At 66.5% G+C, this 114,483-nt stretch carries 110 protein-coding genes and 2 pseudogenes (1 of these 112 only partly in view); 23 read left to right on the plus strand and 89 right to left on the minus strand.

Going from position 1 to position 114,483, the window contains the following annotated elements; genetic code table 11:
• Positions 1–465: 465 nt before the first annotated feature.
• Positions 466–1,767 (minus strand): tyrosine--tRNA ligase, encoded by a 1,302-nt coding sequence (tyrS, locus tag ACFQB0_RS13990; RefSeq protein WP_386732840.1) that lies wholly within the window; start codon positions 1,765–1,767, stop codon positions 466–468.
• A gap of 135 nt (positions 1,768–1,902) precedes the next feature.
• Between tyrS and ACFQB0_RS13995 the strand changes: the two genes are divergently transcribed.
• Positions 1,903–2,544, plus strand: a complete 642-nt coding sequence (locus ACFQB0_RS13995) for a DNA-binding protein (RefSeq protein ID WP_386732841.1) — start codon at positions 1,903–1,905, stop codon at positions 2,542–2,544.
• Positions 2,541–3,149, plus strand: a complete 609-nt coding sequence (locus ACFQB0_RS14000) for a hypothetical protein (protein ID WP_386732843.1) — start codon at positions 2,541–2,543, stop codon at positions 3,147–3,149. The genes ACFQB0_RS13995 and ACFQB0_RS14000 overlap by 4 nt, the downstream gene beginning before the upstream one ends.
• A gap of 57 nt (positions 3,150–3,206) precedes the next feature.
• Here ACFQB0_RS14000 and ACFQB0_RS14005 read toward each other — a convergent pair whose 3' ends face one another.
• The 18 genes from ACFQB0_RS14005 to infC form a co-directional block, all read right to left on the minus strand.
• Positions 3,207–3,839, minus strand: coding sequence for a DNA-3-methyladenine glycosylase (locus tag ACFQB0_RS14005; RefSeq protein WP_386733296.1), 633 nt, complete (start codon positions 3,837–3,839; stop codon positions 3,207–3,209).
• The gene (gene argH / locus ACFQB0_RS14010; protein WP_386732845.1) at positions 3,836–5,311 is read right to left on the minus strand and encodes an argininosuccinate lyase; all 1,476 of its coding nucleotides are present in this window, start codon (positions 5,309–5,311) and stop codon (positions 3,836–3,838) included. Before argH ends, ACFQB0_RS14005 begins: the two co-directional genes overlap by 4 nt.
• 107 nt (positions 5,312–5,418) lie before the next feature.
• Positions 5,419–6,615, minus strand: a complete 1,197-nt coding sequence (locus tag ACFQB0_RS14015) for an argininosuccinate synthase (RefSeq protein ID WP_386732847.1) — start codon at positions 6,613–6,615, stop codon at positions 5,419–5,421.
• Between the two features lie 42 nt (positions 6,616–6,657).
• Complete coding sequence (gene argF, locus ACFQB0_RS14020) at positions 6,658–7,587, minus strand: ornithine carbamoyltransferase (protein WP_386732850.1); 930 nt, start codon at positions 7,585–7,587, stop codon at positions 6,658–6,660.
• The gene (locus tag ACFQB0_RS14025) at positions 7,584–8,789 is read right to left on the minus strand and encodes an acetylornithine transaminase (protein WP_386732852.1); all 1,206 of its coding nucleotides are present in this window, start codon (positions 8,787–8,789) and stop codon (positions 7,584–7,586) included. The genes argF and ACFQB0_RS14025 overlap by 4 nt, the downstream gene beginning before the upstream one ends.
• The gene (gene argB / locus ACFQB0_RS14030; protein WP_386732854.1) at positions 8,786–9,727 is read right to left on the minus strand and encodes an acetylglutamate kinase; all 942 of its coding nucleotides are present in this window, start codon (positions 9,725–9,727) and stop codon (positions 8,786–8,788) included. The genes ACFQB0_RS14025 and argB overlap by 4 nt, the downstream gene beginning before the upstream one ends.
• Positions 9,728–9,729: 2 nt before the next feature.
• Positions 9,730–10,881 carry a bifunctional glutamate N-acetyltransferase/amino-acid acetyltransferase ArgJ gene (argJ, locus tag ACFQB0_RS14035; RefSeq protein ID WP_386732856.1) on the minus strand — a complete coding sequence of 384 codons (1,152 nt, stop codon included), beginning with the start codon at positions 10,879–10,881 and terminating at the stop codon, positions 9,730–9,732.
• Positions 10,878–11,933 carry an N-acetyl-gamma-glutamyl-phosphate reductase gene (gene argC / locus ACFQB0_RS14040; RefSeq protein WP_386732858.1) on the minus strand — a complete coding sequence of 352 codons (1,056 nt, stop codon included), beginning with the start codon at positions 11,931–11,933 and terminating at the stop codon, positions 10,878–10,880. The genes argJ and argC overlap by 4 nt, the downstream gene beginning before the upstream one ends.
• A gap of 217 nt (positions 11,934–12,150) precedes the next feature.
• On the minus strand, positions 12,151–14,682 hold the full coding sequence (gene pheT, locus ACFQB0_RS14045; RefSeq protein ID WP_386732860.1) for a phenylalanine--tRNA ligase subunit beta: 2,532 nt from the start codon (positions 14,680–14,682) through the stop codon (positions 12,151–12,153).
• A gap of 2 nt (positions 14,683–14,684) precedes the next feature.
• Positions 14,685–15,725 (minus strand): phenylalanine--tRNA ligase subunit alpha, encoded by a 1,041-nt coding sequence (pheS, locus tag ACFQB0_RS14050; protein ID WP_386732862.1) that lies wholly within the window; start codon positions 15,723–15,725, stop codon positions 14,685–14,687.
• Positions 15,726–15,776: 51 nt separating this feature from the next.
• On the minus strand, positions 15,777–16,724 hold the full coding sequence (locus ACFQB0_RS14055) for an amino acid ABC transporter permease (protein ID WP_386732864.1): 948 nt from the start codon (positions 16,722–16,724) through the stop codon (positions 15,777–15,779).
• A complete protein-coding gene (locus tag ACFQB0_RS14060) occupies positions 16,721–17,368 on the minus strand; it encodes an amino acid ABC transporter permease (protein ID WP_386732866.1) in 648 nt (215 codons plus the stop codon). The genes ACFQB0_RS14055 and ACFQB0_RS14060 overlap by 4 nt, the downstream gene beginning before the upstream one ends.
• 99 nt (positions 17,369–17,467) lie before the next feature.
• Entirely contained in the window at positions 17,468–18,337 is an 870-nt protein-coding gene (locus tag ACFQB0_RS14065) for a glutamate ABC transporter substrate-binding protein (RefSeq protein WP_386732868.1), read from the minus strand.
• 66 nt (positions 18,338–18,403) lie between these two features.
• Positions 18,404–19,192: an amino acid ABC transporter ATP-binding protein gene (locus ACFQB0_RS14070; protein WP_386732870.1), complete on the minus strand. Its 789-nt coding sequence runs from the start codon at positions 19,190–19,192 to the stop codon at positions 18,404–18,406.
• 68 nt (positions 19,193–19,260) lie between these two features.
• Positions 19,261–20,061, minus strand: a complete 801-nt coding sequence (locus ACFQB0_RS14075) for a TrmH family RNA methyltransferase (RefSeq protein WP_386732872.1) — start codon at positions 20,059–20,061, stop codon at positions 19,261–19,263.
• A 74-nt stretch (positions 20,062–20,135) separates the two neighbouring features.
• Positions 20,136–20,525, minus strand: coding sequence for a 50S ribosomal protein L20 (gene rplT / locus ACFQB0_RS14080; RefSeq protein WP_386732874.1), 390 nt, complete (start codon positions 20,523–20,525; stop codon positions 20,136–20,138).
• Positions 20,526–20,566: 41 nt separating this feature from the next.
• Complete coding sequence (gene rpmI, locus ACFQB0_RS14085) at positions 20,567–20,761, minus strand: 50S ribosomal protein L35 (RefSeq protein ID WP_386732876.1); 195 nt, start codon at positions 20,759–20,761, stop codon at positions 20,567–20,569.
• Positions 20,754–21,338, minus strand: a complete 585-nt coding sequence (gene infC / locus ACFQB0_RS14090) for a translation initiation factor IF-3 (RefSeq protein WP_386733297.1) — start codon at positions 21,336–21,338, stop codon at positions 20,754–20,756. The genes rpmI and infC overlap by 8 nt, the downstream gene beginning before the upstream one ends.
• Before the next feature lie 278 nt (positions 21,339–21,616).
• Between infC and ACFQB0_RS14095 the strand changes: the two genes are divergently transcribed.
• Positions 21,617–21,967: a DUF1844 domain-containing protein gene (locus ACFQB0_RS14095; RefSeq protein ID WP_386732878.1), complete on the plus strand. Its 351-nt coding sequence runs from the start codon at positions 21,617–21,619 to the stop codon at positions 21,965–21,967.
• A gap of 197 nt (positions 21,968–22,164) precedes the next feature.
• On the opposite strand, the gene ACFQB0_RS14100 is transcribed toward ACFQB0_RS14095, so the two are convergent.
• From ACFQB0_RS14100 to ACFQB0_RS14125, 6 genes are all read right to left on the minus strand, one after another.
• On the minus strand, positions 22,165–22,956 hold the full coding sequence (locus ACFQB0_RS14100; protein WP_386732880.1) for an SseB family protein: 792 nt from the start codon (positions 22,954–22,956) through the stop codon (positions 22,165–22,167).
• Positions 22,940–23,686, minus strand: a complete 747-nt coding sequence (priA, locus tag ACFQB0_RS14105) for a bifunctional 1-(5-phosphoribosyl)-5-((5-phosphoribosylamino)methylideneamino)imidazole-4-carboxamide isomerase/phosphoribosylanthranilate isomerase PriA (RefSeq protein ID WP_386732882.1) — start codon at positions 23,684–23,686, stop codon at positions 22,940–22,942. Before priA ends, ACFQB0_RS14100 begins: the two co-directional genes overlap by 17 nt.
• A 111-nt stretch (positions 23,687–23,797) precedes the next feature.
• The gene (gene hisH / locus ACFQB0_RS14110; RefSeq protein WP_386732885.1) at positions 23,798–24,433 is read right to left on the minus strand and encodes an imidazole glycerol phosphate synthase subunit HisH; all 636 of its coding nucleotides are present in this window, start codon (positions 24,431–24,433) and stop codon (positions 23,798–23,800) included.
• Positions 24,430–25,050 carry an imidazoleglycerol-phosphate dehydratase HisB gene (gene hisB / locus ACFQB0_RS14115; protein WP_386732887.1) on the minus strand — a complete coding sequence of 207 codons (621 nt, stop codon included), beginning with the start codon at positions 25,048–25,050 and terminating at the stop codon, positions 24,430–24,432. Before hisB ends, hisH begins: the two co-directional genes overlap by 4 nt.
• A 9-nt stretch (positions 25,051–25,059) precedes the next feature.
• Positions 25,060–26,172: a histidinol-phosphate transaminase gene (locus ACFQB0_RS14120; RefSeq protein ID WP_386732889.1), complete on the minus strand. Its 1,113-nt coding sequence runs from the start codon at positions 26,170–26,172 to the stop codon at positions 25,060–25,062.
• A gap of 93 nt (positions 26,173–26,265) precedes the next feature.
• Entirely contained in the window at positions 26,266–26,631 is a 366-nt protein-coding gene (locus ACFQB0_RS14125) for a LysM peptidoglycan-binding domain-containing protein (protein ID WP_386732891.1), read from the minus strand.
• Positions 26,632–26,901: 270 nt separating this feature from the next.
• Between ACFQB0_RS14125 and lexA the strand changes: the two genes are divergently transcribed.
• Positions 26,902–27,606, plus strand: coding sequence for a transcriptional repressor LexA (lexA, locus tag ACFQB0_RS14130; protein WP_386733298.1), 705 nt, complete (start codon positions 26,902–26,904; stop codon positions 27,604–27,606).
• Positions 27,607–27,726: 120 nt separating this feature from the next.
• Here lexA and metE read toward each other — a convergent pair whose 3' ends face one another.
• From metE to hflX, 3 genes are all read right to left on the minus strand, one after another.
• Positions 27,727–30,066, minus strand: a complete 2,340-nt coding sequence (gene metE, locus ACFQB0_RS14135) for a 5-methyltetrahydropteroyltriglutamate--homocysteine S-methyltransferase (protein WP_386732893.1) — start codon at positions 30,064–30,066, stop codon at positions 27,727–27,729.
• Positions 29,999–31,069 (minus strand): methylenetetrahydrofolate reductase, encoded by a 1,071-nt coding sequence (locus tag ACFQB0_RS14140; protein WP_386732895.1) that lies wholly within the window; start codon positions 31,067–31,069, stop codon positions 29,999–30,001. The genes metE and ACFQB0_RS14140 overlap by 68 nt, the downstream gene beginning before the upstream one ends.
• A gap of 354 nt (positions 31,070–31,423) precedes the next feature.
• Complete coding sequence (hflX, locus tag ACFQB0_RS14145; RefSeq protein WP_386732897.1) at positions 31,424–32,983, minus strand: GTPase HflX; 1,560 nt, start codon at positions 32,981–32,983, stop codon at positions 31,424–31,426.
• Between the two features lie 41 nt (positions 32,984–33,024).
• Here hflX and ACFQB0_RS14150 point away from each other — a divergent pair, with 41 nt between their 5' ends.
• Positions 33,025–33,642: a class I SAM-dependent methyltransferase gene (locus ACFQB0_RS14150; protein WP_386732899.1), complete on the plus strand. Its 618-nt coding sequence runs from the start codon at positions 33,025–33,027 to the stop codon at positions 33,640–33,642.
• A gap of 32 nt (positions 33,643–33,674) precedes the next feature.
• On the opposite strand, the gene dapF is transcribed toward ACFQB0_RS14150, so the two are convergent.
• The 19 genes from dapF to ACFQB0_RS14245 all read right to left on the minus strand — a co-directional run bounded on the left by dapF (position 33,675) and on the right by ACFQB0_RS14245 (position 53,462).
• A complete protein-coding gene (gene dapF / locus ACFQB0_RS14155; RefSeq protein ID WP_386732901.1) occupies positions 33,675–34,556 on the minus strand; it encodes a diaminopimelate epimerase in 882 nt (293 codons plus the stop codon).
• Between the two features lie 68 nt (positions 34,557–34,624).
• Entirely contained in the window at positions 34,625–35,548 is a 924-nt protein-coding gene (miaA, locus tag ACFQB0_RS14160; protein WP_386732903.1) for a tRNA (adenosine(37)-N6)-dimethylallyltransferase MiaA, read from the minus strand.
• Complete coding sequence (miaB, locus tag ACFQB0_RS14165) at positions 35,545–37,182, minus strand: tRNA (N6-isopentenyl adenosine(37)-C2)-methylthiotransferase MiaB (protein WP_386732906.1); 1,638 nt, start codon at positions 37,180–37,182, stop codon at positions 35,545–35,547. Before miaB ends, miaA begins: the two co-directional genes overlap by 4 nt.
• Positions 37,183–37,200: 18 nt before the next feature.
• Positions 37,201–37,875, minus strand: a complete 675-nt coding sequence (locus ACFQB0_RS14170; RefSeq protein WP_386732908.1) for a regulatory protein RecX — start codon at positions 37,873–37,875, stop codon at positions 37,201–37,203.
• Between the two features lie 101 nt (positions 37,876–37,976).
• Positions 37,977–39,062, minus strand: coding sequence for a recombinase RecA (recA, locus tag ACFQB0_RS14175; protein ID WP_386732910.1), 1,086 nt, complete (start codon positions 39,060–39,062; stop codon positions 37,977–37,979).
• A gap of 268 nt (positions 39,063–39,330) precedes the next feature.
• On the minus strand, positions 39,331–39,555 hold the full coding sequence (locus ACFQB0_RS14180) for a DUF3046 domain-containing protein (protein WP_386732912.1): 225 nt from the start codon (positions 39,553–39,555) through the stop codon (positions 39,331–39,333).
• Between the two features lie 58 nt (positions 39,556–39,613).
• The gene (locus ACFQB0_RS14185; RefSeq protein ID WP_386732914.1) at positions 39,614–39,922 is read right to left on the minus strand and encodes a helix-turn-helix domain-containing protein; all 309 of its coding nucleotides are present in this window, start codon (positions 39,920–39,922) and stop codon (positions 39,614–39,616) included.
• A gap of 145 nt (positions 39,923–40,067) precedes the next feature.
• The gene (locus tag ACFQB0_RS14190; RefSeq protein ID WP_386732916.1) at positions 40,068–40,574 is read right to left on the minus strand and encodes a CinA family protein; all 507 of its coding nucleotides are present in this window, start codon (positions 40,572–40,574) and stop codon (positions 40,068–40,070) included.
• Positions 40,558–41,166, minus strand: a complete 609-nt coding sequence (pgsA, locus tag ACFQB0_RS14195; protein ID WP_386732918.1) for a CDP-diacylglycerol--glycerol-3-phosphate 3-phosphatidyltransferase — start codon at positions 41,164–41,166, stop codon at positions 40,558–40,560. The genes ACFQB0_RS14190 and pgsA overlap by 17 nt, the downstream gene beginning before the upstream one ends.
• An 89-nt stretch (positions 41,167–41,255) precedes the next feature.
• Positions 41,256–44,105, minus strand: a complete 2,850-nt coding sequence (locus ACFQB0_RS14200; protein ID WP_386732921.1) for an FtsK/SpoIIIE family DNA translocase — start codon at positions 44,103–44,105, stop codon at positions 41,256–41,258.
• A 411-nt stretch (positions 44,106–44,516) separates the two neighbouring features.
• On the minus strand, positions 44,517–45,008 hold the full coding sequence (locus ACFQB0_RS14205; protein ID WP_386732923.1) for a GNAT family N-acetyltransferase: 492 nt from the start codon (positions 45,006–45,008) through the stop codon (positions 44,517–44,519).
• A 170-nt stretch (positions 45,009–45,178) separates the two neighbouring features.
• Positions 45,179–46,402 carry an ABC transporter permease gene (locus tag ACFQB0_RS14210; RefSeq protein WP_386732926.1) on the minus strand — a complete coding sequence of 408 codons (1,224 nt, stop codon included), beginning with the start codon at positions 46,400–46,402 and terminating at the stop codon, positions 45,179–45,181.
• Positions 46,399–47,169, minus strand: a complete 771-nt coding sequence (locus ACFQB0_RS14215) for an ABC transporter ATP-binding protein (protein WP_386732928.1) — start codon at positions 47,167–47,169, stop codon at positions 46,399–46,401. The genes ACFQB0_RS14210 and ACFQB0_RS14215 overlap by 4 nt, the downstream gene beginning before the upstream one ends.
• Positions 47,169–48,242, minus strand: a complete 1,074-nt coding sequence (locus tag ACFQB0_RS14220) for an efflux RND transporter periplasmic adaptor subunit (RefSeq protein WP_386732930.1) — start codon at positions 48,240–48,242, stop codon at positions 47,169–47,171. The genes ACFQB0_RS14215 and ACFQB0_RS14220 overlap by 1 nt, the downstream gene beginning before the upstream one ends.
• A 306-nt stretch (positions 48,243–48,548) precedes the next feature.
• The gene (locus tag ACFQB0_RS14225; RefSeq protein WP_386732932.1) at positions 48,549–50,225 is read right to left on the minus strand and encodes a ribonuclease J; all 1,677 of its coding nucleotides are present in this window, start codon (positions 50,223–50,225) and stop codon (positions 48,549–48,551) included.
• 40 nt (positions 50,226–50,265) lie between these two features.
• Positions 50,266–51,243: a 4-hydroxy-tetrahydrodipicolinate synthase gene (dapA, locus tag ACFQB0_RS14230; protein ID WP_386732934.1), complete on the minus strand. Its 978-nt coding sequence runs from the start codon at positions 51,241–51,243 to the stop codon at positions 50,266–50,268.
• A 48-nt stretch (positions 51,244–51,291) separates the two neighbouring features.
• Positions 51,292–52,038 (minus strand): FAD-dependent thymidylate synthase, encoded by a 747-nt coding sequence (gene thyX / locus ACFQB0_RS14235; protein ID WP_386732936.1) that lies wholly within the window; start codon positions 52,036–52,038, stop codon positions 51,292–51,294.
• An 81-nt stretch (positions 52,039–52,119) separates the two neighbouring features.
• On the minus strand, positions 52,120–52,656 hold the full coding sequence (locus ACFQB0_RS14240; protein WP_386732938.1) for a dihydrofolate reductase: 537 nt from the start codon (positions 52,654–52,656) through the stop codon (positions 52,120–52,122).
• The gene (locus ACFQB0_RS14245; RefSeq protein ID WP_386732939.1) at positions 52,653–53,462 is read right to left on the minus strand and encodes a thymidylate synthase; all 810 of its coding nucleotides are present in this window, start codon (positions 53,460–53,462) and stop codon (positions 52,653–52,655) included. The genes ACFQB0_RS14240 and ACFQB0_RS14245 overlap by 4 nt, the downstream gene beginning before the upstream one ends.
• Before the next feature lie 113 nt (positions 53,463–53,575).
• Between ACFQB0_RS14245 and ACFQB0_RS14250 the strand changes: the two genes are divergently transcribed.
• Genes ACFQB0_RS14250 through ACFQB0_RS14265 form a run of 4 tightly spaced genes read left to right on the plus strand, consistent with a single transcriptional unit; the run spans position 53,576 to position 55,994 of the window.
• The gene (locus ACFQB0_RS14250) at positions 53,576–54,025 is read left to right on the plus strand and encodes a thioredoxin family protein (protein WP_386732942.1); all 450 of its coding nucleotides are present in this window, start codon (positions 53,576–53,578) and stop codon (positions 54,023–54,025) included.
• The gene (locus tag ACFQB0_RS14255; protein ID WP_386732944.1) at positions 54,012–54,488 is read left to right on the plus strand and encodes a DUF4395 domain-containing protein; all 477 of its coding nucleotides are present in this window, start codon (positions 54,012–54,014) and stop codon (positions 54,486–54,488) included. The genes ACFQB0_RS14250 and ACFQB0_RS14255 overlap by 14 nt, the downstream gene beginning before the upstream one ends.
• Positions 54,489–54,512: 24 nt before the next feature.
• Positions 54,513–54,938, plus strand: coding sequence for an OsmC family peroxiredoxin (locus tag ACFQB0_RS14260; protein ID WP_386732946.1), 426 nt, complete (start codon positions 54,513–54,515; stop codon positions 54,936–54,938).
• On the plus strand, positions 54,939–55,994 hold the full coding sequence (locus ACFQB0_RS14265; protein WP_386732947.1) for a TIGR01777 family oxidoreductase: 1,056 nt from the start codon (positions 54,939–54,941) through the stop codon (positions 55,992–55,994).
• Here ACFQB0_RS14265 and ACFQB0_RS14270 read toward each other — a convergent pair.
• Positions 55,966–56,409, minus strand: a complete 444-nt coding sequence (locus ACFQB0_RS14270; protein ID WP_386732949.1) for a hypothetical protein — start codon at positions 56,407–56,409, stop codon at positions 55,966–55,968. The genes ACFQB0_RS14265 and ACFQB0_RS14270 overlap by 29 nt on opposite strands.
• Entirely contained in the window at positions 56,406–57,164 is a 759-nt protein-coding gene (gene dapB, locus ACFQB0_RS14275; protein ID WP_386732951.1) for a 4-hydroxy-tetrahydrodipicolinate reductase, read from the minus strand. The genes ACFQB0_RS14270 and dapB overlap by 4 nt, the downstream gene beginning before the upstream one ends.
• Positions 57,165–57,261: 97 nt before the next feature.
• Here dapB and ACFQB0_RS14280 point away from each other — a divergent pair, with 97 nt between their 5' ends.
• Positions 57,262–57,744, plus strand: coding sequence for a GNAT family N-acetyltransferase (locus ACFQB0_RS14280; RefSeq protein ID WP_386732952.1), 483 nt, complete (start codon positions 57,262–57,264; stop codon positions 57,742–57,744).
• A 66-nt stretch (positions 57,745–57,810) separates the two neighbouring features.
• On the opposite strand, the gene ACFQB0_RS14285 is transcribed toward ACFQB0_RS14280, so the two are convergent.
• Positions 57,811–58,413 (minus strand): histidine phosphatase family protein, encoded by a 603-nt coding sequence (locus tag ACFQB0_RS14285; RefSeq protein WP_386732954.1) that lies wholly within the window; start codon positions 58,411–58,413, stop codon positions 57,811–57,813.
• A gap of 66 nt (positions 58,414–58,479) precedes the next feature.
• The gene (locus tag ACFQB0_RS14290) at positions 58,480–59,874 is read right to left on the minus strand and encodes a M16 family metallopeptidase (RefSeq protein ID WP_386732955.1); all 1,395 of its coding nucleotides are present in this window, start codon (positions 59,872–59,874) and stop codon (positions 58,480–58,482) included.
• Between the two features lie 309 nt (positions 59,875–60,183).
• Between ACFQB0_RS14290 and ACFQB0_RS14295 the strand changes: the two genes are divergently transcribed.
• Positions 60,184–60,771, plus strand: coding sequence for a TetR/AcrR family transcriptional regulator (locus ACFQB0_RS14295; RefSeq protein WP_386732956.1), 588 nt, complete (start codon positions 60,184–60,186; stop codon positions 60,769–60,771).
• A 39-nt stretch (positions 60,772–60,810) separates the two neighbouring features.
• On the opposite strand, the gene ACFQB0_RS14300 is transcribed toward ACFQB0_RS14295, so the two are convergent.
• The 12 genes from ACFQB0_RS14300 to pdhA all read right to left on the minus strand — a co-directional run bounded on the left by ACFQB0_RS14300 (position 60,811) and on the right by pdhA (position 75,831).
• Positions 60,811–61,767 carry an aldo/keto reductase gene (locus ACFQB0_RS14300; RefSeq protein ID WP_386732958.1) on the minus strand — a complete coding sequence of 319 codons (957 nt, stop codon included), beginning with the start codon at positions 61,765–61,767 and terminating at the stop codon, positions 60,811–60,813.
• Positions 61,768–62,076: 309 nt separating this feature from the next.
• Positions 62,077–63,741, minus strand: coding sequence for a SulP family inorganic anion transporter (locus ACFQB0_RS14305; protein WP_386732960.1), 1,665 nt, complete (start codon positions 63,739–63,741; stop codon positions 62,077–62,079).
• The gene (locus ACFQB0_RS14310; protein WP_386732962.1) at positions 63,738–64,130 is read right to left on the minus strand and encodes an ArsR/SmtB family transcription factor; all 393 of its coding nucleotides are present in this window, start codon (positions 64,128–64,130) and stop codon (positions 63,738–63,740) included. The genes ACFQB0_RS14305 and ACFQB0_RS14310 overlap by 4 nt, the downstream gene beginning before the upstream one ends.
• A gap of 1,452 nt (positions 64,131–65,582) precedes the next feature.
• On the minus strand, positions 65,583–66,413 hold the full coding sequence (locus ACFQB0_RS14315; protein WP_386732964.1) for an HpcH/HpaI aldolase/citrate lyase family protein: 831 nt from the start codon (positions 66,411–66,413) through the stop codon (positions 65,583–65,585).
• Positions 66,410–66,898 (minus strand): MaoC family dehydratase, encoded by a 489-nt coding sequence (locus tag ACFQB0_RS14320; protein ID WP_386732966.1) that lies wholly within the window; start codon positions 66,896–66,898, stop codon positions 66,410–66,412. Before ACFQB0_RS14320 ends, ACFQB0_RS14315 begins: the two co-directional genes overlap by 4 nt.
• Positions 66,895–67,587, minus strand: a complete 693-nt coding sequence (locus ACFQB0_RS14325; protein WP_386732967.1) for a CoA transferase subunit B — start codon at positions 67,585–67,587, stop codon at positions 66,895–66,897. Before ACFQB0_RS14325 ends, ACFQB0_RS14320 begins: the two co-directional genes overlap by 4 nt.
• The gene (locus ACFQB0_RS14330) at positions 67,584–68,360 is read right to left on the minus strand and encodes a CoA transferase subunit A (RefSeq protein ID WP_386732969.1); all 777 of its coding nucleotides are present in this window, start codon (positions 68,358–68,360) and stop codon (positions 67,584–67,586) included. Before ACFQB0_RS14330 ends, ACFQB0_RS14325 begins: the two co-directional genes overlap by 4 nt.
• Entirely contained in the window at positions 68,357–70,492 is a 2,136-nt protein-coding gene (locus tag ACFQB0_RS14335; RefSeq protein WP_386732970.1) for an ATP-binding protein, read from the minus strand. The genes ACFQB0_RS14330 and ACFQB0_RS14335 overlap by 4 nt, the downstream gene beginning before the upstream one ends.
• 13 nt (positions 70,493–70,505) lie before the next feature.
• Complete coding sequence (locus ACFQB0_RS14340; RefSeq protein ID WP_386732971.1) at positions 70,506–72,113, minus strand: carboxyl transferase domain-containing protein; 1,608 nt, start codon at positions 72,111–72,113, stop codon at positions 70,506–70,508.
• A 93-nt stretch (positions 72,114–72,206) separates the two neighbouring features.
• Complete coding sequence (locus tag ACFQB0_RS14345) at positions 72,207–73,694, minus strand: dihydrolipoamide acetyltransferase family protein (RefSeq protein ID WP_386732973.1); 1,488 nt, start codon at positions 73,692–73,694, stop codon at positions 72,207–72,209.
• Positions 73,691–74,722 carry an alpha-ketoacid dehydrogenase subunit beta gene (locus tag ACFQB0_RS14350; RefSeq protein WP_386732975.1) on the minus strand — a complete coding sequence of 344 codons (1,032 nt, stop codon included), beginning with the start codon at positions 74,720–74,722 and terminating at the stop codon, positions 73,691–73,693. The genes ACFQB0_RS14345 and ACFQB0_RS14350 overlap by 4 nt, the downstream gene beginning before the upstream one ends.
• Positions 74,719–75,831 (minus strand): pyruvate dehydrogenase (acetyl-transferring) E1 component subunit alpha, encoded by a 1,113-nt coding sequence (pdhA, locus tag ACFQB0_RS14355; RefSeq protein WP_386733299.1) that lies wholly within the window; start codon positions 75,829–75,831, stop codon positions 74,719–74,721. The genes ACFQB0_RS14350 and pdhA overlap by 4 nt, the downstream gene beginning before the upstream one ends.
• A 208-nt stretch (positions 75,832–76,039) precedes the next feature.
• Here pdhA and ACFQB0_RS14360 point away from each other — a divergent pair, with 208 nt between their 5' ends.
• Complete coding sequence (locus ACFQB0_RS14360; RefSeq protein ID WP_386732977.1) at positions 76,040–76,507, plus strand: Lrp/AsnC family transcriptional regulator; 468 nt, start codon at positions 76,040–76,042, stop codon at positions 76,505–76,507.
• 224 nt (positions 76,508–76,731) lie between these two features.
• Here ACFQB0_RS14360 and ACFQB0_RS14365 read toward each other — a convergent pair whose 3' ends face one another.
• The gene (locus ACFQB0_RS14365; protein WP_386732978.1) at positions 76,732–79,032 is read right to left on the minus strand and encodes a polyribonucleotide nucleotidyltransferase; all 2,301 of its coding nucleotides are present in this window, start codon (positions 79,030–79,032) and stop codon (positions 76,732–76,734) included.
• Between the two features lie 725 nt (positions 79,033–79,757).
• Here ACFQB0_RS14365 and ACFQB0_RS14370 point away from each other — a divergent pair.
• Positions 79,758–80,084: a YciI family protein gene (locus ACFQB0_RS14370; protein WP_386732980.1), complete on the plus strand. Its 327-nt coding sequence runs from the start codon at positions 79,758–79,760 to the stop codon at positions 80,082–80,084.
• Between the two features lie 110 nt (positions 80,085–80,194).
• Here the strand turns inward: ACFQB0_RS14370 and ACFQB0_RS14375 are convergent.
• The 7 genes and pseudogenes from ACFQB0_RS14375 to ACFQB0_RS14405 all read right to left on the minus strand — a co-directional run.
• Positions 80,195–80,399: pseudogene (locus tag ACFQB0_RS14375) on the minus strand (NADPH-dependent FMN reductase); the annotation flags it as partial.
• Positions 80,400–80,401: 2 nt separating this feature from the next.
• Positions 80,402–81,604 (minus strand): LLM class flavin-dependent oxidoreductase, encoded by a 1,203-nt coding sequence (locus ACFQB0_RS14380; protein ID WP_386732981.1) that lies wholly within the window; start codon positions 81,602–81,604, stop codon positions 80,402–80,404.
• A 168-nt stretch (positions 81,605–81,772) separates the two neighbouring features.
• Positions 81,773–82,696, minus strand: a complete 924-nt coding sequence (locus ACFQB0_RS14385) for an NADP-dependent oxidoreductase (RefSeq protein ID WP_386732983.1) — start codon at positions 82,694–82,696, stop codon at positions 81,773–81,775.
• A 159-nt stretch (positions 82,697–82,855) separates the two neighbouring features.
• Positions 82,856–84,346 carry an amino acid permease gene (locus ACFQB0_RS14390; RefSeq protein ID WP_386732985.1) on the minus strand — a complete coding sequence of 497 codons (1,491 nt, stop codon included), beginning with the start codon at positions 84,344–84,346 and terminating at the stop codon, positions 82,856–82,858.
• Between the two features lie 163 nt (positions 84,347–84,509).
• On the minus strand, positions 84,510–85,466 hold the full coding sequence (locus ACFQB0_RS14395) for an LLM class flavin-dependent oxidoreductase (protein ID WP_386732986.1): 957 nt from the start codon (positions 85,464–85,466) through the stop codon (positions 84,510–84,512).
• A gap of 135 nt (positions 85,467–85,601) precedes the next feature.
• Positions 85,602–85,871 (minus strand): 30S ribosomal protein S15, encoded by a 270-nt coding sequence (gene rpsO / locus ACFQB0_RS14400; RefSeq protein WP_386732988.1) that lies wholly within the window; start codon positions 85,869–85,871, stop codon positions 85,602–85,604.
• A 252-nt stretch (positions 85,872–86,123) separates the two neighbouring features.
• Positions 86,124–86,909: a CPBP family glutamic-type intramembrane protease gene (locus ACFQB0_RS14405; RefSeq protein ID WP_386732990.1), complete on the minus strand. Its 786-nt coding sequence runs from the start codon at positions 86,907–86,909 to the stop codon at positions 86,124–86,126.
• Positions 86,910–87,020: 111 nt separating this feature from the next.
• Here ACFQB0_RS14405 and ACFQB0_RS14410 point away from each other — a divergent pair, with 111 nt between their 5' ends.
• Positions 87,021–87,281, plus strand: coding sequence for a DUF167 domain-containing protein (locus tag ACFQB0_RS14410; RefSeq protein WP_386732991.1), 261 nt, complete (start codon positions 87,021–87,023; stop codon positions 87,279–87,281).
• Between the two features lie 633 nt (positions 87,282–87,914).
• On the opposite strand, the gene ACFQB0_RS14415 is transcribed toward ACFQB0_RS14410, so the two are convergent.
• From ACFQB0_RS14415 to gdhA, 3 genes are all read right to left on the minus strand, one after another.
• Positions 87,915–88,289, minus strand: a complete 375-nt coding sequence (locus ACFQB0_RS14415) for an FKBP-type peptidyl-prolyl cis-trans isomerase (RefSeq protein WP_386732993.1) — start codon at positions 88,287–88,289, stop codon at positions 87,915–87,917.
• 409 nt (positions 88,290–88,698) lie between these two features.
• The gene (locus tag ACFQB0_RS14420) at positions 88,699–90,090 is read right to left on the minus strand and encodes an FAD-binding oxidoreductase (RefSeq protein WP_386732995.1); all 1,392 of its coding nucleotides are present in this window, start codon (positions 90,088–90,090) and stop codon (positions 88,699–88,701) included.
• Positions 90,091–90,125: 35 nt separating this feature from the next.
• Positions 90,126–91,487 carry an NADP-specific glutamate dehydrogenase gene (gene gdhA / locus ACFQB0_RS14425; protein ID WP_386732997.1) on the minus strand — a complete coding sequence of 454 codons (1,362 nt, stop codon included), beginning with the start codon at positions 91,485–91,487 and terminating at the stop codon, positions 90,126–90,128.
• A gap of 179 nt (positions 91,488–91,666) precedes the next feature.
• Between gdhA and ACFQB0_RS14430 the strand changes: the two genes are divergently transcribed.
• From ACFQB0_RS14430 to ACFQB0_RS14445, 4 genes and pseudogenes are all read left to right on the plus strand, one after another.
• Complete coding sequence (locus ACFQB0_RS14430) at positions 91,667–93,208, plus strand: AlkA N-terminal domain-containing protein (RefSeq protein WP_386732999.1); 1,542 nt, start codon at positions 91,667–91,669, stop codon at positions 93,206–93,208.
• A gap of 33 nt (positions 93,209–93,241) precedes the next feature.
• Positions 93,242–93,535 carry a glycosyltransferase family A protein gene (locus ACFQB0_RS14435; RefSeq protein WP_386733001.1) on the plus strand — a complete coding sequence of 98 codons (294 nt, stop codon included), beginning with the start codon at positions 93,242–93,244 and terminating at the stop codon, positions 93,533–93,535.
• A gap of 36 nt (positions 93,536–93,571) precedes the next feature.
• On the plus strand, positions 93,572–94,243 hold the full coding sequence (locus ACFQB0_RS14440; RefSeq protein ID WP_386733003.1) for a FadR/GntR family transcriptional regulator: 672 nt from the start codon (positions 93,572–93,574) through the stop codon (positions 94,241–94,243).
• Positions 94,244–94,257: 14 nt separating this feature from the next.
• Positions 94,258–94,494: pseudogene (locus ACFQB0_RS14445) on the plus strand (VOC family protein); the annotation flags it as partial.
• Positions 94,495–94,517: 23 nt separating this feature from the next.
• Here ACFQB0_RS14445 and ACFQB0_RS14450 read toward each other — a convergent pair.
• The 4 genes from ACFQB0_RS14450 to ACFQB0_RS14465 all read right to left on the minus strand — a co-directional run bounded on the left by ACFQB0_RS14450 (position 94,518) and on the right by ACFQB0_RS14465 (position 98,287).
• Positions 94,518–94,985, minus strand: a complete 468-nt coding sequence (locus ACFQB0_RS14450; RefSeq protein ID WP_386733005.1) for an RbsD/FucU family protein — start codon at positions 94,983–94,985, stop codon at positions 94,518–94,520.
• A gap of 153 nt (positions 94,986–95,138) precedes the next feature.
• Positions 95,139–95,993 carry an amidohydrolase family protein gene (locus tag ACFQB0_RS14455; protein WP_386733007.1) on the minus strand — a complete coding sequence of 285 codons (855 nt, stop codon included), beginning with the start codon at positions 95,991–95,993 and terminating at the stop codon, positions 95,139–95,141.
• On the minus strand, positions 95,990–96,955 hold the full coding sequence (locus tag ACFQB0_RS14460) for an aldo/keto reductase (RefSeq protein WP_386733009.1): 966 nt from the start codon (positions 96,953–96,955) through the stop codon (positions 95,990–95,992). The genes ACFQB0_RS14455 and ACFQB0_RS14460 overlap by 4 nt, the downstream gene beginning before the upstream one ends.
• A gap of 30 nt (positions 96,956–96,985) precedes the next feature.
• Positions 96,986–98,287: an L-fuconate dehydratase gene (locus ACFQB0_RS14465; protein WP_386733011.1), complete on the minus strand. Its 1,302-nt coding sequence runs from the start codon at positions 98,285–98,287 to the stop codon at positions 96,986–96,988.
• Between the two features lie 138 nt (positions 98,288–98,425).
• Here ACFQB0_RS14465 and ACFQB0_RS14470 point away from each other — a divergent pair, with 138 nt between their 5' ends.
• From ACFQB0_RS14470 to ACFQB0_RS14480, 3 genes are all read left to right on the plus strand, one after another.
• Positions 98,426–99,274, plus strand: a complete 849-nt coding sequence (locus tag ACFQB0_RS14470) for a fumarylacetoacetate hydrolase family protein (RefSeq protein WP_386733013.1) — start codon at positions 98,426–98,428, stop codon at positions 99,272–99,274.
• Positions 99,275–99,288: 14 nt separating this feature from the next.
• A complete protein-coding gene (locus ACFQB0_RS14475; RefSeq protein WP_386733015.1) occupies positions 99,289–100,044 on the plus strand; it encodes an SDR family NAD(P)-dependent oxidoreductase in 756 nt (251 codons plus the stop codon).
• Positions 100,045–100,182: 138 nt separating this feature from the next.
• Positions 100,183–101,058 carry a fumarylacetoacetate hydrolase family protein gene (locus ACFQB0_RS14480; protein WP_386733017.1) on the plus strand — a complete coding sequence of 292 codons (876 nt, stop codon included), beginning with the start codon at positions 100,183–100,185 and terminating at the stop codon, positions 101,056–101,058.
• A 6-nt stretch (positions 101,059–101,064) separates the two neighbouring features.
• Here the strand turns inward: ACFQB0_RS14480 and ACFQB0_RS14485 are convergent, their stop codons facing one another.
• The 10 genes from ACFQB0_RS14485 to ACFQB0_RS14530 form a co-directional block, all read right to left on the minus strand.
• Entirely contained in the window at positions 101,065–102,522 is a 1,458-nt protein-coding gene (locus ACFQB0_RS14485; protein ID WP_386733300.1) for an aspartate ammonia-lyase, read from the minus strand.
• Between the two features lie 238 nt (positions 102,523–102,760).
• The gene (locus ACFQB0_RS14490) at positions 102,761–103,129 is read right to left on the minus strand and encodes a DUF4190 domain-containing protein (protein ID WP_386733019.1); all 369 of its coding nucleotides are present in this window, start codon (positions 103,127–103,129) and stop codon (positions 102,761–102,763) included.
• A gap of 271 nt (positions 103,130–103,400) precedes the next feature.
• Positions 103,401–104,957, minus strand: coding sequence for a carboxylesterase/lipase family protein (locus ACFQB0_RS14495; RefSeq protein WP_386733021.1), 1,557 nt, complete (start codon positions 104,955–104,957; stop codon positions 103,401–103,403).
• Positions 104,958–105,029: 72 nt separating this feature from the next.
• On the minus strand, positions 105,030–105,362 hold the full coding sequence (locus ACFQB0_RS14500) for a peptidase (protein ID WP_386733023.1): 333 nt from the start codon (positions 105,360–105,362) through the stop codon (positions 105,030–105,032).
• Positions 105,359–106,537: an inorganic phosphate transporter gene (locus ACFQB0_RS14505; RefSeq protein ID WP_386733025.1), complete on the minus strand. Its 1,179-nt coding sequence runs from the start codon at positions 106,535–106,537 to the stop codon at positions 105,359–105,361. Before ACFQB0_RS14505 ends, ACFQB0_RS14500 begins: the two co-directional genes overlap by 4 nt.
• Positions 106,538–106,653: 116 nt before the next feature.
• Positions 106,654–107,154 carry an 8-oxo-dGTP diphosphatase gene (locus ACFQB0_RS14510; protein WP_386733027.1) on the minus strand — a complete coding sequence of 167 codons (501 nt, stop codon included), beginning with the start codon at positions 107,152–107,154 and terminating at the stop codon, positions 106,654–106,656.
• A gap of 244 nt (positions 107,155–107,398) precedes the next feature.
• Positions 107,399–108,319 (minus strand): CHAD domain-containing protein, encoded by a 921-nt coding sequence (locus tag ACFQB0_RS14515; protein ID WP_386733028.1) that lies wholly within the window; start codon positions 108,317–108,319, stop codon positions 107,399–107,401.
• 4 nt (positions 108,320–108,323) lie between these two features.
• Positions 108,324–109,352, minus strand: coding sequence for a 6-phosphofructokinase (locus tag ACFQB0_RS14520; protein WP_386733030.1), 1,029 nt, complete (start codon positions 109,350–109,352; stop codon positions 108,324–108,326).
• A 110-nt stretch (positions 109,353–109,462) separates the two neighbouring features.
• Positions 109,463–111,589 (minus strand): DEAD/DEAH box helicase, encoded by a 2,127-nt coding sequence (locus ACFQB0_RS14525; RefSeq protein WP_386733032.1) that lies wholly within the window; start codon positions 111,587–111,589, stop codon positions 109,463–109,465.
• 170 nt (positions 111,590–111,759) lie between these two features.
• On the minus strand, positions 111,760–112,488 hold the full coding sequence (locus ACFQB0_RS14530) for a ZIP family metal transporter (RefSeq protein ID WP_386733034.1): 729 nt from the start codon (positions 112,486–112,488) through the stop codon (positions 111,760–111,762).
• An 87-nt stretch (positions 112,489–112,575) separates the two neighbouring features.
• Here ACFQB0_RS14530 and ACFQB0_RS14535 point away from each other — a divergent pair, with 87 nt between their 5' ends.
• Together ACFQB0_RS14535 and ACFQB0_RS14540 are read left to right on the plus strand one after the other, a co-directional pair.
• Positions 112,576–112,779 (plus strand): hypothetical protein, encoded by a 204-nt coding sequence (locus ACFQB0_RS14535; RefSeq protein ID WP_386733036.1) that lies wholly within the window; start codon positions 112,576–112,578, stop codon positions 112,777–112,779.
• Positions 112,780–113,045: 266 nt separating this feature from the next.
• Positions 113,046–114,368: an HNH endonuclease signature motif containing protein gene (locus ACFQB0_RS14540; protein ID WP_386733038.1), complete on the plus strand. Its 1,323-nt coding sequence runs from the start codon at positions 113,046–113,048 to the stop codon at positions 114,366–114,368.
• Between the two features lie 37 nt (positions 114,369–114,405).
• Here the strand turns inward: ACFQB0_RS14540 and ACFQB0_RS14545 are convergent, their stop codons facing one another.
• Positions 114,406–114,483, minus strand: partial view of a DUF6804 family protein gene (locus ACFQB0_RS14545; protein WP_386733040.1) — the 3' end only. The gene runs 291 nt beyond the window's last position; the window shows 78 of its 369 coding nt (coding positions 292–369); the start codon falls outside the window, past its right edge — the gene reads right to left on this strand; it ends in the stop codon at positions 114,406–114,408.

Genomic DNA, 114,483 nt, shown 5'->3' on the forward strand with positions numbered 1-114,483 from the left:
AAAAACCAGATCAAACACAAGAGACCAATTCGGCACATAACAATTGGCATATAACATTGTGCACGCTGTTAAGTTCTCAAAAATCAGACACACCCGGACTCGAGCCTCTCAGCCTTCATCTCGGGGCAACTTCTCTACCCTACCACCCTGTTTCGCGGTGTCAAATCGAGTGTCTCGCACTCCGACCGCTCATACTGAGCACAGCCGCAAACACTCCCGAACTGTATGACCAGCTCTTCGAGTAGGGGCTTTCATCTTAGGCGTCAAACCGTGTCGTTGCAACAGCAACGGTCAGGCTCTGGCTGAGGATTTCGTTTCGCTTGAGGCCGGGAACCTCTTCCGCTTTCCCGCACCTGTGGGGTGACAGAGGATTACACTGCGCAGGCCACCGCGACCGGGCAAATCGGCCTCGCGTCCCGTGCATGCCGCATCCCGCGCGTGGCACACTGTCCGCAGCCGTTTGGGCTATTCGACGAACACTCCCGCGAGCGTCTTCTTACCGCGACGCAGCACGGCGACCCCGCTCGGAAGCACCGCATCCCGAATCGTCGCGGCTTCGTCGACGACCTTGACATTGTTGACGGAGACACCGCCCTGCGCGATGGCTCGCCGGGCCTCCCCCAGGCTTGCCGTGAGTCCCGTGTCAACGAGCAGCTGTGCGATCCCGGCATTCGGCGCGGTCGTCGTGTTCGGCAGCTCACGGAGCGCGGACTCGAGAGTCGCGGCATCGAGCTCAGCCAGGTCACCTTGGCCGAAGAGCGCCTCGGCTGCCGCGACCGCCTTGCGCGTGGCATCCGCGCCGTGCACCAGGCTCGTGACCTCGAACGCGAGCGCACGCTGTGCCTCGCGCTTGAACGGTTGCGCCTCGACGAGTCGCTCGAGCCGCGAGATCTCCTCCCTGCTGAAGAAGGTGAAGATCTTGAGCCTTTCGACGACATCGACGTCATCGGTGTTGAGCCAGAACTGGTAGAAGGCGTAAGGACTCGTCATCTCAGGATTCAGCCAGATGGCGTTGCCCTCGCTCTTGCCGAATTTGGTGCCGTCACTGTTGGTGATGAGCGGGGTGCCGATCGCGTGCACGCTCACGTGCTCCACTCGGTGGATGAGGTCCGTGCCGCTCGTGAGATTTCCCCACTGGTCGCTGCCGCCGCTCTGCAGGACGCAACCGTGCTGACGGTAGAGCTCGAGGAAGTCAAGCCCCTGCAGGATCTGGTAACTGAACTCTGTGTAGCTGATGCCTGCCTCGGAGTTGAGTCGCGCCGCAACCGCATCCTTCTTGAGCATCGTGCCGATGCGGTAGTGCTGCCCGATCTCGCGTAAGAAGTCGATGGCCGACAACGGCGCCGTCCAGTCGAGGTTGTTGACCAGACGCGCCGCGTTATCTCCTTCGAAGCTCAGGTAGCGGGACACCTGCACTTGCAATGAGCGCACCCAGTCCTCGACGACTTCCCGGGTGTTCAGAGTGCGTTCCGCCGTCGGCCGCGGATCACCGATCAGCCCGGTCGAGCCGCCGACCAGCCCGAGTGGACGGTGTCCAGCGAGTTGTAGACGACGCATGAGCAGCAACTGGACGAGATGACCGAGGTGCAGGCTCGCAGCGGTCGGATCGAATCCGCAGTAGTAGGTGATCGGCTCGCCCGCGAGCAGGGCTTTGATCTCGTCCGCATCCGTCGACACATGCACGAGGCCACGCCATTGGATCTCTTCCCACAGGTCGGGAAAACTTGGATCGTTGGACTGGGCGGCGAGGATGGCGGGGTCGGACACGGAGCCAGGTTATCAGCGAGGCGACGGCGACCGATTCGAGCGTATCCTTGATCCGAACATATGAAGCTCTGAGGCTTCATAAGCTGATAATTAGGCCTGTATACTTAATGTGCTAGAGATTTCGAAGGAGTGGTCATGTTCGTCATCACGGCCGACCAGATCGACAGTCGCAATGACATCGATCGAGCCGGCTCCCTCCAGGCCCAGTTGAACGAGCGCTACCGCAATGCCCTCGCCCTTCTCTTCGATCAGACATCGGGCGACGAGCTTCAGGCGGCGACGGACTCCCCCGCCGTAGCCCTCGATGTCGTGCTCGAACTCACCAGGACCGGACACTGGAGCGTGGGACTCGGCGTCGGTGCGGTGCGCACTCCGTTGCCGGATGCGGCCCGCAAGGCCACGGGTCCTGCTTTCGTCGCTGCACGCAACGCCGTCGAGGTGGCGAAGCGTGCGGACGCCCGATTCGCGCTGCATGGTCAGGAGGCGTCGCCGGATGCCGACGACCAGCCCATCCGGGTATCCGACGTCGAGCCGCTCGTGACGATGCTGCTCCTGCTACGCGCGCGCCGCACGGGGCAGGGGTGGGAAGCCGTCGACCTCCTCACCGCCGGACACAATCAGCAGTCGGCGGCAGCCCTGATCGGCATCTCCCCCGCAGCCGTGAGCCAACGGTTGAAGGTGGCGATGTGGAGCGTCGAGGAAGACGCACGGCCCGCACTGATTAGGCTGCTGGAGGAGCTCGACCGATCGGGCGCCGGAATGGAGCACGTCGCGTGATCCCCTTCTTCACCCACTGGGATATCCTGGCCGTTCTCTCCTGGGCGCTCCTCGTGATGGTCCTCACAGCCGGCGCCACCTACGCCGCGCTCGCCTTCTTCCACAGGAGTGTGCCCTATACGTGGGCGGCGGCAGGCGGACTGTTCGCCGGGCTGATCGTCACGTGGCTCGCCGACACCTCGGTCCCGCATGTCATAGGCGGACTCATCGCGTTGCTCGGCCTGGCGCTGGCGATCTTCGGAGGCGGCCCCGCCGCTGTGCTCGCCCTGTCCCTGGCCACCCACGACAGCGTGCCGCCGGGCCTCCATGGCGGGATCATGGTGCGCGATGCCCTGATCCTCGACGACAAGACCCCGATGACAGACGCCCGTCACGAGGTCCTCCAAGGGGGGACGACGATCGGAGTCCTGGAACGTGCCGCCGCGACCGGCGCGATCATCGCGGGATTCCCTGAAGCGCTAGCCATCGTCGTGGCGATCAAGGGTGTCGGCCGATTCACAGAGCTCGCCGCAGCCGAAGCCCGGGAGCGCTTCATCATCGGCACGCTCGCCAGCCTCACCTGGGCATGTCTGTGCGGCGCGATCGTTCGACTCGCCATCGGATAGGGCGACCAGACAAGACGTCCGCGCGACGCAGCCGGTCGCATGACGCCATCCCATCACTCACTCGTGGGACTTCGCATGTCTGCGATACGGCGAGACGGTCGGCTCCCCCGGCAACCAGAACCGCCAGGGGAACCCCGCACTCCCGCCGGCGCCACTGACCCCGGTGCGCGGTCCGGAGGCGAAAATCTCGGCATCGCCGGAGACAGCCAGCCGAAACGGCTCGGACAGGATGTCGGAGCCGCCGTCACCGAGACCGATACCCAGGGCCATGGCGAGCCGAGCCGGCCCCCGTGCGAGATCGCGATCGACGGACGCGGTGGGGCGCCGCCGCATCCGTGCCAACTCGAGCCCCCCGACCACTTCACCACCCCTCAGCAGCACAGCGGATGCCGCCCCGGCAGGCGAGCACACAATGTTCGCGCACACGTGCATGCCGTAGCTGAAGTACGCGTACAGCCGACCGGGCTCCGCGAACATGACCCGGGTGCGCGGTGTCGGCCCGCGGTGCGCATGCGAGCCGGGATCCTCACCAGCACCCCGATACGCCTCGACCTCGGTGATTCGCACGGCGACGATGCCTTCCGGAGTGCGGTGGCTCAGAATCGCGCCCAGAAGCTGCGGGGCCACCTCGACGGCGTCGCGCTCGAAGAACGCCCTGGTGGGCGTTCGCGGTGCCCCGGCCACGGTCAGATGCGACCAGCAGGCAACGCCGCCGCCAGCACTCGTATCCTCTCGGTGAGCGCAGCGAGTTGCTCGGCCACTCGCACCGGAGCGGTGCCGCCGATTCCGTCGCGGCTGTTCACGGATCCCTCGATCGTCAGCACCGACCGCACCTTGGGCGTGAGGTGCGGCGAGATCGTGGCAAGGTCGGCGTCGTCGATCTCGTGCAGTTCGATGCCGCGATCTTCACAGAACATGACCATCGACCCGGTGATCTCATGTGCGTCCCGGAACGGCACATGCTGCTTCACGAGCCATTCCGCGACGTCGGTGGCGAGCGAGAAACCCTGCGGCGCGAGCTCGGCCATGCGCTCCGGGTGGAATCGCATGGTCGCCACCATCCCTGTGAACGCTGGCAACAGCACCTCGAGGGTGCTGAGCGAATCGAAGACCGGCTCCTTGTCCTCCTGCAGGTCGCGGTTGTAGGCGAGTGGCAGCCCTTTGAGCGTCGCGAGCAGTCCCGCGAGATTGCCGATGAGGCGCCCGGCCTTGCCGCGCGCGAGCTCGGCGATGTCGGGGTTCTTCTTCTGCGGCATGATCGACGATCCGGTCGAGTACCCGTCGTCGAGGGTGACGAAGCCGAACTCCCGGGTGTTCCAGAGGATGATCTCCTCAGCGAGACGTGATAGGTCGATGCCGATCTGAGCAAGCACGAAGGCGAACTCGGCTACGAGGTCACGACTTGCGGTGCCGTCGATGGAGTTCTCGACGACACGCCCGAAGCCGAGTTCTCTGGCGACGAGAGCCGCGTCCAGGCCCAGGGTGTTGCCAGCGAGGGCGCCGGATCCATACGGCGAGGCATCGGCACGCACATTCCAGTCTGCGAGGCGTTCGAGGCCGCGCACGAACGGCCAGCAGTGCGCGAGTAGATGGTGCGCCAGCAGCACCGGTTGCGCGTGCTGCAGGTGCGTCCGGCCCGGCATGATCACGGCGGGGTGCGCGGCGGCCTGTGCAGCCAGCGCATCGATGAGATCGATCAGGAGCCGCGACACCCGCGCCGAATGGTCGCGGAGCAGGAGACGGATGAGAGTGGCGATCTGATCGTTACGGCTGCGCCCGGCGCGAAGCTTGCCGCCGAGGTCGCCACCGGCGATCTCGATGAGGCCGCGCTCGAGCGCGGCGTGGACATCCTCGTCGCTCTCGAGGGGGAGAAACCGGCCGTCGCGCACGGCCTGCTCGAGGGCGTCGAGCGCGCCGAGCATGCTTGCGAGCTCTGCCTCGTCGAGGTAGCCGGCAGAAGCGAGGGCCAAGGCGTGCGCCCGCGACCCGGCGATGTCGTATTCGGCGAGTTGCCAGTCGAAATGGGTCGACTTGCTCAGCGCGGCGAGTTCCGGCGATGGACCGCCCGCAAACCGTGCCCCCCACAAGGCACCCTCCGTCGTGGCGCCGACGCCGGCGATCTCATCCTTGCTGTGCTCGTTCTTGCTGTGCTCGTTGCTCATGGCATCCGCATTTCTCGTGGTTCCTTGTCGACACCCGGCTCAGGCGTTCACACTCGCCGTTCGCCCCGATGGAACGGCCGGCCACGTCGACGGGCCGGCCGTTCCGGCTACGCACCGAGGTCGCGTTTGGCCGAGATCTTGCTCGGGAGCGACCACAGCTCGATGAAGCCCTTGGCCAGGGATTGGTCGAAGGTGTCGCCGGTGTCGTAGGTAGCGAGGCTGAAGTCGTAGAGGCTCTGCTCCGACTTTCGGCCTGTGACGACCGCTCGACCCCCCTGCAGCTTCAGACGGATGTCGCCCGAGACGTACCGCTGCGTGTGGTCGATGAACGCATCGAGCGAGCGCTTGAGGCCGGAGAACCAGAGCCCGTCGTAGACGAGCTCTGACCACTTCGCCTCGACGGCGCGCTTGTAACGACCCTGGTCGCGCTCGATCGTCACGTTCTCGAGTTCTTCGTGCGCGGCGATGAGGGCGATGCCGGCCGGAGCCTCGTAGACCTCGCGGCTCTTGATGCCGACGAGGCGGTCCTCGACGATGTCAATGCGACCGACGCCGTGCTTTCCGGCGAGGGTGTTCATCGCGACGACGATCTCGAGCGGGGTATGAGCGACCCCATCGATCGCGACGGGGATGCCGGCGTCGAACGTGATCGTGACCTCGTCGGCCTCACGGAACACGTCGGGGTTCTGGGTGTACTCATAGAGGTCCTCGATGGGCGCGTTCCACGGGTCTTCGAGGAAGCCGGTCTCGACGGCACGACCCCAGACATTCTTGTCGATCGAGTACGGGCTCTTCTTCGACTGCTCGATGGGAAGGTTGTGCTGCTCCGCGTAGACGATGGCCTTGTCGCGGGTGAGCGCAAGGTCGCGCACGGGAGCGATGCTCGTGAGATCGGGGGCGAGGGCAGCGACGGCCGCCTCGAAGCGAACCTGGTCGTTGCCTTTGCCCGTGCAACCGTGAGCTACGGAGTCAGCTCCGAGCTTCTTGGCTGTTGAAGCAAGGTACTTGGCGATGAGCGGACGACTCAGCGCCGAGACGAGCGGGTAGCGCTTCTGGTACAGCGCGTTGGCTTTGAGCGCGGGAACGATGTAGTCGCTCGCGAACTCGTCCTTGGCGTCGACGACGACCGACTCGACTGCACCGCAGTCGAGCGCACGCTGGCGGACGTCCTCCATGTTCTCGCCACCCTGGCCGACATCGATCGCGAGGGCGACGACCTCTTTGCCCGTCGCATCCTTGAGCCAGCCGATTCCTACCGAGGTGTCCAGGCCACCCGAATAGGCGAGTACAACGCGTTCCGCCATGGTTCTCCTTCTATGAATTCTTCGGTCCAGTTTACGGCGGGCTCAGCCGGCGTTCTTCGTCAGCAGCCACGCCAAGAGCGCCTTCTGCGCGTGCAGCCGGTTCTCGGCTTCGTCCCAGACGATGCTCTGCGGGCCGTCGATGACGTCGGCCGTCACCTCGTAGCCGCGGTCGGCCGGGAGGCAGTGCATGAACAGCGCGTCAGGCTTCGCTCCGGCCATGAGCCGGGCGTCGACGCGATAGGAGCCGAGCTCAGCGACACGCACCGCCTTCTCCTCCTCCTTGCCCATCGACACCCAGGTGTCGGTGACGACCACATCGACACCGGCTACGGCCTCGACGGGGTCGGTGAAGAGCTCGACCGACCCGCCGGTACGGGCTGCTATGGCCGAGGCATCCGCGACGACCGAGACGTTCGGGGTGTAGCCGTCCGGCGAGGCGATCCGCACGTGCATCCCTGCCGTCGCACCCGCGAGCAGGTAGGACTGGGCCATGTTGCACGCCCCGTCGCCGAGAAAGGTGAGCGTCTGTCCGGACAAGCGTCCGCGCTTCTCCGTGATGGTGAGGAGGTCGGCGAGCAGTTGACAGGGGTGGAAGTCGTCGGAGAGCGCGTTGACGACCGGAACGGTCGTTCCGGCCGCCATCTCGTCGAGATCTGCCTGGGCGTATGTGCGCCAGACGATCGCGGACACCATCCGTTCCAGCACGCGTGCCGTGTCGGAGGGCGTCTCCTTACCGCCCAGCTGACTGTTCGCAGTGCTGATGATGAGCGGACTGCCACCGAGATCGGCTATGCCGACCGCGAAGGAGACCCGGGTTCGCGTCGACGACTTGTCGAAGATGACGGCGACCGTCTGCGGTCCTTCGAGCGGCTTCCTGCCGAATCGATCGCGCTTGAGTTCCGCAGCGAGGTCGAGGATCTCGGACTGCTCATCGGGGGTCACGTCGTCGTCGCGCAGGAAATGTCTGGTCATCGGTCGCTTTCTGTCTGGGTTCCATGATCGAGGCAGGCGAGGGCACGCGCGAATCGTCGCTCGAACTCGGCGAGCTCCACCTCGCCGATGATGAGCGGAGGCGCGATACGGATCGTCGACTCGTTCGCCGCGTTCACGATGAGGCCGTTCGCGAGCGCCGCCGCGGCGAGCTCCTGCGCACGGGGTTCCGTCAGAGCAATGCCAAGCAGCAGCCCCTGACCGCGCACACCCTCGATGTGGGGCGATGCGTAGCCGCGCACGATGTCACGCAGCTGCGCTCCACGTTCTACAGCGTTCCGGACCAGCCCCGCGGACTCGATCTCTCCGAGCACGGCATTGGCCGTCGCCGTCGCGAGCGGGTTGCCTCCGAAGGTGCTGCCGTGCTGGCCGACGGTGAACAACTCGGATGCCCGGCCGAACGTGACGAGGGCGCCGATGGGGACGCCGCCGCCGATCCCCTTGGCCACCGTAATGGCGTCGGGCCGAATGTCGGCATGCTGGAAACCGAACCACTCCCCTGTGCGCCCAGCACCGGTCTGGATCTCGTCGACGACCAGCAGGGCGCCATGACGCTCGGTGAGCTCCCTGGCACCTTTGAGATAACCCTCCGGCAGGGGCAACACGCCGGCCTCGCCCTTGATCGGCTCGACGAACAGCGCCGCGACGGACTCGTCGATGGCCGTCTCGAGCGCCTCGAGCGTGCTGTCGATGTGTTCGACTCCGCCGGGCAGCGGCTCGAACGGCTCACGCATGTGGGCCTTGCCGGTGAGGGCGAGGCTCCCGATCGTGCGGCCGTGGAAGCTGTCCGTCAAAGCGAGGATGCGCGGGCGAGCAGTTCCGCCGTTCAGCCGTGCGAGCTTGAACGCCGCCTCGTTCGCCTCGGCACCGGAGTTGCCGAAGAACACCCGGCCGCCTGACCCCGTCGCCGCTAGGCGAGTCAGGCGTTCGGCGAGTTCCAGCTGGGGTGGTGTCGCAAAGTAATTGGAGACGTGTGCGAGCGTCGCGGCCTGACGTGCGATCGCCTCGACGAAGACCGGATGCGCATGGCCGAGGGCGTTGACGGCGATGCCTGCGAGAAAGTCGAGATACTCGACCCCGTCTGCATCCCACACCCGTGCCCCTTCACCGCGCACGAGAAGCGCGAGGGGCCGACCGAAGGTGCGCATCATTGTCGCACCCGAGCGCTGCTGCCAGGCGTTCACGACACCACCTCCGTCTCGAGAACCACCGGTTCCGCCCCAGCGACCACCTCGGTGCCGATACCGTTCTGGGTGAAGATCTCGAGCAGGATCGAATGGGGCACCCTTCCGTCGATGACCGCGGCCTTCGCCACCCCGCCGTCGACGGCCTCCAGACAGGCCGCCATCTTCGGGATCATCCCCGATTCCAGCCGGGGCAAGAGATCCCTGAGGGTGGGCGCGTCGATGACCGAGACGAGGGATTCGCGATCGGGCCAGTCACGGTAGAGACCCGCGACGTCGGTGAGGATCACGAGTTTCGCCGCGCCGAGAGCGACGGCGAGCGCAGCCGCGGCCGAATCGGCGTTCACGTTGAGCGACTGCCCCGGGACTTCCGCATCGGGCGCGATCGACGAGACGACGGGGATTCGGCCGGCCTCGAGCTGGGCATGCACAGCCGCGGGATCGACGGCGATGACGTCGCCGACGAGTCCGAGGTCGACCTCCTCACCGTCGACGACGACGCCACGACGACGCCCCCGAAACAGTCCGGCATCCTCACCGGAGAGACCTGCGGCCAGCGGACCGTGCTGGTTGATCTCACTCACGAGAGCGCGGTTGACCTGGCCCGTGAGCACCATACGCACGACATCCATCGCCTCGGGGGTCGTGACCCGGTACCCGCCACGGAACTCGCTCGGGATGCCGAGTCTCTCGAGCATCTCGGAGATCTGCGGACCGCCGCCGTGCACGACCACGGGTCGGATGCCGACGTAGAGCAGGTAGACCATGTCCTCGGCGAAGGCACGCCGCAGTTCTTCGCTCACCATGGCATTGCCGCCGAACTTCACAACGACGACCTGGTCGTGGAAGCGTTTCAGCCACGGCAGGGACTCGATCAGGGTGGCGGCTTTGCCTGCTGCGTCGGCGTGGAGCCGCCGGGTCTCGTCGTCGATGCCCATCGTCAACTCGCGTACGCACTGTTCTCGTGCACGTAATCGTGGGTGAGATCGTTGGTGAGGATGGTCGCGCTCGCACCACCCTGTTTGAGGTCGACGACCACGGAGACCGCACGCGGCGTGAGATCGACGAGCTCACGCGGTTGATCGGGCTGGCCCTGCGAGCACACGCGGATGCCATTCATGCTCACATCGACGTCGTAGGGGTCGAAGGGCGCCTTCGTCGTCCCGATCGCGGCGAGCACCCGACCCCAGTTGGGGTCGTTGCCGAAGACAGCCGCCTTGAAGAGGTTGCTGCGCGCGACCGCGCGACCGACCTCGACAGCGTCGTCCTCCGTCACCGCACCGAGCACCTCGATGCTGATGTCGTGACTCGAGCCCTCGGCATCCGTCTGCAGTTGCAGAGCGAGGCTCGTGCAGACCTCGACGAGCGCGAGCCGGAACGCCTCGGGGTCCGGCACGACGCCCGATGCCCCGGAGGACAGTAACGAGACCTGATCGTTCGTCGACATGCAGCCGTCGGAGTCGAGCCGGTCGAAGCTCACCCTGGTCGCCTCACGCAGCGCCACGTCGAGTTGCCCCGAGCCGAGGACGGCGTCGGTCGTGAGCACGACGAGCATGGTCGCGAGTCCCGGCGCCAGCATGCCAGCCCCCTTGGCCATGCCACCGATCGCCCAGCCGTCGCCGCGGAAAATCGCGGTCTTCTCGACGGTGTCGGTCGTCATGATCGCCCGCGCCGCGTCGGTCCCGCCCTGATCGGAGAGTTCGCGTGCAGCGAGGGCGACACCCGCCTCGAGCACCACACCGTCGAGTTGGTCGCCGATGAGGCCGGTCGAGCAGACGAGCACGTCTCCCGCAGAGATCCCGAGCGCCGCCGCGACGGCCTCCGCCGTGCGATGCGTGACCTGGAACCCTTGCTGTCCGGTGAAGCAGTTGGCGCCGCCCGAGTTCAGCACGACGGCGTCGACCTCGCCGTCCGCGATGACCTGCTTCGACCAGAGGATGGGGTTGGCCTGCGCCCGATTGCTCGTGAAAACCGCCGCCGCCGCCCGCGAGGGTCCCCGGTTGACCACGAGCGCGAGGTCACGCGCACCGGATTTCTTGATTCCGGCGGCGACTCCGGCCGCTTCGAAGCCGAGGGGGGCGGTGACACTCACGGTGCGACTCCATTCAGTGAAAGACCCGTCGTCTCGGGCAGGCCGAGCGCGATGTTGGCGGATTGGATGGCGGCGCCGGCCGTTCCTTTGACGAGGTTGTCGAGGGCCGCGACCACAACGACACGCCCAGCGGCCTCGTCGACGGCGAGTCCGATGAGTGCCGTGTTGGCGCCGAGTGTGTCCGCCGTCCGCGGGAAATCCCCCTCGGGAAGCAGCTGGACGAAGGGCTCGTCCGAGTAGGCGTCGTGCCACGCGGCCCGGACGGTCGCGGCATCCGTGCCTGGAACGATGCGCGCCGTCGAGGTAGCCAGGATTCCCCGTGACATCGGCACCAGGACGGGCGTGAACGAGATGGTGGGCGCCGTCGCCCCTGCCGCACGCAGCGCTTGCCGGATCTCGGGGATATGCCGGTGCGTCCCGCCGACCGCGTAGGGATTGGCCGAACCGAGGATCTCGCTCGCCAGCATGGTGATCTTGAGGGTCTTTCCGGCCCCGGAAGGGCCGACCGCGAGCACGGCGACGAGGTCGCGGTCGTCGATCACGCCCGCACGGACGCCGGGCGCGAGCGAGAGCGCCACGGTGCTGGCATTGCAGCCGGGGGCTGCGATACGCCGCTCCCCGACGAGAGCCTCACGCTGCTTGAGCGGGCTTGCCGAGCCTCCGACGAAGAGTTCGGGGACGCCATAGCTCCAGGCGCCGAAATACTCCCCTCCGTAGAACGCGGTCCAGTCGCTTTCGCTCCGCAGCCGATGGTCGGCTCCGCAGTCGACCACGAGGGTCTCTGGGTCGAAGGCGGCCGCCAGCTCTCCCGATTTCCCGTGCGGCAGCGCGAGGAAGACCACGTCGTGGCCAGCGAGGACCTCGGGTGTCGTCGCTTGCAGAGTGAGATGTGCGAGCGAGCGCAGGTGCGGTTGCACCGCCACGAGCGGTTGTCCGGCGTTCTGATGCGCCGTCACCGTCCGTACCTCGAAGTCAGGGTGTCCGGAGAGTATCCTAAGGAGTTCTCCGCCCGCATAGCCGGATGCGCCGGCCACGGCTACCGCGAATGTCATGCTTCTTCCTTATTGAGTAGGCGACGGGGGACCAGCGGCGACGCCCACGTCGACCCACTCAGGGGTCGCATATGCGTCGCCTAGATTCGGCGGTCGTTCCGGCGTCGGCGCGGCACGCACACGGCCACGACGGGCTGTGCGAGAAAAGCGTGCTGAGCGAGAAGCATGTCGAGATCCTAGCGTGCGACGTTGGAGAAAGCCAAAACCGGCACCGGCCTCACTCGCGAATCGTCGCGCCGAAGAGTTCTGCGGCGCGCTCCGCGCCGCTCAGCTTCGCCGCACTCGCCTCCGCCGCCGTCAGGGTGCGGTCGGCGGCACGGAACCTGAGCGCGAAGGTCAGGCTCTTGTTGCCCTCTGGCAGACCCGTCCCCCGGTAGTCCGAGACCAGTCGCACATCCTCGAGCAGTTCACCGGCCCCCTCGACGACCGCCGCACGCACCGCGCCGGCCGGAGCACTCCGGGCGACGACGAGTGAGAGATCTTGCGTTGCCGCCGGCATCGTGAGCACCGGGCGGGCGAGGATCTCGCGACGCCCGGAGCGGATGAGCACGTCCAGGTCGAGTTCGAATGCGGCGACCCTATGCGGCAGATCGAACTCGAGCGCGAGGGAAGGGAGCAGTTCGCCTGCGAAGCCGACGATCGGCGAGCCATCGGGCGTCACTGCGGTGAGCCGCGCCGTCCTGCCTGGATGGAATGCGGGATGCTCGCCCTGTGACACCTCGATGGTCACGTCGAGGGCATGTGCCACCTGACGGACCGCTGCAAGGGCATCCTGCCAGTCCCAGGCCACGGCCGCCTGCTCCGGCTGACGTGGGATGGCGTTGCCGAGGAGGAGCCCGGAGAGGTAGCGCGGCTGCTCCGGGATGCCCGCGTTGAGCGCTGCGAGCGCCTCGGAGGAGGGGCGCGCGGCTCCGATCGGGAGCTCATCGACGCCGAAACGATCACCCCCCTGCGGGAGGAACACGAGTCCGCTTTCGAAGATCGCCAGGTCGGTGAGTCCCCGGGAGAGGTTGCGGTGCGCGATCTCTGCGAGGCCGGGCAGCAATGAGGTACGGAGCACAGGGCGCTCGCCATCGAGCGGGTTGGCGACCCTGACAGGCGCGCCGACGTCGACTCCGAGTCGGCCGAAGGTCGCGACATCCGTCTCTCGGACGAAGGGGTATGCGAGCACCTCGGTCAGCCCACTCGCGGCGAGGACGTTCGCGGCGATGCGACGCAGTCGCTGCGCACGCGTCAGTCCGCGCCCGGGAGGAGCCACAGGGAGCACAGCCGGGATGCGATCGTAACCGGAGATGCGGGCGACCTCTTCGGCGAGACCCGCCTTGTCGACGAGGTCGGGCCGCCAGCTCGGCGGGGTTACGAGCAGCTCACCTCCACGCGCCTCGAGACGGGCGCCGATCTCCACGAGAGCGTCGCGCACCTCCTCCGGCGTATAGTCGACGCCGATGAGACCCGAGACGAAGCCTGCGGGAAGCACGATGACGGGACGCTCCTGGCTCTGCTGATGCACCGAGCCCAGCGGGTCGTCCGATCCACCGGCGAGCTCGACGAGGAGCTGCACGACGCGCGCCGCGGCGGTCTCGGCGACCTGCGGGTCGACTCCGCGTTCGAAGCGTCTGGACGCCTCGCTCGGGAGCTTGTGCCGACGCGCGGTGCGAGCGATCGACACCGGGTCGAAGTTCGCGGCTTCGACGAGCACGTTGCGAGTCCCGTCGCCGATCTCCGTAGTGGCGCCGCCCATCACCCCGGCGAGACCGATCGCGCCTGACTCGTCGGCGATGACAAGGTCTTCGGGGTGGAGCGAGCGCTCCTTCTCGTCGAGGGTGACCAGCTTCTCTCCTGCGGCGGCACGCCGCACCGTGATGCCCCCGCGGAGCGCGTCGAGGTCGTAGGCGTGGATCGGCTGTCCGAGCTCGAGCATCACGTAGTTGGCGACGTCCACGACGAGCGAGACCGAGCGGATGCCTGCGAGTTTGAGCCTCGCGACGAGCCAGGCCGGTGACGGCCGGCTCGGGTCGATCCCCCGTACGGCACGGGTGATGAACACGGTCGCACCGACGCGGTCGCGGATCGGCGCGTCGTCGGCGACGGTGACGCCGAAGCCTGCACCCGCAGCGAGCACGACACCCGCGGCCGGATCCCGGAACGCCGCCCCCGTGGCGTGCGCGTACTCGCGGGCGACGCCGCGGATCGAGAACGCGTAGCCGCGATCCGGGGTGACGTTGATCTCGACGGCGGCGTCGTCGAGCCCGAGCAGCGAGATCGCGTCTTCACCCACCTCGGGGTCGAGCCCCAGAGTCGACAGGCGCAGGATGCCGTCGTGGTCATCGCCGAGTCCGAGTTCGCGCGCGGAGGCGATCATGCCATCGGAGAGGTGACCGTAGGTCGTGCGCGCAGCAATCGGGAACGGACCGGGCAGCACCGAACCGGGCAGGGTCACCGCGACCTTGTCGCCGACGAAGAAGTTGCGTGCGCCACAGACGATGCCGTGCACGGCGGGCCCACCATCGGCGGCGACCTCGCCGTCCGGGGCGACCCGCACCTGGCACCAGCGGATCGTCTTACCGTTCGCCTGGGATTCCTCGACGAACTCGAGCACCTGGCCGACGACGATCGGTCCGGACAGTTCGAAGGTGTGCACGTCCTCTTCCTCGAGGCCGACGCGCACGAGGGCGGCGTGCACGTCCTCCGGGGTCGCACCGGGCACCAGGTCGACGTATTCGGCGAGCCAGCTCAACGGGATGCGCACGGCTACACCACCATCCCGAACTGCTGGCTGAACCGGATATCGCCTTCGACCATGTCCCGCATGTCCTTCACATCGTTGCGGAACATCACTGTGCGTTCGACGCCCATGCCGAACGCAAAACCCGAGTAGGCCTCTGGGTCGATCCCCGCTGCGCGCAGCACGTTGGGGTTGACCATGCCGCAACCGCCCCACTCCACCCAGCGAGCGCCACCCTTGAAGGTGGGATGCCAGACGTCGAGTTCCGCACTCGGCTCGGTGAACGGGAAGTAGCTCGGGCGCAGACGGATCTTCGCGTCATCGCCGAACATGATGCGGGCGAAGTGCTCGAGCGTGCCGCGCAGATGCGCCATGGTGAGTCCTTTGTCCACGGCGAGGCCCTCGAACTGGGTGAACACGGGAGTATGGGTCGCATCGAGCTCATCGGTGCGGAAGACACGTCCTGGGGCGAGCACATAGACCGGGAGCTCGCGGTCGAGCAGGGCACGCACCTGCACGGGCGAAGTGTGCGTGCGCAGCACGAGGTGAGCTTCAGGCGGGTCGACGAAGAAGGTGTCCTGCATCGCGCGAGCGGGATGGTCGGCGTCGAAGTTGAGGGCGTCGAAGTTGAACCATTCGCTCTCGAGTTCCGGCCCCTCGGCGATCTCCCATCCCATTCCGACGAAGACATCGGAGACCTGCTCCTGCAGCAGGGCGAGCGGATGACGAGCGCCCTGCTGACGACGCACGGCAGCGGCGGTCACATCCACCGTCTCCGCCACGAGCCGGGCGGCGGCCTCCGCCGCGACGATCTGCTGCTCGCGTGCCAGGAACGCCTGGTTGACGCGCGAGCGCGCCTGCCCGACGAGCTTGCCAAAGCCGGCCTTCTGATCGGACGGCACGTTGCGGAGCTCTGCGTTCAGGCGGGCGAGCGGAGACGCCTCTCCGAGATGTTCGGTACGCACGAGCAGGAGCATCGAGGAGTCGTCGGCTGCGCCGATCGCGGTGAGTGCCGCGTCGACGGCCGCGGTGACCGCTGGTTCGGAGATGAGGGTGGGCTCTGACACAAGGCTCAAGTTTAGTCAGCGCACCGGGCGACACCGCACCGGCCGGAGAATCTAACGCGAGGCCCCCTGGGTCGTCTCCGAGGTGCGTGCTTGTGCGGATGCGAGCGCCACGAGCGTGGCCTGGTCGGGGTCGACGGGCAGGCCTGACTTGCCTTGCCTGCCTGCACGGCCTCCTCCGCTCGCCGTGCGGCGCGAGAGCCAGCGGGCGAACCAGGACAGCGAGAGGTTCATGATCAGGTAGATCACGAGTGTCACTGCGAACAATGAGAACAGATAGCGGTTGCCGTAGAAGCTCGCGAGGTTGTTCATGGTCGTGCGGATGAGCTCGTTGTAGCCGACGATGTAGCCGAGCGAGGTGTCCTTGAGCAGCACGACGAGTTGAGCGAGGATGACCGGGAGCATCTGCCGGAAGGCCTGAGGGAACTCGATGAACATCTTGGACTGCATGGGCCGCATGCCCAGGCTGAGACCGGCCTCGCGCTGACCACGTGGCAGAGCTACGAGACCGGCGCGCAACGCCTCACCGATAAGCGCTCCGTTGTAGACGCCGAGGGCGAGGACGACAGCCCAGAAGGTTCCGGTCGACGCGACGAGCAGGATGAACAACATCATGAGCAGCACGGGCATGCCGCGGAAGAACTCGAGCACGACCGCGGTCGGAACACGGACCCAGGCGATCTGCGAGCTGCGCAGCAGCGAGAACAACACTCCCAGTGCCAGGGCGATGGCCGCCGCCGCCGCCGCCGCACTCAGAGTACCGACGATGCCCCGCGACCAGATCAGATTCCACACCCGCGGATCAGCGAAGATGTCCCACCGGCTGGGGTTGAACATCCCGGGGAGGACGAGTCCGCCGGAGACAGGACGTGGAGCGGCGAGCACGAACGCCATCCAGCCGAGACCGGCGAGGATCAGGATTCCGGCGACGATCGAGAGCAGCATCGAGAGACGGCGGGCTTTCGGACCCGGCGCGTCGAACAACACGGACGACGAGCTCATCGCTGCACCATCACTCTCTTCTCGACCTGGACCGCTATCAACCCGAGCGGGATGGTGATGACGAGGTAGAAAGTGGCGACACCGAGCAGCACGGCGATGACGGCATTGCCGTTCGCGTTGGCGAGCTCCTTGCCGATGGTGAACAGCTCGGCAACGAAGAAACCGCCGGCGACCGAGGTGTTCTTGGTCAGCGCGATGAAGACGTTGATGAGGGGCGGCACGACCATGCGAAACGCCTGCGGGAAGACGACGAAGCTCACGGTCTGGCTGAAGCCGAAGCCGAGGCTCCTGGCGGCCTCCGCCTGCCCGATCGGCACCCCGTTGACGCCCGACCGCAGAGCCTCGGCGATGAACGGCGAGGTGTAGACGCTCAGGCCGATCATCGCGGAGACCAGATAGGGCAGTTCACTGCCGAGGTAGGGAAGGATGATCGCGCAGAAGAACAGCACGAGCGTCAACGGGGTGTTGCGCACCAACTCGGTGTAGACGGTGGCGAAACCTCGCAGCGACGCGATCGGAGAAATCCGCATGGCGGCGATGAACGTGCCGATCACGAGAGCGGCGACACCCGAGACCACGAGCAACAGCAGCGTCAGGCGGAACCCGTCGAGATAGCGCGGGAGGTTGTCTACGATGACGTCCACTCGGCGGATCCTTTCTCTGCGATGCGGCGACTCTGGGATGCGGCGAATTTCCGGGGGTGGGTCGGGTGCCGGCGGCATCCGACCCACCCCCCGGCGTGCCTAATAGCGGTCGACGGCCGGCGGCTCGGCGAAGGGCAGCACAGTGCCTGCGGTGGACTCCCACGCCTTCTTGTAGGAGCCGTCGGCGTATGACTCCTCGAGCACGTCGTCGATGAAGCTGCGGAATTCGGTGTCGTCCTTCTTGAGGCCGATGCCATAGGGCTCCCGCGTGAACGGCTTGCCAACGACCTTGAACTCGCCCTCGTTCTGCGCCGCAAGCCCGGCGAGGATCACGTTGTCGGTGCTGACCGCGACCACCTGGCCCGTGCGCAGCGGCTCGAGACAGTTCGTGTAGGTATCGGTCAGCACAGGCTGTGCGCCGATTTCGGCGAGTTTGGCCGCGGGCGTGGAGCCCGTCACCGAGCAGACCGGCTTCCCGACGAGGTCGCTCTCACTCGTGATGTCGTTGTTGTCGGCGAGAACGAGGATCGACTGACCCGCCATGTAGTAGGGACCGGCGAAGGAGATGACCGCCTTGCGCTTGTCGTTGATCGTGTACGTCGCGACGACGATGTCGACCTCGCCGTTCTCGATGAAGGGCTCCCTGTTGGCCGAAACCGATTCCTTCCACTCGATCTTGTCGGCGGCGATGCCGAGCTTTGCCGCTATGATCTTGCCGATCTCGACATCGAAGCCCTCCGGCACGCCGTCGGGACCGAGGAGGCCGAACAGGGGTTGGTCGAACTTGGTTCCAATCGTGATGGTGCCGGCCGCGGCGAGCTTCGCCATCGTGGTGCCGGTCGCGAAGCTGGGGGCGGGTTCCGGTTCGGTGCCACCACCGGCACTCCCGGTGCCGCCGCTGCTACAGGCCGCGAGGGCCAGGACTCCTGCCGCGGCGATCGCGGCGATGGAGAGCTTTCTGCGCTTCATGGTCTTCTCCTCCGTTGTGTGCTGGTCCGTTGTGTGCTGTGCCTCGACCGCGACCGGTCGTGCCGATCAGTGGTCAAGTATCTTCGACAAGAAGTCACGGGCCCGCTCGGAGCGAGCATCCGTGAAGAACTGCTCGGGGGTGGCCTCCTCGACGATCTCGCCGTCGGCCATGAACAGCACCCGGTTCGCCGCTTTGCGCGCGAACCCCATCTCGTGGGTGACGACGATCATGGTCATGCCCTCACGTGCGAGACCGACCATGACGTCGAGCACCTCGTTGATCATCTCGGGGTCGAGCGCGCTCGTCGGCTCGTCCATGAGGATCAGTTTGGGGTTCATGGCAAGCGATCGCGCGATGGCGACGCGTTGCTGCTGGCCTCCGGAGAGCTGCGCGGGCATCTTCTTCGCCTGATTCGCAACGCCGACGCGGTCCAGCAGTTCCATCGCGGTCTTCTCGGCATCCTTGCGCGAGGTCTTCTTGACCTTGATCGGGGCGATCGTCACGTTCTGGAGGACCGTCTTGTGCGCGAAGAGGTTGAACGACTGGAACACCATGCCGACGTCGGCACGCAGTTTCGCAAGCCCAGCACCCTCCTCTGGGAGCACCTTCCCGTCGATCGTGATGCTGCCGGAGTCGATCGTCTCCAGGCGGTTGATGGCACGGCATAGCGTCGATTTGCCCGAACCGCTCGGGCCGATGACCACGACGACCTCGCCTCGGGCGACGGTGGTGTTGATGTCCTTCAGCACGTGCAACTCGCCGAAGTGCTTGTTCACACGGTCGACGATCACCAGGGGCTCTCCGCGTCTGACCGAGATGTTCGAGGTCGGGGGTACTCCGTCGCCGGGTCGCATGTGCCTACATTAGCGCACACATCAGGCGCACCGTCTCCATCACCACGACGGTTATCGATCCGTGACCCTCAGGAGCGTTGTGCGAAGGCGCTTTCGTATAGGCAGACGGACGCAGCCGTCGCCAGGTTCATCGACTCGGCATGACCGTAGATCGGCACCGCGATGGCACGGTCCGCCAACGCGAGTTTCTCGTCGGGGAGGCCGCGTGCCTCGTTGCCGAAGAGCCAGGCGGTCGGCTCCACGAGCATCCCCTCCGCCCGTACGGTCAAGAGATCGTCGCCCTTGATGTCGGCGGCGAGGAGTTGCATCCCCGCCTCACGCACACGCACTCGCACGTCATCGAGTTCGACGCCCACCGCGATCGGCAGGTGGAAGATCGAACCGGTCGAGGAACGAACGACCTTGGGGTTGTAGAGATCGACGGTGCGTCCCGTGAGCACGACCGCGTCGGCACCGGCTGCATCTGCGGCTCGGATGATCGTCCCCACATTGCCGGGATCACGCACCTCCTCGAGAATTGCGACGAGTCTCGGCTTCGCGAAGAAGATGTCCTTGACGGAGGTGGGGAACTGGTGACAGACAGCGACGAAGCCCTGCGGTGTCACCGTGTCGGCCATGGTCTCGAGCACGTGCTCCGTGACGAACTCGACGTCGACTCCGGCATCGACCGCGGTCTGCGCGATATCGGTATAGCGCTCGAGCGCCGTCGGAGTGGCGTAGAGTTCGACGACGAGCTGGGGGCGGAACGTCAGCGCCTCGGCTACGGATTGCGGACCTTCCAGCAGGAACAGACCGCTACCGGCCCTGGCGGCCTTCTTGGCGAGCTTCGCAACGGCTCGCACACGGGGGGAGCGCGGATTCTCCAGCATGCTCTCATTCTAGTAAGGGCTGGAAAGCGAAAAGGCCCGGTCATCGGGGTGACCGGGCCTCTCGAACGCGCTGCTTACGCGGCCTCGACCTTGGGAGCCGAGGTATCGGCAGGAAGAGCCTTCTTGGCCGTCTCGACAAGAGCGGCGAAGGTGGCTGGCTCGTTCACGGCGAGCTCGGCAAGGATGCGACGGTCGACCTCGACCCCGGCAAGGCCGAGGCCCTGGATGAGACGGTTGTAGGTGAGGCCGTTCGCGCGCGAGGCGGCGTTGATGCGCTGGATCCACAGACGACGGAAGTCGCCCTTGCGGGCGCGGCGGTCGCGGTAGCTGTAGACGAGCGAGTGGGTGACCTGCTCCTTGGCCTTGCGGTAGAGGCGCGAACGCTGGCCGCGGTAGCCCTCGGCACGCTCAAGGATGACCCGGCGCTTCTTGTGGGCGTTGACCGCCCGCTTTACTCTTGCCATTTCTCTATTCCTTACGTTGTAACGGCGCTGCGCTGATCAGATCAGCGGCCGAGAAGCTTCTTGATCACCTTGGCGTCGGCCGGAGCCAGCACCTGATCCTGGTTCAGGCGAGCCTTGCGCTTCGAGGCCTTGACCTCGAGATTGTGACGCATTCCGGCCTGCTGCTTCATGATCTTGCCGCTGCCGGTGATCTTGAAACGCTTCTTGGACCCGGAGTGGGTCTTCTGCTTAGGCATTGTTTTCCTCCTGCTTAGCCGCTTTGCTGGCGGCGCGTTGTGCGTTGGCCTCGGCTTTGGCCTCCGATTTGTTCTTCAGAGGACCGATCACCATGACCATGTTTCGACCGTCGATGGTCGGATTCGATTCGACAGAACCGAACTCGGCGACATCCTCGGCAAATCTCTGGAGCAAACGCACGCCCTGGTCGGGACGGGACTGCTCACGCCCGCGGAACAAGATCATCGCTTTGACCTTGTCACCGGACTTGAGGAAGCCCTCGGCGCGCTTGCGTTTGGTTTCGTAATCGTGCTTGTCGATCTTGAGACGGAAACGAACCTCTTTGAGGATCGTGTTCGCCTGGTTGCGCCTGGCCTCTTTGGCCTTCTGCGCAGCCTCGTACTTGAACTTGCCGTAATCCATGATCTTGGCGACAGGCGGCTTGGAGTTGGGCGCGACCTCAACGAGATCAAGGTCGGCTTCCTGCGCCAGACGCAGGGCAACCTCGATTTTGACGACGCCGACCTGCTCACCACCGGGGCCAACGAGGCGGACCTCTGGCACTCGGATGCGGTCGTTTGTACGGGGATCGGTGATGCGAGTCTCCTCTACTCAAGCTTTCGGCCACGACCGGGAGACGGATGCCGCCCGGCGACGAAAGAGGAATTCACGCAGTTCGCGTGCACGGATACCGTGCACGGCTTCTGCGACACCCTGTCTACCCTCGCGGCCGGCGGTTCGCACGACCGGCGCGAGAGCGGAGTGCGATCTACCCGGTAACCTAATGAAGCGGTCAAACGCGGGTGGGAGAATCTCCACTTTCGTACCGGGGCAAATTGCCCCGGAGCCCGCACAAGTCTAGCAGAGGATCGCATTTGAGCAACACATTCGACGAGGGTGCAGCCGCAGAGGCCACTCGTGACATCGCCGACGTGCCCGCCGTCGAGGTCATCACGACGACAGCAGTCCACCTCATGAGCGCTGCCGCGGTCAAGTGCGGTCTCGCCGAGAATCCGGAGGGCCAGCAGGACCTCGACGAGGCCCGCAAGCTCATCACCGCGTTGGCCGGCCTCATCACCGCAGCGGCCCCGGAGATCAGCGACATGCACGCCCGGAGCCTGCGTGACGGACTGCGGTCGCTGCAGTTGGCCTTCCGCGAGGCGTCTGTCATCCCCGACCCGATCGGTCAGGGTCCTGGCGAGAAGTACACCGGCCCTGTCAGCTAGAGGCGAGGACTCCGGCGATCGCTGTGACGGTCCTCTGCGTCTCGGCGGCATCCCTCGCATGCAACGCCCCAGGATTTGCCACAGTCGCCACCCCGCGGTCACACGGCACAGTGAGCCGGGTGCCGGCGTCGTGCGCCACAGCGATGGCGGCGTCGAAGAGTCGCCCCATCCGGGAACGGCTCCGGCGCGGCTTCATCTCACGCCGACGCAGTCAGACGAACGGTGAGCGAGTCGACACGGGTCGCGATGATCTCGTTCGCCGCCCAGCGTTGTGCGAGCCGGGCGAGGACGGTGTCGAGTTCCGTGCGAGTGAGCCCGTCGACGAGTTCGATGTGCACGATGAGCTCGGGGCCGATGAGCCGAGCGCCCGGGTCTCCCGCCGTCACCTCGACGGACAAGACAGACAGTTCCGAACGGATGGAGACCTCGAACGCCTCACCGACCTCTGGATCCTCGAAGCTCGGTCGCCACGATCGCTCTTGGGCGATCGCCCAGAGCGCCGGTCGGCGCACGGAGAACTCGGTCGGCGACGTCGGATCGAGCACGACGAGATCGGTCTGCTCGCTCGCCGCGGCGAGCGCGACGCGCACGCCGTCCGCCGGAACCGGCCGCGCCGTCTCATTCCACGCCGTCATCGCGGCGACCGAGCTGAAGACCGGCAGGACGTTGCGGCCGTCGGGTCCTGCGACGGTCACGATGGATAGTTCCTGGCTCTTGTCGATCGTGTGGCCGTGCTCGTTCTGCCCCGCCTCGCCGAGGTGCGCCACGAGTGGAATGAGCAAGCGAGAGACCCGCAGAGCATCGACGACGTCCGCCTGGCCGAGCTCATGCACACGGAATCGCCGGAGAGCCTCGACCAGACGCTCAGGCGCCGCGCCGTCGTCGCTCACATGAGCGTTCGAGTCGAAGGACCGCCCTGCCCACGGCTGCCCCGCGGAATCAGCCGGCGAAGGTGTGGAGGCGTTGCCCGGATCAGTCGGATGCGACATCCAGCGCCTCGGCAAGCGTGAAGGCACCCGCGTAGAGCGCCTTGCCTACGATCGCGCCCTCGAGTCCCTGCGGCACGAGTTCGCGGAGCGCTGCGATGTCGTCGAGGCTCGAGACACCACCCGAAGCGATGACCGGCCGACGGGTGCGCGCCATGACCTGCTTGAGCAGTTCGATGTTCGGTCCCTGCAGAGTGCCGTCCTTCGTGACGTCGGTGACGACGTACCGGGCGCATCCAGCCTCCTCGAGGCGGTCCATGACGCGCCACAGGTCCCCGCCGTCCTTCGTCCACCCGCGCGCCGCGAGTGTCGTGCCCCGCACGTCCAGTCCGACGGCGATCGCCTCGCCGTACCGCGCGATGACGCTCGCCGCCCACTCGGGGTTCTCGAGCGCTGCCGTGCCGAGGTTGATGCGCTTCGCACCGATTCCGAGCGCGTTCTCGAGGGACTCGTCGTCGCGGATGCCGCCGGAGAGCTCGACGTTCACACCGCGCACCTGTCGCAGCACTCTCTTGAGGATGCCCGAGTTGTTGCCACGGCCGAACGCCGCATCAAGGTCGACGAGGTGGATCCACTCGGCGCCCTGAGCTGCCCAGTCGGCGGCGGCGTCGACCGGATCGCCGTAGTTGGTCTCGGTGCCGGCCTCGCCCTGGGTCAGGCGCACAGCTTTGCCCCCCGCGATGTCGACGGCCGGCAGAAGCACGAGACCGGGGGCCTTGTTGAACTCACTCATTGCTGTCCTCGGGTCGAGGCCGCCATCCGTGGGCGACCGGAATGAACACTACTAGGTCAAGGATTCTCGAGGCCATTGCAGCGAACGAATGCTCCGTACGCCCACGACGGCTCAGCCGAGGCTGTCGAGCCAATTGTGCAGCAGCCGGATGCCGGCGTCGCCTGATTTCTCGGGGTGGAACTGCGTCGCGCTGAGCGGCCCGTTCTCGACCGCTGCGAGAAAGGGTCCGCCGTGCTCGGCCCAGGTCAATCGCGGCTGCGGGAAGGGCGGCATCACGTCGAGCGTCCACTTCTGGGCACCGTAGGAGTGAACGAAATAGAATCGCTCGCCGCGGATGCCGTCGAAGAGAACGGAGTCCGCCGGCGCGTCGACCGTGTTCCACCCCATGTGCGGGAGGACGGGCGCTGGCAGCTCTGTGACCACGCCGGGCCACTCGCCGAGTCCCTCGGTGTCGACGCCGCGTTCGACACCGCGCTCAAAGAGCACCTGCATGCCGACGCAGATCCCCAGCACGGGGCGGCCACCCGCGAGTCTCCGGTCGATGACGTCGTCGCCGCGCACGGCCTTGAGCCCGCTCATGACGGCGCTGAACGCCCCGACGCCGGGAACGAGCAGCCCGTCCGCTTCGAGCGCCTGCGTCCGGTCGGCGGTCAACGAGACCTCCGCACCGGCCTGTTCGAGAGCTTTGACGGCCGAGTGCACATTGCCGGTGCCGTAGTCGAGCACGACGACGCGTCGGGTGTTCACAACGCGCCCTTGGTCGAGGGGATGCCGCTCACGCGTGCGTCGTGGTCCTTGGCCTGCCGGAACGCACGCGCGAAAGCCTTGAACTCCGCCTCGGCGATGTGGTGCGGGTCACGGCCGCCGAGAACGTTGACATGCACGGTGAGCGCCGCATTGAACGTGACCGCCTCGAAGACGTGACGCACCATGGAACCCGTGAAGTGACCGCCGATGAGGTGATATTCGAAACCGATCGGCTCGCCCCGGTGCACGAGGTAAGGCCGACCCGAGATGTCGACGACGGCCTGGACGAGCGCCTCATCGAGCGGAACGACCGCGTCGCCGTAGCGTGAGATGCCACGCTTGTCGCCGAGCGCCTGCTTGATGGCCTGCCCCAGCGCGATGCCGGTGTCCTCGACCGTGTGGTGCACGTCGATCTCGACATCGCCGCTCGCGCGGATCGTCAGGTCGGTGAGCGAGTGCTTGGCGAAGGCGGTGAGCAGGTGATCGTAGAACGGCACCGACGTCTGGATGTCGGACACGCCCGTTCCGTCGAGGTCGAGCGACAGATCGATGCTCGACTCACTCGTCTCGCGCTGCACGCGCGCCGTACGGGTCGAGGACGCGGAGGGGTTGCTCATAGTCGAAGTCTATTCGGCGGCGGCTGAGCCGGAGGCACGCAGCGACGCCACAGCTTCGAGGAACGCAGTAGTCTCCGCCTCGGTTCCCGCTGTGACGCGCAGGTGGCCGGGGATGCCGATGTCGCGGATGAGGATGCCCCGTTCGAGCAGCGCTTCGAACATCGCGTGCGGATCATCGACGCCGCCGAACAGCACGAAGTTGCTCCAACTGCGGTGTGCGGTGTAGCCCAGCGTCGTCAGCTCGCGCACGATCCGGTCGCGTTGACCGCGGATGTCATCCACCATGGCGAGCATCTCGTCCGAGTGCGCGAGCGCGGCGACGGCAGCGGCCTGTGTGAGCGCCGACAGGTGATAGGGCAGACGGACGAGCCGGAGAGCGTCTGTCACCGCGGGGTCCGCGGCGAGGTAGCCGACGCGAGCGCCGGCGAAGGCGAAGGCCTTGCTCATGGTGCGCGACACGATCAGCCGAGGACGGCCGTCGAGCAGGCTCAGCGCACTCGGCGTGCCGATGGGCGCGAACTCGGCATAGGCCTCGTCGACGACGACGATGCCGGCGGACCCCTCGTACCGGGTCGCGTCGTAGACGGCTTCGATCGTCTCGAGCGACAGCGGGGTGCCGGTGGGATTGTTCGGCGAGCAGAGGATGACGATGTTCGGCCGGGCGCGGCGCACGGCCGCGACGGCCGTCTCGGGAGAGAGAACGTAGTCGGCATCGCGTTCCCCGGCGATCCAGTCCGTTCCCGTGCCGTCGGCGAGCAGAGAGTACATAGAATAGGTCGGTGCGAAACCGAGAACGGATCGTCCCGGCCCACCGAACGCCTGCAGCACCTGCTGTAAGACCTCGTTGGACCCGTTCGCCGCCCAGAGGTTGTCTCTCGTCAGACCGTGGCCGAGATAGTCTGCGAGGCTCTCCCGCAATCCTGTGAACTCGCGGTCCGGATAGCGGTTCACCGTCAAGATGGCGGCGGCGACCCTGGCGACGATGTCGTGGGCGACGGCCTCGGGGACGGGGTGAGTGTTCTCGTTGACGTTGAGCGCGACGGGAACGTGCTTTTGCGGAGCTCCATAGGGGGTCTTGCCCACCAGATCGTCACGGAGTGGCAGGTCGTCGAGAGTGGTCACCCCTCCGATGCTAGCTGTACTCGTGCTAGCTGTACTCGGTCATGACGTTGATGTCAGTCGGGCAGCGCGAGGATAGGCGCTCTCCACAGCGAATCAGTACTTCTCGGGGATGGCCAGGCGCTGGCCCGGCTCGATCTCGGAGGTCTGCAACTGATTGAGGCTGACGAGTTCGGCGATGACATCGCGCGGATCCGCAGCCGGGGCGATCGACTCGGCGAGGCTCCAGAGGGACTCTCCCGACTGAACGGTGACGTACTCGAAAGAGGAGGCACCCTGACCATCCGCTCCGGCGATCGCGATGCCTCCGTTGAGAGCGAAGACGAAGGCGCCGAAGACGAGCGGCAACGCCGCAAGCGTCGTCAACACGACGCGTCCACGACGGGTGAGGTGCAGGTGCACACGTGCGACCGGAGCCGTGGACGAAAGCCCGACGGATGCCTGGGCGAGTACTGCGCTCATATCAACCTCCTGAAGGATCTCGCATCCGGCTCTCGGCCGGGAGAGCCGGATGCGAAGCTTTGTTCCGAATATATCTTCGATTATTCGAAGAATCAAGCACTTCTTCGCATGTCTCACGCCGGAGAGGCGCAACACACTCGAACAAATGTTTGTCTCCACCCCCATAGGCGGATACAGTTTCGATTGTCTGGAAGAAACACAACCAGCAACCACCGACATTCGCGGTGGCAGGCGTGAAGACGGGCAGAACGAGGGGCGAACGTGACGAACGTGACGAACGACAACGGCGGTTTCCGCGAGAAGGGCGGAACACGGCGACGCAAGAACCTGAGCGCCAAACAGCTCTCCATCCTCGACGTGATCCAGCGCTCCGTCAGCCAGCGCGGTTACCCGCCGAGCATGCGCGAGATCGGTGATGCGGTCGGACTTTCCTCGCTGTCGAGCGTCACGCACCAGCTCAACCAGCTCGAGCTGAGCGGATACCTGCGCCGCGACCCGAATCGCCCGCGCGCGCTCGAAGTGCTCATCGAGCTTCCCCCGTCGACGGATACGACCCCTGCTCCAGACAACGACAGCTTCTCAACGGGCCCGTCCGTCGGCGACGCCGCCATGGTTCCACTCGTCGGCCGGATCGCGGCAGGCATCCCGATCACGGCCGAGCAGCAGATCGAGGAAGTCTTCCCCCTTCCCCGGCAGCTCGTCGGCAAGGGCGATCTCTTCATTCTCAAGGTCGTCGGAGAGTCGATGATCGATGCCGCGATCTGCGACGGCGACTGGGTCGTCGTGCGCCAACAGAAGACAGCCGAGAACGGCGAGATCGTCGCCGCCATGCTCGACAACGAGGCGACGGTCAAAGTCTTCCGGCAGCGGGATGGCCACACCTGGTTGCTTCCGCGCAACAGCAACTTCGAGCCGATCCTCGGCGACTACGCCGAGGTCCTCGGCAAGGTGGTCGCGGTGCTGCGCGCCGTCTGACCCTTCCGTTCACGACGCCGAAGAGCGGCAGCCCAGTGGACTTGTGAATCAGGGCTGCCGCTTTTCACGCTGTCTCGTAGCGCTCCGCAGTTGCACGCAACGGGGCTTCCCGCTTTTCCGCTATGCGGAGACTCCCGCCTTCTCGCGAACAGCCCGGGTCGCGGTCAGCACGTTCCGCAACGATTCGACCGTCTCGGCGTAGCCACGGGTCTTGAGCCCGCAGTCCGGGTTGACCCAGAGCTGACGCCCGGGAATCGAGGCGAGCGCGCGTTCGATGAGCTCGGTCACCTCGTCGACACTCGGAATGCGCGGTGAGTGGATGTCGTAGACGCCCGGACCGAAGCCATGACCGAAGCCGCTCTCCTCGACGTCGGCGACGATCTCCATACGACTGCGGGCAGCCTCGATGCTCGTCACATCCGCGTCCAGCTCGCGGATCGCATCGATGACGACTCCGAACTCCGAGTAGCAGAGATGCGTGTGGATCTGCGTCTCGTCGCGCACCCCGGCCGTCGCGAGACGGAAGGAGCCCACCGACCAGTCGAGGTAGTTCGCGTGATCCTTCCGTTTGAGCGGCAGCAGTTCTCGCAGCGCCGGCTCATCCACCTGGACGATGGCAATGCCTGCAGCCTCGAGGTCGGCGATCTCGTCGCGCAGCGCGAGCGCGACCTGCCGTGCGGTCTCGCCGAGGGGCTGATCATCGCGCACGAACGACCAGGCCAGAATGGTGACTGGCCCCGTCAGCATGCCCTTGACCGGCTTCGAGGTAAGGCTCTGCGTATAACTCGACCATTCCACCGTGATCGGCGCGGGCCGGGAGACGTCACCCCACAGAATGGACGGGCGCGTGCACCGGGTGCCGTAGGACTGAACCCAACCGTTCTGGGTGACCGCGAAGCCGTCCAGGTTCTCGGCGAAGTACTGCACCATGTCGTTGCGCTCCGGCTCGCCGTGCACGATGACGTCGAGGCCGATCTCCTCCTGCAATTCGACCACTCGGCGGATTTCGGCACGCATGAGCTCGAGGTAGTCCTGTTCGCTCAGCGAGCCTCGGAGCAGCTGTGCACGCGCCCGGCGGATATCGCTCGTCTGTGGGAACGAGCCGATCGTCGTCGTCGGCAGGAACGGCAGTCCGAGTACGGCCTCCTGAGCCGAGTGCCGAGCGGCGTAGTCGCCGCGGTTGAAGTCCGCGTCGCCCAGCCCGGCCGTCCGCGCACGCACAGCGCCAACACGCACACCAGGCGCCGAACGGCGGTTCACCAGCGCAGCGGACGCGGCATCCAGCTCGGCTCGGACCGCCGCCTTGCCATTGACGAGGCCGCGCGCCAGCGTCACCACTTGCGCGACCTTCTGATCCGCGAAAGCGAGCCAGTCCGCAAGCTCGCCCAGTCCGGTCTCTTCGTCGACATCGTGCGGAACATGCAGCAACGAGGTCGAGGTGGAGACCGCGACGCTCGAGCTGAGTTCGCGCACGGAGGCAGCCAGGTCGAAAGCCTGCTCGAGGTCGCCCCTCCAGATGTTGTGGCCGTCGATCACCCCGGCGACGAGAGTCTTCCTGGCGAGATTCACGGCGGTCGTCCCATCGAGCCCCTGCGGCAGCTCTCCACGCACGAGGTCGAGGCCGATCGCCTCGACGGGGGAAGCAGCGAGAATCGGGAGCGCGTCGTCGAGGCCGCCGTATGGCGCGGCGACGAAGAGCGCCGGTCGCCCAGCGACCGCGCCGAGCACGTCATAGGCGTGGGCGAGACCGTTGAGTTGGGCGTCGCGGGCGACCACGATGCTCTCGTTGACCAGGGCGGGCTCGTCGAGCTGCACCCACTCGGCTCCCGCTTCGGCAAGACGTCCCAGCAGTTCGGCATAGACCGGGAGCAGTTCGCCCAGACGGCTCAGCGGATCGAATCCGGCGGGAGCGTCATCGCTCGGCTTGCTCAACAGCAGGAACGTGACAGGCCCGACGACGACAGGACGCGTGACGAGACCGGCCGACTTCGCCTCAGCGAACTCGCGCACGATACGGTCGCTCGAGAGCGAGAAGACGGTCTCAGGGCCGATCTCCGGTACGAGGTAGTGGTAGTTGGAGTCGAACCATTTCGTCATCTCGAGCGGGGCCTTGTCGCCCTCGCCGCGAGCGATGGTGAAGTAGCCGACGAGGTCGACGGCACCGTCTTCGCCCACCAGGGAGGCGAAGCGGGCGGGGATGGCGCCGACCGTGACCGCGACGTCCAATACCTGGTCGTAGTACGAGAAGCTCTCTGGAATGGCCGAGTCGGTGCGGCCGAGGCCGAGAGCGGCAAGGCGATCGCGCGTGGCCGCACGCAGCCCGACCGTGGTCAGCTCGAGCTCCTCGGCGGTGATGTCGCCTGCCCAGAAGGCCTCCACGGCCTTCTTGAGCTCACGGTGCCGACCGATGCGCGGATAGCCGAGGATCGTTCCGATGGGGAATGGCGTGGGAATGGTCATGCGGTTTCCTTGATTCTCGCGATGGATGGGCGGGTGGAGGGGGAACCGAGTCCAGGTGCTCGAGAACTCCGAGCACGGCCTGGTGCCGGTTGAAGGTGTAGAGATGGAGACCGGAGGCGCCGCCGTCGAGCACCTGACGCGCGAGCTCCGCCGCGAAGGCGACGCCGATCTCGTACTGTGCGTCTTCACTCGGCTCGATCTCGAGTCGGATGGCGAGCTCCGCTGCGATCTCCTCCCCCGTGAGCTCCGCAATGCGGGCGAGCTGTTTCGGGGAGGTGACGGGCATGATGCCGGGCAGGATGTCCATGGTCACACCGGCCGCGCGTGCGCGATCGACGAAATTCAGATAGTCGTCCGCATGAAAGAAGAGTTGCGTGATCGCGAGGTTCGCTCCGGCGACCTGCTTTGCGAGAAGGCTGTCGATATCCTGACTGCCACCGCGGGAGCGGGGATGCCCGGTGGGGAAGGCTGCGACCGCGACACGCACGGGGCGTTCGCGCTCGGCGATCCTGGTCGCCTGGGGCAGCCCCGGAATGCGTTGCTGGGCGAATGGCTCACGTTCCTCCTGCACCCGGTGGATGAGCTGCACAAGCTCTGCCGCGCTCCCGAGATCACCGAGGGCCATCGCCCCGTCACCGCCGGCCGGTGGATCGCCGCGGAGGGCGAGGAAGCTCGTGATCCCCGCATCGAGGAATTGCCGGACGAGAAGGTTCGCCTCGGTGTGCGAGGAGCCGACGCACGTGAGGTGCGCCATGGGCTCGATCGTGGTGTGTTCGAGGATGTGGCTGAGCACAGTAAGCGAGCGTTCGCGCGAAGAGCCTCCCGCACCGAACGTCACTGAGATGAACACGGGGTCGGCTTCGGCCAACCGGTCGATCGTCCGGCCGAGGCCGAGAGCCGCGGCATCCGTGCGCGGTGGGAAGAGCTCGAACGAGACGGGCGGTCGAGGCGAACAGTCGGGATCGCCGGTTACGGGCGATGCACCGCGTGATGCCGTGGCCATGGATGCGATCCTCTGCGTATGACGGATGCCGCTCCGGCAGGGTCACGCGCCAGCAGGCCGCGCACCCCACCGAACGGTGGTGTGTGTCGCGGGCGGGTGCCGGGCTCGGCTGTCGCTCCAGTCGCCGGGAAACCCGTCGACAACGATTTCTCCGAGAGTACAGCGTGGCATCCGTGCGCGGCCAATGTGACCGAATGTGACGGCCGTCCAGCACCCTCTTCCGTCCATGAGCGGCTCATGCCGACGACCGCTGCTGGCACGCCGGCAGCGGTCGTCCGATCAGTAGAGAATGCCACGACGACGGAACGCGCCGCGCCGGCAGCACGCACGAGGCGCAGTCGTGATCGACGTACCCTAGCCCGACAGCGAGGAGGCGACGGCTGCGCTCGTCTTCTCGACCACGGACGATGCGAGGAACGGCCGGAACTGAGCCTCCAGCTCCGGCGAGATGAGCGCCGTCACTCGCGTACCGGTCTCCGCGTAGTCGGTCGAGATGACCCGGCCCTTCTCGTGCAGGACCGAGACGAGGTCGCCTCGGTCGTAGGGCACGATGAGTTCGACCTCGACGCTCGGATCGGGCAGCATCTCGCCGATGGCTGCGAGCACCCGGCCGATGCCCTCGCCGGTGCGTGCCGAGGCGAAGATCGCGCGGGGTTCGAGACCGCGCAGCACGAGCCGCTCGTCCTCGCCGATGAGGTCGGACTTGTTGAAGACGACGAGCTCGGGTATCGCACGCGCCCCCACCTCGCCGATCACATCGCGCACGGCGGTGAGCTGTCCGGCTGGATCCGGATGCGACCCGTCGACGACGTGCACGATGAGGTCCGAGTCCGCGACCTCTTCGAGCGTCGATCTGAAGGCCTCGACGAGCTGGTGCGGCAGATTCCGCACGAAGCCGACCGTGTCGGCGAGCGTATAGATCCGGCCGTCCGCGGTCGTGTTCTTGCGCACGGTCGCGTCGAGCGTCGCGAACAGCGCGTTCTCCACGAGCACACCGGCATGCGTGATCCGGTTGAGCATGCTGGACTTGCCTGCGTTCGTATAGCCGGCGATCGCGACCGATGGCACTGCGTTCCGGCGGCGATTGGCACGCTTGGCCTCGCGGGCGGGCTTCATCCCCGCGATCTGTTTGCGCAGCTTCGCCATGCGAGTGCGGATGCGACGCCGATCGAGTTCGATCTTGGTCTCACCGGGACCACGGCTTCCCATACCGGCGCCAGCGCCGCCGACCTGACCGCCGGCCTGACGCGACATCGACTCACCCCAACCGCGCAACCGCGGCAACAGGTACTCGAGCTGGGCGAGCTCGACCTGGGCTTTGCCCTCACGGCTCTTCGCATGCTGGCTGAAGATGTCGAGGATGACGGCTGTGCGGTCGATGACCTTGACCTTGACGACGTCCTCGAGCGCACGACGCTGGCTCGGAGCAAGCTCGGTGTCCGCTATGACAGTGTCCGCGCCGAGCGAGGCGACGACGTCTCGGAGCTCCTGAGCCTTGCCGCGACCAAGGTAGGTGCTCGGGTCCGGATGCGGGCGACGCTGCAGAAGACCGTCGAGCACGGTGGCTCCGGCCGTCTCGGCGAGGGCGGCGAGTTCGCGCATCGAGTTCTCGGCATCGTCGAGGGAGCCCTGCGAATAGACGCCGATGAGCACGACGTTCTCGATGCGCAGCTGTCGGTACTCGACCTCGGTGACGTCCTCGAGTTCGGTGGAGAGGCCGGAGACACGGCGGAGCGCCTGACGGTCGTCTCGGTCGAATTGCTCGCCATCGCTGGCGTCGCCGGTCACGGCGCCCGTCTGGACCGCCTGCGCGCCGGCGGTGAACAGGGAGTAGCCTGATGCGCGCGACTCGGCGCTGGCCAGTACGCGCGCGACCACATCGTCGTTCTGCGGGTTCGGCTCAGCTTCACTCATTGCGTTAACCCTAGTTCCTCCAACTCCGGTAGGTTCCATTCATGGCTTCTGAGCATTACTTCACGCCGACGCCTGCGAGTGAGCTCAAGCTGCGCCGTATCACCGTGCGTCTGGTCGGCCAAGACCGCCAGGTGACGACTGCGAACGGCATCTTCAGCCCCGATCACATCGACGCCGGAACCCAGGTGCTTCTCACGAACACCCCGGTGCCCCCTCCGAGCGGCAATTTCCTCGATCTCGGGTGCGGGTGGGGTCCGATCGGTTTCGCGCTCGCGTTGGAATCGCCACTCGCCACGGTCTGGGCGGTGGACATCAACGATCGCGCCCTCGAACTGGTCCGACGGAACGCTGCAGAACTCGGCATCGCCAACATCAACGCGGTTCGCCCCGAGGATGTTCCCGACGGTCTCCGGTTCCGCACGATCTGGTCGAACCCGCCGATCAGGGTGGGCAAGAACGAGTTGCACAATCTCCTGCAGAATTGGTTGCCCCGTCTCGACGACGAGTCGGATGCGTGGCTCGTGGTGCAGCGGAACCTCGGCTCAGACTCACTGCATCGCTGGCTGCAGGCCGAGTTGCCGGAGAGCTTCGCCGTGACACGCGCGGCGACCGCCAAAGGCTATCGCGTCCTGCGGGTGAGACGACACGGACCACGGTAGGCCGTCTGCGGAGCCCGCGATCCGGTCGGCGCCTAGTCGAGTCCGAGCACCCCGTCGAATACCAGTTCAGCCGGTCCAGAGAGGGAGACGTGCTCGCCGTCCTCTGTGGGGAACATCCGCACGCCGAGCACACCGCCGGGAACCTCTACGCGCCACTGCTCCGGCGCTCCGGCGCCAGCCCAGTGCCGCACCGCGAGTGCCGCCGCCGCCGCTCCCGTTCCACAGGAGAGCGTCTCCCCCGAACCGCGCTCGTGCACACGCATCCGGATCCGGCCGATCCCGTCGTGTGTGAGAGGATCGGCCGGCACGACGAACTCGACGTTCGCGCCGTCTGCCGGAACCGGGTCGAGCAGGGGGATGAAGCTCAGATCAGCCGCGTCGAGCTCGTTATCGTCGGCCAGGGCGACGACGACGTGCGGGTTGCCGACGTTGACGCCGAGTCCCGGTCTCGCGACGGGCAGATTCTTCGCCCGGACGAGCGGCTCGCCGCCGTCGAGCCGCCAGCGGCCGAGATCCACCTGGAAACCGCTGAGATTACGCTGCAGGTCGCGGACTCCTCCACGTGTTCCGATCGTCATCGTGTCGCCGTCGGCGAGTTCGGCCAGGCCCTGGTCGATGAGGAATCGTGCGTACACCCTGATGCCGTTCCCGCACATCTCTGACGGCGTGCCGTCGGCGTTCCAGTAGTCCATGAACCACTCCGCCGCCTCGTCCTCGGCCAACGCGGTGGCGCCCTCGGGCAGGTGGCGGGATCTCACCGCACGGATGACGCCGTCGCCGCCGACGCCGAAACGGCGATCGCAGACCGCGGCGATCTGCTCGGGGGTCAGCGTGATCCGACCGTCGGGGTCCGTAAACAGCACGAAGTCGTTTCCCGTGCCATGGCCCTTGGTGAAGCGGAGATCGAACGCCATGGATCAAGTCTAGGGTTCGTCGACTCCGGGAGGGCGGTCCGGCCACGAGCCGCCTTCTGCGGCGATGATCAATCGGTGACGAGCACATCGACGGCTCTCTCGATCCGGTCGGGAGCATCCGCGTCGATCCAGGTCACGTCCTCGTAGCGTGCAAACCAGCTCACCTGGCGGCGGGCGTAGCGCCGGGTGAGCTGCCGAGTGTGTTCGATCGCCTCACGCTCGGTGAGTTCGCCGTGCAACTGGCCGAGCGCCTGCGCGTAGCCGATAGCACGGCTCGCAGTGACGCCACGCTCGATCCCGGCCGGGAGAAGACGCTCGACCTCGTCGACAAGCCCGTCGCACCACATCCGGTCGACACGGGCGTCGAGTCGTGGAACGAGCGTCTCCCGGGGACTGCTGAGCCCGATCATGGTGGACGGTCGCCAGGACACGGGACGGTCGGGAAGCGATGCAGCGTGGGGCTCCCCCGTGATCGCGACCACTTCGAGCGCACGCACGAGCCGTCGTCCGTTGCTTGCCCCGATGCGACCGGCGGCGACCGGATCGATCTCGGCAAGGCGCCGGTGCAGTTCGCCCGGTCCCTTTCGTTCGAGCTCGGCCTCCAATTCGGCACGTAGACGCGCATCGGTTCCAGGAAACCGGAAGTCGTAGATGACGGACGAGACATAGAGTCCGGATCCGCCGACGAGGATCGGCAGGACTCCTCGCTCGTTGAGGTCGTCGATGACGGCACGCGCCTCACGCTGATAGCGGGCGACGGTGGCCTCATCGATGACGTCGAGCACGTCGAGCATATGGTGAGGGACGCCGCGTCGCTCGCTCACATCGAGTTTCGCCGTTCCGATGTCCATGCCGCGATAGAGCTGCATCGCGTCTGCGTTGACGATCTCGGCGGGTCGCCCCGCGGCCACGAGCCGCTCCGCGAGGTCGAGCGAGAGAGCCGACTTTCCCGTTCCCGTCGCGCCGACGATACCGATCAGTTGGTGCTTCACCGACGGAACGCGCGCTCGTCGTCACTCGGGTCGTAGATCGGCATCGTGCTCACGCCCGGAGCCGTCAGCGGGAGCTCGCTTCGCGGTGACAGCCGAAGCGAGGGGAATCCGAGCGAGACCGGGCCCCCGGGTACCGCGCCGGTCGAACCGGGTTGCGCAGGAACTCCGCAGGACTCCGCCTCGCCTCGATCCCACGCGTCACCGGCTCTGGTGCGACGGATGCGGAGCGGCTCGTCGTCGATGGAGTCCGCGAGCAGGTGGAACGGCGCGGCCTGGGTCACGGTGACGGTGACCATGTCGCCCGGGCGGGGGATCTCCGAACCGTCTGGGACCTCGAAATGCACGAGACGGCTGTCCCGCGCTCGACCGCTCATCCGGTGGGTCGCGGCATCCTTCTTGCCCTCGCCGTTGGCGACGAGAAGCTCGACCTGGCGACCGACAACCTTCTTGTTCTCCTCCCAGGAGATGCGATCCTGCAGTGCGAGAAGCCGCTCGTAACGTTGCTGCACCACGTGCTTGGGCACCTGGTCGGGCATGGTCGCGGCCGGGGTACCCGGCCGGATGGAGTACTGGAAGGTGAAGGCGGAGGCGAACCGCGCAGCCTCGACGACCCGCAAGGTCTGCTCGAAGTCCTCCTCGGTCTCTCCGGGGAATCCGACGATCACGTCGGTACTGATCGCCGCGTGCGGGATCTTCGCGCGCACACGGTCCAGTATGCCGAGGAACTTCTCCGAGCGATAAGAACGACGCATCATCTTGAGCACCCGATCCGAGCCCGACTGCAACGGCATGTGCAGCTGGGGCATGACGGCGGATGTCTCGGCCATCGCGTCGATGACGTCGTCGGTGAAGGCCGCGGGATGGGGGCTCGTGAAGCGGATACGCTCGAGACCGTCGATCTTGCCGGCCGCTCGCAGCAGCTTTCCGAACGCGAGCCGGTCACCGAACTCGACGCCGTAGGAATTGACATTCTGTCCGAGCAGGGTCACCTCGACGGCTCCGTCGTCGACGAGAGCCTGGATCTCGGCCAACACCTCGCCGGGACGTCGATCCCTCTCTTTGCCTCGCAACGACGGCACGATGCAGAAGGTGCACGTGTTGTTGCAGCCGACGGAGACCGACACCCAACCGCTGTAGCTGGAGTCGCGTTTGGTCGGGAGGGTCGACGGGAAGGTCTCGAGGGCGTCGAGGATCTCGATCTGCGCCTCGTCGTTATGACGGGCTCGTTCGAGCAGGCTCGGCAGGGAGCCCATGTTGTGGGTGCCGAAAACGACGTCGACCCACGGCGCTTTCTCGAGGATCACATTCTTGTCTTTTTGGGCGAGACAGCCCCCGACGGCGATCTGCATGCCGTCGTGGCGTTTCTTGACGGACGCCAAGTGTCCGAGATTTCCGTAGAGCTTGTTGTCGGCGTTCTCGCGGACCGCACAGGTGTTGATGACGACGACATCCGGATCGACGCCTTCTGCACGCACATAGCCGGCCGCCTCGAGTGATCCGCTGAGTCGCTCCGAGTCGTGGACATTCATCTGGCAGCCGTAGGTGCGCACCTCGTAGGTTCGTGCCCGTCCCTCGGCATCGTGCGATGCCGAGGAGGGCGCGACGATGGTGGCTGCTTCGCTGACCGTGCTCATAGTCCGTCTAGTTTACGATCAGCGGAAGCGAACGCTCGCACCACGTTGTCGCCTGCTCATGAACGCCGAGGCCACCGCCCGCCTGGTGACGCCCGAGGAATAGCCCTTGCGCATCAAGAAACCGGTGAGACGACGGCTCGCCGTCTCATCATCGACGCTGCTCAGTTGCCCGATCCGCTTGACGGCGATGGCGGTCGCCCGGTCGAGCTCGCCCCGGTCGTCGATGCCGGCGATCACGCAATCGATCGTCGCCGGGTCGATACATCGACGTTTGAGCTCCTGCGTCACCGCCGAGATTCCGAGCCCTTTGCGACCGTGCAGCGAGTCGACGAGATGCTCGGCGAGTCGTTCGTCGTCGAGGTGGCCGAAGCTCTGCAGTCGCGCAATGCAGCCGTCGACGGCTTCTGCGGGCACACCGTTCTCGTCGAGAAACCGTTGCACCTCCCCGACCGACAATCCCTTGCGGGCGAGCCGCCTGACCACGAGGCGATCGATACTGTCGACGTCGAGGGATTCTTGAGCCTCGACGTCCTCCGAAACCGCGGAGGGCTCGCTCTCTGGGAGCCCCTCCCTGGGCTCTGCAGCGAGATGTCTTCTGCCTGCGGGCCTCGCCGGCTCGAGGCCAGGCGTGGCCCAGGGCAGATACAAGACTGAGGCGAGACGGTCCTCGTTCTGTGAGTCGGACTCTGTCACGTCGTCTCCCCTCCCCACTGTCTGTGTTCGAGCGATCTATGTTCGAGCAATCTGTGTTCGAGCAATCTGTGTTCGAGCAATCTGTGTTCGAGCACAGACCGCTAGGCGCCCTTGCGGGCGTTGAGCTTGGCTGCAAGTGGTTCGATATTGCTCGGAGCCTCCAACGCGGCAAGAGCCGCGGCCGCTCCGGCCGCGCCGACGCCGAGCTTGCCAAGGATCTTGGTCTCGATCTCCTCGGCGATGTCGGGGTTCTTGAGCAGGAAGCTGCGCGAGTTCTCCTTGCCCTGACCGAGCTGGTCGCCGTCGTAGGTGTACCAGGCACCGGACTTCTTGACGATGCCGTGATCGACGCCGAAGTCGATCAGGCTGCCCTCCCGCGAGATTCCGACGCCGTAGAGGATGTCGAACTCCGCCTGTTTGAACGGCGGCGCCATCTTGTTCTTGACGACCTTGACACGCGTACGGTTTCCCACAGCTTCGGTGCCGTCCTTGAGCGTTTCGATGCGACGGATGTCGAGACGCACGGAGGCGTAGAATTTGAGCGCTTTTCCACCGGCGGTCGTCTCGGGGCTTCCGAAGAACACGCCGATCTTCTCTCGCAACTGGTTGATGAAGATCATGGTGGTGTTGGTCTGATTGAGCCCACCGGTGAGCTTGCGAAGCGCCTGGGACATGAGCCGCGCCTGGAGACCGACATGGGAGTCGCCCATCTCGCCCTCGATCTCAGCGCGGGGAACGAGCGCGGCGACAGAGTCGATCACGATGAGGTCGATCGATCCGGAGCGCACGAGCATGTCTGCGATCTCGAGCGCCTGCTCGCCAGTGTCCGGCTGCGAGACGAGAAGCGAGTCGATGTCGACGCCGAGCTTCTTGGCATACTCGGGATCGAGCGCGTGCTCCGCGTCGATGAACGCGGCGATCCCGCCGGCGCGTTGCGCGTTGGCGATCGCATGGAGTGTGAGTGTCGTCTTACCCGACGACTCCGGACCGTAGATCTCGACGATGCGGCCGCGGGGCAGACCGCCGATGCCCAGGGCGACGTCGAGGGCGATCGAACCGGTCGGGATCACCTCGACGGGGGCACGTTCGTCGCTGCCCAGGCGCATGACCGAGCCTTTGCCGAACTGGCGGTCGATCTGAGCGAGTGCGGTCTCGAGTGCTTTTTCACGGTCGGCTGCTGATGGCATTGCGGTCTCCTTCGGTCTGCTGCGGTGCGCCTATAGGCTGTCGTGTCTCGCGGTGGGTCGAATCGAACCTTCGCGGCCCGATCCGGATGAACCTGGCACGAGACTGACAAGGCAGTCAGCTGTTCATCGCCGACGAATCCGACTGTACGCTCGCCCTCCGACATACGGGAGGAGTGACGATCGGACAGTGCACAACCCGTCTTCGATTCCTGCTGTGCAGGAGCCTAGCAACATCCGAATGTTTCTTCGATAGACGTGCGGCGTGTCGTCACTTCACAGGAGCGGGCAGACCGACGCCATACCAACGCTCCCGGGGCACATCCGTCTCGGCACACAGCGCCAGCCAGACCTCGCGCGGCGACGTTCCGGCCGCGAGCGCTTCCTCGGCAGTGCGTCCCCCGACGGCGGGCAGAACCAGATCACGCAGGAGCACGGCGCCGTAGCCGGAACCGAACTCTTCGGCGACGGCCCGGTTGAACTCACTACGACGCATGAGACAACGCTAGCCGGTCACATGGACCGGCTAGCGCACCTCGGCGACGGGCGGAGGATCAGCGGACCATCATGTCCGCGTCGAAGTCCACCACGAAGTCGTCGGGGACGGTGTCTGGGATGGGATCGATTCCCTCGAGCACGGCAAGACGGTCACCCACCTCGCGCATGATCACGGAAATAGGAGTTTCCAACGCATCCGCAACGGAGGCGAGTATCTCGGACGACGCTTCCTTCTGGCCGCGCTCAACCTCGCTCAAGTAGCCCAAGGCCACGCTGGCCTTGCTCGCAACCTGTCGAAGAGTGCGCCCCTTCTGAAGACGGAAGTCCCTGAGCACATCGCCGATTTCCTGACGAACCAGAATCATCGGAACCTCCTTCTCTCTGTGTCTATCGACGGGTCATATAAGCGGGTGGACCACATTACTACTATCCACCCGCTGCCTTGACTTTATCGCCGTCGACTGGACTTTTCTTGTGAATCTGAGCTATGTAACCGCACGTTAACACGGACTATTCCATGCCAAGGCCGTGACGCAGTCCTCGAACAGCCGCGCGCACGACCGCGGAGCGGATCGCGCCACGATCGCCGCTCAGGGCGAGTGCGACGACGGTGACCTCGTCTCCGATCGCGATGGCGACGAACGCGGTTCCAGGCGGATGCCCATCCTGTCCATCCGGCCCGGCGACGCCCGTGGTCGACACCCCGATGTCGGCCTGTCGACCACCGACGGCGAGGACCTCGCGCACTCCCACGGCCATCTGCGCCGCAACATCCGGATCGATGGCGCCCCTCTCGGCGAGCAGCGTCGCGTCGACCCCGAGTAGGGTGTGCTTGAGCTCGGTGTTGTACGCCACCAGACCGCCGTTCACGACAGCGGACGCCCCGGGAATCCTGATCAGCTCGGCCACGAGCAATCCGCCCGTGAGCGACTCGGCGACGGCGATCGTGAGGCCGCGTCCGACGAGCGCAGCAACGATCTCGGCCGTCGGATCGGTCGGCTCAGTCGACACCGGCATCCGCCGCCGCCCGCCTCAGTCTCCACGCCTGCCAGAGATACTCGACGCCCGAGTAGACGGTGAGCACGAGGGCGAGCGCCATGACGAACCCATTGACCCAGTGCATCCACTCGCCGAGGATCGTCCACAGCGGAACGAGCGCGAGTGAGATCGCCACAGCCTGGACGATGGTCTTGAGCTTGCCGCCGCGAGAAGCCGGCACGACGGTGCCGCGACCGAGTTCGACCATGCGCCACACAGTGATCCCGACCTCGCGCAGGAGGATGACGATCGTCACCCACCACCACAGCTCGCCCAGGATCGACAGACCGACGAGGGCGCCACCGGTGAGCACCTTGTCGGCGATCGGATCGAGGAGCTTGCCCAGGTCGGTGACGAGGCCGCGTCTGCGCGCTATCGCGCCGTCGACGCCATCGGTCGCGATCGCGACGATGAAGAGCATCGCCGCCCACCAGCGCAAGGGCCCGTCGGCACCGGCATCGGCTATGAGCATCCAGATGAACAGCGGGGCGAGCAGGATGCGCAGCACCGTGATGAGGTTCGGGAGGTTCCAGTTGGACGAGCGGGTCGTCTGGGCGTCTGCTGGCGCCATCGTGCTACTCTCTGCTCGGTGCGAATCGGAGCTCGATCCAAGCCAGAACCGGGCGTGAATCGGATGACAACCCACGGAGCATCGGGAGCTCAGTCATCGCGACCGGTGAGCTGCCACGCATCCTCGGAGGGGCCGTCCTCCTCAGGATAGCCCTCCGTCATCCTCGCGACCGGGTCGCCCCCGTAGGGATCGCGCTGCGACGAGGGCTGCGGCGGTGAGACGGTTGCCGCTGCAGGCGCCGCCCCATCCGGATCCTCGCCGCGCAATCGGGCCAACACGCCAGAGAGCTGCTCGGCCGTGACGAGCACATCACGGGCCTTCGAGCCCTCCGACGGTCCGACGATCTCACGCGACTCGAGGAGGTCCATGAGGCGGCCCGCCTTGGCGAAGCCGACCCGGAGCTTGCGTTGGAGCATCGAGGTCGAACCGAACTGAGTGGATACGACGAGTTCGGCGGCGGCGAGCAACAACTCGAGGTCGTCACCGATGTCCGAGTCGATCTCTTTGCGCCGGGCGGCTGCGGCGACATCCTGACGGTACTCGGGACGAGCCTGCTGGGTGACATGCTTGACGACACGTTCGATCTCACTCTCGCTCACCCAGGCGCCCTGCACGCGTAGCGCCTTCGACGCCCCCATCGGCAGGAAGAGTGCGTCGCCCTGCCCGATGAGCTTGTCGGCGCCGGGCTGGTCGAGGATGACACGGGAGTCGGTGACGCTCGTGACGGCGAAGGCGAGCCGCGATGGCACGTTCGCCTTGATGAGACCGGTCACGACATCGACCGACGGGCGCTGGGTCGCGAGCACGAGATGGATGCCGGAAGCCCGGGCGAGCTGGGTGATGCGCACGATCGAGTCTTCGACATCGCGTGGGGCGACCATCATGAGGTCGGCCAGCTCGTCGACGACGACCAGGAGGTACGGATAGGGCTTGAGCTGGCGCTCACTGCCCACCGGGAGCACGATCTCGTCGTTGACGACGGCCTTGTTGAAATCATCGATGTGACGGAACCCGAAGCTCGCCAGGTCGTCATAGCGCATGTCCATCTCTTTGACGACCCACTGCAGAGCCTCCGCGGCCTTCTTGGGATTCGTGATGATGGGAGTGATGAGGTGCGGCACACCCGCATACGGTGCCAGCTCGACACGCTTCGGATCGATGAGCACCATGCGGACGTCGGCTGGTTTGGCCCGCATGAGCAGGCTCGTGATCATCGAGTTGACGAAGCTCGACTTGCCGGAGCCGGTCGAACCGGCGACGAGCAGGTGGGGCATCTTGGCGAGGTTCGCGACGACGTAGCCACCACCGACGTCCTTGCCGACGCCGATCGTCATGGGATGGTGGCTGCTGCTCGCAGCCGTCGAGCGCAGCACGTCTCCGAGAGTGACGATCTCGCGGTCGGTGTTGGGTATCTCGATCCCGATCGCGCTCTTGCCGGGGATCGGAGAGAGGATGCGGACCTCGTTGGACGCGACGGCGTAGGACAGGTTCTTGCTGAGGGCCGTGACCCGTTCCACTTTCACACTGGGACCGAGCTCGATCTCGTACTGTGTGACCGTCGGGCCGCGCGAGAAGCCGGTGACCCGCGCATCCACCTGGAACTGCTTGAGCACTTCGGTGATCGCGCGCACGACCTCGTCGTTCGCCGCCGAACGCGACTTGGGCGGTGCGCCCGCCGCGAGGGTGGATGCCGCGGGCAGATGGTAGGGCGCGGTCGGCTGCACCGGCGCGGCGGGGGTGAGCGCCGAGGCGTCGAAGTCTCCCCCGGCGACCGCGAATCCGGGCAGCACTCCCGTTGCACCGGGGGCGTCGTCTGAGCGCAAGCCGGTCGCCGACATCCCGTTCGCGTCGACCTCGCCCGTGAATCGCTTGAGCGCGGCCTCAGCCTGCTCGAGGTCGCCGAGCACCTCGGCGCGGTAGTGGTCTTGGCCGGGAGCACCGTCTCCGGCCAGGGCGGCCGGCCGAACCCCCTCGAGCGCGCTGTCGAAGCCGCCCTCGTGCGATCCGGCGCCGAAGACCTCGGCCAGCCCGTCGGCGAGCACGGGGCTGTCGAAGGCGGGGTCCTCCTCGCGTTGCGAGTTGTTGCGCCGCCACCACGGAAGCACACCGTCCGTCTCGCCCGGTTCGCCGTCGACCCCGTCGAGCTCTACCTGCTTGGCCGCGAGCTTCGCCTCCTTGGCCGCCGCGCGCTCTTCCGCATCGGGGAGCTGTGCCCCGAAGAGCCAGGCGTAGAGCTCGCGCGAACGCTCACCGATCTTGTTCGGCGGAGTCTTGGTGATGATGAAGATCGAGAGCAGAAGCAGGAAGACCATGAAGGCCGTCGCGCCTGCCGCTGTGATGAGGGCGATCAGCGGCGCTGCGATCATCCAGCCGATGACCCCACCCGCGCGTGCGAGCACCTCCATGCCGAGGCTCGGTGACGGTTGGCCGCTGAAGATGTGGCACAGTCCCGAGACGGTGACGAGCAGGATGCCGAGACCGATGCCGATGCGCGTGTTGTCGTGCACGGAACTGGGGTGACGGAACAACCAGATCGCGAAGATCAGCATGATGACGGGCAGGGCAAAGGCGACCCGTCCGAAGAGTCCGCCGAAGGTCCATGCGTCGAGGGTCTGCGCGACGTTGTCGTTGATGAGGAACCACTCGACGACGGCGCCGGCGATGGCGAGCAGCACGATGAAGAACGGCAGGCCGTCGCGACGCTCCTCCTTCTCGAGTTGCTCGGGGCCGAGTGCTCGCGCCGCGCCGCCAACGAGGTGGGCGAGGCCCATCCACATGCGCACGATCACGTTGGGCTTGTCGCCCTGCACCGGATACTTCACGGTCTTCTGCGCGGCGGTCTTGCTCGCGGGCTTGCGCCCTGCGCCGTTCGATGAGGACGAGCCGCCGCGCGCGGGTGCGCTGCGGGCACGACCGGTCGCCTTGGTACTCGTAGCCATGGAATCCACGGTACTTCCGGGGCACGACAATCCCCCGCAAGCGGGGGCGAGTGTTGTAGAGATCTATACAATTCTCGCGAGATAAGGACAACCCGCGGGCAGGCGGGGCAAGTGTGTTCTGCATGCCTGCGCGCCGCCATGCCGTTCCGCCGCGCCTCTCACAGTTCTCCTCTCGCACCTCGCGTTCTGCGCCATCTCCTGCATTCCCCGCCGTCACAACTGGCGCGGAACACAGAAGGTGGCGCGAACATCCGTCTCACGAAGCGGAACAGGCAGGGCAGGCGGGACCGGCAGGCAGGCAGGCAGGACCGGCAGGCAGGCAGGACCGGCAGGCAAACAGGCAGGGCAGGCAGGACGGACAGAACCGGTTCAGTGCAATGCGATGAAACGTTTCCTTCGCCGACCCACGCGCTAACGGAGCGTGCGCACCATCGTGTGCCTGGTCCCCACGTCGCCGACGACGACGAAACCCTCACTGCGATAGAGCGCGACGGCGTGGTTGGCCCGCGCGACGCTGAGCGAGAGCCGCGCATAGCCGCCGTCGCGAGCGCACGCGACCGCGGCGCGCAACAATGCACGACCGACGCCCTGAGCCCGCCATACCGGCTTCACGCCCAGGATGAGCTCGGGAACGCCGCCGGCCACGTAGCCGTAACCGGGTGCATCCGCGGAGAACAACCGGAACCAGCATGCGCCGATGGCGGAGCCGAGATCGTCGACCGCGATCGTGCCGGCGTCGCCCGGTCTGCGCCAGCCGTCGATATAGCGGGAATGTGCCGGGTCCTCGAGGATCGCGATGCGCTGACGTCGTCGCGCGACGTCCCAATTGGCAGCCTCGACGACCATGTCGCCGAGCAAGCGGGAGTCGCTGCGCGACGCCGGTCTCAACTGGAATCCCGTCATGGGCGGATGTTACGTGCGCCGTGTTTCGGCCAGGTTTCGCGCCACAACCGAAGCGTGACGTTCATAGCTCAGGCAATCTCGCCCCCCTTGCGCTCGCAGGGTCGCGAGCAGCTCGTCCACCCAGCACAACCGGTGCCGAGCTGGGAAACACACCCTAGTAGCGGATGGGCTCAGTAGCGGATGGCGTCGATGACCTTGACCCGCACGGCGACGAGCGCCGGCAGCAGCCCTGCGACGGTGCCGACCAGGGTCGCCGCCAGAAGGCCGATGACCGCCGCCTCGACCGGGAACGGGGGAAAGTCGGTGACCATGCCCTGACCGATGAAGCCCTCCACGAGCTTCGACTTCACGATGAGGATCGCAGCCATCACGCCGACCGCACCGGCCGCGACGGTTCCGACGACGCTCTCCATCATGACGGCGAAGAAGACCCGGCCGGCCGTAGCGCCGAAGCTCCTCCTGATGCCGATCTCGCGGATGCGCTGTTTGACAGTGACGAGCGCGATGTTGACGAGCCCCAGGGCGCCGAGCAGGAGCACGAGGATGGCGACTCCGCCGACCATGAGCTTGAGCGGCAAGAATGGGTCGTCGCCGAAAGCGCCGACATCCTGCCGATTGACGGTCACCGACGCCCCCTCGCCCAGAGTGGCCGCGATGTCGCTCCGCATACCGGCGCCGATCGCGTCGGAGAGTTGCGGCGGCACCCAGAGCTCATACTGCGGCGGCGGCCGCATGTTCGGGGCAAGGGGAGCGGCGAGCCGCTCATACACGTCGAACAGCATGTACATCGCCGGTCCGGTCTCCCACGACGCCGCCGGGTAGACCCCCGTCACGACCGCCGAGACATCTTGTTCCCCGAGAAGGCTCACCACGGGATGCGTCGCGAGATCCGGCGATCCGATCCGCCGCCAGAATACCTCGTTGACGATGAGAGCCGGCGCGAGGCGCTCCCCGTCGGCCGCGTCGAACCATGCCCCGCGATCCAGCTCGACACGATGCATCGTGCCGTACGGCTGATCGACCGCTCGTGTCTGCACCGGAACCGCCCCGTCGACGAACTGCACCGTCTGCTGGCCCCAGACGACGCGGCTCGCGTACGTCACGCCGTAGCGCTCGAGGCTGTCGTTCCACGCGCGCTGCACCAGCACGGGGTTCACCGTCGACCCGTCCGTCATGCCTGCCTGCACGTAAAGCGTCGCCGGGCGCCCGCTCATCCGCTCGCCGACCTCGAGGTTCGCCTGCTGGGCGAGGCCGCCGAGGCCGACGACCGTGGTGAGTGCGCACACGGCGACCGCGACTCCGATGAGCGAGAGCAGCACCCGCGTCCTATGGATGCGCAATTCCTGCCATGCCTCGCTGACGGCGCCGACGATGCCCGTGAAGGCCCGGTTCATGCGCGAAGCCCCACTCCGGACACCTCGAACGGACCGGATTCACCGGGCGCGGAAACCGCCACGAGGTCCGCCGCGACACCGTCGTCGCTCACCGGCGTGAGCACGCCGTGGTCGAGGCGAAAGTGCATGCTGGCGAGCTCGGCGATCGCAGGATCGTGGGTGATCGTCACGAGTGCCGCACCGGTGTTCTGAGCGACCTCGTCGAGCAGCCGCATGACCGTCCCACCCGTTTCGACGTCGAGCGCACCTGTCGGCTCGTCCGCGAGGATGATGCGCGGACCGCGCACAAGGGAGCGGGCTATCGCGACGCGCTGCTGTTCACCGCCGGACAGCTTCTCCGGCATCGTGTCGACTCTGTGACCGAGGCCCACCCGTTCGAGCATCTCGGCGGCGAGCGAGGAGCGGTTCCAGAACTGGCGTCCTGTCGCGTAGAGGAGCGGTGTCATGACGTTCTCGCGGGCCGTCCGTCCTTGAAGCAGGTTGAACTGCTGGAAGATGAAACCGATGTCGCGGCCTCGCACGCGATCCCTCTCCCCCGATGACAGCTTCTCGACCGGACGCTCATCGAACAGCATGCTCCCGGTCGTCGCCGTGTCGAGCAGGCCCAGCAGATTGAGCAATGTCGACTTGCCCGATCCTGAGCGACCGACGATCGAGACGCGGTCGCCGACCTCGACGACGAGATCGACGCCAGCGAGGATCGTCAACGGAGCCTCATCAGGGAGCTGGACCGTTTTCGTGACGCCTTCGAGATGGAGCAGGGCCACTAGAAGCCGACCCCACAGACCATCGACCCATCGGGCATCGGCTTGCAATCGCCCTCGCCGCCGGCTGGAGGCGCTCCGGGCACGAACTGCAGCACCAATTCACCCTCGGCGAGGCCGGAGGCGATCTCGACGTTCCTGCCGTCGTTGAGGCCGAGCGTCACCTGGCGCTCCTCGGTTCCACCCTCGGGGAGCACGAACCATACCGTCCCGGTCTGGGCGGAACCCTTCACGGCCGTCGTCGGAACCGTGAGCACGTTCTCCGCCTTGCCTGCAGCGATCGTGATGTCGGCTGAGAGACCCGAGAAGACGGTGACCCCTGCCGGGACGGCGCACCGCACCGTCGTCCCGGACCCGGCAGTGCCGCCACCGCCCGCACCGCCCGCGCCGCCTGCGGCGCCCGCACCGCCCGCGGCGCCGGAGCCCGTCTCGGCACCGGGCAGCGGAGTCGTGATCGTCAGCCCCGTACACACGAACGGCGCGGGACCGCCCGAGATCGAGATGGTCGCCTCGGTTGGCCGGTCGACCAAGCGATACTGCTGTTCAGGGCTGAGCGAGCCGCTCACCGAGAAGCTCGGAGGCGCGATCTGCCCCGTGGCGTCGCCGACGGCGACCATCTGACCGTGGATGACGCCGAGCGCGCTCAGCACGCCTGAGATCGGTGCGGTCACCTTCGTGAAGCTCACCGCGGGCTTGGGCTGGCTGACCTGAACGCTGCCGTCGGGGCCGACGATCTCCTCCGGCTCGCGCGGCGTCTCGACCTTGATGTCGTAGAGCACATCGCCCACGTTCACCTGAGCGCCCTGCGAGACGAAGACCTCGTCGACGGTTCCCGCCGCCACGGCCTTCACCGGCGTGGCGGAATCGGCGCCGACGGTCCCCTTGAGGGTGACGTCGTTCGTGACGGTGCCGAGCATCACGGGCACCTGCGGCTCCGATATCTGTCCGGTCGGTCTCGTGGGGTCGACAGCTCCGGCGCTGTCGGGGAAGAACGCCAGTTTCACCAGCGCGCCGGCGACGACCGCGACGAGGATGACTCGGATGATGGGGAAAACCCATTTACGTGCGACGCCCACCTGGCTCCTCGGTTCGATCGGCAGGGTTTTCCTCACACTAGCGTAGAGAGCGCCTGAGGACATATCAAGCCTCACATGTGATCCTCCGACCCGGCATTCGCCGGCTCGTCCCTATCGGGAACGCCTGCAGCCTTTCACAGGTTCAACCCGTGAGGGACCCGGCAAATCCCCCGGGTCTCGTCCCCCGGGTCTCGACGGCGTGAACCAGCCGAGACCGGCGGATCCGGCAGGTGTCTGGGCCGACCGACGAAGACCAGCTCGTAGCGCTCCCCCTACGCCTCGACGACTCCTACGCCTCGATGACTCCTACGCCTCGATGATGAGGGGCACGATCATCGGCCGACGCCGGTAGGAGACGTTGACCCAGCGGCCGACCGTGCGGCGCACGACCTGTGACAGCGCGTGCGTGTCGCGCACGCCGCTGTGGGCGGCATCCGCGAGCGCGGCGACGATCTTGGGCTTGACGCTGTCGAAGATCGCGTCGTCTTCAGCGAATCCCTTGGCGTGGATCTCGGGGCCGACGATGACCGTGCCGGTCGATGCCTCGACCACGACGATGATCGAGATGAAGCCCTCTTCTCCGAGGATGCGGCGATCCTTGAGGTCGGCGTCGGTGATCTCGCCGACGGTCGAACCGTCGACGTAGACATAGCCGAGGTCGAGCTGGCCTGCGACCGTGACCGTACCGTCGCGCAGGTCGAAGACCGTGCCGTCCTCCCCGAGGAAGGTGTTCTCCTCGGGAATGCCCGTGTCGATGGCGAGGTTCGCGTTCGCGACGAGATGGCGGTACTCGCCGTGCACCGGGATCACGTTCCTCGGCTTGAGGATGTTGTAGCAGTAGAGCAGCTCCCCCGCAGCCGCGTGGCCGGAGACGTGCACCTTGGCGTTGCCCTTGTGCACGACGTGGGCACCCAGCTTGGTGAGGCCGTCGATCACGCGGTAGACGGCGTTCTCGTTGCCCGGGATGAGGCTCGAGGCGAGGATGACGGTGTCGCCGTGGCCGATCTCGATCTGATGGTCCAGATTCGCCATACGGCTGAGCACGGCCATCGGCTCGCCCTGCGAACCCGTTGACATGTAGACGATCTCGTCGTCGGGGACGTCACCGGCTTTCTTGTAGTCGATGAGCACGCCCTCCGGCACCTTGAGATAGCCCAGCTCGGCGGCGATGGTCATGTTGCGCACCATCGAGCGGCCGAGCAGGGCGACGCGACGGCCATTGGCGTTGGCGGCGTCGAGCACCTGCTGCACCCGGTGGACATGACTGGAGAAGCTCGCGACGATCACTCGGCGCGGCGCCTTCGAGATGACCTGGTCGAGCACGGGACCGATCGAGCGTTCGAGAGGGGTGAAGCCCGGGACATCCGCATTCGTCGAGTCGACGAGGAAGAGATCGACGCCCGACCTGCCCAGACGCGCGAACTCGCGCAGATCGGTGAGGCGGCCGTCGAGCGGAAGCTGATCCATCTTGAAGTCGCCCGTCGCCAACACGGTGCCTGCCGCCGAATGGATGACGACGGCGAGAGCATCCGGGATCGAATGGTTGACCGCGACGAACTCGAGGTCGAACGGCCCGAGCGCCTCCATCTGCCCTTCCTTGACGGTGAGGCTGTATGGCTGGATGCGGTGCTCCTTGAGCTTCGCCTCGACGAGCGCCAGCGTCAGGCCGGAGCCGATGAGCGGGATGTCCGCCCGGAGCTTGAGCAGGTAGGGCACCGCACCGATGTGGTCCTCGTGGCCGTGCGTGAGCACGACGCCGACGATGTCGTCCAGCCGGTCCCGGATCGGGCTGAAGTCGGGCAGGATCAGGTCGACGCCCGGCTGGTGCTCCTCGGGGAAGAGTACCCCGCAGTCGACGATGAGGATCTTGCCGTCGATCTCGAAAGAGGTCATGTTTCGGCCGATCTCGCCGAGACCGCCGATCGGGATGACGCGGAGTGTGCCGGGCGCGAGGGGCGCCGGCTCGTGGATGTCGTTGGGCATATGCCCTCCTTGTGCTTCTGGGGGATACCGCCCGCCGGTTCTAGCGTGTGGTTCCCGCGACCTTCGGCAATGCGCCGCCTGCGGCGGCGTTCCGATCGGGGCGGAAATTGCTGAAGTCGAGGCCGGGGATGTCGCGGACGAGGTCGATCTCGTCCTCGATCTGGGCGGCCTCCCACTCTTCGGGGCCGACGAGCGGCAATCGCACGCGGGGGCTGCCGATCCGGCCGAGACCGTGCAGGATGTACTTGGCCGCGACGGTGCCCGGCACGTGCGTCATGATCGCGCGCACGAGCGGCTCGAGCTTCTTGTGCGCCGCGGTCGCCGTGGCGAGGTCGCCGGCATTGACCGCGTCGATCATCTGACGGTACGGCGTCGGGGCGATGTTCGCCGTCACGCCGATGAGGCCAGTGGCCCCGATCGCGAGGTGAGGCAGCACATTGGAGTCGTCGCCGGAGAAGTAGAGGAGATCGGTCTGGTTGAGCACTCGGCTCACCTCGCTGAAGTCGCCCTTGGCGTCCTTCACCGCGAGGACGTTGGGGTGCTTCGCGGCACGCAGGATCGTCTCGTAGGTGATCGGAATGCCCGTACGGCCGGGGATGTCGTAGAGGATGACAGGAAGATCTGTCGCGTCGGCGATCATACGGAAGTGCGTGAGCACCCCCGCCTGGGTCGGCTTGTTGTAGTACGGGGTGACGATCATGTTGCCGTCGGCGCCCGCCTTCTCGCTCTGCTTGGCGAGCTGCATGGCGTGAGCCGTCTCGTTGGAGCCGCCGCCCGTGATGATCTTCGCCCGGCCGGCCGCGACGTCCTTGCCGACCTCGACGAGACGGATCTTCTCCGGGTCGGTGAGCGTGCTGGTCTCGCCCGTCGTGCCGGTGACGACGATACCGTCCGCGCCCGCCGTGATGACATCGTCGATGTGCTTCTCCACCGCCGACCAATCGACCTCGCCGTCGGCGGTGAATGGGGTCACCAGCGCTACCAGGACCTGGCCAAAGGGATTCGAGGATGCAGTCACGCCTTTAGGCTACCGGTTCGGCGGCGCTTCGACGGGCTCAGGCTGCGCCTAGGGTGCGACCCGGCCGTTCGCGTCGAAGGCGCCGTAAGTAAGAGGCATGAGCTCAGCCCAGAGCGACTCCATCTTCTCGGCGCACATCTCGATCTCGCGCTGCGGAAACGACGGGAAGTGCGTGCCGTCGCGGTTGGTGCGCAAAGACAGGAAGTTCATGAGTGAACGCGCGTTCATCGTCACGTACATCGACGAGTAGATGTTGAGCGGCAGCACGATGCGGGCGACCTCACGGGCGACGCCGGCCTCGAGCATCCGCTGATAGGCCTCGTAGGCGTGACGCGCGACATCTCGTGCCTGTTGCTCAACGAGGGCCGTCTGCTCGGCCGTTCCCGGCAGGAATTCATAGGCACCGGGCCTGCCCACCTGGACGAGGTTGCGCTCGGATGCCGGCACATAGAACACCGGGCGCAGTTCGCGATACCGCCCGGATTCCTCGTTGTATGAGGCGATGCGGTGCCGCATGAACTCGCGGAACACGAAGATCGGCGCCTGCACATAGAACGTCATCGAGTTGTGCTCGAACGGCGACCCGTGGCGATCGCGCATGAGGTAGTTGATGAGTCCTCGGTCACGCCTCGCATCGACTTCGGTCTCGGTTCCATCGAGCCGGCTCGTCTCGAGCGTCTGCTCTCCCTGGGTGGAGACACGGGCGGCGAACAGCACGTCGGCGTCGTGCGCACTGGCACGCATGAGTTCGACGGTCACGTCGGAGCGGAATTCGATCTCAGGCACGACCTTCACGATAGTCCCGATGCCTGTCCCGCGCGACGTCACACTGCGCGGTGCGGGTGCCGGCGAGCGCCTCTCCCCCTCCGCACGGCACTACTCCGCGGAACCACGCCGCTCGTAGCGCAGAAAACGGAAGGCGACCCCCGTGCGCGAGAGATGCCAGCCCTGGACAGGGTCCACGTCGGCGGCGCCCCAGCGCGCGTCGATCTCCGGGGCGACGGTGTCGCCCTCGAAGCGCGCGTCGATCTCGGTCACCTCGAGCCGGTCCGCCCGGTCGATCACGGAATGGAAGATCTCCGCGCCGCCGATCACCCAGACGAAGCCATCGCCCGCCGATGCCGCCTCGTCCTCTGCGATGGCGAGCGCCTCATCCACCGAGTGGGCGACGTCTGCACCCTCGGCCTGCCAATCCTCCCGGCGGGTGACCACGATGTTGCGCCGTCCAGGAAGCGGCCGGAACCGCGCAGGCAGCGAATCCCACGTCTTGCGGCCCATCACGACCGGCCCACCCAGGGTGACCGTCTTGAAATGGGCGAGATCCTCGGGAACCTGCCACGGCATGACACCGTCATTGCCGATGACGCCGTCCCGCGCCTCGGCCCAGATCAGTCCCAGCCCGGGGGGGCTCATACCGCGACGGCCCCTCGGATGGCCGGATGGTGCTGGTACCCCTCGATGACGAGATCGTCGAACTCGTAGTCGAAGACGCTGGCGCGCTCCCTCGCGATGCGCAGCGTCGGGAATGGATAGGGCTGCCGTGTGAGCTGTTCCGCGACCTGTTCGACGTGGTTGTCGTAGATGTGACAGTCGCCTCCCGTCCACACGAACTCGCCCGGCTCGAGTCCCGTCTGGGCGGCGATGAGATGAGTGAGGAGCGCGTAGCTCGCGATGTTGAACGGAACGCCCAGGAACAGGTCGGCGCTGCGCTGGTAGAGCTGGCACGACAGGGCGCCGTCCGCGACGTAGAACTGGAAGAGCGCGTGGCAGGGCGCGAGCGCCATGTTCGGGATGTCGGCAGGGTTCCAGGCCGAGACCACCAGACGTCGCGAATCGGGAGTCGTGCGGATCGCCTCGACGACCTCGGCGATCTGGTCGATCTGCTCGCCGCTCGGCGTCGGCCAGGAGCGCCACTGCACACCGTAGACGGGGCCGAGCTCGCCAGCGGCATCCGCCCACTCGTCCCAGATCGTCACGCCGTTCTCTTGCAGCCACGCGACATTGCTCTCGCCGCGCAGGAACCAGAGCAGCTCGTAGGCCATCGAGCGGAAATGCACACGTTTGGTGGTGACGAGCGGGAAGCCCTCGGCCAAGTCGAAGCGCAGCTGCCGCCCGAAGACGCTTCGGGTGCCTGTGCCGGTGCGGTCGGTCTTGCGCGCGCCGTTCGACAGGACGTCGCGCAGCAGGTCTTCGTATGGCGTGGGAATCGTCGGCATCATCGGGTCGATGCTACCCTCGCTTGCGCCGCGCACGCGGCGACAGACACGACGTTCCCCGGTAATCTCCTGTCACACTGCACCGTTCGCCTGCGACCGCGCGTAAAATTCGTCGGATGGACTGGCAATCGGCGACGCTCGGAGCGCTCGGCCTCGTCGCCGTGGCCACGGCGCTCGGCCTGTTCTGGCGTTCGCGCGACGGCCGGGCACGAACCGTCGCCGACGCCCTCGCCGTCGTGCGACCGGCAGACGTCGCGAGCGTGGTCTCGTTCGGCGAGTTCGCGACCCTGCTACAGTTCTCGACCGAGCTGTGCGCCCGCTGCCCGCAGACCCACACGCTGCTCTCCTCCCTGGCTCGGCACAATCCCGGTGTCGTCCATGTCGACGTCGACCTCACACACCGGGCGGACATCGCAAAGCGTTTCAACGTGCTGCAGACCCCGACGATCCTCGTGCTCGACGACGCGGGGGTCGTGCGAACACGCATCGGCGGCGCACCCCATCGTCACACCGTCCAACACCACCTCGACCTCATCGCCAGGAGCGACCACCGTGCCAACGCCTGATGCGCTTCCCACAACGCCCGCCGACACGACCCGCGGCGGGATCGACCCCCGCGGACCGCGTTTCGGAGCCGCGATCACCGCGGTGCTGCTGCTCGTGGCCGTCGTCCTCGGACTCGGCGGTCTGAGCACAGGGGCGCTCGTCCTCCTCACCGCGATCGCCGCGCTCTTCGCGTTGGGTGCATTCGCGGGCATCCGCCGGCATCCATACGGCGCACTCTTCCAGAGGCTCGTGCGTCCGAGGCTCGACCCGCCGCGTGAACTCGAGGATGCAGCGCCCCCGACTTTCGCACAGGGCGTTGGTCTCATCGTGACCGGGACCGGCGTGGTGCTCGGGTTTCTGGGAGTGCCGCTCGCCGTCGTCGTCGCAGCAGCAGCCGCTTTCGTCGCCGCATTCCTGAATGCCGTCTTCGGATATTGCCTCGGCTGCCAGATCTATCTGCTACTCGCGCGATTGCGCGGATAGGCTGGAGACTCAGGAGGTCACATCATGGCTGTCACCAGCGAAGCAACAACCGTATGGACCGGCGATCTGGGCACAGGCGCTGGAACGGTCACACTCGACTCATCTCAGACCGCGGAGTTCGCGGTCAACTGGAAGGCGCGTTCCGAGGGCGCTCCGCACACGACCAATCCCGAGGAGTTGCTCGCGGCTGCACACGCCTCCTGCTTCTCGATGGCTTTCGCTCACGAGCTCAGCCAGGCCGGGCATACGCCGCAGAGCATCCAGACCACTGCGGCCGTGACGTTCCAGGCCGGCGAGGGAGTGCTGGGCAGCCACCTGCTCGTGAGCGCGAACATTCCGGGCATCGGCGAAGAGGAGTTCCACCGCATCGCCGAGGAGGCCAAGACGAACTGTCCGATCTCTCAGGCCCTCGCTGGCGTTCCCATCACGCTCGAAGCCGACCTCGCCTAGGTGAGCGGCGCTCGAGCGGCGCGCGTCCCCGTTCCCCGCGTCCCTGTTTCCCACGTCTCGGTTCCGTCTGCGGCCCCCTCCTCGGTGGCGGGTCGGCGGCGACCCGCCACGACCCCGCGTCCGCGCACCCGCAGGCAGAAAGACTCCGAGTTGCGGGTACTCGTCTCCGGGGCCTCTGGACTGATCGGCACAGAACTCGTGCGCCAGCTCGAGGCCGACGGCCATACCGTGCTCCGGCTCGTCCGACGGCAGCCGGAGACGCGGAACGAGGTGAACTGGGCTCCGACCGCCCGTATCCTCGATTTCACTCTCTTGGACAGCGTCGACGCAGTGGTCAATCTCTCAGGCACGTCGTTGGCGCACCTTCCGTGGACGGCTCGGTACAAGAAGGAGATCCTCTCCTCCCGTATCGAGTCGACGCACGCTCTGACCGATGCGATGCGGATGGCATCCTCACCGCCCCCCGTCTTCCTCAGCGCGTCTGCCGTCGGGGTCTACGGCGACCGTCCCGGGGAGAGGCTCACGGAATCCTCGGCCAGGGGTGACGGCTTTCTCGCCGAGGTGGTCGAGGCCTGGGAGGCCGCCGCGCATCTCGCACCCGAGAAGACCCGTGTCGTCACCTTCCGTTCAGGAGTCGTCCTCGGCGACGGCGGTGCGCTCGGACGTCTCGAGCTTCTGACGAAGCTCGGACTCGCCGGTCCGCTCGGAACCGGCGGCCAGCACTGGCCGTGGGTGAGCCTCCACGACGAGGCCGCAGCGATCAGACATCTGCTCACCTCGCAGCTCTCCGGCCCCGTGAACGTCGTCGGCCCGACCCCGGCGACAGCGGACCGCATCATGAAACGGCTCGCAAAGGATCTGCGCCGGCCCTACGGGCTTGCCGTTCCCGAGCGGCTCATCACGCTCGCATTGAGAGAGGCGGGCCATGAACTCCTGCTCGCGAGCCAGAAGGTGTCTCCGGTCCGACTGCTTTCCGACGGCTTCGTCTTCCGGCACGAGAAGGCTGAGCAGGCGGTGGACTGGATGGTCAGCGGCCAGCCCGCTCCAGAGCGATAGCACGACGGATCGCCTGCCGGGCTCGACGTCGATCCCCCGATGCGTCATAGGCGAGGCCCAGCCGGAACCATGAATGCCAGTCGCCTGGCGAAGCCTCGGCCTCGGCCCGATAACGGGGGAACTCTGCGTCCGCAGCGTCCCTGACCGGTCGCCCGCTCGCCCGACGCGGCAGCTCGTCGACAGGCAGCGCGTCTTCCTCGTCGAGGACGCCGACGAGACGTTCGGTACGCACTCCGAAGAGCAGTTCACGGGCGAGGGCCCACGCACCGACGACCGGCAAGGCGAGGAGGGCGATGCCGATCGCAACCGCTATCGGTTCTCCCGTCAGCACGAACTGCACGGCACGCCAACCGACAAGGACGAGGTAGATCGCGAGCAGCATCGCCATGAAGACGGCCGCGGTACGACCCTTCATCGTGCCGCCGCCGGGTGACCGCCGAGGCCGAGGTCGAGCAGCGCGTCGAGACCGACGACGACCCCGCTCGCACCTGGAAGAGCACGCAGGGCAAGCATGATCCCATGTTCGTAGGAGCTCGCCGAGACTGTGTCGTGCCGGATCGTGAGGGTCTCGCCACGTCCCCCGAAGATCACCTCTTGTCGTGCGAGCACCCCTTCGAGACGCAGGCTGTGGATCGGCACGCTCGACACCTGCTGGCCCCGCGCGCGTTGGTCGGTGTGCGGAGCGGCGACCGGACCGATCCCGCCACGCGCCATGCCGATGAGCTCAGCGGTGCGCACGGAGGTTCCCGACGGCGAGTCGATCTTCCCCGCGTGGTGCGCCTCGACGATCTCGATCGAGTCGAAGAAACGCGCGACGAGCGCACTGACAGCCGTTCCGAGCACCGAGCCGATCGAGAAGTTGGGCACGATGACGACGGCGGTCTCCGGCAGCGCCTCGACACGGCGTTCGAGCGCGGCGATACGATCCCGCGACCACCCCGACGTTCCGACGAGCACACGCAGGCCGTTGTCGACGGCGAAGTCGACGAGGCGCTGGCTCACCGCTGGGCTCGTGAGGTCGATCGCCACATCCGCCCCCAGCATTGCGCCCGGGTCACTGCGGGAGTCGAGCTCGGCGACGAGTTCGAAGTCGGGGGCATCCCGCACGAGTCGCGAAGCAAGCTGACCCATGGTGCCCGTGGCGCCGATGACGGCAACGCGTGTTGTCACGCGTCCACACTAGCAATGGACCGGGCCAGGCAGGCAGGCCAGGCAGGCCAGGCAGGCCAGGGCCGTGATGCTCCCTCCGTCTAGCTAGGCTGGCCTCATGGTGTGGTTTCACGAGGCGACGGTCACGGATGCCACGGCGCAGACGCTGCTCGGAGAGTACTTCGCCGAGCGGGCCGCCGGTTTTCCGAGTGCCCAGGGCTGTTACCGCACGACCCAGCCGGTCCCCGAGCAGTTCACACGGCCGGCCGGCGCGTTCCTGCTGGTCACGGACGACACCGGTGAGGCGATCGGATGCGGCGGCGTCCGCCGCATTCAGCGCTCGCCGAGCGACGTCATCCGCCTCGAAGTGAAGCACCTCTATCTGCGGCCGACAGCGCGGGGCAGCGGAAGCGGTCGGCTCATGCTCGCAGAGCTCGAGCGCGTTGCCGCGGAGTTGGGCGCGGGCGAGCTCGTGCTCGACACGAACGAGAGCCTCGAGGCGGCGGGCTCGCTGTACCGCTCCAGCGGCTACCGCGAGATCGAGCCGTATAACGCGAACCCGAACGCGACGCACTGGTTCGGCAAACCGGTCACGTCGTGAGCGCCGCCATGGCGCGGGCGTGGTCACGTCGCAGCCGAGGCCGTCGGCGCCGCACCGCGGGATGACTCAGATCGAGAGCTGTTCCGGCAGACCCGTGCGCAGTTCGATCGGAAGATGGCCGAGGTCGTTGTGGGTCACGAGAGTCCACGGCCTGCCCGGCTTCTGTTGCAACACCGTGAGTCCGCAGTTCGCCTGGTTGATGCTGATCCAGCGCCAGTCCGGAGCACCCAGCACTTCACGCACGAACCAACCGATGACGAAATTGTGTGTGATGAGCAGATCGTGGCGTTCACCGCGCCGCGACTGCAGGAACTCGGCCGTCGCATCGCCCATCTGGGCGCGACCCGCCTCGATCTCCGCATCGGTCACCGAACCGAAGAAGGGGTCGTATGCGGTCGGCGTCTCGGGCGCGGGACCTGACGGGATGCAGTCGAAGAGCAGCGGCGAGGGTTCAGGGGTGACGGCGGGCAGCCGCTCGGCGATGATCGCCGCGGTCTCCGCCGCGCGCTGCAGGGGCGAATGCCATGCCGCGGTGAACGGCACTCCCCCGAGTCGCTCGGCGACGAGCTGGGCCTGACGTTTCCCGCGAGCCGACAGCGGACCATCCGGTAGCCCGTGCTCGGCGTCCTGCTGCTCGCCGTGACGGACGAGGTAGATGTAGTGGGGCACCAATGACCCTTCCTGTGTTACGTGGTGCGCGAGTGTTACGTGGTGCGCGAGCGGACGTCGGAACGCTTAGCCTTGTGCGCGAGATGGCGGAAGAACCGCCTCGAAGGTCTCCGGGGTGATCGCACCGACGGCCGAAAGCGAGAGGGGTCGGCTTGCGAGCTCGGCGGCGAGTCGTTGCACGTCGTCGGCGGTGACGAGTGCGAGGCGGCGCAGGCCCTCGTCGAGGTCGACGAACTCGCCGAGGGTTATCTCCGAGCGCCCGAGCCGCGACATCCGGGTATCGGAGTCCTCCAGGGCGAGAGCGGACGCCCCGGACAGCTGTCCAGCGGCGCGCTGCATCTCGGCGGGAGTCACACCATGCTCGGCGAGACGGTTCAGCTCGCTCAGCATGAGCTCCGCGACCGCGCCAGCCTTAGCGGGGGTGCAGCCCGCATACATGCCGAACAGCCCCGCGTCCGAGTAGCTCGGCGCGTAGGAGTAGACCGAGTAGGCGAGGCCGCGCTTCTCACGGACCTCCTGGAACAGCCTCGACGACATTCCACCGCCGAAGATCGCGTTGAGCACGCTCATCGTCACCCGGCGATCGTCTCCCGCGATGAGACCCGGCATGCCGAGGAACATGGCGACCTGCTCGAGTGGTCGCTCGACGATGCTGAGGGCACGTCCACGCGTGATCTCGACGGCACTCGTCGAGCGACGGGCGACGGGCGACGCTTCGGCGGAGAGATCCCAGCCAGCCGCCTCGAGCGACCGTGTCACGTCTGCGACGAGCACATCGTGGTCGACCGCACCGGCGACGGAGACGACGAGGTCCTGCGGACGGTAGTTCGCACGGTAGTGCTCCCAGACCGCCGAGCGCGTGGCCGCCTCGATGTTCTCCGGCCGCCCACCGATCGGACGACCGAGCTCGTGCTCTCCGAGCACGGCCTCGAAGAGCCGTTCGTTCGCCACCTCCGCCGGGTCGTCCTCGGCCATCGAGAGCTCCTCGAGGATGACGCCGCGCTCGTTCTCGAACTCGGCCGGGTCGAGCAGCGACGAGGTGAGCATGTCGGTGAGCACTTCGATGGCCATCCGCAGATCGCGGTCCTGAACCTTGGCGTAGTAGCAGGTGTACTCCTTCGCCGTCATGGCATTGTTCTCTCCACCGACCGAGTCGAACGAGATGGCGATGTCAAGAGCGCTGCGGCTCATCGTGCCCTTGAACAGCAGATGTTCGAGGAAGTGCGTGGACCCGAACGTCGCCGGATGCGCCATGGCCCCGTCGCGCACAGCCCTGGCCGGGAGCTCGTCCCTGGATCCGACCGCGACCCAGTAGCCGATGGTCACACTGCGCGCACCGGGGACCTGCTCGCTGAGGATGCGCACACCGCTCGGAAGGACACTGCGCCGCACGCGCGAATCGCCCGATGCGAGAACTGACAGTTCGGCCAAGCCGAGTGGGAGTTCAACTGCACCGTTCATCACCAACCACCATACGCCAGACCCATGCTCTCACCGCATGCCGGTCAAACCACCGACAAACAGACGGTTCTGTCTACGTGTGCTAGATTGATCCGTGTTACACCGCGGTGACCACCCCAAAACACCGCGGCGAGACATGAGCTTTGAATCGCTTTCGGGCGTTACGGAGCTTTTTCCCGCCGACCCGAACGCCGGAGGAAGTTCACACTTCCGAGAGCCCTCACTCTCCGGGACGAAACACAGTGCGCGTGTCCCTAGCACTCGCACAGCACCACCGGGGTTCTACCCCGTGAACAAGGAGTTGGCTGGATGGTCGAGAAGAAGGATTCGACCATCCAGCCAACGACTCACGCGAAAGTGCGCATTCTCGCGACAGCCGACGCGCTGTTCTACCACGAGGGTGTCCATACCGTCGGGGTGGATCGGATCATCTCCGAGGCCAGCGTCACGAAGGCGACGTTCTACAAGTACTTCCGCTCCAAGGACACACTCATCGTGGCTTACCTACGGGGGCGCGACAAGCGCATCCGCCTGGTGTTGCACGACATCGAGACACGCTTCGACACGCCGGAACGGAGGCTCAAGGAACTCGCGCGCGAGATCGCCGAAGAGGTGATCCGCCCTGATTTCCGCGGATGCCCGTTCATCAACGCGACCGCCCAATTCGGTGATCCGACACACCCTGTCCGCGAGGCTATCACGGTGCATCGCGAGTGGTACATCGAGCAAGTAGAGAACCTCTTCCGCGGCGCGGGCCACCCGCATCCCGGCGATGCGGTCGACGAGTTCTTCCTCGCTCGAGACGGAGCGTTCGCAAGCGCGAACCTGGGCGATCCGGTCGCCGCCCACGCGGCACTGCTTCGTGCGATGAACCGGATCTTCGCGGACCTCGACTGAGTGTTCCGGCGAGTCCAGCGGACTGGCCGTTCGTCGCGGCTACGCCGTCGCCCGATCGAGGTCGAGCATGTCCGCCCGGCTGAGCCGAACGCGTGCGGCGTCCATGATCGCGTCGAGCTGCGTGGCAACGCTCACCCCGGTCACCGGCGCGGTCACCCCGTGCTTCGCCTGCAACCAGGCCACGGCGATCGTCGCGATCGGCACATCATGCTCGCCTGCGACGCGATCGAGCAGGGTGAGCACCTTGTTGCCCCGCCGGTTGAGGTAGGCAGTCGCGCGCGCGCCGCCCGTCGTGTTCTTGAGCGCACTCCTGGATCGGTAACCGCCCGCGAGGAATCCGTTCGCCAGCGCGAAGTACGGCATGACCGCAAGCGCCTGCGCACGCGCGACGAGTGCGAGCGAAGCCTCGAATGCGACTCTGTGCATCAGGTTGTAGTGCGTTTGCAGCGCACGGAAACGGGGAAGCCCGTTGGCCGCGAGCACACGCGCCTCGATGAGACGCTCCGCCGTGAAGTCTGATGCAGCGAGGTAGCGCACCTTGCCCGCCCGAATGAGCGCGTCGACAGCGCCGAGGCTCTCCTCGAGCGGGACGCTCGGGTCGTCCTCGTGGAAGTAGAGCAGATCGATGCGATCGGTCTGCAGACGCCCAAGCGAGGCGTCGACCGCGCCGACGATGCTCTCCGGGCTCAGCCCGGGGTTGTCCGGGTGACGACCGATCTTGGTCGCGAGCACGATCTCGTCGCGGCAGCGGCGCTCGCGCATCCAATCGCCGATGAAGAGCTCACTGCGACCGGCTGCGTAGCTGTCGGCGGTGTCGACGAAGTTGCCGCCGAGCTCGCGATGCCGATCGAGGATCGAGGTGGTCCGTTCGGCATCGAGAGTCCAGCCGAAGACGCTTCCGCCCAGAGCGAGCGGAAACACCCAGAGCGCGGTGTCCGCGAGATGCCTGCGGGCCGGCGAGAGGTCATGGTCGCTCGCAGCCTCCGGGATCGTCACTGCAGTGACGGGAGCGGAGATCAGTGAGGACTCACTCAGTGAGGGCTCACCCGAGGAGGCTTTCGCCCCCCGCCTCCGATGTTCCCGGGGATGAGCCGATAGCTGAGTCACGCCCCCTCCCTCCCCTATTGCAATGAGAATAGGCCCGAGCACTGGCACTTTCCGGGTGAGACGCGTGAACTGTTACCAAACTGTTCGTCGGGGTTCGGCAAAAAGTGGTGAGGATCCTTCGGTCTTCGGGGACGGTCGTCCCGTCGTGTCCGGCTGGGCGGCGATCACGCCCCTCATGACGAGCGCGAGGATCCGCCATCAGCCCGCAGCATCGATGAGGGTCCTGGCGTGCGTGATCGCCTCAGGCGTCTGCGAGAAGACACGCCCCTGTTCCCTCAGCTTCGCTGCGGCCCCGACCCGATCGAGCAATCTCTCATGGCCGGTGGCGATTCCCGAGATCAGCACGGCGATCCCCTTGTGCTCCAGTCGCGTGATGGCGTCGTCGAGCATCAGTGCGCCCGTCACGTCCAAGGTGCTCACCCGGCTCATCCGCAGAATCACGACGGAGACCTCGCTGACCTCGGTGAGCTCGATCAGGAATCGATGCGCGGCTCCGAAGAAAAGCGGGCCGTCGAATCGGTAGGCGACGATGTGCTCCGCCATGAGCTCTTGCTCCTCGGCATTGTGGTCGTTCGTGTCGAGGGGCACACGTTCGAGGTGCGCGGAGCGGGCCACGGCGCGCAGAGCGAGCAGTCCCGCCGCGACGAGTCCCACGACGACCGCCGTGATGAGGTCGATCGCGACCGTGACGGTGAAGGTCGTGAGCAGCACGATCGCATCCTGCCGCGTACCGCGGAGCATCGCCGAGATCGCGCCGAGCTGGATCATCTGCACCGTCGTCGCAAGCAGCACCCCCGCGAGCGCGGCGAGCGGAATGAAGCCGACGAGTGGGGCGGCCACCAGAACGACAGCGAGAAGAACAAGGGAGTGGACGACCGCCGCGAGTCGCGAGCGTGCGCCGCTCCGCACGTTGACGGCTGTCCTGGCGATCGCGGCGGTCGCCGGAACCCCGCCGAAGAAGGGCACGACGACGTTGGCGATGCCCTGGCCGAACAGCTCGCGATCGGGATTGTGCCGGTCGCCGACGCTCATGCTGTCCGCGACGGTGGCGCAGAGCAGGCTCTCGAGCGCGGCGAGGGCGGCGATGGCGAGCGCGGACGGCAACAGCGCGCCGACATTCCCGAGATCGAGGAATGCGGCGTCCGGAGCGGGAAGCCCGCGGGGCAGTTCGCCAATGCTCGGCAACCCGATCCCCAGAGCGGCTGTCGCGACGGACACGGTGACGACGGCGACGAGGGAGCGCGGCAACGACGGCCTCCACCGTGCGCCGATCAGGATCGTGCCGGCCACGCCGAGCGCTATCGCCGGGGCTGCGACGTCCGGGTGCTGCAGATATCGCATCAGCGCGTCGACGGCGACCGCCCAGAGCTGACCCTGCTCCCCCGGGGTGACACCGAGGACGTTCGGCACCTGCTGAACGGCGATCACGACGGCGATGCCCGCTGTGAACCCTTCGATGAGCGAGACCGGCAGATATCGCACGTAGCGCCCGATGCCGCTCAACGACAGCAGAAGCAGAAAGACACCGGCGACGAGTCCTACCTGGAGCACGCCGGGACCACCGAACTGGTGCACGATGGGCACCAGGACTACGGTCATCGCGCCCGTCGGTCCGGATACCTGCAGCTTGGAACCCCCGAAGACGGCCGCGAGGATTCCCGCGAGGATCGCCGTCGTCAGGCCCGCCTGCGCGCCCATACCCGACGCGATCCCGAACGCGAGAGCGAGTGGCAGCGCCACGACGGCGACGGTCAGTCCGGCGAGGAGATCGCGCCCCGGCGAGCGGCGGGCCGCGGCGAGATCCGCACTCTGCGGCAGCAATGTCCGCAAGAATCGCACCGTGCGCCGCTTTCGCGACGTCATCGCGTGCGATCAGAGATCAGGTCACCGGGTCGTTCACCACCGACGGCCTCGACGTCCTCGGCTTCCAGACTGTGCAGAAGCGCGCGGGAGTCTTGGAGGTTCGAGACGAGCATGCGCCGCGCGACGGCAAGCAGCTCGACCAGCTCGGGGTCACGAAGCGCATACAGGATCGTGTTTCCGTCTCGGCGGGTGACGACGACGCCGGCGCGCCGGAGCACGCCGAGCTGTTGTGACAGGTTCGAGATCTCACTGCCGATGCTGTCGGCGAGGCTCCCGACCGAAGCCTCCCCGCCGACGAGCAACTCGAGCACTCGTACCCGAATGGGGTGCCCGATGGCCTTGAAGAACTCTGCCTTGAGTTGGGCGACGGGTAGCTCGGAGGACAGCATGATTCTTTTATATCTCTATATAGCAATTCCTTCAAGTAGATCGATGTCCATCTCGGCGATACAGCCTTCCGCCTCGATGAGCTCCGCTCTCACCGAGCCGGCTGTCGACCGCCCGACAGTCCTGCCCATCTGAGAACCGACTCCGCGTGCCGCAGGACCGGCCCATCGACCATCCGGCCTCGAAACCGGAATGCACCGCGCTCCGAGGCCGCGGCGACCGGGGACAGACAGCCGTCTCGTAGACCAATGCTCAAACTGAGGGGTTGGATGGTTCCTGCTCGGTTGCGAACTCGTCGATCAGGGGATCCAACAGGCTAAGGCCTAGCTCCTGGGCGACGACCTCATGCCGAGCCTCACCGTCCATCGTGATTGTCACGTCGTACTGCCCAGCGAAGACGATGTGAACACGAGATCGCCGCCGAACGAGACCACTCAGACGTCGCGCCATGACGTCTGTGGCCAACACCTGGTAGTGAACAGCCGTGCGCTCCTGGTCGGCGCCAGGCGCTTGCCAAGTGTCGCATTCGACCTGGAACCACGCCGTCGGACCGGTTCCTCGACCCGCGCTCATACCAGTGACCCAACCCGATTGGATAATGAAGGGCACGACTCGTTTCCTCTTCAGCGTTGGTACTTAACTTTAACCGCAGGCGACAGCCAATGGCTCGGGAGACTCTGCTTTGGTCTGGACAGCCAACGCCGATTGAGCGTCGACCACGACCATCCAGTACCGAGTCGAAGGGCAGGTCGTCGTCCAGTATGACCAGCAGTCAGAATTGGAGTGAGTAATCCAAGCAACGTTGTCTACAAGCCAGACGCGTCGACGTTCACAGCCATCAGCCGTCGTGATCCTGGCATGGTCATGCGGAACCCAATTGGCGAGAATGACCGCGTCGCCCATCCGAGAAACGGAAGGGGTCTCCACGGTCTCTGCGCTCGCGGCCGTTGCCGCGCCGAGAGAGCTGAACGCCAGGAGTCCTGCGCCGAGCAGAAGCGTAAGACGCTGAAGCCCCCTCGCCGTCGGGCCCTTTCGTTTGATCGGTACCCCATCGCGTTCATCCACGACCACAGCGTCGGGGTCGTCTTCCATCGCCTGCATCCTCACTCGTACCCGCCATACTCGCCCATAGGGCAGTCGGAGCCTATCCACGACAGCCTTGCCCGGAACAGTCGGCATTAATACCCACTAGCGTCCGAACAGGGGACGTGATAGGAATCCTCGAACAGACTCGACGTCGGCAGCCTGCAGGAAGTGCAGTGAGCGCGTGAGTATCTCACCGAGCGTGTAGCTGGCGAGAGTGATGTGGTCGTGCCCGTCGGGTGCGGAGACTGGGTCGGAGGAATGAGGAGCCGCCCGCGCACCTCCCCGATGCACCCACACAGCGAGAACAGGTCCCAGTCCTCGCGCATCATCTCCAAGAAAATGACGACACCACGCTGAAGTTCCCGCTCTCACCGAGCCGGCTGTCGACCGCCCGACAGTCCTGCCCGTCTGAGAACCGACTCCGCGTGCCGCAGGACCGGCCCATCGACCATCCGGCCTCGAAACCGGAATGCACCGCGCTCCGAGGCCGCGGCGTCCAGCACAGCCTGCGCATCCGCGACCTCGTCGTCGCCCGGCCGATAGGCCGCCCGGATGACAGCCACCTGACTCGGATGGATGCACGCAGTCGCCGCGAAACCGCTGGCCACCGCGTCCTCTGCCTCGGCGGCGAGCCCATCGAGATCACCGAGGTCGAGGAAGACGGTGTCGATCGCGGCCTTGCCTGCGCCGCCGGCCGCGAGCAGCACCGTCGACCGGGCTTGGCGCGCCACGTCGCGATAGCGCCCGCCCGCGACGCGGCTCGATGAACCGCCGAGCGAAGCGACAAGGTCCTCAGCCCCCCACATGAGCGCTACGACATTAGCCGTCTCGGCGATCCGCGACGCCGCGACGACCCCTGCGGCGGTCTCGCAGAGCGCTACGACGTCGAAGCCACCGAGCGAAGCCGCCTCGTCTGCGCTTTCCACCTTCGGCAGCATCACCGTGCGGTATGCGGTGGCGCGAAGCGCGTCCAGGTCGGCGGCGAGATCGGCGGTGCCGGCCGGGTTCACCCGCACGATGGTGCGCTCGGGATCGAGAGGGTTCCTCACGAGTGCCGCGCGCGCGACGGCGCGCTCCGATGGGGCGACCGCGTCTTCGAGATCGATGATCACCGCATCGGCCCGCTCCGCCGCTTTGAGGTAGCGTTCCGGACGGTCTGCCGGGCAGAACAGCAGGGCCGGCCCGAGTTGAAAACTCATGGCGCGGCCCGTTCCCCGTGCGCGTCGCGACACCAGACGAGTGCGATACGCGATGCGGTCGCGACGACGACGCCGTCCTGGTTGCGTGCCGTGTGCGCGAGGGTGACGATGCCCTGCCCTGGGCGGGAGGATGAGAGGCGCTTCTCGGTGACGACGGTCTCGGAGTACAGCGTGTCACCGTGGAACAAGGGGTTCGGGAAGGCCACCTCGCCGAACCCGAGGTTGGCGACGAGCGTGCCCTGGGTGAGTTGTGCCACGGAGCTGCCGACGAGCGTCGCGAGGGTGAGCATCGAGTTGACGATGCGCTGCCCGAATGGCTGCGTCGCCGACCACGCCGCATCCAGGTGCAGACCCTGCATGTTCATGGTGAGGGTCGTGAAGAGAACGTTGTCCGCCTCGGTGATGGTGCGCCCGGGACGATGCAGGTAGCGCGTTTCGACCTCGAACTCCTCGAAGTAGAGTCCGCGCTGTTCGATGTCCTTCATGTCGGACTCCTCGCGATCATGCTGCTCCTCTCACGTGTCTTCCCGCGTCCAACAAGCTCGTCGACCGCGAGATCCGCGCCGGTTGCCGCAACCACCTGCTCGACGGAGACCCCCGGTGCGAGCTCCCTCAGCACGAGCCCACCCGGCGTCACGTCGATGACCGCAAGGTCGGTGATGATGCGATCGACGCACCCTCTCCCCGTGAGCGGCAGGGTGCACCGCCTCAAGATCTTGGGATTGCCGTTCCTGTCGACGTGCTCCATCATCACGATGAGTCGTTTGGCTCCGAACACGAGGTCCATCGCGCCACCCATGCCCTTGACCATCTTGCCGGGGATCATCCAGTTGGCGAGGTCTCCATTGGCGGCGACCTCCATCGCGCCGAGGACGGCGAGGTCGACGTGGCCGCCACGCACCATGCCGAACGAGATCGCCGAGTCAAAGAACGCGGCCCCCTGGTTGACGGTGACGGTCTCCTTGCCCGCGTTGATGAGATCCGGGTCGAGCTCGGCTTCGCTCGGGTACGGACCGACGCCGAGAATGCCGTTCTCGGAATGCAGCACGACCTCGATTCCGTCGGGAATGTAGTTGGGAATGAGTGTCGGCATGCCGATGCCGAGATTGACATACTGCCCGTTCTCGAGCTCCTGCGCCACCCGTGCCGCGAGCTCGTTGCGTGTCAGCGTCATGCTGCCGCCTTATCGGTCGCCACTGCGAACGAGACGGTGCGGCGCTCGATACGTTTCTCGACGGCTCCCGCGACGACCACCCGCTGCACGAAGATGCCCGGGGTGTGGACCCGCTCAGGATCGAGCTCGCCAGGCTCCACGAGCTCTTCGACCTCGGCGATGGTGATACGGCCACACGCAGCGGCGAGCGGGTTGAAGTTCATCGCCGCGGCGTGATAGACGAGATTGCCGTACCGGTCGCCTTTCGCAGCGTGGACGAGAGCGAAGTCCGGCCGAACGGAGCGTTCGAGCACATAGTCGACACCGTCGAAACTCCGCACCTCCCGGGGTTCGGAGCCCTTCACGATCGCGCCGTCCGCGCCGTAGAGCTGCGGCAGACCGCCCTCGGCGATCTGGGTGCCGACACCCGCCGGGGTGTAGAAGGCCGGGATGCCCGCTCCCCCCGCACGCATCCGCTCGGCCAGGGTTCCCTGGGGGGTGAGCTCGACCTCGAGCTCACCCGAGAGGAACTGTCGTGCGAACTCGGCGTTCTCCCCTACATAGGAGCTCACGGTGCGGCGGATGCGATGGTCGGCGAGCAGGATGCCCAGCCCCCAGTCGTCGACTCCGCAGTTGTTGCTGATGGTCTCGAGCTCCCGCGTTCCTTTGTCGTGCAGGGCCGCGATGAGGGCAATGGGGATACCGCACAGGCCGAACCCGCCGACGGCGAGACTCGCTCCGTCAGAGACGTCGCAGACGGCCTGCTCGGCGCTCGCGACGACTTTGTCGATCATGGCTGACCTCCTTGGTGTTCCGGGTTCTGGTTGGCGATGGTAGCGACGATCTGATCGAGCTTGACCAGCTCGCCCGGCCTGAGATGGATGCTCACCACCCCGGATACGGAGGCTGTGAGCCTATGCTCCATCTTCATCGCCTCGACGGTGAGCAGGGTCTGTCCCGCTTCGACGACATCCCCGTCCGCGACCTGCACGGCGACGACCGTCCCCGGCATCGGCGAGCGCACCTCCGGGCTGCCCGGTCGGTCTGCACGCGCGTTCGCGGCGAGATGCTCCGCGAGCCGCTCGGACCGGGTGCGCACCGTCAGCAGCGCGACGAAGCCGTCGGCGCCGAGCCAGAGCTCGCGACCGTTCCCGACGATGCTCCATACCGTGGCGACCCCGTCGACGGCGATGCTGAAGCGGGATTCCGCCCCGGCGACGGGGACGAGACTCACCGCGTGCGTCGTCGCGGATTCGCTTGCCGATCCGGGGCGTGCGGCGCCGACGGAGACGAACGCCGCATCCGCCGTCCCCTGCACGAGCACGTCGACCGTCTCCGTCGCGCTCACAGCGAGGCTGTAGCGGCTCGGCCGCGGCTCGGCCATGCGCCACCCGCTCGGTGCCGTCCACACCCGGCCAGGCCAGGTGACACCTCGCCCAGCTGCCTCGTCCGGTGCCGCCCAACGCTCGGAATGCAGATACACCGCGGCACTCGCGAGGAGGCCGTGGTCGATGGCGCGGAAGCGGATGGTGGGTAGACGTCGGTCGATGAGACCCGTATCGAGTCGGCCGGCCGCCACCTCGGGATCGGCGACGAGACCGCGCAGGTATTCGAGGTTGGTGTGCAGGCCGAGCACGACCGTGTCGGCGAGCGCGCCGTCGAGGCGGGCAAGCGCCTGCGCGCGGCTCTCGCCCCAGGCGACGATCTTCGACAGCATCGGGTCGTAGTGAGAGCCGATCTCGAGCCCCTGCACGAGCGAGCTGTCGATCCGCACCCCCTCGCCGGCCGGCTCATCGAGCAGCAGGACCGTTCCAGCCGTCGGCAGGAAGCCGCGCTCAGGGTTCTCGGCGTAGACACGTGCCTCGACCGCGTGGCCGTCGAGGCGCACGTCCTCCTGTCGCAGCACGAGCGGCTGACCCGCTGCAACGCGCAACTGCCACTCCACGAGGTCGATGCCCGTGACGAGCTCGGTCACAGGGTGCTCGACCTGCAGCCGCGTGTTCATCTCCATGAAGAAGAACTCGCTCGGCGCAGCATCCGACACCAGGAACTCGACCGTTCCGGCCCCCGTGTAGTCGACGCTCCTCGCGACCCGGCAGGCCGCGTCGCCGATCCGGGCGCGAGTCTCTGCGTCGAGCAGCGGCGACGGCGCCTCCTCGATGACCTTCTGATGTCTACGCTGCAGAGAGCACTCACGTTCACCAAGGTGGATGATGGCGCCGTACCGGTCGGCGAGCACCTGGACCTCGATGTGACGCGGTGCGGTGACGAACCGTTCCAGGAGGAGTGTGTCGTCTGCGAACGCGGATGCCGCGACCCGGCGGGCGGCCACGAGTCCGCTCGCGAGCTCGCCCGGCGCGTTCACGAGCTGCATGCCCTTGCCGCCGCCGCCCGCTGACGGCTTGATCAGCAGCGGATAGCCGACGCCGGCCGCCGCCGCGACGAGTTCCTCGTCGCTCAGTCCCGGCTCCGAGATCCCCGGGATGACGGGGACGCCGTAGCCCGCGACGTGGTTCTTGGAACGAATCTTGTCGCCCATCACTCCGAGGGCGCTCACGCTCGGCCCGACGAAGACGATGCCGGCGGTTTCGCACGCACGGGCGAGAGCGGCGTTCTCGGACAGGAATCCGTACCCGGGATGGATGGCCTCGGCGCCCGTCTGCTTCGCCGCGGCGATGATCGCGTCGATGTCGAGGTAGCTGGCCTGGGGCGCGGCCGGACCGATGCGCACGGCCGTGTCGGCGAGCGCGACATGCCTGGCACCGCGATCCGCGTCGCTGAAGACGGCGACCGAGCGGATGTCGAGCCGGGCGAGCGTGGTCAGAATGCGGCAGGCGATCTCGCCGCGGTTGGCGACGAGCACGGTGCCGAACATTGCCCGCCGCTCCGCCGGCGGTGTCCCGGCTGGGGGAACGGTGTCGTTCATGAGGATCATCCGTTCACATCCGGAAGAGGCCGAAGGAGGTTTCGCCCAACGGCGCGTTGGCGCACACGTCGAGGGCCAGTCCGAGTATCGTGCGCGTCTCGGCAGGGTCGATGACCCCGTCGTCCCAGAGCCGCGCGGTGGAGTAGTAGGGGCTGCCCTGAGTCTCATACTGTTCCCGGATGGGAGCTTTGAAGTCCTCCTCGGATTCCGGCGACCACTTCTCGCCACGCGCGTCGAACTGGTCGCGTTTGACGGTGGCGAGAACCGAGGATGCCTGAGCCCCGCCCATCACCGAGATACGGCTCGCCGGCCACATCCACAGAAAGCGCGGCGAATAGGCGCGGCCGCACATCGAGTAGTTGCCAGCGCCGAACGAGCCGCCGATCACGACAGTGAGCTTCGGCACACGCGTCGTCGCAACGGCGGTGACCATCTTGGCGCCGTGCTTGGCGATCCCCCCGGCCTCGTAATCCTTGCCGACCATGAAGCCGGAGATGTTCTGCAGAAACACGAGCGGGATTCCGCGCTGATCGCACAGCTCGACGAAGTGCGCCCCCTTCATCGCCGACTCCGAGAAGAGCACGCCGTTGTTGGCGACGATGCCGATCGGATGACCGTGCAGCCGGGCGAATCCAGTCACGAGAGTCGTGCCGTACTCCTTCTTGAACTCGTGGAACTCGCTGCCGTCGACGAGGCGCGCGATGACCTCGCGCACGTCGTAGGGGGCCTGCACGTCGACGGGCACGGCACCGTAGAGTTCGGCCGGATCGACGATGGGCTCCCGGCTCGGCGCCACCTCCCAGGCGGGGGCGGACGTCCTGGGCAGTGTTGCGACGATGTCGCGCACGATCTGCAGGGCGTGCTCGTCGTTCTCGGCCAGATGGTCGGTGACCCCGGAGATGCGGGAGTGCACCTCGCCCCCACCGAGTTCTTCGGCCGTGACGATCTCGCCGATCGCCGCTTTCACGAGCGGCGGGCCGCCGAGGAAGATCGTTCCCTGCCCGCGTACGATGACGGTCTCGTCGCTCATCGCGGGCACGTATGCGCCGCCCGCCGTGCAGGATCCCATGACCGAGGCGATCTGTGGGATCGCGGCGGCCGACATCCTGGCCTGGTTGTAGAAGATCCTGCCGAAGTGTTCCCGGTCGGGAAAGACCTCGTCCTGCATCGGCAGGAACGCGCCGCCGGAGTCGACGAGGTAGATGCACGGCAGCCTGTTCTCGAGCGCGACCTCTTGCGCCCGCAGATGTTTCTTGACCGTCATCGGGTAGTAGGTTCCACCCTTGACGGTGGCGTCGTTCGAGATCACGAGCACGTGCCTGCCGTGGATGAGCCCGACACCGGCGATGACACCCGCCCCGGGGGACTCGTCGTCGTAGAGGCCGTTCGCGGCGAGCGGAGCGAGTTCGAGGAACGGGCTGCCCTCGTCGAGGAGATGGTCGATGCGTTCGCGCGGCAGCAGCTTGCCGCGCGCGATGTGACGTTCGCGAGAGGCTGGCAGTCCACCGGCGGCGGCGGCAGCGAGTTTGTCGTGCAGTTCTGTCACAAGAGAGCGCTGAGAGGCCTCGTTGTCAGCGAAGCCCGAGCTTGCCGCATCCACCCTGCTGGTCAACGTCGTCATCGAGCCTGTGTCCCCATCGACCTCGTCCTGTCTGTCAAACCATCATGTCGGCTCGGCATGCTGCCGCGCCAGGTTCTCTCGCCGAGCCGCGCATCACACCATGGTCAGCACCCTGCCGGGTTCGGCGAGGATCGAACCGACGTCGGCGAGGAATCGTGAGCCCTGTTCGCCGTCTACGAGCCGGTGGTCGAACGACAGGCTGAGGGTCACGATGTCGCGCAATGCGATACCGCCTCGAAACTCACGGGGCTCCCGGCGCACCGCGCCCATGGCGAGGATGCCGGCCTCACCAGGATTGAGGATAGGGGTGCCAGCGTCGATACCGAAGACTCCGATGTTCGTGATCGAGATCGTGCCGCCTTCAAGATCTGCCGGTGGCGTCTTGCCGGCCCGCGCGGTCTGGGTGAGCTTGGCGAGCGCCGAGACGAGTCCGGCGAGGTCGAGCGCATCGGCGTCCTTGATGTTGGGCACGAGAAGACCACGCGGCGTCGCGGCCGCGATGCCGAGGTTGACGTAGTGGTACTGCACGATCTCCTGGGCCGCATCGTCCCAGTGCGCATTGAGAGAGGGGGTGCGCGTCACCGCGACGCAGACCGCCTTCGCGACGACGGTGAGGATGTTGACGTGGATGTCCGAGAACGCGCGGTCCTCCTTGAGCGCGGCGAGCAGTTCCATCGTCCTGGTCACGTCGACGGTCAAGAATTCCGTGACATGCGGTGCCGTGAACGCGCTCTGCACCATCGCCGCAGCGGTGAGCTTGCGCACGCTCCTGATCGGGGTGCGCGTCTCACGTTCCGCGCTCCCAGATCTTGCGACGCCGGCCGAACCGTCACCGCCGGTCGAACCGTCCCCACCGGCCGAACCGTCCCCGCCGGTCGAGCCGGTCGAAACCAAGGCTCCCGCCCCCGCCGTCCCGGTTGCCACCGCGAGCACGTCGTCGCGCGTGATGAGCCCGTCTGCCCCGGTTCCCGTGACCGTTCCGAGGTCGACTCCCAGGCCGCGGGCAAGCTTGCGCACGGGCGGGGTGGAGCGAAGGCGCTCGCCGATCGCACCGGTTTCGACGACCTCAACCGGGGACGGTGGGCGCGGCTCGACCGGCGTAGACGCGGCATGTGCATGGGCACGGCGCACCGGGCGCCCCGTCCCCTCGTCTTTCGCTCCGTAGCCGACGAGGTTCGGCTCGGGAGCGTCCGGTGCCGGCGCGGCTCGCATCGTGTCGCCCTCGCCTCCCGCGAGGCCGGAGGGGCCGGAGACGCCCGAGTCCGACGAAGCCCCTGGGTCGGCTGAGCCCTCACCGGGTGCCGGAACATCCATGCCGGCCTCGCCCACGGCTCCGTCGTCCACCTCGAACGCGACGATCCGCTCTCCGACGTTCACGGTGACGCCGGGTTCTGCATATAACTTGGCGACCGTGCCGGCGAAGGGCGACGGCAACTCGACGATGGCCTTGGCCGTCTCGACATCGGCGATGATCTGGTTGAGCGCGACAGCGTCGCCGACGGCGACGCGCCAGGTCACGATCTCGGACTCGGTGAGTCCCTCGCCGAGATCCGGCAGCACGAAATCGCGTATGACGCTCACAGGAGGCTCCCCCCGGATTCGCTCGCGAGCGCACTGAGCGAGTTCGGGCGGTCGAGCGCACGGTCGACACCATCGAGGATGCGGTCGAGGTCCGGCAGATGGTATGACTCCAGCTTCGACGCCGGGTAGGGGATGTCGAAGCCAGTCACCCGCACCGGGGCGTGCTCGAGATAGTCGAAGCACCGTTCGGTGAGGCTCGCGGCAATCTCGGCGCCGAGCCCGCCCGACTGCGCAGCCTCATGTGTGACGACGAGCCGACCGGTCTTGCGCACGGAAGCCTCGACGGTGGCGAAGTCGATGGGCGCGAGCGAGCGCAGATCGATGACCTCGATCGAGATGCCATCGTCGGTGGCGGCGACCGCCGCATCACGCGCGGTCGGCACGAGTGGTCCGTAGGCGACGAGGGTGACATCCGTTCCCCTCGTCACGATGTGCGCCCCGCCCATGGGAGGGGCGTCGTCGAGCGGCCGCTCCAGTTCGACCTCGCCCTTCATGTGGTAGCGACGCTTCGGCTCGAAATAGAGTACGGGATCGTCGGATGCGATCGCCTGCTGGATCATCGTGTACGCGTCCTGCGGGTTCGATACGCTCACGACCCGCAGTCCGGAGGTGTGCGCGAAGTAGGCCTCGGGAGACTCTGAGTGGTGCTCGGCCGCGCCGATGCCGCCGCCGAACGGGATGCGGACGGTGATGGGCATCTTCACCGCGCCGCGCGTGCGGTAATGCAACTTGGCGACCTGGCAGACGATCTGGTCGAACGCCGGGTAGACGAAACCGTCGAACTGGATCTCGACGACCGGGCGATAGCCGCGGAACGCGAGGCCTACGGCGGTGCCGAGGATGCCGGCTTCGGCGAGCGGGGTGTCCACGACCCGCCGCGGTCCGAACTCCCTCTGCAGGCCGTCGGTAATGCGGTAGACCCCGCCGAGGGCACCGATGTCCTCGCCCATGACCACGACCTTGGGGTCGGTGCCGAGGGCATTGCGCAAGCCTGCATTGATGGCACTGGCCATGGTCATGATCGTCATCGGTGATCTCCTTGCGTCGCGGCATCCGTTTCGCCTAAAGACTGCAAATACCGGGTGTATTGCTCGCGCTCACGCTCGATCGTGGTGTTCGGCTCGGCATAGACGTTGTCGAAGACGGAGAGCGGCTCGGGATCGGGCATCGAGATCGTCGCGGCACGCAACTCGACGGCGACGGCATCGGCCTTCGCCGAGACGCGCTGTTCGAGCTCGGGTGTGAAGCCGCCGAGACCGCGCAGGTAAGCGGCGAGACGGGCGATCGGATCGCGAGCTCCCCACTCCTCGAGCTCGACCGGGTCGCGGTAGCGCGTGGGGTCGTCGGCGGTGGTGTGCGGCCCCATGCGATAGGTGACCGCTTCGATGAAGGTGGGACCGCCGCCGGTGCGAGCTCGGTCGAGCGCGATGCGGGTGGCCGCCATCACGGCGAGGACGTCGTTGCCGTCGACACGCAGGCTCGGGATGCCGAACCCGGGCGCTCTATCGGCGATGGGCCGGTGCGCCTGCAATCCGACGGGTTCGGAGATGGCCCAGTGGTTGTTCTGGCAGAAGAAGATCACGGGAGCCTGGAACGTCGCGGCGAAGACGAGAGCCTCATTCACGTCGCCCTCGCTCGTCGCTCCGTCACCGAAATAGGCGATGGCCACCGAGTCGTCGCCATCGGCCTGGATGCCCAGTGCGTAGCCGGTTGCATGCAGCGTCTGTGCTCCGATGATCACCTGCGGTGTGGCCATGTTGATGTCGTAGGGGTTCCATCCCGACGATGCCACGCCCCGCCAGACCCGGGTGAGGTCGGCGAGCCGGACGCCTCGACAATAGGCTACGGCGTTCTCACGGTAGCTCGAGAAGACGAAGTCGTCGGGCCGGAGCGCCCTACCGGAGCCGATCTGCGCGGCCTCCTGTCCGAGCAGAGGCGGCCAGAGGCCGAGCTGGCCCTGGCGCTGCAGCGCCGTCGCCTCGGCGTCGATGCGCCGGACCACGACCATGTCCTCGTAGAGATCGGCAAGAGCCGCGGCGTCGAGGTCGGCGATCCACGGGTCGATGGCCGGATTGCCGATGCGTTCGCCGGTGGGGGTGAGAAGCTGAATCGCGTCCTCGAACGGTACGAGGAGCATCGCCTCCTGAGTCTGATTGGACACTGCGCGCAACCTTTTCTGTCACGTCCGGAACCGGGACCGCTTGTGGCTTCGCCGATCCGCCCGCGGCGTCGCTGCCGAAGGTACTGCGACCCTACGCGCGGTGCTCATCAAGCACAAGTACCCGAAGAATTATTGATCACTGTGCTCTATTGATGGGAAACAAGCCCCGCTATAGTTTGGCAGTATGCACAATCTCGATGCGACGGATATTCAGCTTCTCCTCGCCCTCTCCGAGGACCCGAGGTCCACCTTCGTCGCACTCGCCGAGAGACTCGGCCTCTCACGCAACACCGTTCAGGCGCATATGGCCAAACTGGAGCGCACGAACGTGTTCCAATCGTTCGACCGACGGCTCAATCCGGTGCCTCTCGGCTATCCGCTGACAGCCTTCGTCTCGGTGCATGTGCAGCAGAAGAAGCTCGGCGCGATCGTGGAGGAATTGGTCGCAATACCCGAGATCATCCAGGCGCACGGCCTCAGCGGGCAGAGCGACCTGCTCGTGCGGGTGGTCTGCACCGATGCCGAGGATCTCTTCCGCATCGACGCCCTCATCCTCGCCTGCGACGGGGTGGAGCGCACCGAGACGTCGCTGGCGATGGGCGAGCTCATTCCGTTCCGGATGCGCCCGCTTCTCAAACGCAGCGTCCGTTAGTCGGGCCGGGGCCGATGGCGCTTCTCGGCTGCCGCCCCGACGGGTTGGCGACCAGGACCGCTCCAGCAGTCTGTCCGGCCCCGCCAGAACGCGACACCGTCAGGCACGCTCACCACCTCTTGGAGGAGACACCTTGCCATCGCCTTGCCACCGTTGGACCGCTCCCTGAGACGACGGATGCCCGCCCAGCACGAGAGCGGGACGGGCATCCGGTGCGAGTGGAACTACTCTGCCTCGGCGCCTTCCGCAGGCCCGACGGGGCCTTCGCTGGCGGCGTCACGGCCGTGGGTCTCCGCCTCGTCGGCGACGACCGGGGCGAGCGAGAGCTTGCCTCGATCGTCGATCTTGGTGATCTCGACGAGGATCTTCTGGCCGACGCCGAGCACGTCTTCGACGTTCTCGACACGCTTGCCACCGGCGAGCTTACGCACCTCGGAGATGTGCAGCAGGCCGTCCTTGCCGGGAAGCAGCGAGACGAAGGCGCCGAAAGTGGCGATCTTCACGACGGTCCCAAGGAACTGCTCGCCGACCTCGGGGTTGGTCGGGTTGGCGATGGCGTTGACCTGAGCGCGAGCGGCCTCGGCCGAAGGACCGTTGACGGCGCCAATGTACACGGTGCCGTCCTCCTCGATCGAGATGTCGGCTCCGGTCTCGTCCTGGATCGCGTTGATCGTCTTGCCCTTCGGGCCGATCAGCTCGCCGATCTTGTCGACCGGGATCTGCACGGAGATCACGCGAGGCGCGGTCGGGGCCATCTCGTCGGGGGTATCGATCGCGGCGTTGAGCACCTGGAGGATCGTCGAGCGGGCGTCCTTCGCCTGCTTGAGCGCGGCGGCGAGCACCGAGGCAGGGATGCCGTCGAGCTTCGTGTCGAGCTGGATCGCGGTGACGAACTCCGAGGTGCCGGCGACCTTGAAGTCCATGTCGCCGAGCGCGTCTTCGGCACCGAGGATGTCGGTGAGCGCCGCATAGCGGGTCTGACCGTCAACGGTGTCGGAGATGAGGCCCATGGCGATGCCCGCGACCGGTGCGCGCAGTGGCACACCGGCGTTCAGCAGCGACAGTGTCGAGGCGCATACGGAGCCCATCGACGTCGAACCGTTGGAGCCGAGAGCCTCCGACACCTGACGGATCGCGTAGGGGAACTCCTCGCGGTTCGGCAGCACCGGCACGAGAGCGCGCTCGGCGAGCGCGCCGTGGCCGATCTCACGACGCTTCGGTGAACCAACACGACCTGTCTCACCCGTCGAATACGGCGGGAAGTTGTAGTTGTGCATATAGCGCTTCTTGGTGACAGGGCTCAGTGAGTCGATCTGCTGCTCGAGCTTGAGCATGTTCAGCGTGGTGACGCCCAGGATCTGGGTCTCGCCGCGCTGGAAGATCGCCGAACCGTGCACGCGCGGGATCACAGCGACCTCCGCGTCGAGCGGACGGATGTCGGCCAGCCCGCGGCCGTCGATGCGAACACCCTCGTTGAGCACGCGCGAGCGCACGACGAGCTTGGTGACCGACTTGTAGGCGGCGCTCACCTGGCTGTTGGCGGAGGCGTCGAGCTCTCCGGCCTCGACCTTGGCGACGATGGCTTTCTTGACGCGGCCCTTGAGCTCGTCGTCGGCGTTCTGACGCTCGATCTTGTCGGCGATCTGGTAGACGCCTTTGAGCTCGTCATAGGCGAGTCCCGCGACGACGTCGTAGAGATTCTGCGCATAGGGCGGGAACAGCTGAAACTCGGCGGTCGGCTTGGACGCCTGTGCCGCGACCGAGGCCTGGGCCTCGACGAGCTGCTTGATGAACGGCTTCGACGCCTCGATCCCCTCGGCGATGACCTCTTCGTTCGGCTTGATGGCGCCGCCCTTGATGAGCTCCCAGGCGTTGTCGGTCGCCTCGGCCTCGATCATCATGATCGCGACGTCCTGGCTGCCATCGGCATCGGTCACGACGCGGCCAGCGACGACCATGCTGAACACGGCTTCGGCGAGCTGGGTGTGCTTCGGGAAGGCGACCCACTGGCCGGTGCCAGGGCCGTCGGGGATGAGCGCGACACGCACACCGCCGATCGGTCCCGAGAACGGCAGGCCCGCGATCTGGGTCGACATGGATGCCGCGTTGATCGCGAGCACGTCGTAGAGCTCGTCGGGCTCGATGGCGAGCACGGTGACGACGACCTGGATCTCGTTGCGGAGACCGTCGACGAACGACGGGCGCAGAGGACGGTCGATAAGGCGACAGGTGAGGATCGCCTCGGTCGATGGACGGCCCTCACGACGGAAGAACGAGCCGGGGATGCGCCCAGCTGCATACATGCGCTCTTCGACGTCGATGGTCAGCGGGAAGAAGTCGAAGTTGTCCTTCGGCTGCTTGCTGACCGAGGTCGCCGAGAGAAGCATCGTCTCGTCGTCGATGTAGGCGGCTGCAGAGCCCTGGGCCTGCTGAGCGAGACGACCGGTCTCGAAACGGATGGTGCGGGTGCCGAACTTGCCGTTGTCGATAACGGTCTCGGCGAACGTGATTTCTGGACCTTCCAAGAGGTCTTTCTCCTTTGTTTTACGTCGTCACCCCGTGTGGGTACGACTCGTACGCAGGAGCAGGGAACAGGCAGAACTAAGCGTCTCAGGATGAGTCGCTCACGCTGGCCACCAGTAGAAGTCCGCCAACCGTTGACGGTTGGAGATCCACCACAGGGGACCAGCTTCCTGCCAGCCTGCTCCGTTGGTGCTCGATATTGAGTTGTAGGGTAGAGCCTGCCGCACCCTCGAGACGAGGGATTTCGACGTAAGCACGACCGTGGGCGGCCCTACGGGCAACCGAGTCAACTGTAGCAGGACGATCCGTTCTCGGCCGCTTCGTGGAGTGCCGAACGTGTCGCGTCATGAACCGGCGATTGCGCTGTCCCTCTTTTCTTGAGGATCCTAGAGAACCTTGAGGATCCTGGAGAACCCTTCCCGTCGAAGACCGCGCGACGCCCCCCGGGGCTCCGCTTCCCGTGCATCCGACCACCTCGTGGCCGCCGAAACCCGATGCAAGAGGAGAAATTCTCATGCGTCTCACCTCGCCGTGCACGGGTTCGAGCAGGGAACGCACCCATGGTACGACCTGTTCTCAGGCACTGTCCCAGCCTCCGGACCCGGAACGGATAGTTCAGGGTGGGTCCGTTGTGTGGAGAGATTCCAGAGCGTATCTTGAGCACTAACGGAGCGATAGTCGCGCCGAACCCTCACCTACCACATCCCAACAGGTGAAAGGAACGATCATGAGCAGATTCGTCATGCTATACAACTCTCCCATCGGTGCGGAAGAGCAGGTGCGGCAGTCTCTCGAGCAGGGCGAAGCCGATATGCAGGAATGGACGGCATGGGCCGATAGGGCTGGCAACGCACTTGTGGACTTCGGCCTACCGCTCGGCAACGGACGCATCGTCACCTCCCGCGGCTCGGGCCCTGCCGAGAGCAGTATCGCCGGCTACTCGATCGTCGAGGCCAAGGATGCCGATGCCGCGGTCGCGGTCGTGAACGGGCATCCGCACCTCAAGAACGGCAGCATCGAGGTGCACGAGGCGCTCGAGATCCCCGGTATGTAGCGCCACCCTGATAACGCGCGCAACAACACGACGAATGCCGCCTCAATCGGGACGAGTCCCGGAAAGGCGGCATTCGTGCGTGTGACGACAGGGGTCTCGATGCGTCATCGGTAGCTCGTGGTGAAGATCGGCGTGACGGCGATGAGCCCGTCTGCACCCGTCACCTTCTCGGCGGCGGCGCCGAGTGCGGGACTCGGAAGGCCGGTGAGAAGGTTACGCGCGACCGCCGCATCCGCGAGCCTGTCGGCGAGCAGACGCGTCGACGATGGCTGGCTGAGCCCCGGCCGAGACGGCGGCGAACCTTCTCGAGGTCATGGCTAGGCCCCTTTCACGACATCGGGATCGAAGGCTGCGCCAGGTGCCGCGACGGACGCCATCGGACCGACCCCCTCGTCCGCGGTTCTCGCAACCGCACTCGTGCCACTATGGGCACTGTCGCCGGCAGCAGCCTGCCGCGCCGCCCGGAGCGAAGCATGGGTCGGGGCATCGGGGACATGGGCCGGGCGCCGGGCGTCGAGCTCGCGACGGAGCACCGGTACGACCTCCGCACCCAGGATGTCGAGCTGCTCGAGCACGGTCGCGAGCGGAAGCCCGGCGTGATCCATGAGGAAGAGCTGACGCTGGTAGTCGCCATAGTATTCCCGCATCGACATGTAACGGTCGATGACCTGCTGGGGGCTTCCGACGGTCAGCGGGGTCTGTTCGCTGAACTCCTCGAGACTCGGCCCGTGTCCATACACGGGCGCATTGTCGAAGTACGGGCGGAACTCGCTCACGGCGTCCTGCGACCTGGGCCGCATGAAGACCTGACCGCCGAGACCGACGATCGCCTGGTCTGCGCCGCCGTGACCGTAGTGTTCGAAACGCTGACGGTAGAGACCGATCAGGCGCATGTAGTGCTCCTTCGGCCAGAAGATGTTGTTCGCGAAGAAGCCGTCGCCATAGTACGCGGCTTGTTCGGCGATCTCAGGACTGCGGATCGAACCGTGCCATACGAACGGAGGCACACCTTCCAACGGGCGAGGCATCGACTGGAAGCCTTGCAGCGGAGTCCGGAACTGGCCCTGCCAGTCCACGTAGTCCTCACGCCACAGACGGTGCAGCAGGTTGTAGTTCTCGATGGCGAGCTCGATGCCATCGCGGATGTCCTTTCCGAACCACGGGTACACCGGTCCGGTGTTACCACGCCCCATCATGAGGTCGACGCGGCCGTCGGCAAGGTGCTGGAGCATCGCAAAATCCTCGGCGATCTTCACCGGGTCGTTCGTCGTGATGAGCGTCGTGCTCGTCGACAGGATGAGCTTCTCGGTCTTGGCGGCGACATAGCCGAGCATCGTCGTCGGGCTCGACGGAACGAAAGGCGGGTTGTGGTGCTCTCCGGTCGCGAAGACATCGAGGCCGACCTCCTCGGCTTTGAAGGCGATCGCGAGCATGGCCTTGATGCGCTCGTTCTCGGTCGGTGCACGACCTGTCGTCGGATCGATCGTGACGTCGCCGACGGTGAAGACTCCGAACTGCATGACGGAAGACCGCCCCTCTCTGTTCTGTCTGCGCCGCATCCTCCTGCGCATTTTCTATGCGTTTGCATACACATAGGAGAACGGATGCCCCCACAAGGGTATTCCCGAACCCTTCGGCGCGCCGCCGCGAGAGCCCGCCGGGATCCCCGGTTTCGAGGCCGACTTGGGCTACTCGGTGACCAGCACGATCTTGCCGCGCGCATGGCCCTCTTGCAGCTTGGCGTAGGCCTCTCGCACCCGCTCGAGCGGGAAGCTCGAGTCGATCGGGAACTCGATCTCGCCGTCGGCGATGAGCTGCGCGAGCACCGCAAGGTCGGCAATACTCGCCTCGGCCCCACCGATTCCCGTCCCGCCGACCTCTTGGACCGCCGCACGGTCGGCGATCGAGTTGATACGACTCGGGTCGACGCCGAGCGCGATCCCGGCCTCGATCGTCGCACGACCGTGATTGTCGAGCACGGCGGTCACACCGTCGGGTGCGAGGCCGCGAATGCGCTCCACGAGTCCGTCGCCGTATTCAACGGGGACGATACCGAGCGAACGCAGGAACTCGTGGTTGTCGGTGCCTGCCGAGCCGATCACGGTCGCACCAGCGCGCTTGGCGAGTTGCGCCGCCAAAACCCCGACTCCTCCGGCGGCGGCGCTGACGAGCACCGTGTCGCCCTTGCCGTGATGCTGAGCCGCGACACTCGCCCAGGCGGTGCGGCCTGCGATGTCGAGTCCGCCCGCCTGCTCCCAGCTGAGACCGGCGGGCTTCGCGACGAGCTTGGCGGGGTCGGCGACGAGGTAGTCTGCTTGAGCGAAAAATCGACTCCCTCCGAGTACCTCGTCCCCGATGCGCCATCCCTCGACGCCTTCGCCGATTTGGTCGACGACCCCGGCGAAGTCGTTGCCGTTCCCCGAGGGGAAGGCGCCGAGACCATAGGCAGCGCCGAGTTGCGGATAGACGAGGATCTTCCAGTCGACCGGATTGAGGCCGGCGACCTTGACCCGCACCCGCACCTCGCCAGGACCCGCCTGAGGCTCGGGCACATCGCTGACGGTGAGTGCGTCGGTGCTTCCGAGGTGATCGAATGTGATGGCTCTCGACATGATGCTCCTTGCTCGATGATGATCGCGGTCATGTACCCGGTCGGGCCGCTAGCGAACTCGACCGTCATGAGATGTGACGCCGGAGCGTCCTCGGGCATTCCCGATGACGACGAGTGCGGGACCGGGCACAAGTTCGCGGTGCCGGCGGGTCGAGCCAGGTCACTCCGCGTCGACGAGGAGTCCGCGTGCCCTGCGGCCGACGATCGAATGACTGCGGCTGTAGCCGAAGTAGATGATGAAACCGAGCAGGAGCCACCCGAGGAACCGCACCCAGGTGAGGGTCGTGAGGTTGAGCATGAGCCACACGCAGAGGGCAGCAGAGAGGAACGGCAGGAACGGCGACCACGGCACCCGGAAGGCGCGTTTGAGGTCTGGGCGCTTGCGCCGAAGCACGACGACCGCGATGCTCACCAGCACGAACGCAGAGAGGGTGCCGATGTTGATCATCTCCTCGAGGATGCCCACATCGGTCAGACCCGCGATGAGGGCGACGAGGGCACCCACCGCGATCTGCACACGCACCGGGGTGTGCCGGGTATCGGATGTGCGGCTGAACCAGTGTGGCAGCAGTCCGTCGCGACTCATCGCGAAGATCACACGAGCCAGACCGAGCAATAGCACCATGATCACCGTGGTGAGTCCGGCGAGGATCCCGACGGAGATGATCTGAGCGGCCCATCCGGCGCCGACCTCGATGAAGGCCGTGGCAAGACTCGGCTCCTTCGCTGCCGCGAGAGTCGTATACGGCACCATGCCGGTGAGCACGAGGGTCACACCGATGTAGAGCAGGGCCACGATCGCGAGGCCGCCGAAGATGCCACGTGGCAGAGTGCGTTGGGGGTTCTTCACCTCCTCGGCCGAGGTCGCTATGACGTCGAAGCCGACAAAGGCGAAGAAGACCAGCGACGCCCCAGCGAGCAGGCCGCACACGCCGTAGTGAGCGGGCACGGCTCCCGTGATGAACGAGAAGAGCGGCTGGGCCCAGACGCCACCACCACCGGCCGCCGGAACGGACTCGGGAATGAACGGCGTGTAGTTGACCGGGTTGATGAAGAAGGCGCCGACGACGATCACGAACAGCACGATCGCGACCTTGATGACGGTGAACACGCTGCTGACCCTCGATGAGAGCTTGGTGCCGAGCACGAGCAGGATGGTGAAGATCGCGACGATCAGGAATGCTCCCCAGCTGATATCGAGACCGAGCACGGTGATGGTCGCCGGGACATCCCAGTCCCACAGCGTGAACACGTTGCTCAGGTAGATGCCCCAGTACTTGGCGATCACCGCCGCTGACGTGAGTATCTCAAGGATGAGATCCCAGCCGATGACCCAGGCGAGCAGTTCACCGAGCGTCGCGTAGGTGTAGGTGTAGGCGGAACCCGCGACGGGGATCGTGGACGCGAACTCGGCGTAGCACATGATCGAGAGGGCACAGGTGATCGCCGCGAGCACGAAGGCGACGGTGACGGACGGACCGGCATAACTGCCCGCAGCCTTCGCGCCGACCGAGAAGATCCCGGCGCCGACCGCGACGGCGACCCCCATGACCATGAGATCCCAGGAGCTGAGGCTTCTGGTGAGGCTCCGGTGCTCCAGATGCGAGTCGGCCAAGGAATCTTCGACGGTCTTCGTGCGCCAGAGTGACATGAAGCCGAGACTACCTCGGACGAGGGTCGACGGCGAAGGTGCTGGTCCGGGTTCCGTGGTCCGCCCCGCGCTGCCTGTCGTCCCTCGTCGCGGACGGATGAGGCCCTCTGACTCTGACCGCGAGACTGCGTGAATCGTCGGATAGAGGGCACTTTTCAACGATTCACGCAGTCTCGCGGCCAGAGTCAGAGGGGCGTGGAGGGGCTGAGTGGCGGAGTGCGGACAGGCGAGAGGATGCTTCGGCAAGCACGTCCTCCGAGCCGGCGTAGATTCCCTCGGGACGGGGCCAGTGCGTCATGACGTCGGTGAAGCCGAGCTCCGCAGCACGTCCGACGGCGTCCTCGAACGCCCCAACGCTCTCCAGCGCGTAGCGTCCTCCCGAATCGATCGAGAGCGAACGGTCCAGCGTGGCGGGATCACGCCCGGCATTCGAACAGCTCTCGTCCATGCGTGCGGCGAGATCGGCGACGGTCGCCCACCAGTCGTCACCGGTCACGCCGTCGGGTCCTGTCGTCACCCACCCCTGGCCGTACGCGGCGGCGAGCCGCATGCTGCGTGGACCGTTGGCCGCCATGAGGAACGGCAGGCGCGGCCTCTGCTCGGGACGGCCGACCATCCGGGCGCCCCGAGCCGTATACCACTCCCCCGCGAACGAGAGCCCCGCCGGCCCGCCCTCCGCGTCCGGCCCCGCCTGCGGAGGCTCGAAACGCAGCAGGATGTCGAGCGCTTCGGTGAACGCGGCGAAGCGCTCGAAGCGCTCCCGCGGAGCGAGCGGTTCCTGACCGAGCACGAACGCGTCGAAGCCGGTTCCGCCGGCCCCGAGACCGAGCGTGAACCGGCCGGCCGAGATCTGGTCGACGGTGGCGACATCCTTCGCGAAGGGGACGGGATGGCGGAAGTTCGGCGACGCCACGAAGCTTCCGAGACGGATGCGCTCGGTCACCATAGCCGCGGCGGTCAGCGTCGGCACCGTTGCCTGCCACGGCTCGCTCGCGAGGCTGCGCCATGACAGGTGGTCGTAGGTCCAGGCGTGGTCGAAACCCAGCTCTTCGGCGCCGCGCCAGAGCCTGGCCGCGTCCGGCCAGGCGTATTGCGGGAGGATCACGATTCCACAGCGCATGGGCCGAGTCTACGGATGCCGGACGACACGACCAACGTCGTACGAAGAACGGGACGCCACCCGAAGGCGACGACCCGTTCTCAAGAAGTTCGCGTTGTCAGCGAATCGCGCCGCACGAGAGCGGCGATGTGAATACTAGCGACGCAGACCGAGACGCTCGATGAGCGAGCGGTAGCGGTTGATGTCCACATCGGAGAGGTATCCGAGCAGACGGCGACGCTGACCCACGAGGATCAGCAAGCCACGACGCGAGTGGTGGTCGTGCTTGTGCTCCTTGAGGTGCTCGGTGAGGTCCTTGATCCGCTTGGTCAGAATCGCAATCTGAACCTCGGGGGATCCGGTGTCACCGGGGTGGGTCGCGTACTCTTCGATGATCGCCTTCTTAGCATCGGATTCGAGTGCCATAGATGGGATCCCCTTTCTCTCGTTGCGCGGTGCCCGGGGCCGAATGCCTGGGCTCTCTTTCTCCGCGGCCGTTAGACGGCAACCGCACTATCCTAGCAGAATCATCGCACTCCCTGCCTCGGCCGCCTCACCCACTCACCGCACCCGCATGGGCAGACTGCTGCACGGGCTCATGCCGAGAGCTACGCGTGCCGGAGCCAGGGCCGAGTGCGTTTCCACCTCGAACCTCAGAGCAGGCGAACACGGTCCGGTTCAGTAGAGGAACAGCGACGGCCACCCCGGATTGTGCGCGTGCACGAGCACGAGGAACACCACGAGGTCGAACAGCAGGTGCACCGTGATCACGAAGCCGAGCGAACGCGTGAGGGTGAAGGTGAAACCCTGCAGCAGTGCGAAGGGAATCGTGAGCAGTGGCCCCCAGCTCTGATAGCCCAGCTCCCAGAGGAACGATACGAAGACGACCGATTGCAGGGTGTTCGCGAGCCAGTCGGGAAAATGCCGGCGCAGCAAGGTGAAGACGACGCAGATGAAGAACAGCTCATCCCAGATGCCGACGGCGTTGACGCCGATGAAGAGCCGCACCAGCTCGTCGGGCGCACCGATCGCCGGCCAGTTCGCGTACACGCCGGAGGTGATGAAATAGAACGGCAGGATCGCCCAGGCCGCGACGAGGATGAACACGAGATAGAGCCATTGCGCATTCGTCCATCGCCCGCCGCCGCGCCAGGGAAAGGCGATGGCTCGATCCCGATAGGCGAAGCGGGAGATCAGGTAAGGGACCGCAACGGCGAGCGAGAGCACGATGGTGAAGCGCATCATCGCCGGATAGCCGATGTCGGCGACGAGCGAGATCGTGCTGATGATCGCCTGACCGAAGGCGATGAGCAGCAGGTCGCGGAAGAGAGCGCGATCGAGGAACGCTGCGATCGCCAGCCCGCAAGCGAGAACGAGGTAGCCGAGCGGCGGGACCTGGACGCCGAAGAGGAGCACGGCCGCTCCGCAGACGAGGAGCGCGGGGATCAGCCGCGACACCGACACCGCACGAGGCCGCCCTCCCGGTCGGGAGACAGACGCAGCGGCGGGACTCACGCGAACAGCTTCGCACACCGGCACGACGCGCGCCCCTCGGCCCCACGTAGCATGGGAGACATGCAGCTCGTGACGGTCCGGGTGAAACCGGGCAGCAGCAAAGGACCTCTCGTCGAGACGGATACCGTGACAGACGCCTCCGGCGGTGCGTTGCCCGCCCCGCCCGCCCTCGTCGTCTACCTGAGCGAACGCGCCGTCGACGGCCAGGCCAACAGCGCCCTCGTCGCGGTGCTCGCCAAGCACTTCCACGTCGCCAGACGACAGGTCGAGATCGTGCGGGGCCACACTGCCCGGGTGAAGCACGTGCGCATCGACGACTGATCCCCGTCGTCACCGATCGCCGCGGCGGGGCCCTGAGTCCGAGCGGCGAACTCGCGGGTTTCGCTGCGACAACCGCGTCGGCGCGCCGGCCCTGGAGCAGGATGGCCGAGGAGCAGGATGGAGGGAACAAGCGGAGGCGGCCCGTGTGAGAGTGGTCGTTTCATGCAGGGGCGGTATCGCAAGCATCCGTGTCACCTGAGCGATCCGGGTCGACGATCACCGCATGCCGAATGGACCGAGCTCGTCGACAAGTCGCAGTGGGAGGAGGTCTAGCCGGTCCCGGCAACGCCGAGTACACCGATCGACTCGCTCGACATCTCGACCTGGCGACGCTTGCTCCGCATCCGTAACCGGTCGGGGCCAAGGCACTCGACCAGACCAGGCGGCACCGCAACGACCGTGTCCGGGAAGCGAGACCGGCGGCCGCGGGGATCTGCGCTGCGTCCAGCCCGAACACGATCGCCCCCACGGGAGCCGCCTCCGAAAAGGCGCTCCATGGGGGCACGATCGTCGCCTTCGCGGTCTTCGCAGCCGCGTGGGCGTGGTTCTTCTAGGGTCGACCGCTCGACCGCTCGACCGCTCGACCGCTCGACCGCTCGGCCGCTGAGCCGTCGGCTCGCGTGATCGCCCCGTCTATTCGACGCCGAGCAGGTCGATCACGAAGATCAAGGACTTGCCTGAGAGCCGGTGGCCTCCGCCTGCGGGGCCGTAGGCCTGGTGCGGAGGAACGATGAGCTTGCGGCGTCCGCCGACCTTCATGCCGGGGATGCCCTCCTGCCAGCCGACGATGAGCGCGCCCAGAGGAAAGTTGATGGACTGACCGCGGTTCCAGGACGAGTCGAACTCGTCACCGGTCTCGTACTCGACGCCGAGATAGTGCACGTCGACGGTCGATCCGGTCGTCGCCTCGGTGCCTTCACCGACGACGATGTCCTCGATGACGAGGCCCTCGGGGGCCGGGCCCTCGGGAAAGTCGATCTCCGGCTTGTTGTTGGTGGAATCAGTCATACACCCATCCAAGCCGATCACGCCGACGAATGCACGCTCGAACTGCCTGCCGCTTCCTGCAGCTTTGTCGAAGCGATTGACAGCGTCCATGAGAGCGGGGATCACAGCTACGAACGAGATCGTAAGCCCGAGAACCAGCCCGAGAACCAGCGGCTACGCGGAGGCTCCCTGACGAGTCAACTCAAACCCTTGCGCGATTCGACGGATCGGGGCATCATGTTGGCAAGCCAACTCGTCGTCCGGGAGAGTCGCAGGCAGTGCCGCACCACCGGACGGCGAGTTTTTTGCCGCCGTCGCAAAACGACGGTGAGCGGAATAAGACGGTGAGCGGAATAAGGGCGAGAAGGCCGCAGACGAGCAGCGCGCTCGGCCCTATGGCTGCGGCAATGCCGTTGCTCGCTTCTGCAGATCAGTCGAACATCTTGCCCGGGTTGAGGATGCCGAGCGGATCGAAGACCTCCTTGAGCCGCCGCTGAAGTTCGTAACCGTCGTCGCCCAGCTCCTCGGCGAGCCATCGACGTTTGAGCACGCCGACGCCATGCTCGCCGGTGAGGGTTCCGCCGAGGGTCAGCGCCGCACGGAACAACTCGTCAGCGGCCGCCCACACATGCTCAGGCACCTCACCTCCGCCGAACACGAAATTGGGATGCAGGTTGCCGTCGCCGGCGTGCGCCACCGTCGGGATGGCGACGCCGAAGCGCTCGCCGATGGCGGCGATCTGTCGGAACATCTCGGCCATCCGGGATCGTGGCACGGAGACGTCTTCGATGAGCACCTCACCCTCGGCGGCGAGCGCAGGGTGGAAGGAGCGACGGATCCGGAGTAGGCGTTCGCCCTCCTCCCGGCTCGCCGAGAGCCGGGCCTCCGCCCCGAGGGAACCGAGGATGACGAGCACTTCCGCGGCCTCGTCGCCCGCCGACGCGCCGTCGCATTGCACGAGCAGGTACGACGCCTCGGTCGTGGACCCGCTTGAGAGCCGCGCAAGCGGTGTTCCGGCGAGTCCGGCTTGGCCGAGGTACCGCGTGATCGCCGAGAGCGCCGCGCCGTCGAGGATCTCCATGACGGCTGGACGCAGACGGGCGGCGGTGATGGCCGCGGCAGCCGCGGCCGCGGCCGCGACGTCCGCGAAGAACGCGCCGATAGTCGCCACCTCTCCCACGGGCAGCGGCCGAACGCGCACCGTCGCCTCGACGATGACGCCGAGGGTTCCCTCAGAGCCAGTGAGCAGCCCCGTGAGGTCGTAGCCGGTGACCCCCTTGACGGTGCGATGCCCGGTGCGAATGAGCCGTCCGTCGGCGAGTACGACAGCCAGCCCGAGCACGGCTTCTCTCGTGACGCCGTACTTGGCGCACAGCAGTCCGCCGGCGTTCGTCGCGATGTTGCCGCCGATGGAGCTGATCGCCTTGCTCGCCGGGTCGGGAGCGAACCAGAGGCCGAGCGGCGCAAGAGCGTCGTCGAGCGCCTGATTGATCACACCGGCCTGCACGACGGCGAGTTCATCGTCCGCGCGGATCTCGAGGATCCTGTCCATGCGGGAGAGGTCGAGCACGATCGAGTCGACGGTGCCGGCTGCTCCCCCGGCGAGACCTGTCCCTGTTCCGCGCGGAACGACGGGAGTGCGCGTCGCAGACGCCAGTCGCATGACCGCCTGCACCTCGGCGACCTCGGTCGGCCGGACGACGGCGAGCGGAACGCCGTCGCTCGTCCAGCCGGAACGATCTCGGCGGCTCGCCGTGAGCGCGGCGACATCCGTGCTCACCGCCTCACCGAGCTCGCCGCGCAGGCGCTGCACCACGTCCATTCGTCCAGCCTACGGCGAGGTGCCTTGCGAGCCGCTCAGATCACGCCGAGGGCGAGCATGGCGTCGGCTACTCGGCTGAACCCTGCGATGTTGGCTCCGAGCACATAGTTCCCCGGTTCTCCGTACTCGTCGGCCGTCTCCGCACACCGCTCGTGGATGCCGCGCATGATGTCCGAGAGACGGTCCTCCGTGTGTTCGAAGCTCCACGAGTCACGGCTCGCGTTCTGCTGCATCTCGAGCGCCGAGGTCGCCACCCCGCCCGCATTGGCTGCCTTGCCCGGGGCGAACAGCACAGTCGTCTCGGCGAAGGCGCGCACCGCATCCGGTGTCGACGGCATATTGGCGCCCTCCGCGACCGCGCTCACACCGTTCTCGATGAGCAGGGCCGCATCGTCGCCGTCGAGCTCGTTCTGCGTCGCGCACGGAAGCGCGACGTCGATGCGCGTCTCCGCTGCGATCGACCAGATGTTGCCGCCGGCCCGATACTCGGATGCCGCACCGCGCAGCATCGCATAGTCGGCGAGGCGTCCGCGACGCGTCTCCTTCACCTCTCGCAGCACGTCGAGGTCGAGTCCGTTCCGGTCGTAGACGACGCCGGAGGAGTCCGAGCATGCGAACACTACGCCGCCGAGCTGCCGCGCCTTCTCGATCGCGTTGAGGGCGACGTTGCCCGAACCGGACACGAGCACGCGGGCTCCGTCGAAGCCACTGCCTCGGGTGGCGAGCATCTGCTCGGCGAAGAAGACCGTGCCGTAGCCGGCGGCCTCGGTGCGCACGAGGGATCCTCCCCAGCCGATCCCCTTGCCGGTGAGCACCCCGGATTCGTAGCGGTTGGTGATGCGCTTGTACTGACCGAAGAGATAGCCGATCTCACGCCCGCCGACACCGATGTCCCCGGCCGGCACGTCCGTGTGCTCACCGATGTGCCGGTACAGCTCGGTCATGAACGACTGGCAGAACCGCATGATCTCTGCGTCAGAGCGCCCCTTGGGGTCGAAGTCGCTCCCGCCCTTGCCTCCGCCGATCGGCATGCCCGTGAGCGCGTTCTTGAAGATCTGTTCGAAGCCCAGAAACTTCACCGTGCCGAGCGTCACCGTCGGATGGAATCGGAGCCCGCCCTTGTACGGGCCGAGGGCCGAGTTGAACTCCACCCGGAAGCCGCGGTTGATCTGCACGCGGCCAGCATCGTCCGTCCACGGCACACGGAAGATGATCTGCCGCTCCGGCTCGCAGATGCGCTCGAGCACCGAGCCCTGGGTGTACTGCGGATGCCGGGCGATGACCCGCCCGAGGGACTCGAAGACCTCGCGAGCGGCCTGGTGAAACTCGGGCTCTCCGGCATTGCGACGAAGAACCTCATCGAAGATCGGCTGAACTCTCGGGGCAAGTGTGGTCATCGACGCTCCCTCTCGCTCTGCGCACGAACTCTCAGAGTATCGTCTCGCTTTCCGGTGTCGCGTCTCCATGACACGGCCTGAAGGCGCGGTCTCGCCCCGGATCTCGAGTCGTTCCCGCACTGCGTGGCAATGTCTTTTTTTCGCTATCGCTCGGGTCGCCGACGTGTGAGGCTTGAGTCGTGACCATCGCACCAGTCCTCTCCCCGGCGAGATCCCGCCCGGCCGCGCCTCGCAACCCACTCGCCGACCCGGTCTTCGCCGAGCGCTACCGCGCGATGTCGTCACGGGATGTGCGCTTCGACGGCCAGTTCATCACGGGTGTGCATTCCACCGGCATCTACTGCCGGCCGAGCTGCCCGGCCACCACCCCGAAACCGTCGAACGTCTCGTTCTATCTCACGGCGGCAGCAGCTCACGAGGCAGGATTGCGCGCGTGCAAGCGATGCCTGCCGGATGCCGTGCCAGGCTCACCCGAATGGAACGTTCGAGACGACCTCGCCGCTCGCGCGATGCGGCTCATCGCCGACGGCACGGTCGAACGCGATGGCGTTCCCGGGCTCGCCGCCCGCCTCGGCTACACACCGCGTCATCTGACCCGTGTGCTCCAGTCCGAGCTCGGAGCCGGCCCGCTCGCCCTCGCCCGCGCCCACCGCGCTCAGACCGCGCGGGTACTGCTCACGAGCACGGAGCTGCCGATCACCGACATCGCCTTCGCGGCGGGCTTCGGCAGCGTGCGCCAGTTCAACGAGACCATCGTGACGGTGTACGAGCAGACACCGACCGCGCTTCGCGCTCGTGGAACGACGGGCGGAACCACGTTCGCGGCCACGGTCGAGTCCCACGGCGCGACGACGGTGAGGCTCCGCCTCCCTGCCCGCGCCCCGTTCGACGGGGCAGGCGTCCTGGGCTTCCTCGCCGCGCGCGCCGTCGACGGCGTCGAGACTTTCCACGACGGCACCTACCGACGAGCGCTACGGCTTCCGCACGGTGCCGCGATCGTCGCCCTGCGAGCGGCAGGCAGCGCCGAGACGCCGATCGTCGAGTGCGAGGCGAGTCTCGCCGACCTCTCCGACCTGGCCCCGCTCGTCACACGCGTGCGACGGCTGCTCGACCTCGACGCCGACGCCGCAGCGATCGACGCGGTGCTCGGCCGGGACCCCACCCTCGCGCGATCCGTCGCCGAGACTCCGGGCATCAGGGTTCCCGGGAGCGTGGATCCGCAGGAGACGCTGTTCAGAGCCCTCGTCGGGCAGCAGGTCTCAGTGGCCGGCGCACGTACCGTGCTCGGCAGGCTCGCCGACGCGCTCGGCGACCGGATGCCTCGCGAACGGGGCGGGTGGACTCTGTTCCCGACGCCGGAGCAGATCGCCGCCGGCGGACGTGAAGTGCTCCGCGGCCCGGCCGCCAGGATCGAGACGATCGTTGCGGTCGCCGAGGCTCTCAGCACTGGGGCGCTACGACTCACCGTCGGCGAGACCCGGGAGGAGCTCACGGACTCTCTTACAGCGCTCTCGGGAATCGGCCCGTGGACCGCCGGCTATGTCTCGATGCGGGTGCTCGGCAGTCCCGACATCCTGCTGACGAGCGACCTCGCGCTGCGCCAGGGAGCCGCCAAGCTCGGGTTTCCCGGCGAGGCAAAGGCCCTCGAGAAGCTCGGCTCGGTCTGGGCGCCGTGGCGCAGCTACGCCGGAATGCATCTCTGGCGGGCTGCCGGGGCATAGGATCACCGCTGGAGGGAACTCTGCGATGACCGCGTGGTTCCCTCCTACAACGATGCAGACATGCTCGCCCACTGCCTGGCCGTGTTGGCCGCCCAGATCAGGCCGGCCGACGAGATCATCGTCGTCGACAACGCGATCACAGACGACACACCCGCTGTCGCAGAGGCGGTCGACGCCCACCCGCTCATCGAAACCGTGCACGGTATCTGGTGCCGGGCGGCAGCCGCGTCAATCGATGTCGACCAGCTCACCGTCGAGACGGGCGGACTCGCCCTCGTCCCGCTCGTGCGCGCGTTTGAGACACGCTTCAGGGTATCCGGGGAATAGCCGATGACCGGCTATTCGCGCCGGTAGGATGACGGAATGGCGGTCACCGACGAGGCTATTCTCAAGATCAAGGACATGATCCTGTCCGGAGAGCTCAGTCCCGGCGGCCGTCTTCCTCCCGAGAAGGAGCTGAGCGAGTACCTCGGGCTCTCGCGAAGCTCTCTGCGCGAGGCCGTCAAAGCGCTCGAGGTCATCCGCGTTCTCGATGTGCGTCGCGGCGACGGCACCTACGTGACGAGTCTGGAGCCGCAGTTGCTGCTCGAGGCGATGTCGTTCGTCGTCGACCTGCACGACGACGCGTCGATCCTCGAGATCTTCGCGGTCAGACGCATTCTGGAGCCCGCCGCGACGGCGATGGCCGCGAAGAACCTCACGGAGTCGGATGTGGCCGAGCTCACCGCCCTCATCGACGAGGTCGACGGGTCCAGTTCCGTCGAAGGCCTCGTCGAGCACGACCTCGAGTTTCATCACCGGATCGTTACCGCTGCGGGCAACGCCTATCTGTCGAGCCTGATCGACTCGTTGTCGAGCCACACGGTTCGAGCCAGGATCTGGCGAGGCGTCACGCAAGAGAACGCGGTCGATCGCACACTGCAGGAGCATCGCGCGATCGTGAACGCCCTCTCGCGGCGCGACTCCGAACTCGCCCAGGCCCTCACCATCGTGCACGTGAGCGGTGTCGAGCAATGGCTGCGCGAGGCTCTGTAGCCTCTCTCCGCGATGACGCATTCGCCTCCGGCTCGGAACGCGGCGACGCACTGCAGGAACTCCTCACCAAGGGCGCCCTGCCGATCATCGTGTTCAGCTCCGACGACGTCGACGCGACCTTCGAGACCGTGCGCGAATCCGGAGCCGAAGTCCTCCAGGAGCCTATCGACCAGCCCTGGGGCCCACGCGACCGCGCATTCCGCGCCCCATCCGGCAACGCCGTCCGAATCTCGCAAGCACCCGCTACCTGACCGCGCAGCCGAGCCGGCTGTTCTCAACCACGCTCCGCCCCCGGCCCCCGATAGGCGCCGACAACGCCTTTGCGAAGAATGGCATTGCCGTAGGCGCGAGATTCGCCCGTGCGCACGATGAGCACTGCGGATGCCGCGGCCTCATAGAAAGCGAACCGCTCGATGGCCTCAGTTCGGTCGTCCGGAGCGTCCGCGAACGCCAAGAGCTCCTGTTGAACGGGCAGCAGCACGCCCGCCGGGACACCTGCGACGTCGTCGCCAGCCGACGACATGAGGCCGAATGCCGGACCTCCATATTCGTCGAGCGGCAACACGGTGCGAATCGCCTCCAGCACAGCCGGCGCCGTCATGCCCGAAACCTCGACGACGATCCGGCCGAGGCGGTATGCCGGAAAGTTGGCGTCCGCGATGACGAGGGAGTCGCCATGACCCATACGATCCAGATGGGCCAGCAACTCACCGGTTAAGATCGGATGTATTCCGCTCAACACTTCAGTCCTCCTCCTTGAGCATCTTGTTCGATGGTATGAGTTGCCTTATTGCAACTGTCGATCTGAGGCAGTCTCAGCGAGAAGTGGCCCTACGATACACATTCGACATCGTAACCCTTGTATAGATTGATCTGATCTTCTACCGGAGGCTCGTCATCGCCGGTACACTCTCGCGGCGGTTCCGCCGAGAACCAGCGCCCGCTCGGCCGGCGAGAGCTCGGCGACGAGATCGCGCACGACCCGCCAGGTGGGTTGGTATCCGCCGTCCGGCACGGTGATCGGCCAGTCGCCACCGTACATGATGCGGCTCGGCCCGAACAGCTCCAGCGCGAACTCCCACAGCGGCCGGATCGTCTGGACGTCGAAGCTCACACCCGGCAGTCGCAGTCCCGAGAACTTGACGACAGTGTTGCCGAATGCCGCCACACGACGCATCGTCGTGAGCCATGCCTCGAAGTCCGGCTGCCCGAGTGGCGGCTTTGCGAGGTGGTCGACGACGACCGCGAGCTCAGGCAGAGCCTCGGCGAGTGCGACCGCAGGCGCGAGATGGCGCGGCCAAGCGTTTGGAACGTCGAAGGCCACTCCACGACGCGAGAGCAGAGCGAGCGAGCGACGCACCGCCGGAAGCTCGAGGAAGCCGTCGCGAGGGTCCTCGTGCACAAGGTGCCGCACGCCGCAGAACGCCGGGTGCCCCTGCCAACGGTCGAGCGTCTCCTCGGCGGCGGCAGGGGCGTCCAACGGGATCCAACCCACGACACCGGTCACCCAGGGGTTCGCATCCGCGACGGCGAGCATGAACTCCGTGTCCGCGACGGTGTCGTCCGCCTGCACGAGGATCGCATCGTCGATGCCGGCCGCGTCCAGTTCGACCCGAGCCTGCTCGGCGGTGAAGTCCGCGTAGAGTCCTCCGAGCGCCGGTGTCAGCCACGAGTATGTTCCCGGTCGGAGTCGCCAGAGATGCAAGTGCGCGTCGATCGTGCGCGAACCCGGGGGAACATCTGCGGTCATGGGATGAGTCCCCGTTCGCGCAGCGTCTGCCAGAGTTCGTCGGGAATCGCTGTGGCCATTCGCTCCGCGTTCTGACGGATGTACTGCGCTCGGCCTCCGCCGACGACGACGGTGCGGACCGCCGGATGCCGCAGGGTGTACCGCAGGGCGGCGGCCGGCAACTCGACACCGAACTCGGCGCACGTCGCGGCGAGCATCCGTGCGCGTTCCAGTAGCGCCGGTGGCACGGGACCGTACTCGTACCGCGCATCCTCGGCGACGACGCTCGCGGCGAGAAGGCCGGTGTTGAACACGGCGGCGTTGACGACGCCGACGCCGCGCTCCAGACAAGCCGGGAGCAGCTCCGGCAACGCCGGCTGTTCGAGAAGCGTGTAACGGCCGGCGACCATGATGAGATCGAGATCCCCCTCGGTCACTCCTCGAAGCAAAGCCTCGACCGACATCGAGCCGATGCCGACGGCGGAGACCAATCCTTCCTCGCGAAGCGCGACAACCGCGGGAAGACCGGTCGCCAGCGACTCCTCGAGGCCGTAGCGCTCGGGATCGTGCAGATAGAGCACATCGACGAAGTCGAGGCCGAGCCGCCCGAGCGACTCCTCGAGACTGCGCCTGATGCCGGACTCCGTGAAGTCGGGAGATCGCACGACGGCGGCCGGCACGTCGAAATCATGAGCGAGATCCGTCGCACCCGCGGCGACGGCGTCGGCATCCGGGTTGGGCACGAGCAGGCGTCCGGCCTTGGTCGAGATGGTGAACTCGTCACGCGGCTTGCCTGCGAGAAAGGCGCCGAGGCGCCGCTCCGACAGCCCGAGACCATAGTGCGGCGCCGTGTCGAAATGACGCACGCCGCAGTCCCACGCCGCGGAGAGCGTCTCCTCGGCCTCCTCGTCGGAGAGCGCCCGATAGAGGTTCCCGAGCGAGGCCGCACCATAGGAGAGCGGGCCAAAGGTGAGGTTCGTCATCGTGCGTCCCTTATTGATAAGCAGTCTCGATCAGACGGCCGCTACGGTCCTACCCGGTGAGAAGGTGTACTCGGCGATCGACGCAGCCAGCATCTCGGTGCCGGCTCCGGGAGCGAGCGGTGCCTGGTAGTTTCCATCATTCAGCACCACCGGAGTGACGAAATGCTCGTGCAGGTGGTCGACGAACTCGATCACACGGCCGTCCTGACTGCCGGAGACCGCGACGTAGTCGAACATCGAGAGGTGCTGCACGGCCTCGCAGAGCCCGACACCGCCTGCGTGGGGGCAGACCGGGACGCCGAACTTCGCGGCGAGCAACAGATTGGCGATGTTCTCGTTGACCCCGCCGACGCGGGCCGCGTCGATCTGCATGAAACCGATCGCGTTCACCTGCAGGAGTTGCTTGAAGACGATACGGTTCTGGACGTGCTCGCCAGTGGCGACCGGGATAGGCGCGATTCCCCGCGCGATCGCCGCATGCCCGAGAATGTCATCCGGGCTCGTGGGCTCCTCGACCCAGTGGATGTCGAAACGCGCGAGCGCTCCGACCCATTCGACGGCCTCAGCGACGTCCCACCGCTGATTCGCGTCGATGGCGATCGGAAAGCCCTCTCCGCACGCCTCCCGCGCGATGCCCAGTCGGCGGATGTCGTCGTCGAGGTTCCCGCCGACCTTGAGCTTGATCTGGCCGAAACCGTCCGCGATGGCTTCCCGGCACAGGCGGGCGAGCTTCTCGTCCGAATAGCCGAGCCAGCCGGGGCTCGTCGTATAACCCGGATACCCGTTTGCCACGAGCTGCGCCTCGCGCTCGGCCCGGCCAGGTCTCGCGGCATGCAGGATCTCGAGGGCTTCATCCCGAGTGAGCGCGTCGCTCAGGTAGCGGAAGTCGACGAGCGCGACGATCTCCTCAGGAGGCAGGTGCGCGAGCAGTTGCCAGAGCGGTTTTCCCTCGCGCTTGGCACGCAGATCCCAGAGCGCATTGATCACGGCGCCGATGGCCATGTGCATGACACCCTTCTCCGGGCCGAGCCAACGCAGCTGGGAGTCGTGTGCGAACATCTTCCATGTCGCCCCCATGTCGGCGAGCAGTTCCTCGGTGTCGCGGCCGACGAGATACCCCGAGAGTGCACGGATCGCCGCGACCTGGACGTCGTTGCCGCGGCCGATCGTGAACACGAAACCGTGGCCCTCGATTCCGTCGTTCGCGTCTGTGCGAATCACGAGGTAAGCGGCCGAATAGTCAGGGTCGGGATTCATCGCATCGGAACCGTCGAGTTGCCGCGACGTCGGGAACCGGATGTCGGTGGTGTCAACGCTGACGATCGTGCTCATGCAATTTCCTTCGTTCGAACTGGTCCGACTATAGACATCTGATGTTTATCTTGTCAATCGACGGGGAACATGAGATTCTCAGCAGAAGGACGACTAGTATTGCGCCCATAGTTCCGATGTTAACAAGAAAGAGTGTCCATGAAGTTCGCCCGCCTAGGACCAGTAGGCCAGGAGTCGCCCGTACTCGTCGACAACGGCACGAATTACGACCTTCGCGGCATCACCCCCGACATCGACGGCCGGTTCCTGGAGTCTGGCGGACCGGACGCGGTGAGAGCAGCCCTCGCGGCCGGCACGCTTCCCGTGCTCGACGGTGCGGATACGCTGCGGGTCGGACCGGCGATCGCCCGTCCGAGCGCAGTGATCTGCGTCGGCATGAACTACGCAGCGCACGCCGCCGAGTCCGGTTCTGCACCGCCAGAGAACCTCGTCATGTTCCTCAAGACGCCGAACACGGTCTCCGGACCGTTCGACACGGTCTTGATACCCCGTGGAAGCTCCAAAACCGATTGGGAGGTCGAGTTGGGGGTCGTGATCGGCACGCGCGCGAGCTATCTCGATTCGCCGGCCGACAGCATCCGGCACATCGCGGGATTCGTCGTCGCGAACGACATCTCCGAGCGCGACTTCCAGCTGGCGGTCTCGGGGGGCCAGTGGAGCAAGGGCAAGTGCTCTCCGGGGTTCAATCCCACCGGTCCCTGGCTGGTGACCCCGGACGAAGTCGACTACGGCAACCTCCGGCTGCGCAGCTGGGTGAACAGTGAACCCCGCCAGGACTCCACGACCGCCGATCTCATCTTCGACGTCGACTACGTGCTCTGGCACCTGAGCCAGTTCCTCACCCTCGAACCCGGCGACCTCGTGCTGACGGGGACGCCGGAAGGCGTCGCCCTGTCCGGACGCTTCCCCTATCTCTCCGCGGGGGACGTCGTCGAGGTCGAGATCGACGGTCTCGGCCGTCAACGCCAAGAGTTCGCCCAAGCCTAGAAAGGAACCTACCCATGTCGAACGACTTCGACGGCCTCGTCGCCGTCGTCACCGGAGGGGCATCCGGCATCGGAGCCGCGATCGCGCACCGTCTCATCGCCCAGGGCGCCGACGTGGCGGTGTTCGACCTGAACCCAGACGCGACAGATGCCGGCGTCTTCACGGTGCGCGTCGACATCGCCGACGATACGAGCGTGCGCGCGGGCATCGAGGCCGTAGTGGAACGGTTCGGCCGTATCGACATCGTCGTGAACAACGCCGGCATCGGAGCGCAGGGCACGATCGAGGACAATGGCGACGAGGAGTGGCATCGCGTCTTCGACGTCAACGTGCTCGGCATCGTGCGCGTCTCGCGGGCCGCCCTCCCGTATTTGCGGAAGTCCTCGTCGGCCGCGATCGTCAACACCTGCTCGATCGCAGCCACAGCCGGCCTGCCGCACCGCGCGCTCTACAGTGCGAGCAAGGGCGCCGTGCTCTCGCTCACCCTCTCGATGGCCGCCGACCATCTGCGAGAGGGCATTCGCGTGAACACGGTCAACCCGGGCACGGCCGATACCCCGTGGGTGCAGCGCCTGCTCCAGAGTGCCGCCGACCCCGCCGCCGAGCGCGCGGCCCTCGAAGCGCGACAGCCTCACGGACGCCTGGTCTCGGCTGAGGAGGTGGCCGCTGCGGTCGTCTATCTGGCGAGCCCTCTCGCCGGTTCGACCACGGGGACCTCGCTCGCCGTCGACGGCGGCATGCAGGGTCTCCGACTGCGGCCGACACAATAAGGCCGACAATAACGGAACCCTCGGTGCCGATCGTCGACGCCGAACCGACTGTTTTGGTGGACTCTCGCCAACGTTTGAGACGGTGCACTATGCGCTTCCCACAGCCGGAGAACAGGTTCCGGCCGATAGCCTACAAAGGTGAAATTTGCGCATCTCCGAGTCGAAGGCCAATCGACCCCGCGGCTCGCGACCACATTCGGAGAGATGGCGCTCTTCCTCGACGAGGTGATGGACGAGGCTCCGTGCGATCTGCAGGAGCTCGTCGAACGCGGTGACGCCGGCTTGGCTCACGTGCGCGCCGTCATCGACCGGGCCGTCGCTCAGCGGGTGTCGCTCACGCCACTCGCCGAGCTACGGCATGCGTCCGCCGTGCTCAGGCCGCCGCACATACTCGCCGTCGGTGCGAACTACGCGGCCCACGCCTCCGAGCTCAAGCTCCGCTCCGAGACGGCGATGACCGTGTTCTCGCTGTGGCCGAATTCGCTGGCCGCCCACGGGACCACGACGACATGGCCGGAGGATCTGACCGCACAGGTCGACTATGAAGCGGAGCTCGGGGTCATCATCGGACGGGCGGCTCGCAACATCTCCGTACGGGACGCCCTCGACTATGTGTGGGGCTACACGGTCGTCAATGACATCACGGCTCGCGATCTGCAGTTCAGCGAAGCGCAGTGGTCGCGTTGCAAGTCTTTCGACGGGTTCACGCCGACAGGCCCCGTCGTCGTCACAGCAGACGAGATCCCCGATCCGCAGGACCTCTGGCTCACGACCAACGTCGACGGTCGCGTCCTGCAGGATGCGTCGAGCGGTGAGATGGTGCGCACGGTCGCTGAGATCGTCTCGTACCTGTCGCACTCATCCACGATTCCGGCCGGAACTCTCATCTCGACAGGCAGTCCCGGCGGTGCCGGCTACTCGCGTAATCCCCCGGTGTTCCTGCGCGACGGCTCGACCGTGACCGTGTCAATCGAGGGGATCGGCTCCCTCACGACATACTGCCGAGTTCTCTGACCCCGGCTACTCCGAGGGTTCCGCCTGCATCTCCGCGACCGGAACGCTCGTCGTGATCGTCTCCATGCCCGAGAGGCGGCTCGGAGACAGTTGTGCCGTGACCTCATCCCGGGTCATGAGCCCGGCATCGACGACGAGGTCGGCGACGGGGTTGCCGGTCGCGAGGGCGATCTTCGCGATCTTCGCCGCTTCGGCGTAGCCGATGAACGGGATGAGGGCCGTGATCACGCCGACGCTCGACGCCACCATCGCTTTGAGGCGATCCTCGTTGGCCGTGATCCCATCGATGCAGTTGACACGCAGCGTCCAGCATGCCTGGGTCATCCATGCGAGACTCTGCAGCAACGAGTGGGCGATCACCGGCTCGAAGGCGTTGAGCTGGAGCTGCCCCGCCTCAGCGGCCATCGTGACCGTGACATCCGTGCCGGCGATCGCGTAGGCGACCTGGCTGACTGCCTCGGGGATGACGGGATTGACCTTGCCAGGCATGATGCTCGACCCGGCCTGCTTGGCCGGGAGGTTGATCTCGCCGAGACCCGCCTGCGGGCCGGAGGAGAGCAGACGTAGGTCGTTGCAGATCTTGGAGAGCTTGATGGCGCTGCGCTTGAGCGAGCCGCTGAACGACATGAAGACACCGGCGTCGCTCGTCGACTCGATGAGGTCGGGCGCGGTCTCGAGAGAGAGGCCCGTGAGCTCGTTGAGATGCCGGATGGCGGCCGAAGCGTAACGCGGATCGGCCGTGATCCCCGTTCCGATCGCCGTAGCGCCGAGGTTCACCTCGGCGAGCAGCCAGAGCGTCTCGCTCAGCCGGTCGTGGTCCTCACCGAGGGTCGTCGCGAAGCCGCGGAACTCCTGGCCGAGCGTCATCGGCACGGCATCCTGCAACTGAGTACGCCCCACCTTCAGGATGTGGCGGAACTCCTCGCCCTTGTGCGAGAACGACTCCCGCAGCAGCTTGAGCTCGACGAGGAGGTGCTTGAGCGAGAAGGCGAGCGCGATCTTGAGCGCCGTCGGGTAGGTGTCGTTCGTCGACTGGCTGCGATTGACGTCGTCGATGGGGTGCAGGATGTCATAGCGCCCCTTCTCGTACCCGGCGAGTTCGAGCGCGACGTTCGTGATCACCTCATTGGCGTTCATGTTCGTCGAGGTGCCGGCTCCGCCCTGGATGACCCCGACGACGAACTCCTCGTGCCGCGCCCCCTGGACGATCCTGGTGCATGCCGCATCGATCCAGCGCGCCTTCTCAGGTGAGAGCGCACCGACCTCCAGGTTGGCGCGGGCACAGGCCTGCTTGACGTAGGCGAGGGCACGGATCAGATCGGGATAGACCGAGATGGGGCGCTTCGCGATGGGGAAGTTGTCGAGAGCGCGCTTGGTATGCACACCCCAGTAGGCGTCCTCCGGCACCTCGACGGGGCCGAGCGAGTCGCTCTCGAGTCGGAATCCGGGCGAAGGGGTCACCATAGGCCCGCCGCCGACCGACTGAGCGGGCGAAGCGGCGGGAGTAGGGGTGGACGCGCTGCGAGGAGTGCTTGTGGACACTGACGGCTCCATTGCCTGCTGAGGGATGAGTTCGTGGCTCGTACTCCACTCACTCTAGCGCGACGACCACGCAGCTTTCCGGCTCTGGAACCACCGGGGAGGCCGCAAACGCCGTGCGGCGCAACACATCGCGCTTTGCGCCGCACAGCGTGGTTGTGGCTCAGAGGAACGCGAACGGAAGGAGAGCGAGTCCGAAGGCGAAGGCGGCGATCCCGACGAGGAGCGACCCCCCGAGCATGACGCTGTTGAGCACGATGCCCCAGATCGCAATGGTACGGCTGGATGGTTCGCGGCTCAGCGCCATGATGCCGGCGACGAGGCCGACGATCGGTGCGAGGAAGGTCCAGCCGGCGACGATCGAGACGAGGCCGAGCACGAGGCTCGAGATGCTGAACCCCTTGGTCTCCTCCTGCACCGACGCTACGGGCCCAGCGAAGTCCGGTTGCCCGCTCGTCTGGAGGCCGGACTGCGCGGTGGCGAACGCCGGATCGGCGGGTGCCGGAGGGATGGCGGGGATGGTGGCCGACATGGTGTTCTCTCCTGTGAGCTATGGTGCGGCCACGGTCGTGGACACATCGACAACGTTACGGACCATCGGATAGGCGACCAATGGGGTTATCCCCCGAAAACGCCGGTGGGAGCCCCGCTGCAGCGCAGCACGAAGAAGGACATGGCCATTCTGTGTGGAAAGAGCAGGACCCGGCGGTCAGGGGCGGCATCACATTCGCAACGGGCACATGGACGAATGGAAGGAATCGCTCATACCGGCGCCGCCATCCGGCCGGTGACGCGCCTCCGTATCAGACGTGCGGCACGAACTCCTGCCAGGCGAGCCGTTTCTCGCGGCGTGGGTCCGATTCGACCCGGTCGACCCGGTCGAATACGAGGGTGCTCCGCTCGCGCTCGTCGTAGCACGGCCATCCCGGCTCCGGCACTCCGGAGGTCGCGAAAGCGAGCCAGTGTCGCTGCATCCGTCGCCCGACGGCACGGAACATGCGCCGACCTCCGAACACGGTCATGCTCAGACCGAGCGGCGTGTTGAGGCGATCGAACAGCGGGAACAGCTCGAGGCCATGCGTCGCATCGAGCCCGAGCCTGCGCACGATGTAGGGCGCGGCGTCGAAACGGTAGAAGTACACGAGCTCGTAGCGGGAGTGACGTTCTGCGACCTTGATGCTCGGATACCAGAACGTGAAATCGCCGCCGAAGTCGGCGGCAGGGCGACGAGCGGGCAAGCCGGGATACTGCGCCTTGATCTCCTTGCGCGCCTTCTTCCTCGTGTTCGCGAAGATCGCCCTGATCCGTGGCTTCGTCGTAGGCAGGATGCCGATGCGGCCCTCGAAGAGGGAACCCTCCCGGTCGTTGGTGCCGATGATGAGGGGAACCCGATGGGCCAGGCCGTCTCGGAAGGCATCGAGCGGCCGGTGCGGCAAGAACTCCCCGTCGATGACGGGGGCCAGGCTGATGGTGCCGGGATCCTCGTCGGGGGTGCGGATCGTGAGCATCGTCGTGGCCTCGGCAAGGGTCATGGGAGCGGCCGCGCACAGCATCGCCGCGGCGTCCTCGGGAGACTCGCTCTCGATGTCGTCGTCGTCGACGAGCCGGCTGAGTATCTCGACGTACTCGTGCGCCCAGCGAGAGGTGACCTCGGGCAGATAGACGGCGTTGGGAGGCGCGCTCTGCACGATCGCGCGGTGGAACAGCCCCTCAGCAGTAGGCACGGTCAGAAGGGTTGTGACGGCGTTGCCGCCGGCCGACTCGCCGAAGACCGTGACGTTCCCCGGGTCGCCGCCGAAGGCCCGGATGTTGCGCCTGACCCACTCGAGAGCCGCGAACTGGTCGCGCAGCCCGAGATTGCACTCGATCGGCCGCTCCGGCGTCGAATAGGCTCGGAAGTCGAGCCAGCCGAGCGCGCCGAGACGGTAATTGATGCTCACATAGACGACTCCGCCCCGGCGCACGAGTCCCTCGCCCTGGCGCGGGAACTCCCGGGAGGAACCGACACTGTAGCCGCCACCGTGGATGAAGACCATGACCGGGCGGTTCCCGGCGGGCTCGTCCGGCGCGGTCACGTTGAGGGTCAAGCAGTCCTCCGAGCGGGGCACACTGGCCGCCGCGCCCAAAAACTGACCGTTGCGTTTCTGAGGAGCGACCGGTCCGAACTCCTTCGCATCGAGAACGCCGTCCCAGGGCTCGGCGGTCACCGGAGCGCGAAACCGCCGTGAGCCGACAGGCGCTGCAGCGTAGGGTATGCCGCGCCACATCCGGAGCCCCCGCCGACGCTCCCCTCTCACGGCGCCGCCACCGAGGTGCACCTCGAGACCGGCGGATGCCGTAGGAGCGGCAAGTCGACTCACGGATCGATCCTATGTCTTCTGTCCTCCCTGCGACGACCTCGGACCCCTGTTGCGGGCGATGGACCCGTGGTCTCAGTTGTGCAGAGCCGGCACGATGAGATAGATGCCGTACAACACGGCGCCAACGCAGAGGATGAAACAGGCGCATGCCGCGATGAAGGCCAGCCGTTTCTGTCCGAGGGTCAACGGGCTCTTCTTGGCCGCCTTGCGGGCACGCGTGGCTGCGGCCTTCGCTTGCGCCGGTGAGACGACCGTGATCGCATCTGTGAACGCGGCAGGCTCTACGACGGGCACCCGGCCCGAAACGGTGAGCAGCCGGAGCCCGAGCGAATAGGTGCTCACGACGGTTGCGGCGGCAGTGAGCGCCGCGATCGCCACGACGGCGAACGCACCCCAGTCGATCATCGCGAGACCTTCCTCTTCGGTTTCGGATTCCTCTTGATCTTGACGGCCCTACCCGAGTCGGCGACCTCGCTCACGACATTGTGATGCGAGACCTCGTCGCGTCGCGACCACCAGAAGATCCCGGCGATGACGCCGATACCCGCGAGAGCGTCGATCGCGATGCCCCAAGCACCTGCATGAGCGAGCAGCGCGGCGAGTCCGCCGACGAGGGCGGCTGAGGGCAATGTCAGCAACCAGCCGATGCCGATCCGGCCGGCCGTTCCCCAGCGCACGGTCGATCCGCGACGACCGAGGCCTGAGCCGATGACGGAACCGGATGCCACCTGCGTCGTCGAAAGGGCGAAGCCGAGGTGGCTCGACGCGAGGATCGTCGCGGCGGTGCTCGTCTCGGCTGCGAAGCCCTGCGCAGGCTTGACGTCGGTGAGTCCCGTCCCGAGTGTGCGGATGATGCGCCAGCCCCCCATATAGGTGCCGAGCGCGATCGCGAGCGCGCAGGCGGTGACGACCCACAGCGCGGGGCTGGTGCCGACAGGCTGAGCGCCGACGGAGATGAGGGTGAGCGTGATGACGCCCATCGTCTTCTGCGCGTCGTTCGTGCCGTGTGCGAGCGCGACGAGCGAGCTCGAGAAGATCTGCGCGTAACGGAAGCCGTCGCGGCCATCGGGGCGACCGTCATGGCGCCGGGTGATCGCGTAGGCCAGCTTGGTGGAGACAAAGGCGACGAGTCCCGCCGTGAGCGGCGCGATGAGCGCAGGAAGGATGACTTTCGACATCACGACCGTGAAGTCGACCGTGTTGATGCCCGCACCGACGATGGCCGCGCCGATCAGCCCGCCGAAGAGGGCGTGGCTCGAGCTCGATGGCAGACCGAGAAGCCACGTCACCATGTTCCAGACGATCCCACCGATGAGCCCCGCGAAGATGAGCTCCGGAGTGATGAGCACCCCGCCATCGCCCTCCCTAATGATGCCGCCCGAGACCGTCTTCGCCACTTCGGTCGACAGGAAGGCCCCGACGAGGTTGAGGACGGCGGCGAGCGCGACGGCGACCTTCGGCTTCATGGCGCCGGTCGCGATCGGTGTCGCCATCGCATTCGCGGTGTCGTGGAATCCGTTGGTGAAATCGAAGAAGAGGGCCAACGCGATGACCAGCACGACGATCAGGGTGAGATCCACCGGCGTCTTTCTCTGGAGCCCGGCATCGAGTACACCGGATGTTCACAATTGATGACTTGCCCCGTTAAGAAACCGTTGGCGAGCCACGTCGATGATTACACCCGAGAGCCCGCAGGTCAACCTGAGACGGACGGCCGCGATCCGGCCGCGAACGGGTCGACGACACGCGCGAGATCCGCACCGAAAGTGAAGGTGCGACGGATGCTTCCGCCGGCGAGCACCTCCGGCAGCCAAAACCGGGCGTCATCCCACATTTCCGAAAGCGGGAGCGCGTCGAGGTCGAACCATTCCGGGTCGAGTTCGTCGGACTCGACAGGTTCTCCTCTCCACGTCTCACCGACGAACACGCTCGACTCCTGGCTCCAGGACTCCCGGTGCGGGAAAAGATAGGTGAGCAAGCCTCGCGGTTCGAGATCCTCGGCCATGACGACGACTCCGGATTCCTCCTCGACCTCGCGCACAGCCGCCTCGATCGCGGTCTCCCCCGGTTCGAGTTTGCCACCGAGACCGACGTAGTAGCCCGCTCCGAAACCGACCTTCTTCCGTCCGAGCAGCACCTGATGCGTTCCTGCCGAAAACTCGCGCAGGAGGTAGCACACGCACACCTGAGGCAACATGCTTCGAGACTACCCCGTGCCGGGTTTTGTTCGTGTCTGACGCGGTGGTTGCCGCCCCAACATAGACGGCGTCCATTCCAGCTAGACACTGATCGAGATCGGGTAAAATCGCCACGACCATTGACGCGATACCCGCAAGAAGAAGCGCGCCCGTGACATCTTCACGCAGACAACGCATCGTTTGTTCTGGCCTGCACCGAACCGGGTCTCGCCATGAGCACCGAGGTTCGCAGCATGCTCGAGACTAGCCCTCGGCCAGCAAGGCGGCGATCGCGGCGCGCGCCCGATCGAGAGCCGCCTCGCCGAGAGTTCTTTCCACTCGAAGGAGGTCGTTCTGAGCGCCGCGGCCATCACCGGCCGCCTCGCCCGACCGCTCGCCCGACCCTGCGGAGCTCGCGACGACGAGCTCCTGCACGAGCGCGCTATCACGGAAGGCGCCCAGTTCGTGCTGCACCCGTTCCGCGGCGGCGGCGAGCGACGCCGCCCACACGCCGATTCCAGGGGCGTCGACCGCGGCGGCCTCTGCGTCGTAGCGCAGCCTGCGCGCCGCCTTGCGCACCGAGTGCAGCTTTCTCTCCGCGAGCAGCGGGTCTGTGTTCCCGGCCTCGCGACGCGCGCGCCTGCGCACTCGTTCGAGGTCGGAACGGAGCCGCTCCGCAGCGGCGTATTCGCGAGCGTCCGCGGTTCCTACCGGGGATTCGGCCGCCCCGACGGCGTCGAGAGCCGCCATCGTCCGCCGGTATCTTTTCGATCCGAGCGCCTTGACGACGGCGGCATGGGTCACGCCTCGATTCCGGCGCTCGACGGCGATCAAACGCCGGGCGACTCGGCGTGCGGCCGGATCGTCCGCGCCGTCGGCGTGATCCTGCAACCGCAGCTGAATCACCTCGCTGTCCCGGTTGTAGCCGAGCGTCGCCCCAAGCCATCGCAAGCCCTTCGCCGCAACATGGACCGGGGTCTCGGGCCCAGCGTCCAGGGCCGCCAGCGCACTGCGCAGCCGCCGCGAAACGGAGCGCATGCGGTGCACGGCATCCGCACGGTCTTTGCGCGCGGCGCCTTCGAGTCCCCTCAGCTCCTTCGCCAGATCGCTGATGAGTTCGCGCGCAGGCCATTCGACATCAGGCGCAGGCGTTCCAGGCGTCTGGGATCCTGCCGCGACGACCATATGCTCAGCCGAAGAGTATCCGCGCCTCGTCGTAGCGGGCCTGCGGCACACGGTTCAGACCGCCCGTCGCCTCTGCGATGCTCACGACCTCGATCTCGGTACCGCGCAGCGACACCATCGAGCCCCACTCCTCGGCATAGACGGCGTCGACGGCCGCCATGCCCAGACGGGTGGCTAGCACCCGGTCGTAGGCCGATGGCGCTCCGCCCCGCTGGATGTGACCGAGCACGGTGTCGCGGGATTCGATGCCGGTGCGGGCTTCGATCATCGGGGTGAGGCGCTCCGCGATGCCGCCGAGGCGAGGCCTGTTGAAGGCGTCGAGGCCCTTGTGGGAGTAGGCCCCTTCCATGTCGTCGAGGTGAAAGCCCTCGGCGACGACGATCACCGGGGCTCGGCCTCGATCCCGGACGCTCTCGACCCATTCGCAGATCTGCTCGATCGACTGCGGCTGCTCGGGGATGAGGATGGCGTGCGCGCCGCCCGCCATGCCCGAGTGCAGGGCGATCCATCCGACGTGCCGCCCCATGACCTCGACCACGATGCACCGACCGTGCGACTCGGCGGTGGTGCGCAGCCGGTCGATCGCCTCAGTGGCGATCTCGACGGCCGTGTCGAACCCGAAGGAGTAGTCGGTCGCGGTGAGGTCGTTGTCGATCGTCTTCGGCACGCCGACGATCTTGAGTCCGGCATCCGTGAGTCGTCTCGCAGCGGTGAGGGTTCCCTCTCCGCCGATCGCGATGATGGCGTCGATGCCGTTCGCGTCGAGCATGCGCTGGATGTTCTCCGGGCCGCCGTTCTCACCCTCGAAGGGGTTCGTCCGGCTAGAGCCGAGGATGGTTCCGCCCTGGCGGGAGAGCCCCCGCACGTCGTGACGCGTGATCGGCATGAAGTCGCCTTCGACGACCCCGCGCCACCCCCAGCGAAAGCCGACGAACTCGGCGTCGTGGGCGATGACGCCCTTCAGCACGGCCCCTCGGATGACGGCGTTGAGTCCAGGACAGTCCCCTCCGCTCGTCAGGATTCCGATCTTCATGCGCGCGACAGCTCCTCAATCTCTCAACTGCGACCGGCGCGCGGCGAAGCCTCTCATCGCAACACGCCTGATGGCCGCGTCCTCGGGGCGTTTCGGTCGGTGCGGGAAGTCTACAGCGAACCGTCCAGTGCCTGGCGCAGCAGATGCTGGAGGGCATCGAGCTGCACGGAGTCGGCCGTCGTGATCTCATCGTCGGAGCCGTCGAGCGCGCGGGCCGCCAAGCCCTGCTTGCTGTCGATGAGCTCGGCGATCTTAGCGTCGATGGTGTGGGCCGCGATGATGCGCCACGCCGTGACGGGCTCGTCCTGCCCGATGCGGTGCACCCTGTCAATGGCCTGCGTCTGCTCGGCTGCGGTCCAGCTGAGCTCGGCGAGAACCACGTTCGACGACGCCTGCAGATTGACGCCGACGCCGGCCGCGGTGAGAGAGCAGACCGCGATGGCGACATCCGGATCGTTGTTGAAGGCATCGATCGCCGCCTGCCGGGTGAGCGCCGTCTGGTCGCCGCGCAATGAGACCGTTCGGAGCTCGCGCTTGGCGAATGTGTCCTCTGCGGCGTCCATGACGTCGATGTGCTTGGCGAAGAACACGACCTTGCCGACGGAACGGGCGAGCTGGGCGGCGTAGTCCGCGGCGAGCGCCGCCTTGGCCTGGCCGATCTTGCGAACCATCGTGAAGACGTTCTCGCCGGACTTCGATGCCTTCGACTCCTCGAGTTCGGCATGGGCGACGGCACGGATGAATGCGTCGCGCTGGTCGTCGTCGAGCGTTGCGGGGGTGAGATTGCGCGCGCCGACGAAGGCGGTGAAACGGTCGCGCAGCCGATAGCCGAGCTCGCGTTCCGCCTGTCGGATCGATCGGCCGAGGTCGTCGTCGAGTTCGACCGGGAGGTCGGCGATGCGCTTGGCCGGCAGATCGGTCGCGACGTCCACCTTGCGGCGGCGGACGATGCCCATGTCGATCACGGATGCGCGCGCCTCGGCGTAGAAACCGAAGTCGGCCGGGGTCAGCCCGGTGTCCTCGAGCTTCTGCATGAGCGCGGGAGCGGGCTTGTCGCCGCTGATCCAGCCGAGGAACTGCCAGATCGCCCGAAAGTCGTCGACGTCGTTGATGAGCGGCGTTCCGGTGAGCGCCATGAGCAGCGGGTTGCCGCCTGGAGTCCTCTGGCGGATGCGTTCGGCGAGGGCGAGCACATGCTTCGACCGCTGAGATTGCAGGTTCTTGATGAAGTGCGCCTCATCGACGACCATGCCGCCGAAGCCGAGGGTGCCAAGCCAGGCGAGGTGCCTGTCCAGCACGTCGTAGTTGACGACGACGACGTCGGCGAAGGCGTCGAGCGTGTCGCCGTCTCCGTGGATGACGGTCGCCCGTCGATGCGGCGTCCACCGCTCGACCTCACGCGCCCAGTTCATCTTGACGACGTTGGGAACGACGGCCAGGAGCGGGTAGGCGTCGGCGACAGACGCCGCGAGCACGCTCTGCGCCGTCTTGCCGAGTCCGGGCTCATCTGCGAGCAGGAAGGTGCGGTGTCCCTGTCGCACGCTCTCGACGAAACGCGCCTGGTGCTTCATCAGCTCCAGGCCATTCGGCGAAAGCCGGTCGATCTTGGGAGCCTCGGGCAGGTCCATCGTGGCGGCCTGCCCCCCCGAGCCGTACTCGAACGACTTGAAGAGGGGGCTGAGCAGTTCCCAGTTGGCGAGGCGTCGTACCGGTACGACGGCGGGAGCCGGGCGACTGAGATCGGGGGCGAGGAAGGGGTTGGCGAGCTGCCTGGCCTTGACCGACTGCGGAATCACCTGATTCTCGGGCAACTCGGGCTTGGTCTCCGCCTCGCGCGTGATGACGAGTTCGTCGGGGCTGAGTTCCGCTCCTGATTCGAGGAGCCAGTCCCGTCTGAACCGTTGTGCGACCGTCGACACCGAGGCGTCTGGTTCGAGCAGGGTGATGAGGCTCGTGTCGCGAGCAGCCGTCTTGGCGAGGATCTGGGCGATGCCGTCGAGGCGTTTGAGCAGCTCGACCCGACTCGCGTCGGCGATCTCTGGATCGGTCTTGACTCGCGCCCTTTCCTCGCGCATAAGCAGCGCGATCACCTGGAACTTCGTGCGGTTGGTCGGGCCGACCTTGCCGCCCTGGGCTTTCGCCTCGACCTCGCGAACCTTGCGCGCGAGGATCGGGATGATCGGAGCCTCGTCGTCGCGCGAACGGGTGCGTTGCCGTGACTGTCGCTGCTGAGGCATTGTCCTCCAAGTCTCGGATGCCTGCTGCTTCCGCATCCGCGTTGCACGGTGGCCGCGGCGGATGCGAACGGTACGCCGAACCCGGACTCAAGCAACGTGCACAGGCACGGTCGAGACATGACGGGGTTCCCCCGGCGTGCTACCAGTGTACGCCTAAGCGGCGCATGATGTCAGCCGAGCTGATGAACGGCGAAGCTCACCAGGAATCCGAGCGTCGCGAGCAACCCGGTGAAGGCATGTGCTCTGCGGAACGCGTCGGGGATCATCGTGTCGCAGATCATGGCGAGAATGGCACCGGCCGCAATGGCCGTGATGAACGCCGTCGTGCCGGTGGAGACATCCTGAAGGATGACGAATCCGAGCAACGCGGAGATCGCACAGGCGACCGCGATGCCGCTCCAGAGCAGGAAGACATAACGCGCGGGTCGATCGGATCGTTTGAGTTCCGCCGTGCTCGCGAGACCTTCCGGCAGGTTGGAGATCATGATGGCCGCGAGGATCGGCACGCTCACACTCTGCCCGCCGACCATGCTGAGGCCGAGCACGGCAGATTCGGGAACGCCGTCGAGCAGGGCACCGGCGGCGATGCCGGTACCCGTTCCCGGGTCGTCGTTGCCCCGCCGCTTGCGGGCGTCGACCGTGTCGAGCCCGATGTTGGCCGCTACGTAGGCGATCGCTCCGAACGCGAAACCGCCGACCGTCGGCCAGAAGCCACCGGCCTGTTCCGCCTCGAGCACGAGATCGAAGGCGAGCGCCGAGATGAGCACCCCAGCCCCGAAGGCCATGATGGATGCGACGACCCTCTCGGGCACGGCGATCCGCCAAGCGATGACAGCACCGATCAACAGCGCGGAGCCTGCGAGAAGGCCGGCCAGTCCCGCCGCCATCCAATCGCTCATGCCGCCAGCCTAGGCCGTGCCCACATGAACACGCGGGAATGGAGACCGGCTCTAGTCACGGGCACGCGAGAGGCATACGCTGGCGGCATGAACCATCACATTCCGGACGATGGGGATCCGGTCGAGGAATCCGACGACTTCACGGTCTCGCAGGAGACCGGGTTCGATGAACCCCGGCACCCCGTCGATGACGACGACCGCGATCTGGACGACATGCTCGACGACGAGGTCGCGGGCATCGACGAGGAACGCCACGTCGACCTCGACGCGGATGCCGGGAACGACGAGTAGCGCCCTCCCTCTACCTCTCGGGTGACCGTCACCCCACGACAGGCGATCGCAGCACGGCCCGGCTCCCGCGCGACCCCGCTGCTCGTCCGCACCCACCCCACGGCCTACAAGCCAGCCCACGGCCCGCGGCGCACGGCGCACGGCGCACGGCGCACGGCCAAGGACTCGTCCTGCACAAGAAATAAACATTGTAGTTCTCCACAAAACAATCCCTCACCGGGGGAAACACCTCGCTGAATGTCGGCGGTCGGGTGTTGGCTAGAGCTATGAAACCCGCTGGCTCCATTCTCGACGACGCGCTCATAGACGCGCATCCGGTGGTGTCTGCATCGTCCGCCGACAGGCTCTCGCAGTTGCTGGAACGAGTCGCAGAAGACGACCGGGCGTTGGCGATGCACGCGGCGAGTCGGTCACGATCGATCGAGCAGGCCCGAGTATGGGCATCCGGCTCCGACGACATCGTCCCACCGGGTGCTCGATTGTCGGACAGAGACCGGCAGGAGTGGGTGCGGCGATCGTTCGTGGCCGAGATCGCGTGTCTGCTGCGGATGCCAGAGCGGTCCGCGGAGCGATTGATCGACGAGTCCGAGATGCTCGTCAACGAGCTGCCTGCCACGCTGAACGCGCTGGCGCTGGCGCAGATCAGCTATCGACATGCACAGATCGTCCTCGATCAAGCCCGTACCCTCCCCGATACGATACGAGCCGCGTTCGAAGTGGCGGTGCTCGGCGCTGCCCCGAACCTCACCGTTTCGGCGTTTCGAAAGAAGACGATCCGGATGCGGGAGCGAATGCATCCAGACTCGATCGCCGAGCGATGCCGGCGAGCGGTCACCGAACGCCGGTTCGCGATCGAACCCGACTGTGATGGCATGGCATGGTTGCACCACTACCTCCCCGTCACTCAGGCGACCGGGATCTTCGAGAGGGTCACCGGCCTGGCTCGCAGCTTGCAGGGCCCGGGAGAGACCCGCACGCTCGAACATCTGCGGGCCGACGTCGCCGGGGAGCTCCTTCTCGACGGATGCCAGAACCCCCATGCTTCGCGAGGTGGCGATGACGGCAACGGTAACAGTGCGAGAAAGCACGGCATCCGGCCGACCGTCATCGTCACGGTCCCGGTCATGACCCTGTTAGGCCGCTCGGAGGAACTGGGCGAACTCGCCGGATACGGTCCCATCGACCCCGACACCGCCCGGGAGCTCGCGGCGCACGCACCGAGCTTCATCCGACTCCTCACCCACCCGGAGACCGGTGTCGTGCTCTCTGTCGGCCGCGACAGGTACACGGTTCCCCCAGACCTGAGAACGTGGTTGCAGATCCGCGATGAGACCTGCCGCTTTCCCGGCTGCCAGCGAGCCGTCCGTCACTGCGACATCGATCACACCTCCGCTTGGAGGCACGAGGGGCCGACCGCCGCCGACAACCTCGCCCATCTCTGCCGCGCGCACCACCGGCTGAAGCACCAGACGACCTGGCGGCTCAGCCAGGACCGACACGGGACCCTCGAATGGACGACACCCAGCGGCCGCAGCTACAAGACGAGACCGGCGGTAGAGCTGCACGGTTCGGCTCCCCCGCCGTTCTGAACACGGCGGCGCGCGATCCGATGCGCCACGTCCTGGCTCAGTCCTTCGCGGGAACCTTCGTGAGCACTCCCACGATCACGAAGACGAGCGCGGCGACGAACTGGAACGACACCCA

This window comes from Luethyella okanaganae, from assembly GCF_042660285.1.
Taxonomy (GTDB): domain Bacteria; phylum Actinomycetota; class Actinomycetes; order Actinomycetales; family Microbacteriaceae; genus Luethyella; species Luethyella okanaganae.

Coding starts and splice junctions, on each gene's coding strand:
- ACFQB0_RS13995 (WP_386732841.1), top strand. CDS start 1,903: ATGTTCGTCATCACGGCCGACCAGATCGACAGTCGCAATGACATCGAT.
- argH (WP_386732845.1), bottom strand. CDS start 5,311: ATGAGCAACGAGCACAGCAAGAACGAGCACAGCAAGGATGAGATCGCC.
- ACFQB0_RS14015 (WP_386732847.1), bottom strand. CDS start 6,615: ATGGCGGAACGCGTTGTACTCGCCTATTCGGGTGGCCTGGACACCTCG.
- argF (WP_386732850.1), bottom strand. CDS start 7,587: ATGACCAGACATTTCCTGCGCGACGACGACGTGACCCCCGATGAGCAG.
- argB (WP_386732854.1), bottom strand. CDS start 9,727: ATGGGCATCGACGACGAGACCCGGCGGCTCCACGCCGACGCAGCAGGC.
- argC (WP_386732858.1), bottom strand. CDS start 11,933: ATGACATTCGCGGTAGCCGTGGCCGGCGCATCCGGCTATGCGGGCGGA.
- ACFQB0_RS14055 (WP_386732864.1), bottom strand. CDS start 16,724: ATGAGCTCGTCGTCCGTGTTGTTCGACGCGCCGGGTCCGAAAGCCCGC.
- ACFQB0_RS14065 (WP_386732868.1), bottom strand. CDS start 18,337: ATGAAGCGCAGAAAGCTCTCCATCGCCGCGATCGCCGCGGCAGGAGTC.
- ACFQB0_RS14070 (WP_386732870.1), bottom strand. CDS start 19,192: ATGCGACCCGGCGACGGAGTACCCCCGACCTCGAACATCTCGGTCAGA.
- ACFQB0_RS14075 (WP_386732872.1), bottom strand. CDS start 20,061: ATGCTGGAGAATCCGCGCTCCCCCCGTGTGCGAGCCGTTGCGAAGCTC.
- rplT (WP_386732874.1), bottom strand. CDS start 20,525: ATGGCAAGAGTAAAGCGGGCGGTCAACGCCCACAAGAAGCGCCGGGTC.
- rpmI (WP_386732876.1), bottom strand. CDS start 20,761: ATGCCTAAGCAGAAGACCCACTCCGGGTCCAAGAAGCGTTTCAAGATC.
- ACFQB0_RS14100 (WP_386732880.1), bottom strand. CDS start 22,956: ATGTCGCATCCGACTGATCCGGGCAACGCCTCCACACCTTCGCCGGCT.
- priA (WP_386732882.1), bottom strand. CDS start 23,686: ATGAGTGAGTTCAACAAGGCCCCCGGTCTCGTGCTTCTGCCGGCCGTC.
- hisB (WP_386732887.1), bottom strand. CDS start 25,050: ATGAGCAACCCCTCCGCGTCCTCGACCCGTACGGCGCGCGTGCAGCGC.
- ACFQB0_RS14125 (WP_386732891.1), bottom strand. CDS start 26,631: ATGAGCGCAGTACTCGCCCAGGCATCCGTCGGGCTTTCGTCCACGGCT.
- metE (WP_386732893.1), bottom strand. CDS start 30,066: ATGACCATTCCCACGCCATTCCCCATCGGAACGATCCTCGGCTATCCG.
- ACFQB0_RS14140 (WP_386732895.1), bottom strand. CDS start 31,069: ATGGCCACGGCATCACGCGGTGCATCGCCCGTAACCGGCGATCCCGAC.
- hflX (WP_386732897.1), bottom strand. CDS start 32,983: ATGAGTGAAGCTGAGCCGAACCCGCAGAACGACGATGTGGTCGCGCGC.
- ACFQB0_RS14150 (WP_386732899.1), top strand. CDS start 33,025: ATGGCTTCTGAGCATTACTTCACGCCGACGCCTGCGAGTGAGCTCAAG.
- dapF (WP_386732901.1), bottom strand. CDS start 34,556: ATGGCGTTCGATCTCCGCTTCACCAAGGGCCATGGCACGGGAAACGAC.
- miaB (WP_386732906.1), bottom strand. CDS start 37,182: ATGAGCACGGTCAGCGAAGCAGCCACCATCGTCGCGCCCTCCTCGGCA.
- recA (WP_386732910.1), bottom strand. CDS start 39,062: ATGCCATCAGCAGCCGACCGTGAAAAAGCACTCGAGACCGCACTCGCT.
- ACFQB0_RS14180 (WP_386732912.1), bottom strand. CDS start 39,555: ATGCGTCGTAGTGAGTTCAACCGGGCCGTCGCCGAAGAGTTCGGTTCC.
- ACFQB0_RS14185 (WP_386732914.1), bottom strand. CDS start 39,922: ATGATTCTGGTTCGTCAGGAAATCGGCGATGTGCTCAGGGACTTCCGT.
- ACFQB0_RS14190 (WP_386732916.1), bottom strand. CDS start 40,574: ATGCCGGTGTCGACTGAGCCGACCGATCCGACGGCCGAGATCGTTGCT.
- pgsA (WP_386732918.1), bottom strand. CDS start 41,166: ATGGCGCCAGCAGACGCCCAGACGACCCGCTCGTCCAACTGGAACCTC.
- ACFQB0_RS14200 (WP_386732921.1), bottom strand. CDS start 44,105: ATGGCTACGAGTACCAAGGCGACCGGTCGTGCCCGCAGCGCACCCGCG.
- ACFQB0_RS14205 (WP_386732923.1), bottom strand. CDS start 45,008: ATGACGGGATTCCAGTTGAGACCGGCGTCGCGCAGCGACTCCCGCTTG.
- ACFQB0_RS14210 (WP_386732926.1), bottom strand. CDS start 46,402: ATGAACCGGGCCTTCACGGGCATCGTCGGCGCCGTCAGCGAGGCATGG.
- ACFQB0_RS14225 (WP_386732932.1), bottom strand. CDS start 50,225: ATGCCCAACGACATCCACGAGCCGGCGCCCCTCGCGCCCGGCACACTC.
- ACFQB0_RS14240 (WP_386732938.1), bottom strand. CDS start 52,656: ATGAGCCCCCCCGGGCTGGGACTGATCTGGGCCGAGGCGCGGGACGGC.
- ACFQB0_RS14245 (WP_386732939.1), bottom strand. CDS start 53,462: ATGATGCCGACGATTCCCACGCCATACGAAGACCTGCTGCGCGACGTC.
- ACFQB0_RS14250 (WP_386732942.1), top strand. CDS start 53,576: ATGGACTGGCAATCGGCGACGCTCGGAGCGCTCGGCCTCGTCGCCGTG.
- ACFQB0_RS14260 (WP_386732946.1), top strand. CDS start 54,513: ATGGCTGTCACCAGCGAAGCAACAACCGTATGGACCGGCGATCTGGGC.
- ACFQB0_RS14270 (WP_386732949.1), bottom strand. CDS start 56,409: ATGAAGGGTCGTACCGCGGCCGTCTTCATGGCGATGCTGCTCGCGATC.
- ACFQB0_RS14280 (WP_386732952.1), top strand. CDS start 57,262: ATGGTGTGGTTTCACGAGGCGACGGTCACGGATGCCACGGCGCAGACG.
- ACFQB0_RS14290 (WP_386732955.1), bottom strand. CDS start 59,874: ATGAACGGTGCAGTTGAACTCCCACTCGGCTTGGCCGAACTGTCAGTT.
- ACFQB0_RS14295 (WP_386732956.1), top strand. CDS start 60,184: ATGGTCGAGAAGAAGGATTCGACCATCCAGCCAACGACTCACGCGAAA.
- ACFQB0_RS14305 (WP_386732960.1), bottom strand. CDS start 63,741: ATGACGTCGCGAAAGCGGCGCACGGTGCGATTCTTGCGGACATTGCTG.
- ACFQB0_RS14310 (WP_386732962.1), bottom strand. CDS start 64,130: ATGCTGTCCTCCGAGCTACCCGTCGCCCAACTCAAGGCAGAGTTCTTC.
- ACFQB0_RS14315 (WP_386732964.1), bottom strand. CDS start 66,413: ATGAGTTTTCAACTCGGGCCGGCCCTGCTGTTCTGCCCGGCAGACCGT.
- ACFQB0_RS14320 (WP_386732966.1), bottom strand. CDS start 66,898: ATGAAGGACATCGAACAGCGCGGACTCTACTTCGAGGAGTTCGAGGTC.
- ACFQB0_RS14325 (WP_386732967.1), bottom strand. CDS start 67,587: ATGACGCTGACACGCAACGAGCTCGCGGCACGGGTGGCGCAGGAGCTC.
- ACFQB0_RS14330 (WP_386732969.1), bottom strand. CDS start 68,360: ATGATCGACAAAGTCGTCGCGAGCGCCGAGCAGGCCGTCTGCGACGTC.
- ACFQB0_RS14335 (WP_386732970.1), bottom strand. CDS start 70,492: ATGAACGACACCGTTCCCCCAGCCGGGACACCGCCGGCGGAGCGGCGG.
- ACFQB0_RS14340 (WP_386732971.1), bottom strand. CDS start 72,113: ATGACGACGTTGACCAGCAGGGTGGATGCGGCAAGCTCGGGCTTCGCT.
- ACFQB0_RS14350 (WP_386732975.1), bottom strand. CDS start 74,722: ATGACGATCATGACCATGGCCAGTGCCATCAATGCAGGCTTGCGCAAT.
- pdhA (WP_386733299.1), bottom strand. CDS start 75,831: ATGCTCCTCGTACCGTTCGAGGACGCGATTCAGCTTCTCACCCCCACC.
- ACFQB0_RS14360 (WP_386732977.1), top strand. CDS start 76,040: ATGCACAATCTCGATGCGACGGATATTCAGCTTCTCCTCGCCCTCTCC.
- ACFQB0_RS14370 (WP_386732980.1), top strand. CDS start 79,758: ATGAGCAGATTCGTCATGCTATACAACTCTCCCATCGGTGCGGAAGAG.
- ACFQB0_RS14380 (WP_386732981.1), bottom strand. CDS start 81,604: ATGCAGTTCGGAGTCTTCACCGTCGGCGACGTCACGATCGATCCGACG.
- ACFQB0_RS14385 (WP_386732983.1), bottom strand. CDS start 82,696: ATGTCGAGAGCCATCACATTCGATCACCTCGGAAGCACCGACGCACTC.
- ACFQB0_RS14390 (WP_386732985.1), bottom strand. CDS start 84,346: ATGTCACTCTGGCGCACGAAGACCGTCGAAGATTCCTTGGCCGACTCG.
- ACFQB0_RS14395 (WP_386732986.1), bottom strand. CDS start 85,466: ATGCGCTGTGGAATCGTGATCCTCCCGCAATACGCCTGGCCGGACGCG.
- rpsO (WP_386732988.1), bottom strand. CDS start 85,871: ATGGCACTCGAATCCGATGCTAAGAAGGCGATCATCGAAGAGTACGCG.
- ACFQB0_RS14410 (WP_386732991.1), top strand. CDS start 87,021: ATGCAGCTCGTGACGGTCCGGGTGAAACCGGGCAGCAGCAAAGGACCT.
- ACFQB0_RS14415 (WP_386732993.1), bottom strand. CDS start 88,289: ATGACTGATTCCACCAACAACAAGCCGGAGATCGACTTTCCCGAGGGC.
- ACFQB0_RS14420 (WP_386732995.1), bottom strand. CDS start 90,090: ATGGACGTGGTGCAGCGCCTGCGCGGCGAGCTCGGTGAGGCGGTGAGC.
- gdhA (WP_386732997.1), bottom strand. CDS start 91,487: ATGACCACACTTGCCCCGAGAGTTCAGCCGATCTTCGATGAGGTTCTT.
- ACFQB0_RS14440 (WP_386733003.1), top strand. CDS start 93,572: ATGGCGGTCACCGACGAGGCTATTCTCAAGATCAAGGACATGATCCTG.
- ACFQB0_RS14455 (WP_386733007.1), bottom strand. CDS start 95,993: ATGACCGCAGATGTTCCCCCGGGTTCGCGCACGATCGACGCGCACTTG.
- ACFQB0_RS14460 (WP_386733009.1), bottom strand. CDS start 96,955: ATGACGAACCTCACCTTTGGCCCGCTCTCCTATGGTGCGGCCTCGCTC.
- ACFQB0_RS14465 (WP_386733011.1), bottom strand. CDS start 98,287: ATGAGCACGATCGTCAGCGTTGACACCACCGACATCCGGTTCCCGACG.
- ACFQB0_RS14470 (WP_386733013.1), top strand. CDS start 98,426: ATGAAGTTCGCCCGCCTAGGACCAGTAGGCCAGGAGTCGCCCGTACTC.
- ACFQB0_RS14475 (WP_386733015.1), top strand. CDS start 99,289: ATGTCGAACGACTTCGACGGCCTCGTCGCCGTCGTCACCGGAGGGGCA.
- ACFQB0_RS14485 (WP_386733300.1), bottom strand. CDS start 102,522: ATGGTGACCCCTTCGCCCGGATTCCGACTCGAGAGCGACTCGCTCGGC.
- ACFQB0_RS14490 (WP_386733019.1), bottom strand. CDS start 103,129: ATGTCGGCCACCATCCCCGCCATCCCTCCGGCACCCGCCGATCCGGCG.
- ACFQB0_RS14500 (WP_386733023.1), bottom strand. CDS start 105,362: ATGATCGACTGGGGTGCGTTCGCCGTCGTGGCGATCGCGGCGCTCACT.
- ACFQB0_RS14510 (WP_386733027.1), bottom strand. CDS start 107,154: ATGTTGCCTCAGGTGTGCGTGTGCTACCTCCTGCGCGAGTTTTCGGCA.
- ACFQB0_RS14515 (WP_386733028.1), bottom strand. CDS start 108,319: ATGGTCGTCGCGGCAGGATCCCAGACGCCTGGAACGCCTGCGCCTGAT.
- ACFQB0_RS14520 (WP_386733030.1), bottom strand. CDS start 109,352: ATGAAGATCGGAATCCTGACGAGCGGAGGGGACTGTCCTGGACTCAAC.
- ACFQB0_RS14525 (WP_386733032.1), bottom strand. CDS start 111,589: ATGCCTCAGCAGCGACAGTCACGGCAACGCACCCGTTCGCGCGACGAC.
- ACFQB0_RS14530 (WP_386733034.1), bottom strand. CDS start 112,488: ATGAGCGATTGGATGGCGGCGGGACTGGCCGGCCTTCTCGCAGGCTCC.
- ACFQB0_RS14535 (WP_386733036.1), top strand. CDS start 112,576: ATGAACCATCACATTCCGGACGATGGGGATCCGGTCGAGGAATCCGAC.
- ACFQB0_RS14540 (WP_386733038.1), top strand. CDS start 113,046: ATGAAACCCGCTGGCTCCATTCTCGACGACGCGCTCATAGACGCGCAT.